At 40.5% G+C, this 115,343-nt stretch carries 95 protein-coding genes, 1 tRNA gene and 1 riboswitch (1 of these 97 only partly in view); of the genes, 42 read left to right on the top strand and 54 right to left on the bottom strand.

The annotated features are described in order from the left end of the window. From prpC to LC454_RS03420, 9 genes are all read right to left on the bottom strand, one after another. Nucleotides 1-884 carry the 5' portion of a 2-methylcitrate synthase gene (gene prpC, locus LC454_RS03460; protein ID WP_223579461.1) on the bottom strand. 268 nt of this gene lie to the left of the window's left edge, so only the first 884 of its 1,152 coding nucleotides appear in the window; it begins with the start codon at nucleotides 882-884; its stop codon lies off the left edge, out of view. 68 nt (nucleotides 885-952) lie between these two features. After that, nucleotides 953-1,834, bottom strand: coding sequence for a methylisocitrate lyase (gene prpB / locus LC454_RS03455; RefSeq protein WP_223579458.1), 882 nt, complete (start codon nucleotides 1,832-1,834; stop codon nucleotides 953-955). A 426-nt stretch (nucleotides 1,835-2,260) separates the two neighbouring features. Continuing rightward, on the bottom strand, nucleotides 2,261-3,772 hold the full coding sequence (locus tag LC454_RS03450; RefSeq protein ID WP_223579455.1) for a SusD/RagB family nutrient-binding outer membrane lipoprotein: 1,512 nt from the start codon (nucleotides 3,770-3,772) through the stop codon (nucleotides 2,261-2,263). A 49-nt stretch (nucleotides 3,773-3,821) separates the two neighbouring features. Continuing rightward, nucleotides 3,822-7,052, bottom strand: a complete 3,231-nt coding sequence (locus LC454_RS03445) for a SusC/RagA family TonB-linked outer membrane protein (RefSeq protein ID WP_223579452.1) — start codon at nucleotides 7,050-7,052, stop codon at nucleotides 3,822-3,824. Nucleotides 7,053-7,377: 325 nt separating this feature from the next. Next, nucleotides 7,378-7,995, bottom strand: coding sequence for a peptide chain release factor H (gene prfH / locus LC454_RS03440; protein ID WP_223579449.1), 618 nt, complete (start codon nucleotides 7,993-7,995; stop codon nucleotides 7,378-7,380). Nucleotides 7,996-8,001: 6 nt separating this feature from the next. After that, nucleotides 8,002-9,393: an RtcB family protein gene (locus LC454_RS03435; protein WP_223579446.1), complete on the bottom strand. Its 1,392-nt coding sequence runs from the start codon at nucleotides 9,391-9,393 to the stop codon at nucleotides 8,002-8,004. A 461-nt stretch (nucleotides 9,394-9,854) separates the two neighbouring features. Next, complete coding sequence (locus LC454_RS03430; protein WP_223579442.1) at nucleotides 9,855-11,168, bottom strand: aspartyl protease family protein; 1,314 nt, start codon at nucleotides 11,166-11,168, stop codon at nucleotides 9,855-9,857. Nucleotides 11,169-11,655: 487 nt separating this feature from the next. Then, nucleotides 11,656-11,735, bottom strand: a tRNA-Leu gene (locus LC454_RS03425). A gap of 114 nt (nucleotides 11,736-11,849) precedes the next feature. Next, nucleotides 11,850-12,584 carry an SIMPL domain-containing protein gene (locus LC454_RS03420; protein WP_223579440.1) on the bottom strand — a complete coding sequence of 245 codons (735 nt, stop codon included), beginning with the start codon at nucleotides 12,582-12,584 and terminating at the stop codon, nucleotides 11,850-11,852. Between the two features lie 93 nt (nucleotides 12,585-12,677). Here LC454_RS03420 and LC454_RS03415 point away from each other — a divergent pair, with 93 nt between their 5' ends. Together LC454_RS03415 and LC454_RS03410 are read left to right on the top strand one after the other, a co-directional pair. After that, nucleotides 12,678-15,506, top strand: a complete 2,829-nt coding sequence (locus LC454_RS03415; RefSeq protein ID WP_223579438.1) for a S9 family peptidase — start codon at nucleotides 12,678-12,680, stop codon at nucleotides 15,504-15,506. A 171-nt stretch (nucleotides 15,507-15,677) separates the two neighbouring features. Further along, a complete protein-coding gene (locus tag LC454_RS03410; RefSeq protein ID WP_120258147.1) occupies nucleotides 15,678-17,867 on the top strand; it encodes a glutamine synthetase III in 2,190 nt (729 codons plus the stop codon). A gap of 97 nt (nucleotides 17,868-17,964) precedes the next feature. On the opposite strand, the gene LC454_RS03405 is transcribed toward LC454_RS03410, so the two are convergent. Beyond that, the gene (locus tag LC454_RS03405; protein ID WP_223579436.1) at nucleotides 17,965-20,418 is read right to left on the bottom strand and encodes a TonB-dependent receptor; all 2,454 of its coding nucleotides are present in this window, start codon (nucleotides 20,416-20,418) and stop codon (nucleotides 17,965-17,967) included. Between the two features lie 396 nt (nucleotides 20,419-20,814). Between LC454_RS03405 and LC454_RS03400 the strand changes: the two genes are divergently transcribed. The 5 genes from LC454_RS03400 (at nucleotide 20,815) to LC454_RS03385 (ending at nucleotide 27,009) form a co-directional block, all read left to right on the top strand. Then, complete coding sequence (locus LC454_RS03400) at nucleotides 20,815-22,833, top strand: FUSC family protein (RefSeq protein ID WP_223579434.1); 2,019 nt, start codon at nucleotides 20,815-20,817, stop codon at nucleotides 22,831-22,833. 202 nt (nucleotides 22,834-23,035) lie between these two features. Continuing rightward, nucleotides 23,036-23,148: riboswitch (SAM riboswitch) on the top strand. 10 nt (nucleotides 23,149-23,158) lie between these two features. Further along, complete coding sequence (locus LC454_RS26350; protein ID WP_257089796.1) at nucleotides 23,159-23,293, top strand: hypothetical protein; 135 nt, start codon at nucleotides 23,159-23,161, stop codon at nucleotides 23,291-23,293. 113 nt (nucleotides 23,294-23,406) lie between these two features. Further along, nucleotides 23,407-24,717, top strand: coding sequence for an O-acetylhomoserine aminocarboxypropyltransferase/cysteine synthase family protein (locus LC454_RS03395; RefSeq protein ID WP_223579432.1), 1,311 nt, complete (start codon nucleotides 23,407-23,409; stop codon nucleotides 24,715-24,717). A 27-nt stretch (nucleotides 24,718-24,744) separates the two neighbouring features. Then, entirely contained in the window at nucleotides 24,745-25,788 is a 1,044-nt protein-coding gene (gene metX / locus LC454_RS03390) for a homoserine O-acetyltransferase family protein (protein ID WP_223579430.1), read from the top strand. Nucleotides 25,789-25,827: 39 nt separating this feature from the next. Continuing rightward, nucleotides 25,828-27,009 carry a homoserine dehydrogenase gene (locus tag LC454_RS03385; RefSeq protein ID WP_223579428.1) on the top strand — a complete coding sequence of 394 codons (1,182 nt, stop codon included), beginning with the start codon at nucleotides 25,828-25,830 and terminating at the stop codon, nucleotides 27,007-27,009. A gap of 312 nt (nucleotides 27,010-27,321) precedes the next feature. On the opposite strand, the gene LC454_RS03380 is transcribed toward LC454_RS03385, so the two are convergent. After that, complete coding sequence (locus LC454_RS03380; protein WP_223579425.1) at nucleotides 27,322-29,664, bottom strand: GH92 family glycosyl hydrolase; 2,343 nt, start codon at nucleotides 29,662-29,664, stop codon at nucleotides 27,322-27,324. Between the two features lie 331 nt (nucleotides 29,665-29,995). Here LC454_RS03380 and LC454_RS03375 point away from each other — a divergent pair, with 331 nt between their 5' ends. Next, nucleotides 29,996-31,327, top strand: coding sequence for a hypothetical protein (locus LC454_RS03375; RefSeq protein WP_223579423.1), 1,332 nt, complete (start codon nucleotides 29,996-29,998; stop codon nucleotides 31,325-31,327). 52 nt (nucleotides 31,328-31,379) lie between these two features. Here LC454_RS03375 and LC454_RS03370 read toward each other — a convergent pair whose 3' ends face one another. Continuing rightward, complete coding sequence (locus LC454_RS03370; RefSeq protein WP_223579421.1) at nucleotides 31,380-32,114, bottom strand: GntR family transcriptional regulator; 735 nt, start codon at nucleotides 32,112-32,114, stop codon at nucleotides 31,380-31,382. Nucleotides 32,115-32,211: 97 nt separating this feature from the next. On the opposite strand from LC454_RS03370, the gene LC454_RS03365 reads away from it, so the two are divergent. The 3 genes from LC454_RS03365 (at nucleotide 32,212) to LC454_RS03355 (ending at nucleotide 36,690) form a co-directional block, all read left to right on the top strand. After that, complete coding sequence (locus LC454_RS03365; RefSeq protein ID WP_223579416.1) at nucleotides 32,212-33,552, top strand: sugar porter family MFS transporter; 1,341 nt, start codon at nucleotides 32,212-32,214, stop codon at nucleotides 33,550-33,552. Between the two features lie 62 nt (nucleotides 33,553-33,614). Further along, nucleotides 33,615-35,363, top strand: coding sequence for a class I mannose-6-phosphate isomerase (locus LC454_RS03360; RefSeq protein ID WP_223579412.1), 1,749 nt, complete (start codon nucleotides 33,615-33,617; stop codon nucleotides 35,361-35,363). 31 nt (nucleotides 35,364-35,394) lie between these two features. Next, complete coding sequence (locus LC454_RS03355) at nucleotides 35,395-36,690, top strand: amylo-alpha-1,6-glucosidase (RefSeq protein WP_223579410.1); 1,296 nt, start codon at nucleotides 35,395-35,397, stop codon at nucleotides 36,688-36,690. 270 nt (nucleotides 36,691-36,960) lie between these two features. Here LC454_RS03355 and LC454_RS03350 read toward each other — a convergent pair whose 3' ends face one another. The 4 genes from LC454_RS03350 to LC454_RS03335 all read right to left on the bottom strand — a co-directional run bounded on the left by LC454_RS03350 (nucleotide 36,961) and on the right by LC454_RS03335 (nucleotide 43,744). Then, entirely contained in the window at nucleotides 36,961-38,397 is a 1,437-nt protein-coding gene (locus LC454_RS03350) for a c-type cytochrome domain-containing protein (RefSeq protein WP_223579408.1), read from the bottom strand. Beyond that, nucleotides 38,394-39,275: a sugar phosphate isomerase/epimerase family protein gene (locus LC454_RS03345; protein ID WP_223579405.1), complete on the bottom strand. Its 882-nt coding sequence runs from the start codon at nucleotides 39,273-39,275 to the stop codon at nucleotides 38,394-38,396. The genes LC454_RS03350 and LC454_RS03345 overlap by 4 nt, the downstream gene beginning before the upstream one ends. Before the next feature lie 3 nt (nucleotides 39,276-39,278). Further along, nucleotides 39,279-40,778: a DUF1501 domain-containing protein gene (locus LC454_RS03340; RefSeq protein ID WP_120258159.1), complete on the bottom strand. Its 1,500-nt coding sequence runs from the start codon at nucleotides 40,776-40,778 to the stop codon at nucleotides 39,279-39,281. 209 nt (nucleotides 40,779-40,987) lie between these two features. Then, nucleotides 40,988-43,744: a DUF1553 domain-containing protein gene (locus LC454_RS03335; RefSeq protein WP_223579402.1), complete on the bottom strand. Its 2,757-nt coding sequence runs from the start codon at nucleotides 43,742-43,744 to the stop codon at nucleotides 40,988-40,990. 570 nt (nucleotides 43,745-44,314) lie between these two features. On the opposite strand from LC454_RS03335, the gene LC454_RS03330 reads away from it, so the two are divergent. Then, on the top strand, nucleotides 44,315-46,552 hold the full coding sequence (locus LC454_RS03330; protein WP_223579399.1) for a glycosyl hydrolase family 95 catalytic domain-containing protein: 2,238 nt from the start codon (nucleotides 44,315-44,317) through the stop codon (nucleotides 46,550-46,552). Nucleotides 46,553-46,779: 227 nt separating this feature from the next. Next, nucleotides 46,780-46,938, top strand: coding sequence for a hypothetical protein (locus LC454_RS03325; protein ID WP_223579396.1), 159 nt, complete (start codon nucleotides 46,780-46,782; stop codon nucleotides 46,936-46,938). Between the two features lie 221 nt (nucleotides 46,939-47,159). Here the strand turns inward: LC454_RS03325 and LC454_RS03320 are convergent, their stop codons facing one another. Then, nucleotides 47,160-47,795: a nitroreductase family protein gene (locus LC454_RS03320; RefSeq protein WP_120258164.1), complete on the bottom strand. Its 636-nt coding sequence runs from the start codon at nucleotides 47,793-47,795 to the stop codon at nucleotides 47,160-47,162. A gap of 259 nt (nucleotides 47,796-48,054) precedes the next feature. Beyond that, nucleotides 48,055-49,032, bottom strand: a complete 978-nt coding sequence (locus LC454_RS03315; protein WP_223579393.1) for a DUF6268 family outer membrane beta-barrel protein — start codon at nucleotides 49,030-49,032, stop codon at nucleotides 48,055-48,057. 304 nt (nucleotides 49,033-49,336) lie between these two features. Between LC454_RS03315 and LC454_RS03310 the strand changes: the two genes are divergently transcribed. Further along, on the top strand, nucleotides 49,337-50,398 hold the full coding sequence (locus LC454_RS03310) for a sensor histidine kinase (protein WP_223579390.1): 1,062 nt from the start codon (nucleotides 49,337-49,339) through the stop codon (nucleotides 50,396-50,398). Beyond that, complete coding sequence (locus tag LC454_RS03305) at nucleotides 50,395-51,108, top strand: LytR/AlgR family response regulator transcription factor (RefSeq protein ID WP_223579387.1); 714 nt, start codon at nucleotides 50,395-50,397, stop codon at nucleotides 51,106-51,108. The genes LC454_RS03310 and LC454_RS03305 overlap by 4 nt, the downstream gene beginning before the upstream one ends. A gap of 28 nt (nucleotides 51,109-51,136) precedes the next feature. Here LC454_RS03305 and LC454_RS03300 read toward each other — a convergent pair whose 3' ends face one another. Beyond that, nucleotides 51,137-51,376, bottom strand: a complete 240-nt coding sequence (locus LC454_RS03300) for a hypothetical protein (protein WP_223579384.1) — start codon at nucleotides 51,374-51,376, stop codon at nucleotides 51,137-51,139. Between the two features lie 236 nt (nucleotides 51,377-51,612). On the opposite strand from LC454_RS03300, the gene map reads away from it, so the two are divergent. Beyond that, on the top strand, nucleotides 51,613-52,377 hold the full coding sequence (gene map / locus LC454_RS03295) for a type I methionyl aminopeptidase (RefSeq protein ID WP_223579381.1): 765 nt from the start codon (nucleotides 51,613-51,615) through the stop codon (nucleotides 52,375-52,377). A gap of 83 nt (nucleotides 52,378-52,460) precedes the next feature. Here map and LC454_RS03290 read toward each other — a convergent pair whose 3' ends face one another. The 6 genes from LC454_RS03290 to LC454_RS03265 form a co-directional block, all read right to left on the bottom strand. Beyond that, a complete protein-coding gene (locus LC454_RS03290) occupies nucleotides 52,461-52,700 on the bottom strand; it encodes a hypothetical protein (protein WP_223579368.1) in 240 nt (79 codons plus the stop codon). Between the two features lie 27 nt (nucleotides 52,701-52,727). Continuing rightward, nucleotides 52,728-53,003 (bottom strand): hypothetical protein, encoded by a 276-nt coding sequence (locus tag LC454_RS03285; protein ID WP_223579366.1) that lies wholly within the window; start codon nucleotides 53,001-53,003, stop codon nucleotides 52,728-52,730. Between the two features lie 22 nt (nucleotides 53,004-53,025). Beyond that, entirely contained in the window at nucleotides 53,026-54,453 is a 1,428-nt protein-coding gene (locus LC454_RS03280; protein ID WP_223579363.1) for a TolC family protein, read from the bottom strand. A gap of 16 nt (nucleotides 54,454-54,469) precedes the next feature. After that, on the bottom strand, nucleotides 54,470-57,616 hold the full coding sequence (locus LC454_RS03275) for an efflux RND transporter permease subunit (protein WP_223579361.1): 3,147 nt from the start codon (nucleotides 57,614-57,616) through the stop codon (nucleotides 54,470-54,472). Between the two features lie 11 nt (nucleotides 57,617-57,627). Next, entirely contained in the window at nucleotides 57,628-58,773 is a 1,146-nt protein-coding gene (locus tag LC454_RS03270) for an efflux RND transporter periplasmic adaptor subunit (protein WP_223579358.1), read from the bottom strand. Between the two features lie 197 nt (nucleotides 58,774-58,970). Then, nucleotides 58,971-59,870, bottom strand: a complete 900-nt coding sequence (locus LC454_RS03265; RefSeq protein WP_223579355.1) for a helix-turn-helix transcriptional regulator — start codon at nucleotides 59,868-59,870, stop codon at nucleotides 58,971-58,973. Between the two features lie 590 nt (nucleotides 59,871-60,460). Here LC454_RS03265 and LC454_RS03260 point away from each other — a divergent pair. Then, complete coding sequence (locus LC454_RS03260; protein ID WP_223579352.1) at nucleotides 60,461-61,312, top strand: helix-turn-helix domain-containing protein; 852 nt, start codon at nucleotides 60,461-60,463, stop codon at nucleotides 61,310-61,312. Between the two features lie 120 nt (nucleotides 61,313-61,432). Here the strand turns inward: LC454_RS03260 and LC454_RS03255 are convergent, their stop codons facing one another. Then, complete coding sequence (locus tag LC454_RS03255) at nucleotides 61,433-61,987, bottom strand: cysteine hydrolase family protein (RefSeq protein WP_223579350.1); 555 nt, start codon at nucleotides 61,985-61,987, stop codon at nucleotides 61,433-61,435. 175 nt (nucleotides 61,988-62,162) lie between these two features. Here LC454_RS03255 and LC454_RS03250 point away from each other — a divergent pair, with 175 nt between their 5' ends. Next, nucleotides 62,163-62,942: an alpha/beta fold hydrolase gene (locus LC454_RS03250; protein ID WP_223579348.1), complete on the top strand. Its 780-nt coding sequence runs from the start codon at nucleotides 62,163-62,165 to the stop codon at nucleotides 62,940-62,942. Nucleotides 62,943-63,018: 76 nt separating this feature from the next. On the opposite strand, the gene LC454_RS03245 is transcribed toward LC454_RS03250, so the two are convergent. From LC454_RS03245 to LC454_RS03225, 5 genes are all read right to left on the bottom strand, one after another. Continuing rightward, complete coding sequence (locus LC454_RS03245; RefSeq protein ID WP_223579346.1) at nucleotides 63,019-64,317, bottom strand: cryptochrome/photolyase family protein; 1,299 nt, start codon at nucleotides 64,315-64,317, stop codon at nucleotides 63,019-63,021. 162 nt (nucleotides 64,318-64,479) lie between these two features. Next, nucleotides 64,480-65,535, bottom strand: coding sequence for an NAD(P)-dependent alcohol dehydrogenase (locus LC454_RS03240; protein ID WP_223579344.1), 1,056 nt, complete (start codon nucleotides 65,533-65,535; stop codon nucleotides 64,480-64,482). Between the two features lie 640 nt (nucleotides 65,536-66,175). Continuing rightward, entirely contained in the window at nucleotides 66,176-66,406 is a 231-nt protein-coding gene (locus LC454_RS03235; RefSeq protein ID WP_223579342.1) for a hypothetical protein, read from the bottom strand. Between the two features lie 7 nt (nucleotides 66,407-66,413). Next, nucleotides 66,414-66,707 (bottom strand): hypothetical protein, encoded by a 294-nt coding sequence (locus tag LC454_RS03230; protein WP_223579340.1) that lies wholly within the window; start codon nucleotides 66,705-66,707, stop codon nucleotides 66,414-66,416. Between the two features lie 153 nt (nucleotides 66,708-66,860). Further along, the gene (locus tag LC454_RS03225) at nucleotides 66,861-67,442 is read right to left on the bottom strand and encodes a TetR/AcrR family transcriptional regulator (protein WP_223579336.1); all 582 of its coding nucleotides are present in this window, start codon (nucleotides 67,440-67,442) and stop codon (nucleotides 66,861-66,863) included. Nucleotides 67,443-67,527: 85 nt separating this feature from the next. On the opposite strand from LC454_RS03225, the gene LC454_RS03220 reads away from it, so the two are divergent. Continuing rightward, entirely contained in the window at nucleotides 67,528-68,106 is a 579-nt protein-coding gene (locus LC454_RS03220; RefSeq protein WP_223579333.1) for a GNAT family N-acetyltransferase, read from the top strand. Here the strand turns inward: LC454_RS03220 and LC454_RS03215 are convergent. From LC454_RS03215 to LC454_RS03190, 6 genes are all read right to left on the bottom strand, one after another. Continuing rightward, nucleotides 68,070-68,636: a DUF6624 domain-containing protein gene (locus LC454_RS03215; protein ID WP_223579330.1), complete on the bottom strand. Its 567-nt coding sequence runs from the start codon at nucleotides 68,634-68,636 to the stop codon at nucleotides 68,070-68,072. The two genes, LC454_RS03220 and LC454_RS03215, sit on opposite strands and share 37 nt — an antisense overlap. An 87-nt stretch (nucleotides 68,637-68,723) precedes the next feature. Then, on the bottom strand, nucleotides 68,724-69,560 hold the full coding sequence (locus LC454_RS03210) for a GNAT family N-acetyltransferase (RefSeq protein WP_223579327.1): 837 nt from the start codon (nucleotides 69,558-69,560) through the stop codon (nucleotides 68,724-68,726). A 97-nt stretch (nucleotides 69,561-69,657) separates the two neighbouring features. After that, nucleotides 69,658-70,329 (bottom strand): type A chloramphenicol O-acetyltransferase, encoded by a 672-nt coding sequence (catA, locus tag LC454_RS03205; RefSeq protein WP_223579325.1) that lies wholly within the window; start codon nucleotides 70,327-70,329, stop codon nucleotides 69,658-69,660. A gap of 49 nt (nucleotides 70,330-70,378) precedes the next feature. Then, on the bottom strand, nucleotides 70,379-70,774 hold the full coding sequence (locus LC454_RS03200; protein ID WP_223579322.1) for a cytidine deaminase family protein: 396 nt from the start codon (nucleotides 70,772-70,774) through the stop codon (nucleotides 70,379-70,381). 19 nt (nucleotides 70,775-70,793) lie between these two features. Then, nucleotides 70,794-71,723, bottom strand: a complete 930-nt coding sequence (locus tag LC454_RS03195) for a GNAT family N-acetyltransferase (RefSeq protein ID WP_223579319.1) — start codon at nucleotides 71,721-71,723, stop codon at nucleotides 70,794-70,796. Continuing rightward, nucleotides 71,699-72,298: a GrpB family protein gene (locus LC454_RS03190; protein WP_223579316.1), complete on the bottom strand. Its 600-nt coding sequence runs from the start codon at nucleotides 72,296-72,298 to the stop codon at nucleotides 71,699-71,701. Before LC454_RS03190 ends, LC454_RS03195 begins: the two co-directional genes overlap by 25 nt. 527 nt (nucleotides 72,299-72,825) lie before the next feature. Between LC454_RS03190 and LC454_RS03185 the strand changes: the two genes are divergently transcribed. Beyond that, a complete protein-coding gene (locus LC454_RS03185) occupies nucleotides 72,826-74,445 on the top strand; it encodes a fimbrillin family protein (protein ID WP_223579314.1) in 1,620 nt (539 codons plus the stop codon). Nucleotides 74,446-74,604: 159 nt separating this feature from the next. Here LC454_RS03185 and LC454_RS03180 read toward each other — a convergent pair whose 3' ends face one another. Further along, a complete protein-coding gene (locus LC454_RS03180; protein WP_223579311.1) occupies nucleotides 74,605-75,396 on the bottom strand; it encodes an AraC family transcriptional regulator in 792 nt (263 codons plus the stop codon). Between the two features lie 82 nt (nucleotides 75,397-75,478). Here LC454_RS03180 and LC454_RS03175 point away from each other — a divergent pair, with 82 nt between their 5' ends. Continuing rightward, on the top strand, nucleotides 75,479-76,534 hold the full coding sequence (locus LC454_RS03175) for an SDR family oxidoreductase (protein WP_223579309.1): 1,056 nt from the start codon (nucleotides 75,479-75,481) through the stop codon (nucleotides 76,532-76,534). Between the two features lie 87 nt (nucleotides 76,535-76,621). On the opposite strand, the gene LC454_RS03170 is transcribed toward LC454_RS03175, so the two are convergent. Beyond that, complete coding sequence (locus LC454_RS03170) at nucleotides 76,622-77,545, bottom strand: DUF4421 family protein (RefSeq protein ID WP_223579306.1); 924 nt, start codon at nucleotides 77,543-77,545, stop codon at nucleotides 76,622-76,624. A gap of 215 nt (nucleotides 77,546-77,760) precedes the next feature. Here LC454_RS03170 and LC454_RS03165 point away from each other — a divergent pair, with 215 nt between their 5' ends. From LC454_RS03165 to LC454_RS03145, 5 genes are read left to right on the top strand one after another with little or no spacing between them, the layout of a single operon-like run. Further along, nucleotides 77,761-78,363 carry an RNA polymerase sigma factor gene (locus LC454_RS03165; RefSeq protein WP_223579304.1) on the top strand — a complete coding sequence of 201 codons (603 nt, stop codon included), beginning with the start codon at nucleotides 77,761-77,763 and terminating at the stop codon, nucleotides 78,361-78,363. Beyond that, nucleotides 78,360-78,830: a hypothetical protein gene (locus LC454_RS03160; RefSeq protein ID WP_223579301.1), complete on the top strand. Its 471-nt coding sequence runs from the start codon at nucleotides 78,360-78,362 to the stop codon at nucleotides 78,828-78,830. Before LC454_RS03165 ends, LC454_RS03160 begins: the two co-directional genes overlap by 4 nt. Nucleotides 78,831-78,857: 27 nt before the next feature. Beyond that, nucleotides 78,858-79,301 carry a hypothetical protein gene (locus LC454_RS03155; protein ID WP_223579299.1) on the top strand — a complete coding sequence of 148 codons (444 nt, stop codon included), beginning with the start codon at nucleotides 78,858-78,860 and terminating at the stop codon, nucleotides 79,299-79,301. Continuing rightward, nucleotides 79,298-79,711 (top strand): hypothetical protein, encoded by a 414-nt coding sequence (locus LC454_RS03150; protein ID WP_223579297.1) that lies wholly within the window; start codon nucleotides 79,298-79,300, stop codon nucleotides 79,709-79,711. The genes LC454_RS03155 and LC454_RS03150 overlap by 4 nt, the downstream gene beginning before the upstream one ends. 12 nt (nucleotides 79,712-79,723) lie before the next feature. Then, entirely contained in the window at nucleotides 79,724-81,010 is a 1,287-nt protein-coding gene (locus LC454_RS03145) for a pepsin/retropepsin-like aspartic protease family protein (RefSeq protein WP_223579295.1), read from the top strand. An 18-nt stretch (nucleotides 81,011-81,028) separates the two neighbouring features. On the opposite strand, the gene LC454_RS03140 is transcribed toward LC454_RS03145, so the two are convergent. From LC454_RS03140 to LC454_RS03110, 7 genes are all read right to left on the bottom strand, one after another. Continuing rightward, the gene (locus tag LC454_RS03140; protein ID WP_223579292.1) at nucleotides 81,029-81,478 is read right to left on the bottom strand and encodes an SRPBCC family protein; all 450 of its coding nucleotides are present in this window, start codon (nucleotides 81,476-81,478) and stop codon (nucleotides 81,029-81,031) included. 257 nt (nucleotides 81,479-81,735) lie between these two features. Then, complete coding sequence (locus LC454_RS03135) at nucleotides 81,736-82,842, bottom strand: hypothetical protein (protein WP_223579289.1); 1,107 nt, start codon at nucleotides 82,840-82,842, stop codon at nucleotides 81,736-81,738. A gap of 72 nt (nucleotides 82,843-82,914) precedes the next feature. Continuing rightward, nucleotides 82,915-84,201: a hypothetical protein gene (locus LC454_RS03130; RefSeq protein ID WP_223579286.1), complete on the bottom strand. Its 1,287-nt coding sequence runs from the start codon at nucleotides 84,199-84,201 to the stop codon at nucleotides 82,915-82,917. Between the two features lie 224 nt (nucleotides 84,202-84,425). Next, complete coding sequence (locus tag LC454_RS03125; protein WP_223579282.1) at nucleotides 84,426-87,644, bottom strand: TonB-dependent receptor; 3,219 nt, start codon at nucleotides 87,642-87,644, stop codon at nucleotides 84,426-84,428. A 140-nt stretch (nucleotides 87,645-87,784) separates the two neighbouring features. Continuing rightward, nucleotides 87,785-88,828, bottom strand: a complete 1,044-nt coding sequence (locus LC454_RS03120) for a FecR family protein (protein ID WP_223579277.1) — start codon at nucleotides 88,826-88,828, stop codon at nucleotides 87,785-87,787. A gap of 99 nt (nucleotides 88,829-88,927) precedes the next feature. Further along, a complete protein-coding gene (locus tag LC454_RS03115; protein WP_223579274.1) occupies nucleotides 88,928-89,524 on the bottom strand; it encodes an RNA polymerase sigma-70 factor in 597 nt (198 codons plus the stop codon). A 103-nt stretch (nucleotides 89,525-89,627) separates the two neighbouring features. Continuing rightward, nucleotides 89,628-90,998, bottom strand: a complete 1,371-nt coding sequence (locus tag LC454_RS03110) for a S41 family peptidase (RefSeq protein ID WP_223579270.1) — start codon at nucleotides 90,996-90,998, stop codon at nucleotides 89,628-89,630. A 689-nt stretch (nucleotides 90,999-91,687) separates the two neighbouring features. Here LC454_RS03110 and LC454_RS03105 point away from each other — a divergent pair. The 6 genes from LC454_RS03105 (at nucleotide 91,688) to LC454_RS03080 (ending at nucleotide 102,134) form a co-directional block, all read left to right on the top strand. Next, nucleotides 91,688-92,257 (top strand): RNA polymerase sigma factor, encoded by a 570-nt coding sequence (locus LC454_RS03105; protein WP_223579267.1) that lies wholly within the window; start codon nucleotides 91,688-91,690, stop codon nucleotides 92,255-92,257. Nucleotides 92,258-92,399: 142 nt separating this feature from the next. Further along, on the top strand, nucleotides 92,400-93,545 hold the full coding sequence (locus tag LC454_RS03100) for a FecR family protein (protein WP_223579264.1): 1,146 nt from the start codon (nucleotides 92,400-92,402) through the stop codon (nucleotides 93,543-93,545). Nucleotides 93,546-93,646: 101 nt separating this feature from the next. Continuing rightward, complete coding sequence (locus LC454_RS03095; RefSeq protein WP_223579261.1) at nucleotides 93,647-97,081, top strand: TonB-dependent receptor; 3,435 nt, start codon at nucleotides 93,647-93,649, stop codon at nucleotides 97,079-97,081. A gap of 20 nt (nucleotides 97,082-97,101) precedes the next feature. After that, nucleotides 97,102-98,979 (top strand): RagB/SusD family nutrient uptake outer membrane protein, encoded by a 1,878-nt coding sequence (locus LC454_RS03090; protein WP_223579258.1) that lies wholly within the window; start codon nucleotides 97,102-97,104, stop codon nucleotides 98,977-98,979. A 132-nt stretch (nucleotides 98,980-99,111) separates the two neighbouring features. Further along, nucleotides 99,112-100,434: an IPT/TIG domain-containing protein gene (locus LC454_RS03085; RefSeq protein WP_223579255.1), complete on the top strand. Its 1,323-nt coding sequence runs from the start codon at nucleotides 99,112-99,114 to the stop codon at nucleotides 100,432-100,434. A 149-nt stretch (nucleotides 100,435-100,583) separates the two neighbouring features. Beyond that, nucleotides 100,584-102,134, top strand: a complete 1,551-nt coding sequence (locus LC454_RS03080; protein ID WP_223579252.1) for a DUF1565 domain-containing protein — start codon at nucleotides 100,584-100,586, stop codon at nucleotides 102,132-102,134. A gap of 57 nt (nucleotides 102,135-102,191) precedes the next feature. Here LC454_RS03080 and LC454_RS03075 read toward each other — a convergent pair whose 3' ends face one another. Together LC454_RS03075 and LC454_RS03070 are read right to left on the bottom strand one after the other, a co-directional pair. Next, nucleotides 102,192-103,337, bottom strand: a complete 1,146-nt coding sequence (locus LC454_RS03075; protein WP_223579249.1) for an acyltransferase family protein — start codon at nucleotides 103,335-103,337, stop codon at nucleotides 102,192-102,194. A gap of 102 nt (nucleotides 103,338-103,439) precedes the next feature. After that, complete coding sequence (locus LC454_RS03070) at nucleotides 103,440-104,225, bottom strand: hypothetical protein (RefSeq protein ID WP_223579246.1); 786 nt, start codon at nucleotides 104,223-104,225, stop codon at nucleotides 103,440-103,442. Nucleotides 104,226-104,469: 244 nt separating this feature from the next. On the opposite strand from LC454_RS03070, the gene LC454_RS03065 reads away from it, so the two are divergent. From LC454_RS03065 to LC454_RS03045, 5 genes are all read left to right on the top strand, one after another. Beyond that, on the top strand, nucleotides 104,470-105,057 hold the full coding sequence (locus LC454_RS03065) for a Crp/Fnr family transcriptional regulator (RefSeq protein WP_223579237.1): 588 nt from the start codon (nucleotides 104,470-104,472) through the stop codon (nucleotides 105,055-105,057). Between the two features lie 93 nt (nucleotides 105,058-105,150). After that, nucleotides 105,151-105,615, top strand: a complete 465-nt coding sequence (locus tag LC454_RS03060) for a DoxX family protein (protein WP_223579234.1) — start codon at nucleotides 105,151-105,153, stop codon at nucleotides 105,613-105,615. A gap of 106 nt (nucleotides 105,616-105,721) precedes the next feature. Continuing rightward, entirely contained in the window at nucleotides 105,722-106,321 is a 600-nt protein-coding gene (locus tag LC454_RS03055; RefSeq protein WP_223579232.1) for a Crp/Fnr family transcriptional regulator, read from the top strand. Nucleotides 106,322-106,383: 62 nt separating this feature from the next. Next, nucleotides 106,384-107,004 (top strand): hypothetical protein, encoded by a 621-nt coding sequence (locus tag LC454_RS03050; RefSeq protein WP_223579230.1) that lies wholly within the window; start codon nucleotides 106,384-106,386, stop codon nucleotides 107,002-107,004. Nucleotides 107,005-107,016: 12 nt separating this feature from the next. Then, on the top strand, nucleotides 107,017-107,418 hold the full coding sequence (locus LC454_RS03045; RefSeq protein WP_223579228.1) for a DoxX family protein: 402 nt from the start codon (nucleotides 107,017-107,019) through the stop codon (nucleotides 107,416-107,418). A 152-nt stretch (nucleotides 107,419-107,570) separates the two neighbouring features. Here LC454_RS03045 and LC454_RS03040 read toward each other — a convergent pair whose 3' ends face one another. Further along, nucleotides 107,571-109,091, bottom strand: a complete 1,521-nt coding sequence (locus LC454_RS03040) for a glycoside hydrolase (RefSeq protein WP_223579225.1) — start codon at nucleotides 109,089-109,091, stop codon at nucleotides 107,571-107,573. 160 nt (nucleotides 109,092-109,251) lie between these two features. Here LC454_RS03040 and LC454_RS03035 point away from each other — a divergent pair, with 160 nt between their 5' ends. Beyond that, a complete protein-coding gene (locus tag LC454_RS03035) occupies nucleotides 109,252-109,677 on the top strand; it encodes a DinB family protein (RefSeq protein ID WP_223579222.1) in 426 nt (141 codons plus the stop codon). A 67-nt stretch (nucleotides 109,678-109,744) separates the two neighbouring features. On the opposite strand, the gene LC454_RS03030 is transcribed toward LC454_RS03035, so the two are convergent. Then, nucleotides 109,745-110,197 (bottom strand): GNAT family N-acetyltransferase, encoded by a 453-nt coding sequence (locus LC454_RS03030; protein WP_223579220.1) that lies wholly within the window; start codon nucleotides 110,195-110,197, stop codon nucleotides 109,745-109,747. Nucleotides 110,198-110,288: 91 nt separating this feature from the next. Continuing rightward, nucleotides 110,289-111,278 (bottom strand): GlxA family transcriptional regulator, encoded by a 990-nt coding sequence (locus LC454_RS03025; RefSeq protein ID WP_223579213.1) that lies wholly within the window; start codon nucleotides 111,276-111,278, stop codon nucleotides 110,289-110,291. Between the two features lie 134 nt (nucleotides 111,279-111,412). Here LC454_RS03025 and LC454_RS03020 point away from each other — a divergent pair, with 134 nt between their 5' ends. Further along, nucleotides 111,413-111,865 carry a DUF1569 domain-containing protein gene (locus LC454_RS03020; protein ID WP_223579200.1) on the top strand — a complete coding sequence of 151 codons (453 nt, stop codon included), beginning with the start codon at nucleotides 111,413-111,415 and terminating at the stop codon, nucleotides 111,863-111,865. A gap of 159 nt (nucleotides 111,866-112,024) precedes the next feature. Further along, nucleotides 112,025-112,558, top strand: a complete 534-nt coding sequence (locus LC454_RS03015) for a hypothetical protein (protein ID WP_223579197.1) — start codon at nucleotides 112,025-112,027, stop codon at nucleotides 112,556-112,558. A gap of 7 nt (nucleotides 112,559-112,565) precedes the next feature. On the opposite strand, the gene LC454_RS03010 is transcribed toward LC454_RS03015, so the two are convergent. Beyond that, nucleotides 112,566-112,775: a hypothetical protein gene (locus LC454_RS03010; RefSeq protein WP_223579195.1), complete on the bottom strand. Its 210-nt coding sequence runs from the start codon at nucleotides 112,773-112,775 to the stop codon at nucleotides 112,566-112,568. Nucleotides 112,776-113,032: 257 nt separating this feature from the next. On the opposite strand from LC454_RS03010, the gene LC454_RS03005 reads away from it, so the two are divergent. Beyond that, a complete protein-coding gene (locus LC454_RS03005) occupies nucleotides 113,033-113,227 on the top strand; it encodes a YqaE/Pmp3 family membrane protein (protein WP_120258221.1) in 195 nt (64 codons plus the stop codon). A 62-nt stretch (nucleotides 113,228-113,289) separates the two neighbouring features. On the opposite strand, the gene LC454_RS03000 is transcribed toward LC454_RS03005, so the two are convergent. Beyond that, nucleotides 113,290-114,069 carry an alpha/beta fold hydrolase gene (locus LC454_RS03000; RefSeq protein ID WP_223579192.1) on the bottom strand — a complete coding sequence of 260 codons (780 nt, stop codon included), beginning with the start codon at nucleotides 114,067-114,069 and terminating at the stop codon, nucleotides 113,290-113,292. A gap of 45 nt (nucleotides 114,070-114,114) precedes the next feature. Beyond that, nucleotides 114,115-114,543 carry an SRPBCC domain-containing protein gene (locus LC454_RS02995; RefSeq protein WP_223579181.1) on the bottom strand — a complete coding sequence of 143 codons (429 nt, stop codon included), beginning with the start codon at nucleotides 114,541-114,543 and terminating at the stop codon, nucleotides 114,115-114,117. A 160-nt stretch (nucleotides 114,544-114,703) separates the two neighbouring features. On the opposite strand from LC454_RS02995, the gene LC454_RS02990 reads away from it, so the two are divergent. Next, nucleotides 114,704-115,261, top strand: coding sequence for a hypothetical protein (locus tag LC454_RS02990; protein ID WP_223579179.1), 558 nt, complete (start codon nucleotides 114,704-114,706; stop codon nucleotides 115,259-115,261). The last annotated feature ends 82 nt before the right edge of the window (nucleotides 115,262-115,343 follow it).

Raw genomic sequence — 115,343 nt, 5'->3', positions numbered from 1 at the left:
TCACCAGCCTCTTCTGATAATTCCTTGGCGACCTGTTTAATCACCTGATTCCTTGGATCCGAGATGGTATAGACAGGATGTCCGAAACCGATAATAACTTCTTTATTTTCCAACCGTTTTCGAATATCGGCTTCGGCTTCATCAGCATTTGCGTAGCGGCTCTGGATCTCAAAAGCGACTTCATTGGCGCCACCATGTTTGGGACCACGTAATGCACCGATTGCACCAGTGATGCAAGAGTACATATCGGATCCTGTCCCTGCAATCACCCTCGCGGTAAACGTAGAAGCATTAAACTCATGTTCAGCATATAAATTAAGCGAAATCTGCATCGCCCGAATCCAGGATTCGGAAGGCGCTTTGCCATGTAGCAGATGTAGAAAATGCCCGCCTAGGGTGCTGTCATCGGTTTCGACCTGAATTTCGCGTCCATTTTGACTAAAATGATACCAATACAGTAAAGCCGAGGCCATGGAGGCCATCAAGCGATTGGCGATATCTCTAGCACCTGCTAAAGCATGATTTTCTTTTTCCGGATTTACACTCCCAAAAAAGGAAACATAAGTACGCAAGACATCCATCGCATGGGCAGTAGATGGCAACTGTTTCAGCACCTGTTGTACCGTAATGGGCAAGCCCCGCTGGCTCAGTAACTGGCTTTGATAGGTAGTTAGTTGTGCCTGTGTAGGTAGGCTACCATAAATCAATAGATAGGCGACCTCTTCAAAGGTGGCCTGATGCGCCAGATCTAAAATATCATAACCTCTATAATGGAGGTCATTACCACTTTTTCCAACAGTACTCAAGGCTGTATTTCCGGCAGGAACACCAGAAAGTGCTACGCTTTTTTTGGGTTTAAAACCAGTATCGTTTGTCTCTTTCATCGGAATATATTATTTATTGGCGTATATTTTAAACAGTAAAGTACGCGCCTGCATTCGGTTTGAGATTCTTATGATTTAGTATTGAACAATTGATCCAGGCGATCTTCGTAAGCATAGTAATCTATGCTCCGATACAACTCATCGCGTGTCTGCATGCGATCGATAACAGCCGCCTGACTACCATCTTTGCGGATATGCTGATACACATCAGTTGCAGCCTTATTGGCTGCACGGAATGCAGATAAGGGGTAAAGCACAATGGACACATCCGCATGTCGAAGTTCATCAAGATTAAACAAAGGTGTCTGTCCAAACTCCGTAATGTTGGCAAGTATCGGAAGCCCAGTTATTCTACTGAATTGCATATATTGATCCAGGTTATGTACGGCTTCTGCAAAAATAAAATCAGCACCGGCTTCTTTATAGGCCACAGCCCGCTCCAAAGCACGTTCAAGTCCCTCTGAAGCCAAGGCATCAGTACGTGCACCAATGACAAAATGAGGATCTGTCCGGGCATCCACAGCAGCTTTCAGGCGATCGACCATTTCATCTTTTGAAACCAGCTCTTTCCCTGGGCGGTGTCCACAACGCTTAGCTCCCACCTGATCTTCCATATGTACAGCTGCAGCCCCGGCTTTAATTAAGCTTTTTATGGTACGTGCAACATTAAAGGCCGAAGGGCCAAAACCGGTGTCAATATCGACCATCAAAGGAAGCTTGCAGACATTCGTAATGCGCTCCACGTCAATTAATACATCTTGAAGCGTTGTGATACCCAAATCAGGTAAACCCAACGATCCCGCAGCAACACCACCGCCAGAGAGGTAGATGGCCTTAAAACCAGCTTGTTCGGCCAAAAGCGCATGGTTTGCATTGATGGCTCCAACAACCTGTAAGGGCTTTTCTTGCTTAATTGCTTCCCGAAAAAGGAAGCCTGGAGAATCTATCATATCATTGAAATTTGAAATTCCACAGTCCATAGGCTCTGTAGGGAAAAAACCTCCCAGGGGCGCCATGAACAGTATCTAAGTTTATTTTAGTTTGAACAATATATAATTCGATCGTTCATCCTAAAGATACTAATTATCACGGCATTTCAACAAATTATTTTCTACATTTCAAGCTTTTAACAGAAGAAAATATGGATACAGAATATTTCCTCTGGATATTGAATAAAATCTTTTAGATGTTATCTTAGTACCCCAAGCTGACTGATGCCTATTCGAATATAGGAAGATCGTCCAAAAACTCTTTTCGCTGGATCGCTTTATATGTTTAATTGTAAAAACGAGCAAAGCCCTAATCAGAAATGATCAGAGCTTTGCTGTTCTATTAAAATTTAAATTAGGTTGATTTTTATATTAACTTGAGGCCTATTAATTTTTTCCATTATTTTTTGCCCACCACAATCTTTTACCCCAGTTGTAATCGACAGTCCCTGCTTCGGCGGCTTTAACATTTTCAGTATTATATAAGTACTCATTATTTGGATACGGTAATCTGTACGGTTGGTCAGTATGAGGGGTTTCAAAATTCTGAATTTTCGAAGGATAATTTGTGCTAGGAATACCCGTTCTTCTATACAAACTCCAAGCTTCGTAATTTTCTTTAAATAAGGCTACCCACATATCCCAATAGATGCGATTTTTGGTTCCATCAAATTTACCTGCCCCGGCAAGATATGTGTTAATAGCCGCCCCAGCTATATTATTATCCTCCATCGATAGGGTAACCGCTTTTTCATAGGCCTCTTTCGCCGATATCCCCACATTATACCCCGATAAAGCGGCTTCTGCCAACATATAATAAGTTTCACAAGCCCTATAAAACGGAACTGCTCCAGCAGGATCGTTAATATAATGTTCACCAATCCAAGAAATCGAACTCAGTGGAGATGGATTCGTCAAAGAACCATTTACAAAACCCACATACTTACCTTCATTATTTTTCCGTGCAACTGATGCAATTCTTGGATCTTTTGTTGTATTTAAATGATCGATGAAAATATCAAACATCCCCCAGTTATTGAGACGATTGCCATTGATACCGGATTCATACCAAGGTTCCATATAAGGTAAGGTTCCAGGGAAAGCTACTTCACAATTTTCTGCATTTGTTTCAATTAATGGATATTTAGCGCTATTTCCAGCAATTTCCTCAATAGTGGATTTCGCTAAAGCAGGGGCTACGGCAGAAATACGTATCGCTATCCGCAAACGAAGTGAATTACAAAACTTTTGCCATTTCAACATTTCAGCTTTACGCGCATCCTCTCCAGTTTCTTTTGTTCCGTATATAATATCATACTCTCCAATTTCATCGGTACCAATACCACCCGCCAATTCATCAGCTAAAGTCTTAAGATCCGCTAATACCGCCGGAAAAATATCCTCCTGTTTATCATATTTTGCTTTCAAAACAGAACCGTCTTCAGGACGCCCTTTAAAAGCCTCTGAATATGGAATATCGCCCCAACCATCTAAAAGGTAGGACCACATATAATTATTCCATATACGGGCTACAATTCGAATATTTTTAAAACCAGCGGCTTTATCATCTGTTTTTTTCAGCAAATCATTCATCTGTGTGATATTATAATAACATGCTGCCCAACGATTGCCATAGGAGTTGTTCGTTGGTATCAATCCTGATAGATTGTCCGGATATTGAATTTTGACAATATATCCCGCGAAGGTGCCATAGCCGTCCACGTCACCGCCAAATTGATCGGCAGCATTTCGCAGCACATTGACCAACATATTCCGAGGAGGAACATCTGTCAAAGCATCTGGATCGGTATTAATTTCTTCAAAATTTTTGGTACATCCTGAGAGCAAGAGAATTGCTAAAAGAGGCGTATATTTTAGTTTTTTAATAAAAGTGTTCATAACCATAAATTGTTTTAGTACGTTCTAAATTTTAAATTCTGTAAAAGGATTAAAATGTAAAACCAAGCTTAAGACCTATACTTCTTGAATTCGGGACAGAGGCTTGTTCAAAACCTACACCACGTGAATCACTTGATACCCCGCCGCCTTCTGGGTCCAAACGCATGGTATTGGTTTTATGTACCCAAAGTAGAGCCAAATTGGTTCCCGTAAGAGAAACATGTGCACGTTTAATACCCTTAATTCTACTGTAAAGATGTTTTGGCAAATTATAAGTAATATAGGCTTCTCTCAATTTCAGAAACGAACCATCAAAAACATACATTTCTGCAATACCACCATTTTCATACCAATCCTGCGCGCTTGTCTCGATGGTATTTTCTACCCAATTATCGCCAACTTTCATGGCGAATCGTTCATTTTTCATTACATCTTTACCCGCAATGATCGCCCGCTCGCGTATACCATCGATAGCTGTGATTTCAGCAATACCGGTTGTATAACCATGTGACATAGTTTGCGACCAGATATCCCCACCTTTTCTGAAATCAAGCATAAATCCAAATCTAAAATCCTTAATGGTAAAATCATTGCGCATCGATGCTAGGAAATCAGGCACTACATTACCTATAGCCTGAGCATCCAAAGGCTTTGATACCAGTCCATTAGCCCCTACTTTTATAGCTCCTTTCATTGGACCATCTTCCACACGATCATAACCTGGTCCGACCAATGTGCCCCATGGTCGCCCAACCGATGCCATATTGGATATACCCCAAGTCCAGCCCAATCTCAGATCGTTCAGCCCCAATTGCGGATAAAGTTCAACGACTTTATTTTTATCTTTCGAGAAGTTGACCGTTGTTGTCCAATTTAATCCCTCTTCCCGTTTGAGTATATCTCCTCTTAACTGAATTTCAATGCCCTTACTTCTGATTTCGCCAGCATTTAAGAAGATGTTACTAAAGCCTACAACATTTGATGTGGGTACAGAAAGTAATTGTTTTTTATTGATTTTTTGATAATAAGTAAGATCCAGGTGCAATCGATCTTTAAACATGCCAAGTTCAGTTCCGATTTCATACGAGGTAATCGCCTCAGGCTCCAAACCTTCAATGGCATAGGTCATACTTTTGTACATCTGAGACAGATTATTAAAGGCATCTGTCTGTGCATAATAGTAATTCCCATTTTGATACGGACGGGTCGCATTTCCCACTTTCACCAAATTAAATCGTAACTTCCAAAAATTGAGGTAATCGCTTTTTAAGCCTTCAAAACTAGCCGTTGGTATCCAGCTCAAACTTGCTGCAGGATAAAAAAATGATTTTTTTAAGGTTGAGGACCAATCGTTACGTGCGGTCAAATCTAAGTACAATTGATCTTTCCAACCTAGATTGGCTTGCCCGTACAAAGAATTGGACCGGCCTTTGGCATGATCCATAAAGGTATAAGCGTCACCTATTTTGTTGGTGATTGTATAAACTCCCAATACATTGAGTGCTTTTGCGCCGAGGGTATTTGTTTCAAACTGATAATCGCGATAATTTGCACCTAAAATTCCCGTTAAACTAAGATCTCCAAATTGTTTGTTGAAGTTTGCAATAAAATCTGCATTGAAATCCGAATTACTATTTTTTGTTTCATTGAACTTACCATCCCTATTATCAAAATTGAAGTATGTCGATTCAAAAATATGTGTATTATAATAATCCAGTCCAACCCTACCTTCAAATTTTAGGAAGTCAAATGGTTGATAAAACAAGGATGTCTTTCCAAAAATACGGTTCATTTTAAGCGCATTTTGAGATTCATGCATGGTATAAAACGGATTCATGTGATAAGCCGAATTCCAGTTGTAATAGGTATAATTTCCCTGTGCATCGCGCTGGTCCCAATTCTTTTTTAGATCTTGCATGTCGACCTGTCGGCCAAACCAGATCAAACCATTCATTGGATTTGCACTGTCATAGCCTTGCATTACCAAATTATTACTTTCAGTACGTGTAAAGTTAGTCATGATGTCATATGAAACTTTATCGCTGATTTTGTAATCGTTATTTAATTGTGCCGTATATTTCTTCTGGTCTGTATTGGGGACTGTTCCTCGCTGATCTCTAAAAGAAATGGAAGCACGAGTCGAAGAACGATCTGTTTTCGACAGCAACGAAATATTATGATTTTGAGAAAAACCCGTTTGGAAGAATTCTTTCACATTATTTTTATGGGAATTCCAAGGCGTAGCTTGTCGTACCCCATTCACAACAGGGCTATTGAATTGCGGGATTAATAATCCCATATCCATCCGAGGCCCCCAAGACTCATCAATACCGTCGTTAACTCCGTCATTTCCGGTTCCATCCAAATAACTGAAAGAATTTTTTAAAACATAATCTTGGTACGATAATCCGTCGCCGTTAGTTTTAAAACTGTATTCGTCTCCCCGAGATCCTTGACCGTATAAGTTTTGGTATTTAGGTAGATTGGCGGCTCTATCAATAGAAAAATTTCCGTCATAGGAAATTTGCACACCATTTTCACCACGCTTTCCAGATTTTGTAGTGATCATAATAACACCTGCACCAGCTCGCATACCATAGATTGCTGCGGCCCCTCCTTTTAAGACGTTGATACTTTCTATATCATCTGGATTAATATCGTTCAATCCAGATCCGTAATCCACACCAGTGTATGTATTATCACCCGTACGTTGCGCGTCATTTGTAATTGGAATACCATCTACAACGACCAATGGCTGTTGGTCCTTTTGTAATGACGTATTTCCACGAATAGAAATCCGCGCTGAAGACCCGATGGCTCCCCCAAATTGATTTACCTGAACACCAGCAACTTTGCCCGCCAATGCACCGGTAAGACTATGTTGTCCGGCGTCGGTCAATTCCTTTGCGTTTACGTTCTGCGTGGCATATCCCAGGGATTTTTTTTCCCGCGTAATTCCAAGCGCAGTTACCACGACCTCATCTAAATTTTCCGTAAGGGATTGCAGCGTGACGTTGATGAGGGTTTGATTATTAATCTGTACTTGCTTTGACTGATAGCCTATCGCACTGACATTTAAGATGGTTCCATTGGTATAGGTCAACGAAAAACCGCCATCAGCACCTGTCTGTGTGCCTTGACCGCCCTTAATAGATACGGATACGCCCGGAATGGCTTTCCCATCCTGATCCACTATCTTTCCTTTGAGTGCTGTTTGAGCGTAGAGCGCAGAACATACTAGTATATTGGATGCCAGTATCGCAATACTTCTTTTGTTCATAAGTTAGTTTCTAAGAGTTAGTTTTAAAATGTTTTTACTGAGCCAATTTATATAAATATTAAAGCACAACACAAGAGTATATTAACCAGTATTGCCCGCATCTTAACATCAAATGTTAAATTATTTCTACTAGACATGGCTAATTGAAAAATAGGCTATCCGGCAGGCAGCAAACCCTCCCTTATCATACCCCTTAATAGACTGAAATCACTAGGTCAGGGTAAAAATTAAGCCCTGATCACAAATGAACAGGGCTTAAACAGATTGTTTACCGATACAAAGAAGTTTCTACATTCACCATGTCTAGTTTATGAAGAAATGATTACTATTCTTTAAATTTATGCCCAAAGAAAATACGCTTTGAATTACCTCTTTCAATAGCAATTTGGTCCTTCCAGCGCTGATTTTCCACAGCAGCCTTTTCCAATTGTTCAAGTGCTATCAACTGTTCCTCCAAACGCAAAACAGCAATTTCTCTATTTTGCAATTGGGAACGAGTATCCATTACCTGCACCATCAATCCAGTAGGAAGATGCGTTGCGCGGACAGCCGAGCTCACTTTATTCACATGCTGTCCGCCAGCACCACTGCTCCGCATTGTTTTGAATTGCACATCTTTTAGATTCATTTGTACGGCACTTTTTACCGGATACCAGTCCTTCACCTCCACAAACCAATTTTTACGCCGATGGTTCGGTCGAAAGGGACTTTGGCAAATCCAGCAGATTGTACCTATCCAACGGTCCCTGAACACGGCGATTTCTCTACCGGTCAATTTTAACACAATTGAGCATGGCAGCCCATCTATTTTCTCCACTTCTACTGTATCGACCTGCACGGCATATTGATCTACTTCTGCCAGCATCCTTCCCAAAACCAGTTGGACAGCTAGATTACATTCCTTAGGACCTCGTCCTGAAGTAATTAAAATATACTTTTCCATCCCGTCTTATTTATCCATACGAACAATCTTCGGACTGAATGTCCCAAGTACATTGACCAACTCATTTTGCAAGCCCATCACACGATGGATATCTTTATAGGCATACGGAGCTTCATCCAGCGCTCCGCCAATTAACTCCACACCATGCTGCTCCAATTCTTTGAGCATGGCACTTTTGGTGAGGCTACTTTTACAGGCTGCCCGAGACATCACACGTCCAGCACCATGCGAAGCCGATTGAATGCTCAATGCATTCCCTCGCCCCTCAACAATAAAACCCGGTGCGGTCATAGACCCTGGAATAATTCCCAATACCCCCTTCCCTGCTGGTGTTGCTCCTTTGCGATGCACAATATATTCCTTTCCATCGACCATTTCCCGCCACGCAAAATTATGGTGGTTCTCAATGGTCAGTACAGTCCGTTCACCCAAAGCTTTTGCCAAGCGCCTATGAATATCTTCATGGCAGGCCCGAGCATAATCACCGGCGAGGTTCATTGCTAACCAATACTCATGACCTTCCTGCGTATCCAGATCCAACCAGGCTAAATGTTGTACATGACGTGGCAAAGGGCATTGTTTTGCGGCCAAATTTGTGTACTGTTTAGCGATATTGGCTCCCAAGCCACGAGATCCGCTGTGTGACAGGACTGCCAGATAAGTCCCAGGGGCAATCCCCCACTCGGAACGAACCTGATGCAATTCAACCACGCCGAATTCGACAAAGTGATTTCCACCACCAGAAGTCCCAAGTTGCCTGTAAGCCTTGTCCAACAGTGATTTCAACAAAGGAATATCTTTAAATTCCGATCTGCTAAAAATAGCATGATCTTGTTTCTCACGATGTGTATCATACATACCGAATTGGGTATTCTCCTTCAGTATATTGCGCAACTGGAATTCTCGCCCTTTGAAATAACTGGCGGGTAGGTCAAATATAGATAGACTCATTCGACAGCCAATATCCACACCTACTCCATAAGGTATCACGGCATTATCCGTTGCCAGTACTCCGCCAATAGGCAAACCATAGCCCATGTGTGCGTCTGGCATCAATGCTCCTTTGTATGCGATGGGCAGCTTCAAGGCTTCATACAGCTGCCTTTTGGCCTGCTCATCAATTTCATTTTCACCAAAGATGGTAAAAGGCGCCATTTGCTTATTTAGCTGTTGCTTGCGCGCTTCAACCGGTTCAATCAACCCTTCAGCAAGCTTTGCCCAAACAGCATCTTCTCTAAATTTTTCAGGCGCTTCGAGCACCTTCTTTGCTTCCAAAAGGATGTTTTCTTTCTTTTCTCCTCTTCGGTAGCGTGTGATTAGCCCTAAGGCTACATTCATTATATTATTCTGTGGAAAACCGATTTTAATAAGGTCTTTCCCCGATAATTTACTTCCCATATTCTTTTTTAAAAAAACTTAATATACTGTCCTATCCATCTCAGGGATAGACCATTTAAATATTCGAGTTTTCTTTTTCTTGAATAGCTATTCGCCAGCTGCCAGCGCTTTGCGTTCTGTATAATGAACAAAACAGTTACGTACCAAACTAATTGATGCACATAATGGCCAGTACAAAATACATTCGACCGGTCAAAATATGACCTGTACAAGCTGGCTAAACAGAAAATAGAAGGCAATAAAAAACCCGAATGATCTTCGGGCTTTTTTTCATGTCGTAACGAGTACGTTATATGTGAAGAAAAGCACGAAGAATGCTTTCAGCAAACCCATTTGCTGCAAAAGCAATTTTTGTTTTAATCTTGGAGACCAACATAGTTCTTCGTCTTTAAATTGTTTAAAAATTAATATCGGCAGCAAAGGTAAATAAGTTTCTTCCACTTTTCCAAATTTCACAAAATTTAATTTGCATTAAAAGGTAATGGATCCTTTAAAAAGAAAGTATATTCCATCATTTGTCCGTCTCTTTCGATCTTAAATCGAATTTCTTTACCTTCCTCTGATTTGAAAAGCGTATGAATAGTTTCCAGAGAATAGGAAGAAGCCGAACGCCCATTGATTTTCAACACCTTATCATCCGGTTTTAATCCGACAATTGCTGCTGGAGAACCTGCCCGAACAGTTGCAATTTTATACATGTTTTTCAGTACAAAGCGATACTGTACACTGTTGTCCATGCGGATCTCTGTCCCACCATCTTTTTTTAAATAAACAGGTACCTCCTCTTTCTCATACTTTATCCCATCATGTATGATTTCGAGACCACTCATGTTTAAGTAATAGAATTTATCAAAGTTTCTGTTTTTTTGGAGATAAACGACATTATTGGGATAGTCGAGAATAACCTTAAACCTACGTAGGAGTTCGTTTCCGACAGAACCTATTCGTTCATTTACAAAAGTTGCATGTTGTGTAGAGCTCAATTCTGGATAGGCCACCAAAGGATAATTCATCTTAAACGGTCCCAGCTCCAAGGATTTGATCCGATTTCTTTTTCCATAAATTTCGCCATTGAATCCCTGACCGATGTAGTCATCAATAAAAGGAGGTTTGATTGCAAAATCCTTTAATTTGGACGGAATAAGCATCAACGCATCACTATTACCCATGTCAATCAATACACGGCCTTCAATGTCTGCGGAATCCTGATTAAAAGCAACGGAGATATACGGTCTGCTATTTAAAATATCGAGCGGGAGACGTTGCATCTTTGCGAGTCCTTTGGGATATTCACCCTTTTGGTAAAGGGTAATCCGGTGTTTCAAAAAATCCATCTCAACAACATGATCACTAAAAAAACGGCTCCCCATGATACCATTTACCTCCACCCCGATACGGGTAGAAATATCAATATGTGCATTTTTAAGAATATAGATGGGCTGATCCATATCCTCATATACATTAGCAACGCTAACCTTATTATTGACAGACAGATAACCATCCAACCCTTCGTCCTTTCCCAATCCCTGAAACTTATTAACGAAGACTGCACTATCAATCGATTTCAGGGTTTCTCCGAATATCATGGTCTCCTTGACCCCTGTATCCAGTAAGAAATTCATCGTATACCCATTTACCTGCACAGGAATAATAACCAGATTATGAACAAATAGAAACGGGAATCTAACTTTCTTTTTTTCTTTCAAAACAAAGCGGTCTTGCCCCAAGGCAAAAAAGGAACAGAATAACGCAAAAGATAAAAATACTGCTCTCATCTAAGTTTATATTTGGTATTTCCAATTTAAACAAGAATTCTCATAATAAAAAAGGTTTATACAAAAAAAGACTGTATATATCTTTGCATCAACTTTACGAGCATTTATTCGAACACTCTTATCACTTTGCTTGGGACAACATACCACTTGCTTTGCCATTTCTTTGCCGTTTGAAGGCTATTTTATTACCATTATACCAAAGAAACAGCAAAGAAATAACAAACAAACAGCAAACCAGTCCCAAGGAAGGTCCCTAGAAAGTACGAAGAAGTCTCGAAGAACTAGCCTAGAAATGGCCTAGAACAACCTATGAATACCCAAAGAAATGGCAATAAATAACCAAAGAAACAGCAATAAAATAACAAAGGATAAACAAAGAAAAAAGGCCCTATTTCCCTTTAAAGTTTGTGATGGTTTACCTCTCTCGATCTATGATCCTGATATAGTACAAAAAAAACCCTCTCTACTTGCGTAAAGAGGGTTTTTGTACCCGGAGCCGGAGTCGAACCGGCACGGTTTCCCACTGGTGTTTGAGACCAGCGCGTCTACCAATTCCGCCATCCGGGCATATCCGTTTGGGATGATGCAAAAGTAGGTTTTTTATTGAAAAAGAGAAAACTTTTTGAACAAATTTCCACTCAAATTCAATAGTGCACTGAAATACAGTCAAATAATTTTTCATTAATTACTCAAAAAACTTGCTCTAACCGTTATATTCGCTGTTTTCTTACGTGAAGTTGTATTAAAAGCCCCTCCCGAAGAGTACTCTTCGTTATCATTTTGACCAGTTATCTGAAAAATTCCCAGATCGGCTTTCACCAGACTACCTAATCCGGCATTCGATTCCTTGGCAATATTGTCGGCACGTTGGTGTGCATTTTTTGAAGCTTGGGAGATCAGTTCTAATTTCAGATCCTCCAGTTTTGAGTAATAATAATTTGGCGTACTCGAACTCAGCTCTATTCCTTTCGAGATCAATGTTGATATCTCTCTTGAAGCATTGTCCACCTTATTCAGATCTCTGGATTCCACGCTTACTGTCTGTGACAGGGTATAACCCGAAAATGTATTATAACCGTTTCCCTTTCCGTCGGTATGGTATTCAAAATCTTTAGCGATATTCACGGCCTCAAAACGAATTTCATCTGCCTTAATCCCCTGTTGCACTAAAAAGTCACGTACCAGATCACGATCTGTTGCCAATTGCGCCGAAGCTGCACTTAATTCAAAGTTCTTCCTACTAAAAGTTGCGTTCCATTTTACCAAATCAGATTCAAAATCTTTCTTCGCATTGCCGTTGACAGTAATTGTTTGTGTGGATTTATATTTATACCGATATGCATTGCCCAAGATCCATGCAGTAAGCAACACGGCGACGCTCACGATAACAGAAACAATAATAGATGATGATTTCATAATCAGTTTTTTATATTTACGTAACAATGAATATACCAAAAAATCAACGATTTTTTATTTTTTATAGATAAATTGCAGCAAAAGAATTTAAACATGAATAAGAAAAATATCTGTATCCCATTCTGTTTTCTCGCGACCTTAGCTGTCCACGCACAAAAGAAACCAGTGGACCATACGGTATATGATAGCTGGCAAAGCGTATCATCTCCCTATATCAGTAAATCCGGTAAATTTGTACTCTTTCAGGTTGCTCCACAAGAAGGAGATAGCCAACTGTTCCTGAAAACAAAAGAAAACAAAGAATTGATCCAGATTCCGCGGGGCTATAATGGAAAACTGACCGATACAGAAAATCATTTGATCAGCTTAATCAAAGCGCCATTTGCTGTAACACGTGAGGCGAAAATCAAAAAGAAAAAAACGGAGGATTTACCTAAGGACTCCCTGGCAATCTATAATTTAACCAGCTCTTCGCTTGTTAAATTTGCACAGGTGAAATCCTATAAAGTTTCGGAGCAAAACAACAATTTTGTTTCCTTCCTATTTGATAAACAAGCGGATGAAAAGATAAACTCATCTAAAAATTCGGCTGACACTACTCAAAACAAGAGAAATAGCAACGACAAAAAGAAGAAAGCCGTCGCTACATTAGCTTTATATGATCTTAATTCTGGCGATTCAATCCAATTCTCCTTAGTAGATCAATATGAATGGAACAAAAATGGAACAAAACTTGTCTTTTCAAAGAAAACTGACGCAAAAGACAGTCTTTCTAAGGAATCTGGAGTCTATTTATATGATATAGCATCCAAAAACCTAAAAAAAATATCAACAGGCAAAGGTGAATACAAAAATTTCAGTTTTGATGAAACGGGTAATCAACTGGCTTACTTAGGTGATCTATCCAAGGAAAAAGCACTGGTTAAAAACTATAACCTCTATTATTATACCAATGGTATCGATACCGCACAGTACCTAGCTACCAAAAATAGCTCAGGAATTCCCAAAAACTGGGCAGTCAGCGGAGATGGAAATATCCGATTCAGTAAAAATGGTGAAAAGCTTTTCTTTGGTATCGCACCTATCCCCCGCGTCAAAGACACGACATTAGTTGATTTTGAACATGCCAAAGTCGATGTGTGGGGCTGGCAGGATGACTACTTACAACCCATGCAACTGGTCAACCTGAAAAAAGACCTTTCCAAAAATTTTTTAGCGGTCACCTATCCCAAAAACAATCGTACTGTTATTCCGTTAACGGATGAAACCTTCAACGCAACAACGCTTACGCCGGATGGAAATGCAGAATATGTTTTGGCACGTACAGATTTTGGCAAGCGGATCGAAAGTCAATGGAAAGGTGGCACAAAAGAAGATATCTACCTGGTCTCAACAAGAACTGGTCAACGGGAATTAATTCTTTCCGACTTCTCGGGAAATGTGGCACTGAGTCCAGATGCAAAATATATCGTTTATTTCGATGAAGAGAAAGGAACATGGAATTCTTATCAGATTAGCTCTAAAAGGAAGGTCGTATTGAACGAAGGTATCCCGGCATCCTTCGCCGATGAGGAGAACGATATGCCTACCGCAGCACAGGGATATGGTATGGCGGCATGGAGCGCTGACTACAAAGGCGTATACCTCAACTCACGTTATGATATCTGGTATTTTAATTTGGATGGATCCAATAAATCCATTCTCACCAACGGTTATGGTGCTGCTTCCCAAACGACATTCCGTTACCTCCCTTTACGACGTGATGAAGACCGTGATCAGCCATTGACCCTGGACTACAAAAAAGGAGGCTTCCTAACATCATTTGACAATAAAACCAAAGAATCTGGTTTTTATCAATTCAAAGGACAGCACAATGATCCCAAAAGCCTTTTTGTTGAACCAAAAACATTTAGAAATATAAATGCTTCTGCTGATCAACAAACGATCCTTTATAGTAAGGAAGACTATAGCAATTCGCCCAACGTTTATATCAATAGTATCAGATTCAAAGATGAACTGCAACTGTCCGATATTAACAAACAACAAGCGAACTACAACTGGGGCACCGCCGAGCTTGTGCATTGGACCACACCAGCAGGCCATCAGGCGGAAGGCATTCTTTATAAGCCAGAGAATTTTGATCCAGCAAAAAAATACCCGATCATTGCTTATTTCTATGAGAAACTGTCGGATGGTCTCTATACCTACCAACCACCTGCTCCTACCCCTTCGCGACTAAATATCCCCTATTTCGTAAGCAACGAGTATTTGGTATTTGCACCAAATATCAGTTATGAAACCGGACACCCAGGAAAGTCAGCAGAGGAATATATCAATTCAGGAATGCGTCATTTAGCACAAAACTCCTGGGTAGACAGCACCAAAATGGGCATTCAGGGACAAAGCTGGGGCGGCTATCAAGTGGCTCACCTGATCACACGCACCAATATGTATGCTGCCGCATGGACCGGAGCACCAGTTGTCAATATGACTTCCGCTTATGGAGGAATACGTTGGCAGTCGGGTATGTCTCGTCAATTCCAGTACGAGCATACACAAAGCCGAATCGGAAAAACCTTATGGGAGGCGCCCGAACTCTATCTGGAGAACTCTCCCCTGTTTCATATGAACAAGGTAAATACGCCTGTTGTTATTATGGCCAACGACAATGATGGTGCTGTGCCATGGTACCAAGGTATCGAAATGTTTACAGCATTGCGCCGGTTAAACAAACCGGTTTGGATGTTGAACTATAATGGCGATGAACATAATTTGATGCAACGACAAAACAGAAAAGATATACAGATTCGCGAACAGCAGTTCTTCGATCATTACCTAAAAGGAGCTCCTGCGGCAAATTGGCTAAAGAAAGGAGTACCGGCCACCTTAAAAGGAATAGACTGGGGGCTTGATTACAACTAAAAATACTCAAAATAGGTCGATTTATCCGAATCGACCTATTTTTTTTAATAAAAAGCCAGTTCCAAAGACACATTTTGTAAAAAAAATCAAAAAAAATTTCAGTTTTCCGTAAAAACACAATATTTTTGAAAAACAAAATCAACAAAACTGTAATTTAATTATAAAATACAAATGTCGAACCTAAGATTCAAAGCAGTAGAGGCAGCGGGCTCACGCCAGATTGCACAATTTGAAAAAGTTGAAACTAAAAAAGCAACTGACATCTACGGAAAGAACGTTTTTTCCGTAAACAAAATGAAAGACTACCTTCCTAAAAACTCATACAAGGAGTTAGTTGCATCCATAGAAGAGGGACAGATTATTTCAAGAGATTTAGCTGAGCACATTTCGCAGGCAATGAAAACTTGGGCCCTTAATCATGGCGTTTCCCACTACACACACTGGTTTCAACCTTTGACAGGTTCGACAGCTGAAAAACACGATGCATTTTTCGAGCCTGATGAAAATGGCGAAGCAATCGAAAAATTCACTGCAGATGCTTTAGTTCAACAAGAGCCAGATGCTTCATCTTTTCCGAATGGTGGTATCCGTAACACATTCGAAGCAAGAGGTTATACGGCATGGGATCCATCTTCGCCAGCATTTATCTACGAAACTGGTGCGGGTAAAACACTTTGTATCCCTACTGTATTTGTTTCCTATACTGGTGAATCATTGGATTATAAAGCACCTTTATTAAAAGCAATCAATGCTGTTGATAAAGCAGCAACAGAAGTTGCACAATATTTTGATAAATCAATCACGAAAGTAAACGCCTCTCTTGGTATTGAGCAAGAGTATTTTTTAGTTGACCTTTCTTTATACAATGCACGCCCAGACCTTCAATTGACTGGACGTACTTTATTCGGCCACATGTCTGCTAAAGGCCAACAATTGGAAGACCATTACTTCGGTGCGATTCCAGAACGTGTATTAGCGTATATGGTTGACTTAGAAAATGAGGCATTAAAATTAGGTATTCCATTAAAAACGCGTCACAATGAGGTGGCACCATCGCAGTTTGAGTGTGCGCCAATGTACGAAGAGATCAACTTGGCAATTGACCATAATCAATTGTTGATGAACGTGATGGAGCAAGTTGCTTTGAGACATAATTTCAAAGTATTGTTACATGAAAAACCATACTCTGGTGTCAACGGTTCTGGAAAACACAACAACTGGTCTTTGATTACCAATACTGGTGTTAATCTATTGTCTCCAGGCAAAACGCCTAAAAATAACCTGATGTTCTTGACATTCTTTGTCAATACCATCAAAGCGGTATTTGAGAATGCAGATTTAATGCGTGCATCTATTGCAAGTGCAAGCAACGACCACCGTTTAGGTGCTAACGAAGCGCCACCTGCAATCATCTCTATCTTCTTAGGTTCTCAATTAGACGAATTATTGGAAGAAGTAGAATCAGCTCGTGTAGCCAAGAAAGTAAAAGCTGAAGCAAACTTGTGGCACGGTATCCCTAAAGTTCCAGAATTGAAATTGGACAACACGGACCGTAACCGTACTTCACCGTTCGCATTTACGGGTAACAAGTTCGAGTTCCGCGCTGTAGGTTCTTCAGCAAACTCTGCCTTACCAATGACGGTATTAAATGCTATCGTTGCTGCACAATTAAACGAGTTCAAAATAGAAGTAGACAAACAGATCAAAAAAGGCACGAAAAAAGATCTTGCGATCTTAAATGTTGTCCGTAAATACATCAAAGATTCAAAAGCAATCCGTTTTGAAGGAAATGGATACAGCGAAGAGTGGGAAAAAGAAGCGGAAGCACGCGGTCTTTCGAACATCAAATCTACTCCTAAGGCACTAGACGTCTATGTAAAAGAAGAGTCATTGGCTTTGTTTGAAGCAATGGGCATTTACACAAGACGTGAATCAGAAGCTCGCCATGAGATCTTGTTAGAAAATTTCTACAAGAAACTTCAAATCGAGGCTCGTGTGATCGAAGAGATGGTCAATAACCAAATCGCACCAGCATGTTTCATCTACCAAAATGAATTGATCGAAAATGTGAAAGGCCTGAAAGACCTAGGTCTAGCTCAAGCAGCATTTAGCTCACAATTGAATTTCGTAGAACGTATCTCGACACATGTAAACACAATCTTGGAACAAGCGGAAGCTATGCGTCAAGAGCGTAAAAAAGCAAACCAGATCGAAGATATACGTGAGCGGTCAATCGCTTATGATGAATCGGTAAAACCATATTTTGATGTGATCCGTTACCATGTCAACAAATTGGAAAAAATCGTTGACGATAAAAAATGGCCTCTTCCAAAATTGAGAGAGATCTTATTCTTAAGCTAATATCGCTTAAATCTAAAAAGAGAAGAGCATTCCGTCTGGAATGCTCTTCTCTTTTTATATATTGCCAGTTAATCTAAACAAATACCCGACCCAGCTGCTATTTTTTCAAACGGTTATCCTCATCATTATCTCCGGCCCGTTTATTCACCGACTTAATATTGACGTTTCCAAAACGGTAAGAAAGTGAGAGCCGGATCACTCTACTATCATACCCATTACGAATGCGATAATACCCATTTTCCTGAACACTGGACAACCGCCGTTGACCTCTTGTATTCAATATATCATTTACAGCTAGCTTCACATTCAGCTTTTTATCAAGAAAGGATTTCCCTGCTCCGAGATCGACACCATAGTAAGATTTAAAACTAAAGACACCATAGACAGCCGGAGAAAAATAATTAGCGGTCAGCTCCACATTGGTTGTCTCACCGATACGGATATCATGATTGGAGCTCACCTGAAAAGATAACTTTTCCAGCTGACGCTGAGCACCCGAGCGCTCGTCAAAATTATATTTGCTATAAAACGCAGTCAAGTTATTGGAAGTAGTCCACCATTTAAGCACTTTAACCGGTATATTGATATTCATATTATAATAATCGAAATAGGTCAGGTTCCGATCCGTCTGTGCGATGGCCTTGGTTTCCGAATTGCTCTCTATTACCTGCGTGATCGCATCATTGGTTCTCTTATAACCAAGACTCAACAAATAACGCTCCTTAAAGGTGTAATTCAGTTCATAGGAGTTGGTATATTGTGGATTTAAATAGGGATTACCGTATTGATAGGTATATTGATCCAGGTAGTAGATAAAAGGATTCAACGCACCATAATCCGGACGGTCTATCCTTCGGCTATAGCTTAAACCAAGCTTGTGATTATCATTGATCTGTTGTTGTATAAATACCGTTGGAAAGAAATCCGTATAATTACGTTTTGTCTGCTGTCCTAAGGTTACTGAATTGCCCAATGAACTGGTATTTTCAACACGGAGTCCGGCTTGCACAGAAAACTTTCCAAAGGACTTATTCAGCGTAAAATATGCCGCTGCGATGTTTTCGTTATACAAAAACTGATTGCTCTGCTTTTCGTTTCGCACAAATTCCCCAGCCGTATTTTGATCCTCGTAGATCAAAATATTATCCGTTTTCACACGACTATATTTCAGCCCCGCTTCGAGTTTTGTTGTTTTGTCAAAGGGATGGACAAAATCTGTTTTGAAAACTAAAATTTTGGTATTGGACAACATATCATTTCGAAAAATCTTTGGCAGTTTAAATTCCGTCCAATTGGGATCTAAGAAACGGTTTTTTACTGTGCTGTTATCGTTATTTTTGGAATACGAATAATCTGCATTCGCTGTCAGTTCAGTCCCCAATGTATCGAATGTCTTTTTGTAATTGAGGTTGTAAGCCAGGTAGTGATAGGTGAAATCCGAAAAGTTGCTTCCCTGTACGACTGAATCCAATTTTCCTTTTTCCGAAGCGATTAAATTATCTCCCTGCCGTGTAGAACTACCATTGCTCACATTACCATTGACGACAAAGCCAAGCACTTCTTGTTTGCCAAGGTTAAAATCTGCAGCGAATTTAAAGTTATGTCCGCGATAACGAAATTTTGAATAAGAATCCGAATTGAAATAGGTTATTCCTACTGAATCCCTGACAGAACGATCGATCGTTAAATCATTAAATCCCAAACTATTCTGGTAATTATAGGAAGCAAACAGATTTACCCAATTGTTGCGATGGTTGACTAGGAAACCGCCATCACCTTTTGTATATTTTCCCTGTCCCAGATTGAAGTTCAAGCTAACGTTACTGCCAAATTGTGTATTTTTTTTAGTTTTGATATTGATAATACCAGCGTTTCCAGCGGCGTCATATTTCGCCGGCGGGTTGGTAAGGACTTCAATCGAGGCGATTGAATTTGAAGCCGTATTTTCCAACAGTCTGGAAACTTCATCCGCAGAGAGATAAGTAGGCTTTCCATCGATCATAATAATTACATTACTTTTACCGCGCAGGTTGATTTTTTTATTATCCAAAGTCACACCGGGAACTTTTTGCAGAAGTTCCAATGCGTTGTTTCCTGTTGCCAATACACTATTCTCTACATTGAGGACAATCTTGTCAATTTGACTTTCAATTAGGGGTTTCCGACCAACGACCTGAGCCTCGCCCAAAACTCGTGTTTCCGCTTGTAGGCGAATGGTATCCAAAGACATGATCGCCCCCGCCTTCAATGTAATTTCGGTGGAGCGGTAAGTTGTATAACCTACTGCTGAAACTTGCATCATATACTTTCCACTGGGCACTTCCACAAACTCAATGTCTCCATTCTCTTTCGACAAGGTCCCTTTCAACGGAATATCGCCCAGACTACGCAACAGTGAGATACTGGCTGCGCCAAGCGGACTATTATCCTGGCCAACAACAACAGCCTGTAGCCTCCCTCCTCCAGATTGTGCAGAAACTGTTCCCCAAGCAGAGATCAGGATTATTAGAATGGACAGTAGCAACGATTTATTTTTCTTTGGTTTCATCATGTAAATCTTTATATCATCAATTAGGGCAGCAATACGCATTTATATATATTGATGACAACAAACCTCGGATTTTCATTACACGCTGACCAGCGAAAATAGATAGATCACCAAAAACAGTCGGTAGAAAGCCAAATAACCTCGGTAAACCAACATTTCATCCATACAATGAGATGGCTTACTATAATTCTTCCAAAAAAGGCTGTTCCGTCTCCTAGCATAGCCAATCGGCACCGCTAATGAGTGTGCGTAAAAAAACAGCGCTTCAAACAGCACTTGTTTCAAAATAAAAATTCACAAAAACAACCATATTCAAAATAAATAAAATGTATACATAAAATATTAAGCATAATATTCGTATTTTTGCAGCGAAAATTAGTAAACTGATTGATGGGCATCGTGTCATTAAAGAAAAGATTCAACCGTATTTATAGCCGAGTTATTCGATTTATCCGAGGCGAGCACAGTGGTGACGCTCTGCGAAATGTATCCATCAGTATTTTACCGAGTTTAGCAATCTATTTATTAGGGGTTCCGGCGAGCACGGCTATTGGAATTGGTGTAGGCTCTTTGTTGACGACTTTGACGGATCCTCCAGGCAACCGCAAGGATAAACTATCCTCTGCATTGGTATGCATTCCGACATTCTTTGTTGCTTCATTTCTCACGGCTTACTTATTCCCTTTTCACTGGCCCTTGGTTATTCTCCTTGGTGTAGCCGGATTTACCTTTACCTTATATGGTCTGTTTGGTCCGCGTTATGCTGCAATCGGCAACATGACTTTGATCTTAATGAGCTTTGTCATCGGTCTGGCACCAAAACATCCCTTGGCGGTCGGTCTGCAAATCACTACAGGAGCAGCGATTTATTATTTGTTCAGCTTGCTACAGGCTTATATAAGACCCTACCGCTCCTTGAAGCATGCGATGGCAAATGGCTTTCAGGGTTTATCTCAATTCTTGCTGATCCGTGCCCAGTCCTATAATCCCAGCATTCCACTGGACATTACCTACAGTCGCGTGGGCAAAATCCATGGTCAGATCAGTGAACAACAGGAACAGATCCGTTCATTGCTGTTCCGTGAGAAAAAAATTATTGGGCATCAATGGCCCAAAAGTAATTATTGGCTCAGTCAGGTTTATGGCCTGATTGATCTGCACGAGCTCATCATCGCACTCGACCATGACTATGATGCAATCCGCAAGAATCTTGCAGATACGGGTAGCCTTCCTGTGATCCGTCGTGCAATAAAATTATTGGCATTAGAAATTGATAGCTTTTCACAGCCACATATCAGATTCCGATATGCACAGCAATTGTATTACAATACAATTAAACTGAACGAACTCCTGACCGAGCTTAAAAACATTCAGCAACAACAAACCGGTCCCGCCGGCCCTATCCTACGGTCTATTATCACCAATATGGAGTCTATTCTTGAGGTGCTGCGTCGGATCCAGGTTGCTTTTTATCAGAATCAGGAAATTCAGGACAAAATAAATACAGCGGAATATCAACAATTTATCAATCGCCCCCTGGGCAGTCTGGGCGAGATCAAAAACAAACTTCACCTTAAAAATCCGCTATTTCGTTTTGCGCTACGTATGGCCCTACTTTTTAGTGTTGGCGCATTGATCGGCATTTTGTTTCTGGACTTCAAATATACCTATTGGATTTTGCTGACGATCGCTATCGTAGCGAGACCAGCATTTTCGATGACTAAAACCCGCAACATCGAACGGATTGTAGGGACATTTTCAGGCATTTTGATCGGCATCTCCTGTCTAGCATTCTTCCAAAACCTCCCCTTCTTGTTGAGCCTATCGGCAATTGGCCTTTTTGGCTTCTTTCTATTCAATCGATCAAATTATATGGTCAGTGTTATTTTTATTACATTGGGCGTTGTCATTGCGCTAAACCTATTTGAAGGTAATATCAATCTTATTTTGGGCAGCCGCATGGCTTTTACATTGGTAGGCGCATTTCTGACAATTGCGGGATACTTCCTGATTCCAGTACGCCAAAGCTCAAGCTTAGTGCATTTGGCAAAGGAGGTAGCAAGTTACAACCAACATTACTTCCAGATTATCAACCAACGCCTATCGGACAATCTACAGAGCTCTTTTGACATCCGGTTAGCGCGCAAAAAGGCGCAAACAGCGATGGCCCTATTTTCGGACTCCATCAACCAGATGAAAAAAGAACCTGAGCACAAATGGATAGATTGGTCCCATATCCATCATTTTCAAGCACTCTCTTATCGAGTCAATTCGCATCTGGTCGGGCTTTCCATTTCCATCAGTAAAAAGAATCCGGAAGTCTTGCACAACGACATCTATGTCAGAATAGATGAGTTAAAACCGTTATTGACAGATTTAGATCAAATCGCGGAGCATATCTCAGGCAGTAAAAAATAAGGTGAAACTCTTCCTTTAAAAATAAATAACTACATGATTTTCAACTCAGCCTATATTTCTATAGGCTATTGGGAACATGTATTTACAAAATAGTTTTAATTAAAAAATTGTTTTTCTTTTGCATTAATAGAAAAGAAGTTTATATTTGCAGTGTCTTCAGATGAAGATTTCTAATCAACACCTTCCTTAATCAGCAGGTCTTGATTTATAAAGAAGTGGCGAGAGACTGGCTCTATGACCCGCTGGCAACCTTCAATTTGGTTGAAAAGGTGCCAAATCCTGTCCAAAGCAATATCGTTTTGGAGCATATAAATGAAATAAGACAATGATTATTACATTACAGAAAACCATCAATAATTTAGGTTCATTTCAGACGAACCAACTAACAGGTAAAGGAGCAACACATAGCATTGCCATGTCTATGCGAATGCGCATGCATATGCACCTCCCAACTTGTTAAGCATCATTTTCCTTTTTCCCGGATAACGATATTAACAGACCTTTTCAGCAGGTGTGTATGCTTCCTTTTTTTCCTTGTTAACATTTTTTTGAACCCTTAAAATCTGATATATTATGTCTTCCAACAAAAATCTAAAATTCGAAACGCTACAAGTTCACGCTGGCCAAGTGGCAGATCCAACTACCGGATCCAGAGCGGTACCTATATACCAAACATCTTCATTTGTATTTGAGAATGCTGAACATGGAGCCAATCTATTTGCGCTGAAACAATTTGGCAATATCTATACACGGATAATGAATCCTACGACAGATGTTTTTGAACAACGTATTGCGGCGTTGGAAGGTGGAGTTGCGGCATTAGCTGTTGCTTCGGGTCAGGCAGCACAATTTATCGCCTTAAACAATATCCTTGAAAACGGTGATAACTTCGTGGCAGGTTCTAACCTATACGGTGGTACATTTAACCAGTTTAAAGTTGCTTTCAAACGCTTGGGTATCGAAGCCCGTTTTGCAACTGATGCTGAAGCAGATAAAATTGAAGCGCTTATTGACGATAAAACCAAAGCAATCTATGTGGAGACCATCGGCAATCCTAGTTTCAACATTCCTGACTTTGAAAAAATTGCCGCTGTTGCTAAAAAATATGATTTACCTTTAATTGTTGATAACACGTTCGGTGCCGGAGGTTATCTATTCAAACCATTGGAATATGGCGCACATGTTGTCGTTGAATCTGCAACGAAATGGATTGGTGGTCATGGTACAAGTATCGGTGGTGTCATCGTTGATGGCGGAAATTACAATTGGGGCAATGGAAAATACCCACAATTCTCCGAACCATCCGAGGGCTATCACGGCTTGGTATTCTCTGAAGTATTTGGTGAAAAAGGACCTTTTGGCAATATTCAGTTTGCTATCCGCGCCCGTGTTGAAGGTCTACGTGATTTTGGTCCGGCACTTTCGCCATTCAATTCATTCTTATTGCTACAAGGGCTTGAAACACTGTCATTGCGCGTGCAACGCCATGTGGACAACACCTTAGAGGTTGCCAAATGGCTTGAAGCGCACCCACAGGTAGAGAAGGTAAATTATCCAGGATTAAAAAGTTCACCAAGCTTTGCCAATGCACAAAAATATCTCAAAAACGGTTATGGTGCTGTCCTTTCCTTCCAGTTGAAAGGTGATGCTGCTCAAAAAGCAAATGCTTTTATCGACAGCCTGGAGCTCATCAGCCACCTGGCCAACGTAGGTGATACCAAATCATTGATCATCCACCCTTCTGCAACGACGCACCAACAGTTAAGTGATGCAGATCAGGCAAATGCGGGTGTATTTCCGGGGTTATTGCGCCTTTCTGTAGGGATCGAACATATTGATGATATCAAAGCCGATCTACAACAAGCATTCGATAAGATCAAATAATCAGGTACATCCATAAATTTAAACGTAATGAGCAGGCATATTTATCAACATCCCGAGCCCTTTGTATTTGAAAACGGGAAAGAACTTGTCGATTTACAGATCAGCTACGAGGTATTTGGTGAACTCAATGCTGATCGTAGTAACGTGATTTGGGTCTGTCATGCCCTGACGGCAAATGCGAATGTATTGGACTGGTGGCCGGGCCTATTTGGTGCAAATGATCTTTTTAATCCGAATGATTACTATATCGTATGTGCCAATGTAATTGGATCCGCCTACGGTAGCAGCAATCCCCTATCCATCAATCCGGCAACGGGTCAGCCTTATTACCTATCCTTTCCGGAGTTTACAGTAAAAGATCTGGTCAATGCACATCAGTTGCTCGCAGCCCACCTGGATATCAATCAACTTGAGGTTTTAATTGGCGGCTCACTAGGTGGCCAACAGGCCCTGGAATGGGCCGCTTCCAACACAATCCCAATCAATCAACTCATTGTTGTCGGCACCAATGCGGTGCACTCCCCCTGGGGCATTGCTTTTAATGAAAGTCAGCGTTTAGCAATTACGGCAGACCGTACCTTCTATGCCAACCATCCCGATGGAGGTAAAAAAGGGCTTAAAGTCGCCCGCTCGATTGCGCTGCTATCCTATCGCAATTATATCACCTATGACCATACACAACGGGATGAGGATGACAACAAAGTGAATGGATACAAAGCCGCTTCCTATCAAAATTATCAAGGCGAAAAACTTGTTAAACGCTACAATGCGTATAGCTATTTCTACCTGACAAAGGCGATGGACAGTCACAATTTAGCCCGGGGAAGGGCTTCTTTGGAAGCAGCATTGAACGGGATCAGCTGTCCGACACTGGTATTGGCTGTCAATACGGATGTATTGTTCCCGCCAGCCGAACAGCGATTTATAGCGCAGCATATTCCAAATGCAACTTATCAGGAGGTCGAATCAAGCTATGGCCATGACGGATTTTTGATAGAGACAAAAAAACTGACGGCTATTATCCATAATTTTTTAAAGAATAAGAAAGCGTATATCAACGAATTAGTCTAAGAGAAGTAAACAATTATATAAGAGAATTTAAGAAGAGATATGAGTAATAAATTAACGATAGGGATGTTTGGGTTTGGCGTGGTAGGCCAAGGTCTCTACGACATTATCAAAACCAAAAATCTGAATCTGGAAATCAAGAAATTTGTCATCAAAAATGCGGACAAAAAACGTACGCTACCAGCAGATCTGTTTTCAACAGATCCTGAGACAATCCTGGCGGATCCAGAAATCAACACTATTGTCGAACTGATCGATGATGCCGAAGCTGCTTACAAACTGACTGTACGCGCATTGAAATCAGGCAAAAATGTGGTGTCTGCAAATAAAAAAATGATTGCCAGTCACCTCGAAGAGTTGGTAGATATTCAACATGAATATGGTACCAGCCTACTTTATGAGGGCGCTGTCTGCGGAAGTATTCCTATTATCCGTAACTTGGAAGAATACTATGACAATGAGCTTTTGCATTCGGTCAGCGGCATATTCAACGGATCTTCCAACTACATTCTTTCGAAAGTCTTTAATGAAAACCAACAGTACGCAGATGCGCTAAAAAAAGCGCAGGAACTGGGTTTTGCTGAGACAGATCCTACCCTTGATGTTGGCGGATATGACCCTAAATTTAAGGTCTGTATCGTCGCTTCACATGCTTATGGTATCTATGTCAAACCAAATGATGTCTTCAACATCGGTATTGACAAATTAGGTCAACAGGATATTCGCTTCGCAAAGGAAAAGAACTTAAAGATCAAGTTGATCCCTACAGCCAAAGAGATCGACGGTAATAAAGTCGTGCTTTATGTGCTTCCTCGTTTAGTAGGTAAAGAAAGCATGTTGTACAATGTAGAAAATGAGAATAACGGTGTATTGGTTAAAGCTGCTTTTGCGGATGAGCAATTTTTCTATGGCAAAGGTGCGGGTGGCCACCCTACCGGTTCGGCAGTATTATCGGATATTGCTGCATTACGTTATGGTTACCGTTATGAATATAAAAAGCATTTAGAGTCCAGTGCCTTAAATTATAGCCAAGATTATCTGCTCAAGGTTTATTTAAGATACACTGACGATCACCTGATTGAGAAATTGAATTTCAGTGAGATCACCGAAAGATATTACGCAGCAGATTTCAAATATGTTATTGGCTCTATTAATCTTCAACAAATTGCAGCTCACAAGGCGGATTTGGACCAAGAGGGCAATTTCATTGCTGAGATCGCGTAGGCAATCAACAAACCAACCTACCATCAAGGGGTGTTCCAAAAAATTTGGACACCCCTATTTTTTTTCCAAAAATGTTTATTTTTTATTGATTCGTATTTTTCATTAAGGCATCGATAAACGCTACGTCCGGTTTATTGACCAGAAGGAACCTTCAGTCGATTTTCAGCGCTATTGGTATTTGTGAAAGCCTGAAGGTTTTATTTTATATATTCCTTGAAGTCATTTTTTTAAATTCTTCGATCCCGTACAGGTTAGCTTTTACTTTGTGACCAACTACTGTTATTCATTAGCAAGTACCGCCATGAACAAACCTTAGTTCGTACTGGCGCTGCTTTTCAAATGCACTGTCATTACCCCACCTTTCACCAATTGTTCAAAAGGAAGCTGCCAGCCAGTCCAAGGCTTATTATTCAATCGAACCTGACCAACATAAAAACTATCCGGATCCGTCTTTTTCACCTGAATTGTAAATTTGTTTTTTCGTAAAGTTTTGGGTAATTGTATCGTAACTTTATCAAACAGAGGAGCTCCTATCTGAAACGCAGGGTTTTCAGTTGTTAAGGCTCTTACATCGAACAAGCCGATACCTGACAGTACGTACCAAGCGCCCAATTGGCCTTGATCTTCATCCTGTCCATAGCCATAACCGTGTATAGGATCGGTACCATAAAATTCGTTTGAGATAGCCCGTACCCATTTTTGACTGAGGTCAGGTCTTCCTGAAAAATAAAACAACCAGGAGATATGTAAGTTGGGCTGGTTTCCATGATTATATAAGCTTTCAATTCCGGCGAAGGCATCGATGTGGGTTCCACCGCCAAAAACGTTCTTTTGTGAAACTGTAAATATACTGTCCAAGCGCTGATTGAATAGATCCTTTCCGACGAGCTTAACCAATTCCTGCGGAACGTGTGGCACATAAAACGTATACTGCCAAGCGTTTCCTTCCTGAAAACCACGCCAAGGTTGATAAGGATTAAAATTTGGAATAAATTTCCCCAAACTGTCTTTTGGTCGCATGAATTTAGTCGATGGATCGTATAATCCTTTCCAGGCAGCTGAAAGTTCATGAAGTTTTCTGTAGTCTGCATCACGGCCGAGTGATTTTGCATATTGCGCTGCAGCAGCGGCCGAAAATGCATATTCCAACGTATGGGAAGCACCGAAAGGTGATCCAGTGGTCAATAATTCTGGACTACCGGTATTGTCCTGGATATAGGGTGAATAACCTTTATCGACAAATACCCCGACATCGAGCTTACCAGCTCCCGGAATACGTCCGCGCGATTCAAGTTCATTTTTTCGCACAGCTTCATAGGCAAAATTCGTATTGTAATCCCGGATTCCGACATTATAGGCGGCAGCAATTGCCAATCCCGTAAAGTTAGTGCCCACACCGGAGACATATTTACTATTGGCAATACCGTCGCCAAGCCAGCCCGCATCACGGTAAACCAAGAGTTGGCTCTGTACCCAATCGTTATAATAATCGGGATAAGCAATCGACCAGAGTTGTGTCAGGTTCCAAAATGCCCCCCAGATCGCATCTGTATTATAGTGCTGATGTATAGGTTTTCCTTGCGCATTTAAAGCGATCTCGCCAACTGAACCATCATTTTTGGGATAAGCCCCATTGATATCACTGGCAAGTCCCCGTCCGAGCAGGGCATGGTATAGTCCTGTATAAAATTTTACGCGGTCCGCATCTTTACCGCCTTCCACCAATATCCTTCCCAGTTCGTTATTCCAGGTCTTGAGCGCTTCCGTCTTCGCCTGATCAAATGTCAGCTCCTTGGCCTCCTGCTGCAAGTTTAATCGCGCATTGTCTACAGAGGTATAGGACAAACCTGTCTTGATTGTAATGGATTCATCGGTCTGTGTATCGAACCGAAGAAATACCCCGGCGCCCTTCCCCTGTATCGTTTTCTTTTCTTTAAAAATCACCGAATCTTGGAATGTACCATAGAATTTCGGCAACTTGCTGAGCTCCGCAAAGAAATACATCTTTATAGTGGCCCCCTGCTGGTATTTCTGCACATAAACTGGGTTAGTGACCACATAACCCCATACAGACTGTTTATCATAATTTACCTCTGCATCCACCACAGGACCGCTTTCTCCCATGACATGTCCAATATCAAATATAATATTAGCGGCATCTGTTTTTGGGAAGGTATAACGGTGGAAGCCGACTCTTTTGGTTGCAGTCAGTTCCGCCAGGACCGCATAGTCCTTCAATTTCACCCTGTAATAGCCCGAGGTGGCAAATTCGTCCTTCTTATCAAATGACGACCGGTAACCACTTTGTGGCTGATCCAATTTACCCGGAACCGTTTTGAGCTGTCCTACCGAAGGTGCAAAGGTAATCCCGCCGACCTGAAATTCATGAAAATTAGCGAAGCCTTCGATCGAGCTGTGCCTGTCGTCATAGCCCACTGCTTCCCAACCGGACTTATTACCATAACTTCCATCGGTACTTGGTGCCAATTTTGCCATCCCAAAGGGGACCGCCGCTGGTGTGTAAAAAAAATACCGGCTATGAACAGATCCGATATTCGGTTTTACCAGTGTGGTTAAATCAATCTTCCCTTGCCCCTGCACACAGTCTATACTGAAGAGTATGCAAAAAAAATAAAATATGAGTCGCTTTGCCATTGTTGTCAATTAGGTTCAAAAACAAACTTACGAAAAATAAACTATGTATAAACATGAAGGTATAATTTATTAAAAAAAGTGAGTAACTGGTAGCAGTAAAAAAACGCCATCAGATTGTAAAAATTTAAATACCATCCCAATTACATCCTATAAAAAGCTTAAAACGATGGTTATTTTTATATTTTTGCTTGTACATACATAACAAACGATAACCAAGAAGTTTTAATTCAGCAAGGCCAATCTAAAATCAGCGATCATCACTCTTATTTAACAAATCGTACATAAAGGCTACTGAAATGCTTCAACAATTCAACTAATAACAATAGTTCTCATGAAAAGAAAACTGACATTTTTTAGTCTTACATTTATTTTATTCGGAAGCAGCCTGTCCGCTCAACAAAAAGCAGCATCAAAAGGAACAGAACTTAAGCTCGCACAAGCCATTTTAGCCGATCAAAAGTTAAAATATGTAGACAGTTTGGCCCGACAGGTCATCAAAGAAGGTTTTAATGCCGGAAGTGGTTATTCACAGATCTGGGCGCGGGATCTCAACACATTTATTGAAACTGCATTGGAGGAAAGGTCGCCTGCCGATGTCCGCGGCGCGATTCTCCTATTTTTCCAAATGCAACAGCCTAACGGCGAGATGGTGGATGGTTATGTACTCAAGAAAGATTTCACCTGGCATGACGATACTCCCTATTATTCTAATAATGCACCCGATCATGTTGGATTTAAAAATACAGTCGAGACTGACCAGGAGAGCTCTTTGATTCAGTTACTGGGCAAATACATACAGAAAACCAAGGACTACAGTATTCTTGAGGAATCCGTCGGTGGACTTTCCGTCAAAGAACGTATACAGCTTATGCTGGACTACCTCAAACGAGAGCGGTACAATACAAAATATAATCTATTATGGGGGGCAATGACTGCAGATTGGGGGGATGTACAGCCGCATGACGATTTTGGCTGCGATTGGAACGAACTTTCAAATGAGGCCATTGACGTATATGACAATGCCATGCTCATCATTGCCCTACAGCAATTGATTGAAATACAACCCAATGCGGCGAAGACCGCTGACTGGAAGGCCTTTAAAAAAGAGCTTGAAACAAACAGCAGACGCTATCTCTGGGATCAAAAAAGGCAAAAATTTATTCCACATATCTATCCAAAGTCATCTCCCCTCCCTAAAGGTTTCGATGAAAACAAGATTCATTACCATGGCGGAACAGCAATTGCGATTGAAGCGGGTTTGCTCAAACGGAGCGAAATAGCAACTGTCAATAAGCAGATGCTCAAAAATGTACGTCTCTCAGGGATGCCAAGTATTGGTCTTACACTTTATCCGACCTACCCTGTTGGATTTTTCAAAGGTTGGATGGCTGAGTCTTATCACTATCAAAACGGTGGTGACTGGACCTGGTTTGGTGGAAGAATGATTCAGCAGCTTATCCAACATGGTTTCTATCAGGAAGCCTACGATGAACTACAGCCAATGATCGATCGTGTGGTTAAGAATAAAGGTTTTTATGAATGGTACGGAAAAAATGACGTCCCAAGTGGATCCGGAAAATTCAAAGGTTCGGCAGGTGTATTGAGCAAAGCTATCGCAATGATCAACCAGTGGGCATCGGAAACGACTACTCAACAGCAATAATGCTATAAATGAAATGATCCAATAGCTTGCCGTTACTGGATCATTTCATATTTTAATAATCTCTTCGGCTTTCAACCGTGTAGGTAAAGCTTTCTGCACGATAGAAACCCAGATTATATTCAATTGGCTTTCCAGACTGATCGAAAACAAATCGCTTCCGTGACAAAATAGGATCCCCGATATTAATTTCGAGTTTATCTGCGATAAATTTATTTGCCGCAATAGCATCAATTTCCTCCTGCGATAGATCAGCCACTACATGATAGTCAGCTTCCAATATTTCATACAAAGGACGTTTAAAATCTTCGTCGCCCGTCAAACCGATACGTGGATGGAAATAAGATATGAAATAGACGAATGGATCATCTTTCTTGCCCCGCAGCCGCTCCAATTTCAATAACTTTTGATCCTCATCTACAGCAAAAAATTGTGTAACGGCTTTATCAGGTACTACCCAGCTCACGTGTAGTTCAAAATTTTTGACCTCGATCCCACGATTCTTCATCTCCTGGGAGAAGCTCAGCCAATTTTTGGATTTCGAACTGAATTTGGAACTGGCAACCTTAGTGCCAATCCCTTTCTTTCTGATCAGCAGTTCTTCATACACCAACTTATTAATAGCCAGACGCAACGTGGAGCGGGAAATAGCCAAGCGCTTAGCCAATTCTATTTCATTGGGCAACATCTTCCCTTCAATATATTCCGGCTGTTTTATCAACTCCCGCAATAGATTTTCTGCCTGTATATGCAGCGGAACTGGACTTTTGTGATCTATTTTTAAATTCATTACATAATATTGCTTAGGCTAAAATAAGATTTTTTGCATAATTAAAAAAATAGATATATGTTTGTATGTATATACATATAAAACTTATAAACCAGATATGTCTAAGAATTTTATTATTATTTTATGCATCGTTTCACTGGGGGGACTTCTTTTCGGGTTCGATATGGCTGTTATAGCCGGAGCTTTGCCATTGGTCAAGCAGTTTTTCGGACTGTCACCAGCACAGGAAGGTGTTTTTGTTAGTTCAGCACTGATCGGTTGCATTATAGGTGTATTTTTTACAGGGTCTTTTACAGACAAATATGGTCGTAAACAGGCCTTCATTGTTGCATCCTTACTTTTCTTATTATCTGCGATCGGCTGTGGATTCAGTCCCAACTATACTTTATTGATTCTCAGCAGAGGCATTGGTGGACTAGGCGTGGGTATCGCTTCTATTGTTGTACCACTTTATCTTGCCGAAATATCACCCAGTAAATTCAGAGGTAGATCGGTTACTTGTTATCAACTGGCAATCACCTTTGGTATCCTAATCGCTTATATTAGTAATTACTTTATTCTCCAACTGCATTCATTGCCACAGACAGAACTTTGGCGCGGTATGTTTTTAGTGGGTGCAATCCCTGCTATCCTACTCTGCTTGGGCGTTTATTTTATTCCCGAAAGTCCACGTTGGCTTGCAAAAAATGGACGCAGCGAAGAGGTTGCAGTCATTAGTACCAAACTTGGTCTGACAGATCTACATGATTCGCCAAGTCCAGCCAAAGGAAATATCCGCGATTTGTTTTCACCTATTTACCGTAGAGCTTTTCTCCTGGGGTTATTCTTACCCTTGTTTTCTCAACTCAGTGGGATCAATGCGATCGTCTATTACGGGCCTAGTATCCTCCTTGAATCGGGTATCTCTTTAGCTAATTCCTATCACGCACAATTGTTTTTCGGCGCTGCAAATGTCTTATTTACCTGCTTTGCTATCTGGAAGGTAGACAATTGGGGAAGAAGACCCTTATATATTTTAGGTACATTGGGTGCGACCATCAGTTTGATCGCGACAGGCTATCTTTTCAGTATGGAACAGACAAACAATGTTGCATTGATTGTTTCCATCCTCTCATTCTTGTTTTTCTTTGCTTTTTCTATCGGTCCATTGAAATTTGTGGTGGCAGCTGAAATTTTTCCGAATGCCATACGAGCGCGCGCAATGGGGATAAGCATTATGGTTATGTGGATTTCCGATGCTATCGTTGGACAGCTGACTCCGATTTTGCTTGCATCATGGGGTGCCCATTATACCTTTTGGTTGTTCGCTTTCTTCTGCGCAATAGCTTTTATCGTTGTATTGGGCTATCTGCCTGAAACAAAAGGTAAACCTTTGGAAGATATCGAAAAATATTGGATTGAAAAATCAAAGAAAAATCCCAGCAATCAAAACGCATAATATCATTTTAAAAACATCATATCAATTCAGTCAATTTTTAAATACGCAATAAATAACATCTTATGTATTCCAATACTCAAACGACATCTTTTCAATACGACATCTTACCTACATTTCCAGTTCAGGGCAAATTGTCAAACTCATATCATGAGTTGGTCGATCACCTGATCGAACATGATATACACTGCATAGATGGATTTGTCGGCGTAAATTGGGAAATACCAGTAGCACAGATTCGACAGGAATTTGTTAAACGGGGATTAACGGTACGATTTGTTTCTATGGAAACAGCATTCTTACCTGAATCAAGCATTCAGGAGAAGGTTGCACCCTATTTGGGTGGCAATGATCCATTATTCGGAAAAAAAGCGTCCCTACAACTGGCAGCATACTTTGATACCGTAAAGTTGGCCGCTTTTGAGGAAATCCTGAATAATGCAGCTGCCAATGAATATGTCATTTTTTACGGTCCGGGAGCAGCACTTCTGGATAACTCCAGTAAAGTGATGTACATCGATCTGCCCAAAAATGTGCTTATCCAACGGATGCGTGCCGGACAGGCCTGGAATTTGGCTTGTGCTAAGCAAACGAATCAAAAAGAACTTTACAAACGTTACTATTTTGTTGACTGGGAGCTACTCAACCGACACAAGCGGACGATATTATCGCGCGTGGAGATCTTAGCCGATCAGCTATCCGTGGAAAACCTACCCTGGATTTCAGGAAACGATTTAAAAGAAACCTTACATGCCATGTCCGAAAACTATTTTCGGGTAAGACCGACATTTGAACCCGGAGTCTGGGGTGGACAATGGATGAAGGAACATTTAACGGGCATCGATCAGCAGGCAAAAAACTATGCTTGGTCTTTTGAAATGATCGTCCCCGAAAATGGTATACTACTTGAAAGCAATGGACAGGTGCTCGAAATTTCATTTGACCAACTGATGTTTCAGGAGAGTTCAAATATATTGGGCACGGCACAGCCACGTTTTGATGTTGAATTCCCAATCCGGTTCAACTTTCTTGACACTTTTGATGGCGGCAATCTTTCGATTCAGTGCCACCCTAGTCCAAGTTATGCCAAAACTGAGTTTGGAGAAAATTTCACACAGGACGAATCCTATTACATCGTTGACAGAAAAGGAGATGCTCAGGTCTATCTGGGATTCCAGGAGGATATCGATGCCGACCAATTCCGTACTGTGCTTGAACAGAGCTTCCATACGGGTGAGCCCATTGCGATTGACAAGTACGTCCAAAAATTTGACTCACAGAAGCATCAGTTGTATCTGATTCCGCATGGTACTGTACATTCTTCAGGTACCAATAACCTTGTGCTGGAAATCAGTGCTACCCCTTATAACTATACCTTTAAGATGTACGACTGGGTACGTCCAGATTTAGATGGTAAACCACGTCCATTGAATATTGACAGAGCTTTCTCCAACCTCAACTTTAACCGGAAAGGTGACGTTGTAAAAAACACGCTCCTGTCACAACCTCAGATTGATGTACTCGATACACAGTCGATAAAAGTACATTTACCGACGCATGAAGATCATTTCTATGATGTTTTCAGGTACGAATTTGAAGATGAAGTGCGCATTGAAACAAAGGGGCAATGCCATATTATGATGCTCGTTGAGGGGGAAGCCGTAGAACTGACGACTGCCAATGGAATGAAAAGAATCTTCCATTATGCGGAAACGTTTGCTGTTCCCGCGGCTGCGAAATCTTATTCACTCCGTAATCTGGGAGCTAGCCAAGCGAAGGTCATACAGTCTTTTGTCAAAGACTCTAAATGTTAATTTAAGCATACTAACGATAAAAAACAGCATCATGAGAAATTTATATTTCGCGCTATCTACTTCATTGTTAATCTTATCCTGCAATGGTGGAGGGAATAAATCTACAGGCAGCAACACAGAACAGAGTGCTCACCAAGACAGTAGCTTCCAGCTCGTTAAAGATATGGCGACCAATGTTATCAAAGCTGGATTCAATGCCGGGGACGGCTATAGTGAGGTGTGGATCAGGGATTATAATACCTTTATTACCTTGGCGACCAAAGTACACCCCCATGATCAGATCAAAGATCAGTTGGGCATATTTTTTAAATTGCAGGGTGCCGATGGCAATATCGCTGATGGTTTTGTCAAAAAATCCAGTCTAAAGAATGGTGTCTCCGACTATTATACAATTACGAATCCCCTGGCACCGGAATATGCGGGGCATAAAAACACGGTTGAAACCGATCAGGAAACATCCCTGATCCAGGCGGTACACAAATATATCATCGCAACCAAAGACAGTTCCTTTCTGACACAGAAAATCGGCAAAACGAGTGTAAAAGATCGCATGGAACAGGCTTTGCAATTCCTAATGGATAAACGCTATAATAGCACCTACGGATTATTATGGGGAGCCACAACGGTCGATTGGGGTGATGTACAACCCGAACATGATTGGGGCGTACATTTAGATGAAAGTTCACATATTGCACTCGACATTTACGATAACGCGATGTTTTTAATTGCCCTGGACAATTACATTGAACTTTTCCCTGAGAAAAAGGAAAAATGGGGCAAGGTTCGAGAGATGATCGCAAGCAATACGATGAAACATCTCTGGGATGATAAAAATCAAAAATTCATTCCGCATATCTATATCAATGGTTCGCCATTTCCGAAAGATTTTGATGAAAACCAGATTTACTACCATGGTGGAACTGCGATTGCCATTGAAGCAAACCTGCTCAGCAAAGAACAGATTAAAACGTCTCTGGAAAAGATGATCAAAAATGTAAAGGATGCAGGTGCTGCCACCATCGGTCTAACGGTATACCCAACCTACCCAGCGGGTTTCTTCAAAAACAAAGGCATGTATCCTTATGGTTACCAAAATGGTGGAGACTGGACCTGGTTTGGAGGAAGAATGATCCAACAATTGGTTAAAAATGGTTTCCAACAGGAAGCCTACGAGCAGATCAAGCCCATGTTGGCGCGTGTTATTAAAAATAAAGGCTTCTACGAATGGTACACCAAAGACAATAAACCTGAAGGTTCGGGAACTTTCAGAGGCGAGGCTGGTGTACTTTACGATGCGATCAGTCTATTGGAAAATACAGGGAAATAACCCGCAGTATTTATACACGACAAATAAAAATAGGGAGTCCGAAAAGATCGGACTCCCTATTTTTATTCAATTTTGTTCGCATTCCCTACACCCTCTTTCCAAATATTCTATAAACGCTATCCTCCTCCAATCGCTTCTTTCCAATAACCACAAGTCAGGTCTCCAATACCCTTTACGTATTGACTAAGTATTGCTTCAGTATAGACTAAGTATCTATTCACTAGTATTATCGTCAATGGATCATACGACTTGGTCTGTACGCTATCATCGCTAGAACCTGACTGTATCTGTAGCGATAAATGGCAATCGGTAATTACCTGTATCGATGCGAACCTTACCTTGTAATGCTTTTAAGGCCGTACTGTCCTGACTACCGGTTTGGTAGATATATACATTTTTCAGATTAGGAATATCCTTCAAATTCGACAAACCGTTTGCAGTTACTTTTGTTCCCACCAGATTGAGATAGATCAACTTTTGCAGTCCTTTCAATTGTGACAAACCTCCATCGGAGACTTTTGTGTTCTCAAGATGCAAACGCGAGATGACAGGCATGGATTTTATCGTAGAAAATGCCTGATCTGTAATGGCGGTATGCCCGAGTTTCAGCTGAACGATATTCTCTTTAATGGCCAACAGATCTTGCAGATCCTTATCATTAAACTGTGGGTAGTTGATGGCATTGACCAGCACGAGATTGTTTTCTTTAGCCACAGGAATGATTTTAATACCTTTTGCCTGCCAGGCATCGACTTTATCCTTTGGTAAATCGGGTGCTTTAGGAAAATCTGCATACAATACCGGGGAAGCTTCCTGCTCCCCTGTTTCTAGCTTTTTCAATATTGCTGCTATTTCTTTGGTCTGTGTGAGTTGATTCACTTTTTTATCGAAGTTCGCGCCTTGATCAATCCACCAGGCGATCAATTTGATCTGGTCAGGACTGATTGGTGTACGTCCTTTTGGTGGCATTCTTTTTTTGTGCCCTTCCGGTAAGATCAATCGTGCATACAGCTCACTTTCTTTGGACTTGCTATCGACCAGTACTTTACCATTCTCACCTCCTTTTAGCAGGCTTTCCTTTGTATGTAAGGCCAATCCTCCCTCCTGTTTACGATCACCATGACAGCTTTGACAACGCTGCTTGAGTATAGGCTGAATAATACCGTCATATACAGCGGCCTCCTGTACATTCTCAACGATTAATACCTCTTCGCTGCTCTCCTTCACGCCAAAAGTCTTTTTCATTGCTTGCGGCATCGCCTCAATAAAGTAACCCTTGCCATGTGTCAAGGTGCCACCGTAGTGTCCTGTGATTCCCAGCAATACAACCAGGATCAAAAATAACCAAAAGCGAAACCTAACGATCTTTTTTGACCATTGCAACGTTTCACTTTTTTCACGATAGAGCACATAGAGCAGTATGCTGCACCCCGCCACCACAATGCCCAACCATTGGTGGTAATTGAGCACCTGTATTTCGTAACCACCATTGCGCGAAAGCAGAAATCCTGAAAGCGCCGCAAATACAGCTGCTATACTACCTAATAACAAGGATAACCTAATCGCAGGCCGGTATGGATTTTCCTTCTTGAATAGCTCTAGAAATGCCATCACAAATGCGATCAATAAAATTCCGATGGGTAAATGCACTAAGATGGGATGAAAACGTCCCAAAAAGGCCATCAATTCTTCAAGGAAAACCATCATTCTTTATACCTGTCTTTGAGTAAGTTCAACATATATACATTTACCGACCATTGGTCAGCTACGGGTTGCTGCGTAAAAGGTAGTGTTGGCAGATAGCCAGCCGGACCAAACTCTGTAGTGATGGTCAACACCTTAGCTCCATTTTGTTTATGCTGCTTAACGATCTCATCCCACCAGGTCAAATGTTGATCTACGGTATTTTTCCATTCCGGTGCCGCAGGATCATTGACCTGTGGTCCTTCAGGGTGTCCGATCCGGGCATGGATATGTTCTGTCCGGGCAAGCGCCAAAGCTACCGCTTCTTGCTGGTCACCGAGCAGGGACTCATGTACATTGCACCAATGTGAAATATCCAAAGCAAGCCTTAAGGAAGGAATCTTTGCTAAGTAATCTTTGGTCAGGTGCGCTGCAAAGCTAAATCTACCACGATGTGTCTCATGGTATACCGGAACATGCTGTTTTTCCATGACGACCTGGCCAATGTCGATCAATTGTTTATTTTGTTCAAAGGAATAATATTCTTTACCTGTATGGCAGTTGATATAATCAGGTTTCATACCTGCAGCTTCTTCCAGATTCCGTTTAAAGCTTTCGCGGTACTGTTCGAAGGAAGCTCCAGAACCACCGGAAAGCAAGCCTAGGCTCAGACCGTATTTTTTTAGGGCATCAATCATTTCCTTCCGTTCTTTCAGATCTCCGGGTAGCCAGGCTTCGACACCTTGATAACCTGCTTTCTTAACACGTTCACAGAATCGATCCCAGGAATCGGCATTTCCCCAATTGGTACAATAATATTTGATATGTAGTTTCTCTTGCTTCTGAGCCAAAACTGTAAAAAAATTGGCCAACAGAAGTATTAATAATAGGAATCGTTTCATTATTTAAATAATCGCTTGTATAAGTTCACCTTCCACATCCGTCAAACGGAATGGTCGGCCCTGAAATTCATAAGTAAATTTTTCGTGGTCAAAGCCAAGGAGATGGAGCATGGTTGCGTGGACATCGTGTACGGAAGCCCTTCCTTCAACACCCGCGAAACCGATATCGTCCGTTTGTCCATAACTGATGCCATTACGCACCCCTCCGCCCGCCATCCAAATGGTATAGGCATCGGTATGATGGTCTCTACCCAAAAATGGCATATCACTATTATCTCGGTTCTCCTGCATTGGTGTGCGTCCAAACTCGCCTCCCCAGACCACCAATGTATCTTCGAGTAGACCACGTTGTTTCAGATCCAAAATCAGTGCTGTCATCGGACGATCAATCTCCCGACATTTATTTCGAAATCCAAGATCTATGGAGTCCGATGCATTGGTACCATGGCTATCCCAGCCCCAATCAAATAACTGGACAAAACGTACCCCCTGCTCCACGAGCTTGCGGGCCAATAGGCAATTATTTGCAAAAGATTCCTTTCCCGGTTCGGTACCGTATAACTCATGAATATAAGCTGGTTCATTATTGATATTCATCACCTCAGGTACTGCAACCTGCATTTTATAGGCCATTTCATATTGTGCAATCCGGGACAGTGTCTCTGGATCTTTAAATGTATCATACTCTGTTTTATTCACATTATTGATCGCATCAATAAGGTTTCGCTTCATGTCCCGATCCATCCCTTCAGGGTCAGCAATATACAGGACGGGATCTCCTTTCGAACGACATTGGACCCCTTGATAAACCGATGGTAGAAAGCCACTTCCCCAGACACTCTTTCCCGCATCCGGTGTTTTACCACCAGAAGTCAGCACCACAAAACCTGGTAAATTGCTATTTTCAGAGCCGAGACCATAGGTCACCCATGAACCGATACTCGGACGGCCCAAACGGGCGCTCCCGGTATGCATAAACAGCTGTGCCGGTCCATGATTAAACTGATCGGTATGAACAGCTTTCAAAAAACTAACATCATCAACTACCTTACTGAAATGTGGTAAATGATCAGATACCCAAGCGCCACTTTGACCATATTGCTTGAAGGTAGCCTGTGGTCCCAACATTTTAGGCACCCCTCGAATAAAAGCGAACTTCTTACCTGCCAAAAGTGATTGTGGACAGGGTTGATTATGCAGTTTCTGCAGTGCAGGCTTATAATCAAAGAGCTCAAGCTGTGAAGGGGCTCCCGCCATATGTAAATAGATAACACTTTTGGCCTTGCCCGGGAAATGTGGCGATTTAGGGATCAATGGATTTAGGGCATTGAGATCCAGACTCCCTTTGGATTTAGATGAATCCCATCCGCCACAACTCGCCAATAGGCCTCCAAGAGCGATACCACCGATACCAGCAACGCAATCTTTCAGGAAATGTCTTCTTGTCACAGCCTTCAATTCAGATTGCTGTGCCTCTTCAATTAGTTTATTCAGATCTTTCATTCAAGTAAATCTTTTGTAACCGCATCATTCTATCAAGAACCTGCTATTATCTTAGTTTATCTATTATTTTAAGCTTCCGTCCATCGCACTCACTCACTCACTCACTCACTCACTCACTCACTCACTCACTCACTCACTCACTCACTCACTCACTCACTCACTCACTCACTCACTCACTCACTCACATCAATTATCTTTGCGTCTATTCCTTATGATTTCGTCAAAAACTCATCTAAATTCAATAAGGCATTTGCCACCAACATGTAAGCGGCTTTGGATGACAGTTTTTTGCTATTGTCCTTTGCCAAATCACCGCCCAGGTATTTCGCTGCCGAAGCTGGTGTTTTGTTAAATTCGGCAAGCGCTTTTTGGTAGAGCAGTTCGAGATCAGCAATCTTCTTGGGATCAGCCTCCCGGAGCATCGCCCTTCGATAGCCTGCACCAATACTATTTTTTGTATTTCCTTTGCCTTCCCGCTCCATGATCTCGCCCAAATGTTTTGCAGCTTCGAGATATACCGGATCATTGAGCGTCGCCAAAGCCTGTAGCGGTGTATTTGTCCGTATACGATCAACCAGACAGACCTCCCTACTGGATGCATCAAAGGAAACAAAGGATGGATAAGGACTGGTACGTTTTAGGAAGGTATAGACACCGCGTCTAAACTGATCTTCGCCCTCACTTTTCACCCAGGACTCACCACTATACACCGTCATCCACACACCATCCGGTTGATAAGGCATGACACTCGGTCCATACATTTTATTGCTTAACAACCCACTGACCGCCAAAGCCTGATCGCGGATCTGCTCTGCGGAAAGCCGGAATCGTGGTCCCCTTGCGAGATAATAATTTTGGGGATCTTTTTGTACATTGTCACTATTTAACGTTGACGACTGCCTATAGGTACCCGATAAGACGATCTCACGGACCAATTTTTTCATGCTCCATTTTTTTCCGTTCATGAGATCTAGGGCCAGATAATCCAATAATTCACGATGAATTGGTGGGGTACTCTGTGTCCCCATGTCACCTAGAGGTTCAACCAGTCCCCGACCAAAGAGCTGTGCCCAGACACGGTTAACCAAAGTTCGGGCAGTCAATGGATTTTCTTTACTAACAATCCATTGTGCGAAGCCCATACGATTTCGAGGGGCTCCTTTTGGAAAATCATTCAGAGACTCCGGAACCATAGGTTGTACTTCCGCGCCTAGAGACAAACGATTTCCCCGGATAAATACATTGGTTTTCCGCTGCATATCTTTCGGATTTTCAATCATAACAGGCACACCTTCGGGCTGTAGATTGACGAGCTGCAAAAAGGTACGTTGCAGATGCTGATTTTCCATTGGTTTCCCGACAGGAAAATCTTCGCGAAAAGCAAACCATTCAATCATACAGATTGGCTGACCGGCTGCAACTGCTGCGTTTTTAAAGACCAGGTAGAGATCATGTACCCCTGTAGTCGGTACGATCGCTGCTTGAATAACCTGTCTCCCTGAAGTTTTCGGTAAATCTACATTGGTTAACAGGGGACCATGAGGACTGTTGAGGTGCACCTCCATTTTCCCACCCACCGCATCGGTCCAGAAGTTCATGAAAAGTTGTTTTTTGCCATCCAATGTAATTGCTTTCAAACGAGCCGATCCACTGTTGCGTACACCAAGCCATTTAGTATCATACAATGCCCCATCCACAATCTGATCACTATAATGCGCATGAATCTTGGGTTCAAGTGTATACAGAAACAGGTCTGCTGATTTCACCACATTTACATTTCCGTTTGCTGCCAGCCAATGCTTAATGCTATCGATACGTTTTTCATCCTGTGCAGCGTAAAAACGTAACTTCGGATGATCTCCCTGTGTATCTTCATCCCTTGTATTATTGAAAAATGCCAGCGATTTATAGTATTCTTCAAATTTAAACGGGTCATAGGTGTGGCTATGGCATTGTACGCACTCAAATGTTGTACTCAACCATACCTGATAACTGGTATTTAAACGGTCCAGGACGGCCGCCATCCGAAACTCTTCACTATCAGTCCCCCCCTCGTCGTTATTCATCGTATTGCGGTGAAAAGCAGTTGCGATGAGCTGATCTTTGGTCGGTTGTGGCAAAAGATCTCCTGCCAGCTGCTCGACTGTAAATTCATCGTAAGGCATATCGCTATTTAAGGCTTTGATCACCCAATCCCGATAAGGCCAAATACTACGGGATCCGTCTTTTTCATAACCTTTAGTATCTGCATACCGCGCCATATCCAACCACCAACTGGCCCATTTCTCACCATACTTGGAGGAAGCTAATAAACTATCAACTCTACGGGAATATGCATCGTCGCTCTCATCTTCGATAAAAGCACGGGTTTCGGCCAAGGTGGGCGGTATACCGATGAGGTCCAGATAAAGTCTTCGTAATAAAGTAGCCCGATCGGCTTCATCCGCAAAAGTCAGATCTTTGGACTTTAATTTATCTTGAACAAAATAGTCAATGTCATTGTTCACCCCTTTGGGTTTTATTCCAAATAGTCCCACAAACGAAAAGGTTTTAGGTACTTCAACGTCTTTAGGTAAGGTGTAGGCCCAATGTTCACCCCACTTCGCGCCTTGATCAATCCATTTTTTTAGGATATCAATCTCATCATCATTCAGTTTGGGCGCATTGTAAGGCATGCGTAATTCGGGATCATCCGACAGCAATCTTTTCATAAACTCGCTATGTTCCGCGTCCCCCGGAATAATCGCCGATTTGCCAGACTCAGCTTTGGCAAAAGCTTCATTTTCGAAAAGAAAACTAAGCCCTCCATTTTTCTTCACGCCACCATGACAGGTAATACAATGTTTATTTAATATCGGTTTGACATCTGCACTAAAATCTATTGTTTCTTCTTTGCGAAATGTAAATATTGCAATGCAGGCGACAACTAAGGCCAATGATGCTAACACCATTAATTTTCTATTCATAGCAATAAGGTCTATTCTATATTAATCAGTTATTAGGTTTATTTATAATTCTTATGTCGCTATGCCAGTATCAGTTAATGGAATAGTAACAAGTAAATCAACATCAGATTGGATATTTATTTATGGTTATAAAAATAGAGAAGAACAATGGGATATACTAGAACTAGATTAACAGAAATATAATCTATATTACCCTCACAGGGGCCAATCTTCGTTTTTACCCCCATTCGTGCCATACGGTTTCCATCAGTACCCTATAACAATTTGGTTACGATAACGTAGTCAGCATTGCTTTTTATACTTTTAATCCGGTGCTAAACTGATATTCTTTCTATCTTACGATCTATTTATCCTGTCTTTCTAAGCGATAGCAGATAAGGCTGGTTACTGTTAACGGGGCACGGCTTGGAAGCATGCAATTTGCTGTTAGATATAATTAAGTGAAAAGTAAGATACATAAGACGGAAAATGAAAAGCAACAAGGGTAAAATAAGCTATAAAAATGCCTAAATAGTGTCAGCCTTTAATCGTGGTGACTACTAAATTTGTAAAACCATATCCACATAAATTATGAAATACAGCTTTCTTATAGTACTATTTTTCGCAGCGCGTCTTGTTATCGCGCAGCCATCTCCTGCTTATAATCTTAATTTTACGGATCTTGCAACACGATGGGATGAGGCTATCCCTTTAGGTAATGGTCAGTTGGGTGCATTGATCTGGAGAAAGGAAAATACCATCCGGCTGTCCCTGGACCGTGCTGATCTTTGGGATGAACGCAAGGCATTTGAGATAGAAAAACATGATTTTAAATGGGTACAGCAGCAATTGAAAAACAACAGCTACCAAGCGGCCCAACAATGGGGCGATTCACCCTATGACCGTTCTCCCTATCCCACCAAACTTCCTGCAGCGGCGATGACCTTTGACTTAGCTAAATTTGGAAAGGTTGTATCCAATGTACTGGATATACAAACGGCTGTACATACATTGAAATTTGACGACGGAAAAATACTGACCTCTTTTGTCCATGCTACTAGTCCAATGGGTTATTTTGAAATCACAGCGAATAACATCGGCGACCTTGGTCCAGAGCTTATTCCACATCAATATGAAACCAAGACCAATACGGATGAGCAAAAAAGTGTTGTCGATGGTCAAAGTTTAGCCCGGCTGGGCTACAAACAAGGGACTATTGTTAAAACGGGGAATGCGCAGGTATTACATCAGGAAACGTATGATCATCACTTCTTTGAGGTCATGTTATGCTGGGAAAAAGTCTCATCAACCAAATTGATCGGCTATTGGACAATCAGCAATGATAAAAAGGTCAAGAAACAACCGCTATCACTCGAACAATTTGAAAAAGCAAAGCGAAGCCATCTCGCATGGTGGACAAGCTATTGGTCTAAATCTAACATTTCCATTCCTGAAAAAGATCTTGAAAAACAATACTACCTGGAGCTTTATAAATTGGGGGCCACAGCACGCCAAGGAGCTCCGGCAATAACCTTGCAGGCTGTTTGGACAGCTGATAATGGTGGGCTACCACCCTGGAAAGGCGATTTCCACAATGATCTCAATACCCAACTGAGTTATTGGCCGGCTTATACCGCCAACCGAATGGATGAAGCACAAAGTTATACGGATTGGTTATGGAAAATCAGACCGAAAAACCTTGCCTACACCCAACAATATTTTGGTGTTGACGGATTAAATATCCCGGGTGTGCTAACCTTGAACGGCTACCCTATGGGCGGCTGGATTCAATACTCCCTTTCGCCTACCGTCAGTGCCTGGACAGCCCAACATTTTTATTGGCAATGGAAATATAGTATGGACCCCACTTTCTTAAAAGAACAAGCCTATCCTTATATTATAGAAGCAGCGACCTATTTAAAAAATATTACCTATCTCAAAGATGGAAAACGCTATCTCCCCCTGAGCAGCAGTCCAGAATATAATGATAACAGCACTGCCGCCTGGTTTAATAGTTGGACCAATTTTGATCTCAGCCTGGCACATTATTTATTCGCTATAGCAGCCGAGGTTAGTACAGCTAACGGCAAAGCCGAAGCAGCAAAAGAATGGACACAATATAGCGCCGAATTGCCCAATTTTGCTATGGATGAAACTGGTCTCCGCGTTGCAGAGGATCTGAGCATGAAGCATTCACATCGGCATATGTCACCCTATATGGCTATTTATCCCTTAGGAATACTTGACATCAATAACACTCACGATAAATCGTTGATTGAAAAATCGTTATCACATTTAGAACAATTGGGTACACGGGCCTGGGTCGGATATTCGTTCTCCTGGATGGCCTGTCTCCATGCGCGGGCGAAGCAAAGTAGACAAGCTGTAAGCAACCTACAGAAATTTGCACATAACTTTTGTTCCATAAATTCATTTCACCTCAACGGCGACCAAAACGGTGGTCAGTATTCTGATTTTACTTATCGCCCTTTTACATTGGAGGGAAATTTTGCTTTTGCACAGGGGGTTCATGAATTGTTAATTCAGGGCAAAAATGATTATATCGAAGTTTTTCCGGCCACTCCTGAGGAATGGAAAGATGTATCCTTTAAAAACCTGAGAACAGCGGGTGGTTTTATTGTCAGCGCTGAAAAGAACAACAACAAGATCACGTTATTGAAAGTAACCGCTAGCCAAGATGCTATCTTCCGCATTTTTGAAAATACAGATCTTCAAGATATTTCAACTAAAAAGCGGCTTTCAAAAGATAAGAATTTGCAATATATTAAACTGAAAAAAGGTCAAACAGTTCAGCTAAGTAGCATCTAATAAAATCCGTATTATCAATTCGTTATGATCAACCGAAAAAATTCATTCAGTTAGGAGGTCTAGGCATAGGCGGTCTCTTTGTCAACAAGAGTCTTGCCAGTACGCCTATAAACTCGACAAAAAGCAATATATTCAAAACTGACAAAGTTAAATTTGGCGTTATCGCAGATCTTCATCATGATCTCATGTACGACGGTGCGCGTAGGGCCAAACTCTTTATTGACGCGATGAAGCTTAAAAATCCAGAATTTATTATTTCCTTAGGTGACTTTGGTTTCCCAAAAGCCGAAAATAAAGAATTAATGGATATCTGGAGCGGTTTTACAGGAGAAAGGCACTTTGTCATTTGCAATCATAATACTGATGCTGGATTCACGAAAAAATAGGTAACCGATTTCTGGAATAGCCCTGCTCCATACTATTCATTTGACAAACAGGGATTTTATTTTGTCACCCTGAATGGTAATGATGCCTTAATTTTATAGGATAGCGACAATCAATAAAATGGCCAAAGTACATCTGAAAAAGATCTCTTTGGCCATTATTAATTTTATAATCCTGAATTCTGTAATTTATTGAACAATAGGGAGAATAAAATCACACCTTCTTAGGGTAGTTGAATCAAAAACTCGTCTTTCGGCAATCTAAATTTCTTCAATTTCAACAACCAATCCTCCTCACCCAGGCGGTAACCTAGCGGTAGCAAAACAACACTCTTTAACCCTCTTTTATCCAAGCCTAGTAATTTATCCAATTCACCGTTAGAAAATCCTTCCATTGGTGTGGCATCTACTTTCAATTCTGCCGCTTGTGCAATGGCCATTCCAAAAGAAATATAAGCTTGTTTAGCAGCATGTGCCGCCTGCTGTTCTTCAGTAAGTGCAGCAAACATCTCTTTCAACCTGTTTTTGTATTCATCAGTTGTATCCAACGGTAGACCTCTATGATTGTTCATATGATCAAAAGTTGCATCAATGCGTTCGTCCGTGTATTTATCCCATGCCGCAAAAACCAGAAGATGTGAGCTTTCCGCAATAATTTGCTGCCCCCAAGCAACAGGTACAATCTGCTCTTTCAACTGTTGATCCGTAATCAGCACAACACGAAATGGCTGTAAACCAGAGGAACTCGGTGCCATACGAGCCGCTTCGATAATTTTGTCTACGTCATTTTGATCAACTTTCTTTGTTGAATCGTATTTTTTGGTTGCATAACGCCATTCAAGTGTTTCTAATAATGCCATTTTCTTTTATTTATTTACTGTCTATTTTATTTTTCAACGTCCTAATATTAAGTTGTTATCTCTTATAAATTTGATAAAAAAAATTAAATCTGGAAACAGCGTGCGAACGATTGTCCATATTTTTAATTTTTAAAGTACATGATAAATATAGCAAATATTTAAATGTTCAAACATAGAAACGAATTTAATGCCAAAATCGTTTTTGGATTCTAATAAAGTTAATCTTTCAGAAATTTCTGATGATTAGCGGCCCGTTATACTAACGCCTTTTTTTCGCAAAAGGATTAAAAGAAAGTCCGACGTTCAGGTAAAAAGATGGATCTGCAGAAGCTTCCCAAACATAATTATTTTGACGTTCACTTTTTTCAAATATTCGTGACCTAGGAATGGTCTTCATACCTGATTTGACTGTTGCTATAAATGATCTTCCCAAATTATGCTCGTAGGTCAATCCTGAGTTGATCTCTAGCTGACTTAAAGTGTACACCTTATCCGATCCTAAAAAATCATAGAGATAGAATGTTGTTGTGTTGAGGTCTGCCCCTAAGGAAAGACGCCCATTCCGCAACATCGTTTTCCGTACAAAAGCGCCTTTTGGCAATAACACATCTACCATCCATCCATCGCGATATTGCTGCTTATAGGTAAACGTGGGGACAAGGGGAATAATTGCCCCTGGGTCAACAAATCCAAGCAATCCAATTGTCATTTGTACGTCCTGCGTTGCTTTGAGTACCCATGTACCGGTCAACATTCCACGCAGCCGTTCAATCCTCTTATCGCTTCCATCTGTCATGATGCTGGCTGAGTAAATAACCGTTTTTCCAAATAATTTTGAGAAGTAAGAGAAATTAAGTGATTCATAGTGGTAATGGAAATCCTGTTTACGCATTTTTAAAGGTTCTGCGCTTAAATCGGATTCTTGTAGATTCAATGTGGTATACTGATATCCAAGGCTAGTACTCAAAGCCCAGTTACGCCGGTTTAAAAAATTGACATTTAAACTCTCACCAGCCTGATGGAACGATTCCACCTTCCCTTGGGTACTGGCAGCCCCCTTAGGGTTGGATGAATATTTGTACCCCCCATTGTATTCATAACTTAGATTCAGTACTCTCGCTGCGGGAAATTTGTCAGCAACAATGGCCTGTACTTTTTGGGGAATACTGTCTGTTGTCTGTGCGGAAGCACTGCATATCAGGGCAAAGCTCCCAAACATCACGAAACTCTTTTTCATTTGGATATTTGTTTTTGTCTATCTATTCTTTTTTAATTAAATACTACGCGAAAACTGCTCTTTTGGAAATCCGAGCTGAGCTTTAGCTTGTTACAAGAATAGATCAATTGGGTACGCCCATTTATTTTTTTATACAAAAGGGTCAATATTTTATACAAAAACAAGCGCTGTTAAAACGGTTCCTCCCCAGTCTAATTACTGAATTTACTTTAGTATAAAAAAAAGCGGTGTTCGTATAAAAGAAAGCCATTTTGAAACAAAAAAAATTACTTTTGCTGAATTAGGGTTAGTAATCCAGATCAATATGCAAGACTGCAACAATCGTATTATTCTACGCTACTTAACGGAAAAGAAATTCAGGCTTTTACGACATGGCCTGTTTTTGGTTGGCCTACTTATTCTTTTTGCCAATGCCAATACAAATAACCAATTTCTGGGTAACTATAAAACCTACTTTTCTTTGGCACTTTGGACGGTTTTCGTGGCCATGTTTTATATCAATATGTATGTATTGATCCCGCTGTATTTTTTCAAGGGAAAATATGAGATCTATACCATCTTGCTTATTCTGCTGGTGACAGCGAGCCTACTCGTGGTCATGCAGATTGCGATATATATTTTTAGTATCCATGTCCCGACAATCGAAAGGCAACGAACCAATACCATGGGGTTTGTCAGCGGTTTATTTATCTGTATTCCCATTATCTTGACCACCACCACTTTTAAGCTTTTTAAGCGTTGGATCGAGGACAATAAACGAATTTCAGATCTAAAAAACCTGGCGTTGACAACGGAGTTAAATGCGTTAAAGAATCAGATTCAGCCACATTTTTTATTTAACATGCTCAACAATGTGAAGGCATTAATTCGGAAAGACCCCAGTATGGCCACCGAGGTTATTATCAAACTTTCCGATTTTTTGCGCTATCAACTCTATGAAAACGATACAGATAAAACGCTTTTAAAATCCGAAATAAACTTTATTTTCAATTTTCTAAAACTTGAGGAAATACGTCGGGATAACTTGATAACGTCATTGTCCTGCACGGCGGAATTAGAAAAGCAAAGTATTTTTCTGCCACCACATCTTTTTACTGCCTTTATAGAGAATGCGATCAAACATAGCGTGAGCTTACGTGACGAGCAAACGTTTATTGCCATTCACTTTACGCAGACAGACGAACAACTGTGTTTCGAATGTGAAAATTCGATCGATCCAGATCTTTCGAATACCCGTTCTAAGTATGGTGGACTGGGATTAGTCAATGCCAAACGACGGCTGGATTTGCTGTATGGAGGTAATTACGAACTCACAATATCAAAAAATGACCTGCTGTATCAGGTGAAATTAAAAATTCCATTATGAATTGTATCATTGTAGATGATGAGCCCTTAGCAAGGGAAGAAATGAGAAATCTGGTCGAAGAAATTTCAGCTATAGAAATTATGGGCGAGTTTTCCAATGCCCTATCTGCTATGGAATATCTCGCGATCAAATCTGTGGATCTCATTTTTCTGGATATCGAGATGCCTACAGTCAATGGATTGGATTTTGCGCAATCCTTACCTAAAGATGTACTGGTAATACTGACAACAGCCTATACACAATATGCGTTGAGGGGTTTTGAGTTGGATGCACTCGACTACCTCCTTAAACCTATCAAAAAAGATCGCTTGGCCAAGGCAATTGATAAAGCGCTGACCTATAAAAATCTGCTCAATTTAAAAGAAAATCAAAGCACCTTTGAAGATGCGAATGAAGATGCTGTATTTGTCAAATCGGATCGAAAATACTACAAGATCTTATTTGGCGATATTCGATTTATTGAGGCGCTCAAAGATTATGTCGTTATTTATACGCGTACCAATAAACTTATTACGGCAATGAATCTAAAAACAATGCATCAAAAACTACCGGTCCATATATTTGTTCGGGTCAGCAAATCCTATTTGATCAATTTGTCTTTTATTGATTCTTTTGACAACCATACGATATACATTGACAAGTTCGAAATCCCGATTGGCGAGATTTATCGCGAGCAGTTTTTTAAACAATATACAGGCGGGCTATTGTAAGATCAGCTGTACTGTGCTTTGAATAGGATTAGGCCAGTACAAAGCGATCTAGAAAATCTACCTTTATATCGTGCTTGTGCAGCAAAGCTGTCAGTAGATCGACGGAACATTCTTCTGTTTCTACCCGAAATATAGCGTCTTCGTCATCCAGATCCAAGGTCGCCGACTGTATCTGTGGCAGGTGGAGCTTTAACAACTGCATCAGGAACGTCTTCTTCTCTTTTGTTCGCACAGAGCTTTTAAAAATTAATATCTGCTTTGCTTTCATTTTGTAAATTTAAAATTGTATCCACCTTCTTCCCGGTTTATATTTATCCGGGATTTTCACAAATCTATTATTTCAGGCTTTCACTGGCTGGGATTTTATACGAAAGCAGACGTTTATTATACCAAAACTCCCAAAGGTCTGAGCCGGATCGCCCATCTACTTTTCTTTATCGGATTATCTATTTTTTTTAAGACCTTTGTATATCTTTAATTGAACAAGCAAATACAAAAAGCAGGATGTCTATTACCAACGAGAACGAATTGACCGGAATGCAAAAAGCGAGTGCGGCAGTTGCCCAGACGCTTAAAGCGATGTGCGACTATGCTAAGGTGGGCATGTCAACCAAAGAATTGGATGAGTACGGGGCGAAGATATTAGAACAATTTGGTGCAAAGTCAGCACCAGCGCTGACCTATAACTTTCCGGGGTGGACCTGTATCAGTGTAGATAACGAGTTTTGCCACGGCGTTCCGTCTGCGGATCGCTTATTACAGGAGGGAGAACTTATCAATATCGATGTATCAGCGGAACTAGATGGTTTTTGGGCTGATAATGGGGCTTCTTTTGTGGTCGGTGAGGATATTCATCATCATCAAAAATTGGTGGACGCTTCAAAGGAAATACTTCAAAAAACGATAAAAAATATACGTGGTGGTGTCAAAATTGCGGATATTGGCCAACTGATGGAAACAGAAGCAAAAAAGAGAGGTTATAAAGTGATCAAGAATCTCGGTGGTCATGGTATCGGACGCAGTTTACACGAAGATCCAGATGAGCTGCTCAATTATAGGAATAAATTTGATCAAAGGCGGTTTAGAAAAAATTCAATTGTTGCGATCGAAACCTTTATCTCGACAACATCTACCTATGCAACGGAATTAAATGATGGCTGGACGATGGTCGGTGACAAAGGTGGATACATGGCGCAACATGAACATACCATCATGATTACCGATGGTGCTCCAATTATTTTAACGGCAGAAAATGGTATTTTCTGTTAGGAAATTATACCCGAAGAGCTATTACCTTTTACTGTCTCAGACGATACCTCTTCGGGATAAATTACCATTATAGAGAACTCTTTTTACATTGGTCTCTCCATAAAATCTAAAAGACTTATCTTCAACTGTTTTTGCTCCATCAAACGAAGAATCAATTCATCCACCTTTTTTGTTGATTTGACCACCATGGTAAATAACTTATCATCGAGATCAAAAGATATCGATATCACTGTCGGAACGAGCAAAAAAATATATGTTTCCAGTTCTTTCCTGCGTAGTAGTACCCCTCTTCCTACTGCAAATAATTGTATATAACGCATCATAATTATTCAATATAAATCCTACCTTGATTACCTAGCTATTCCTAATTTTACCCCATAGCATTCAATAGCAATGCGATAAGATGAATGTCCTACATTACAAAACAGCTGATTCAATCCCTCCAAGTGCTGCATGATGATCACTTTTTGCTTTCTTTTTTCAAGTATTAGTGCCAGATGATCTGCAAAATCCAGATCGTCATCAATAAGTATAAACCGATCGGCGCGAAGCGCGGCAGCCATCTTTTCAGTTTTCTCGCTGCTGTGACTTGGATTGATCAGAATCAGCATGTTTGTTGTTTTCATTTCGAGTATTAAGATCGTGAGATTAGAGCCATCCGCCTCCCAAGGCACGGTAAAGGGATGTTATGGCATTAATTTTTTGTGCTTTCACTGTCGCCTGATCCAATTCGGCCTGCAGTCTATTGGTCTGCGCGACGATCACTTCCAGATAAGTTGCCTCATTAAATTTATAAAGCAGCATTGCATTTTGAACCAGCTTGTCCGAACGCGCTACCTGCAAGTTGGATGTCTCCAGTTGTTCCCCCAGTTTATCAATCTGAATCAGCGCATCAGACACTTCACCAACGGCTTTTAACATGGTCTGTTTGAAATTCAATTCCATTTGATCCTTTGCAATTTTTGACTGTTCCAAACGCGTCTTTAATTGTCTGCCGTTCAGAATAGGCTGTACAATTGTCCCGGTTGCAGCGGCAAACAGAGACCCTGGTAGATTGAACCAATTATTTGCTTTAAATGCATTTAACCCTCCCTGTGCAGTGATATTTAAATTAGGATACATACTAGCCCGTGCGACATGTATCGTCGCCAGGCTCCGCCGGATATCCAATTCGCTGCTGCGCAGATCCGGCCGATAGCTCAATAGGTTTGCAGGGACTCCCAGTGAGAGATTTGCCGAAGACTCCACCTGATCCAATCGCATGGTCCTTTTTACTGGCCCCGGCACTTCTCCAACCAAAATGCTCAAAGCATTTTCCTGCACCTGAATCCCCGCCTCTAAGGCTGGAATCCGTTTGGCAATCTGATCCCGTGTCACTTCCTGCTGTTGTACCGACAAGATATTTGCCAGCCCCAACTCGACCTGTTTATTAAGGATAAATAGGGTGCTATCCGCAAAGGCTAAATTGCGCTGTGATATTTCCAGCTGTCGGTCCAACAGCAGCAGGTTGTAGTAGCCCTGAACAACCTCAGCGACCAAACGTGTTTTGATCGCGCGGACAGCTTCCTGAGTTTTGAGAAGATCTACCAAACTCTCCTGTTTTTGCCCATTTAATTTACCCCAAATATCAGCCTCCCATGAAATCTGAATTGAGGAGGTATAATCCATGGTATATTTTTGACCCATAAATTGACTGGCCATCATACCGTTCATACTATTGCCCGAAGGACGGTTAATTCCCACATTGGCAAGATTTGCATTTACAAGTGGCACATTCAGCCACTTGGATTGCTTATACCCTTCTGAAGCAAATTCGATCTGCTTTAGGGCGACTTTCAAATCATTATTTTTCTTCAATGCGCTATCCAGTAACGCAACAAGCATCTCATCTTTAAAAAAATCACGATAAGAGATCTTCGCGATACTACTATCAGCTTCATGCTCGTCCTGATTTCGGAAATGATCAATCGGCTTCATTTCCGTTCCGGTGTAGTGTGGTACACGGCAGGCATTCGCCCCTATTACCGTTGTCAGAAAGACTACACTATACCAGCAATTTCTTTTTATCTGTTTCATTTTATCTGATCATTAATTAGTAGTCCCATTCACTTTCATCCAACTCGCGTCCATTCAATCTTTCATGGAAATACTGGAATACTACAAAGAGCACAGGTGTAAGGAATATCCCCAATACCGTCCCCACCAGCATGCCGAAAATAGCGGCATAACCAATGGAATGGTTCCCCATTGCCGAAGGTCCCACCACAAAAACCAGTGGTACGATCCCTGTAATAAAAGCCAATGAGGTCATTAAAATAGGTCTTAGTCGTGCTTTTGCACCTTCCACCGCAGCAGCAATCAAACTTTTCCCCGCTTTCCGGCGCTGACTCGAAAACTCCACAATCAATATCCCGTTTTTTGCCAATAGCCCAATGAGCATCACCATCGCGATCTGCACATAGATATTGTTTGCTATACCTGCCATACCAATACCCATAAATACGCCGGAAAGACCCACCGGAATGGACAGCAATACGGAGAATGGTAATATGTAGCTTTCATATTGAGCAGATAACAAGAAGTAAACAAATACAATACAGAGCACAAAAATGACTGTCGTTTGCGATGTCGCCATGCTTTCTTCACGACTCATGCCCTTATAATCGAAGGTATACCCTGGTGGAAGCAACTGTTTGGCGACCTCCTGTATGGCTGACATGGCTTGCCCGGTACTATATCCCGGAGCCGGCATTACAGTAAGGTTTGACGCGTTGAATAGGTTGAACCGCTCTACAACCTCGGGTCCGGTAACCGGTTGAACCCGCACCAAGGTACTGATCGGAATCATTTCTTGTCGGCTATTTTTCACAAAAACCCCTTGTAAGGATTGTTCGTTGGTTCTGGTTTCTGCCGTCGCCTGAACCAGTACACGGTAATATTTGCCAAAACGATTGAAGTCCGAAGCCTGTATACTGCCATAATATCCCTGCATAACACCGAGTACATCACTAACAGCTACACCAAGCTGTGCTGCCTTCGCTTCATCTACGACGACCTCATATTGGGGGTAGGAAACATCAAATGTGGTAAAGGCCATGGCAATCTCCGGCCGCTGCATCAAAGCGCCCATCATGCCATAAGATATATTGCCTAGCTTCTGCAATTCTGCATTCGTTCGGTCCTGTAGAACCAGTTCCATTCCGCTCGAATTACCAAAACCATCTACTGTCGGTGTATTTAAAACTAGAAAGTTGGCCCGCTTATCTTGTCCCAGTATCCCCTGTAGCTCGCCCATAACGGCTCCAAGATTACTCACTTTGCCTCTTTCTTTTTCAGCTTTCAGGCGAATAAAGAACGTACCGGCAGCAGATGACATTGCTCCAGTGAATAGGCTTAACCCATTCACGGAGATTACTTCACGAACAGCAGGATGAGCCATTAACTTGTTTTCAGTATCTGACATCAACACTGTTGTCCGGTCTTTTGATGTTCCAGCAGCCAAATTGGCGGTCACAATGATAAATGACTGATCCTCATCAGGGATAAAGCCCTTAGGTGTATTCATCGTGTACCAGGAAAACAATCCGCCAAACACAGCCAAAAGCGAAAATGCGATCCACTTGCGTTTGATCATCATTAAAATTGCCTTTCCATAGCGAAAAGTAAGTTTATCAAAAGCGGCATTAAATCCGGTGAAAAAGCGCTCCTTGAATTTAGCCTTATGATTTTCGTCAGAATGGGCTGCATGAGATTTCAAAAGGATTGCACATAAAGCTGGGCTAAGTGTCAGGGCATTCACCGCTGAGATGACAATTGCGATAGCCAATGTCAGCGCAAATTGTTGATAAAATAAACCTGTAGAACCGTCCATAAATGCGACCGGTACAAACACAGCTGACATCACCAAGGTAATCGAAACAATAGCACCCGAAATTTCCCCCATAGCTGACATCGTCGCGGCTTTGGCATTTAGTTTCCGTCGTTCCATTTTGGCGTGTACGGCCTCTACAACAACAATGGCGTCGTCCACGACTATACCAATAGCGAGGACAAGGGCGAAAAGCGTCAATATATTGATCGAAAACCCAAATATTTTCATGAAGAAAAATGTCCCTACAATTGATACAGGTACAGCGATGGCCGGAATTAAAGTAGAACGGAAATCTTGTAAAAAGATAAAGACCACGATAAATACCAAAATAAAGGCTTCAATCAGGGTTTTGATGACCTGATCAATTGACTGATCCAGCGATTCCTTGGTTGCATAAGGTATCTTATATTCCATGGTTCCCGGGAAAGACTTTTCCAGTTCTTCCATTCGCTTTTGCAATGCGATTTGTACCTCATTGGCATTCGATCCACTCATCTGAAAAATAGCCATGGTCACAGCAGGTTTCTTATTATAGTTGGATGCTACGGTATAGCTATAAGCCGCAAATTCAACCTTGGCAACATCTTTCAGACGTAATACCGAGCCATCATTCTGGGCCCGGATAACAATATTTTCGTATTGCTGCGGTTCAGTGAATTTTCCTTTATAACGCATCACATATTCCTTTACCTCGGTACTCTGTTCACCGAACCGGCCGGGAGCGGCTTCCAAATTTTGGGACTGGATAGCACGGGATACATCACTGGGTGTAAGGTTGTATGTATTGAGTTTGCTGGGGTCCAACCAGACACGCATAGCGTAGTCCTTATTGCCATATACCATCGCGTCCCCTACTCCTTTGATACGCTTAAGTTCGGGTACAACGTTGATCTTGCTGTAGTTTTCCAGGAAAAGGTCATCCATTGTACCATCTTTACTGGTTAAGGTGACCATCGCGATCATACTATTTTGACGTTTTAAGGTCGTGATCCCGCTTTGAATAACTTCTGCAGGCAACTGATTGGTAACCTGGGCTACACGGTTCTGGACATTGATGGCGGCCTGATCCGGATCTGTTCCCAACTTGAAGATTACTGTAATATTTAATGTACCATCATTACTCGCTGTCGACGAAATATAATCCATATTTTCGACGCCATTGATGGCATTTTCTATGGGTGGTGCGACAGACCGTGCAATTGTTTCGGCATTTGCACCCGGATATACAGCGGTCACCATAACGGTCGGTGGTGCAATATCCGGAAATTTGGTAATGGGCAAGCTGAGCATACCGACCACACCAAGAATGACCAATAAGACAGAAATCACGGTGGCCAATACTGGTCGTTTTATTATTTTTTTTAACATGAATTGCTGTTTTATTTTTTGTTTTGAGTTTGCTTTTGCGCGACAACCGGCATTCCCGGTTGTAGGCGTTCGAATCCTTGAGCGATATAACGGTCACCCTGTTTTAATCCTTCGCGAATGATAAAGTTATCTTCAGATTTCCCAGAAATAGCTACAGGTATCTGTACGACTTTATTTTCCTTATCGACAGCATAGGCAAAGACTTTATCCTGGTAGGACACTGTGGATGCAATAGGTAATAAGGGCATTTCTTTCAATTGTTGATACATCACAATTTTGCCTGTGTTGCCGCTTCGCAGCTCTGCGCGAGGGTTATCAAATTTTGCCCGCAAAGTAATGGAGCCCGTATTTTTATTGAACTGACCTTCAACAGCATCTATTCTCCCTTTGGTATGATACTCCTGTCCATCCGAAAGTAACAGTGCAACGGGTGCTGCATTTTTCAATTTCTCCGCAACCGTATTTCCTGTATGTTCGCGCTGAAATCGTACAAAATCGTTCTCACTCAAGCTAAAATAGGCATACACTTGATGGTTATCAGAAACGACTGTAATGGGGTCTTGATTTGAGGCAGACAGCAAACTTCCCAAACGGTAGTTGAAACGACCGATATACCCATTCACGGGTGACTTGATGACTGAAAAATCCAGATTGATCTGTGCTGAGGCGATAGCTGATCTCGCCTGCGCTACTGATGCTTTTGCGGCGGCATAATTTGCCTGAGCTTCCTGCATCTGAATATCCGAAACGATACGGTTTTTGGTCAGCTCAGTTTTTCGATCCAGCTCAATTTTGGCGGTCAATAAATTCGATTCGGCAACAGACAAGGCCGCCCGCGCATTGGTCAACTGCTCCTGAAAGATCCGATCTTCAATTTTAAATAGCGCCTGTCCAGCACGGACGTAATCACCTTCATCCACAAATATCTTTTGGAGATAACCGGTCACCTGTGGTCGTATTTCTATATTGGACACGCCTTCTATGGCACTTGCATACTCATTTCGGATCGTTGCATCGCCTGTTGTTACAGTGCCAAAAAGAACCTCCGCAGGCCCTTGCTGATATCCGCCATTCTGTTGTTTACCTGAACAACTGGATAACAATACCAGCGCAATAAACAAGTTCGTGGCGCGCTTTTTAACGACGTTTTGCTTCATAATGGATTTTGCTTTTATTTTTATGTGTAGCAAAAGTCCAAAAAAACCGATGTCTGAATTCGGCGCAAAGACGCCAAAATTTGTTTAAAAGACGCCAAAAGCATATAGACCGGATAACAAAAAAACAAAGGTGCCTTTCCTATCTATTACAGGAAAAGCACCTTCATCTGAGCAAGGATTGGACCTATAAAAATGACCTAGAAAAGGTCATCCATTTTGTAGTCACTGGGATTTCTTTCGGTATGTTTTTTGAAGAACTTGCTGAAGACGGTCTGATCTGAAAAGTTCAGCAAGCAGGCCACCTGGCCAACGTTATTCGCAGAATTCTTTAAGAGAATCTTTGCTTCAATAAGTAGGATCTGGTTGATAATCTCTTTGGGTGTACGCAACATCGCTTTCTTAACAACCTTCGTGAGATATTTTCTACTGACAAATAGGCGATCGGCGTAAAACTGAACATCGTGATGTTCGGCATAATATTCCCGTACGAGCGCAAAAAAAGCGCTTGTAATCTCTTCTTCCCGGGAAGAAAAACTGGCCTGCTGCCGAAAATTTTTGGAATAATTTTCGATATCATACATCAACAAGGAAAAGTAATGCCAGATCATCTCATTACTATAATAGACCGGATGCTTAAAATCGTTGAGATAAGCAAGTTCCTTTATATAAAATGCCAATCGTTTGTAGAGGTGTTGCTCGCCACGAATAATATAAGAGGGATTATTGGAAAAGTTCTTTAACATATCATTTGAGCGATAATTAAAGCCGGCATCTGATAGCATATCGATGGAAAAGAAAATTTGCTTTTGCTTGATATCCGCGGAAAAGTAAATGATTTTGAACACCTCCTGTGGGACACAAAAAAGAATGTCACCTTTTTGAAGCTCATACTCAAAGTCCCCCACCCGATAATAGGAAATACCCTCCTCAGCCAGCAGCACTCCAAAAAAAGAAGCACGATAATGGCAATTGCGCTGTATTTGCATATTGTCACTTGTAGACTCTAGCACCATGTATTCCTTGCTACGCTGTGGAAACAGCAGCTCACGCGTCATATCCTCCATTTTTAGAGAAATGACGTACTCCTTTTTTTTCATTATGTTGCGTTGACCTTAAAATAACTTCTATTGAAGCAATCAAAAATAGTCGATTAACAAGTGTAAAAAATCATATCACAGTCCTGATTTGGAATTTGACAAAAAAGAAATAAAAGATTTGTTCAATCGCATCGCGCCCGACAAGCGCTGCTTTCAGCATCTTTCAGAAGTATATCAGATGCTAAATTGAAGGCTATAAAAAATATAAGGGGCCTCTCTTGACGAGAAAACCCCAAAATAATATATTTTAATATGGCTATTCAATCTTTCCTATATCAATCAAATAGTTCCTTTTTTAAGGACAAGAAATGGAATGTACCTTTTAATAAGTATTCAAGTGGGATAAATATCAATATTAAAGTTTTGCCTATTTGATTATATTATAAAGGTAAATCAAATCTTTCAATAAAAAAGTGACGAAAATCACATTTCGCATAAATCTTTCAATTATTTTAAAAAAATATTTTTATCCGAACTGTTAAATGAATGATAAGGAATCCAATCACCCAGTTATGTTGATGCAAGATTGTACATATAGCGCTATATTTAGCTTTAAGATTAGTATTTTTGATTGATAAAGTATACTGCTATTGAGAACGATAAAATTCCATAAAGGCGAATGTGGCGTTGAATTTCTATTAAACGTATTAAATCAACAGGAAACGGACTATACCCATCGCGAGACCTATCATAAAGATTTTTTTGAAATTTTATTTTTCAAAAAGGCTAAGGGACGTTTACGATTGGGGCAGGAAGTCATCGAATTAACGGACAACAACATTATCTTTATTTCTGCCTTTCAGAAACATACCTGGGAACTGGATCCTACCCATCTGGAATTCACCACATTGATTTTTCAGGAAGATTTTCTCAATGAGTTTTTCGCAGATAAGCTTTTTACGTATCGATTGCTGTATTTCTATCAGTTGCACCATACAGTAAAAATAGCTGCAGATGATGTACATCTATCTAAATTTTACACACTGCTTGCGGAAATAAAATCGGAGCTTGTTCAGACAGAAGCAGACAGTGCACATATTATACGCTCTTTGCTCTATTATTTGCTACAGACCTTAAATCGAAAATATGCCCGGTTGAATGGACTTTCTTTGCAAAAACCTGAGAATAATTTTGCTTATCAGTTCAGGATGTTACTCGAACAACATATTCAACAGAAACAACGAATCAACGAATATACGGCATTGATGGGCATCAGTCGCATCACACTGAATCATGCCGTTAAAGCGCAATTCAATACCACAGCAACACAATTGCTCAAACAGCGATTATTATTTGAAGTGCAGGAATTACTGATACATTCAGACAAATCTATCAGTGAAATTGCTTTTGAACTGAATTTTTCCGAGCCTAATCACCTGATGCGTTTTTTTAAGGCGCAGACGGGTAAGACCATTAGTGCATTTATCCAGGAATTACGGTAAAAGGTCTATTACGGGCTGTCCCTAGCCGGTTACCCACAGTAAAACTTACAGTGTATAGCAACATTGCTATACACTGTCAGCTTAAAATTCCAATGCTATACCTCCCCAGTTTTAGAACAGCTAGTTTTGCGCCAGATAGGTTTCTGTCGTCTGAATCTGCGCATAGAAGAATTCCAATGCGGCAAGAAAGGCATGATGTACATCGTCAGCTTTGACCGTAACACCGTTAATTTCCAGGTCACGTGTGGCACAGGTATCCCCTATTACTATACATGGGAAGCCAAAATCAACCGCAGCCCGCGTCGTAGCATCAATGCACATGTGCGTCATCATGCCAACAACAACAAGTTCAGTAATTTGATTGGCTTTCAGATAATCCAAAAGTTCGGTTTCTCTAAAACTATTTGGAAAGTGTTTTTGGATCACCTTCTCTCCCTCCAGTGGTCTGACGTTTGGATGGATATCAGCAGCAACCGTACCCGCTATAAAAAATGGCATTTTCGTAGGATCGGGAGAAATATGCTGAATATGGATAATCGGTGCTTTTCTTTCTCTAAAATGGTCGATTATTTTTCCGGCATTTACGCTTGCGGCAATTGGGTTTACAAGTTCTATTCCGCCATTTTCAAAATATTCATTTTGAATGTCTATGACAATTAACGCTATAGTATTCATGTGTTATCTATTATTATGTTTTCGTTAATACAAAATTAACTTGTCAACCACGGAAGGCACTACCAAATAGATCGTCGACACTACCATTTTGATAAGAAGGGATGTTTTAGCTATCTTAGCCATCGAGAACGGCCCTTACAAAGCCACTTCAATTCGTTTAAAGGAGAGAAATATCGTGAAAGAATTACTACACAGCAAAATATACGGCGCAGAACACGGTGGGACACCGCTTGTTGTTCTGCATGGCCTTTTTGGTATGGCGGACAACTGGGGATCTTTTGGCCGTAGCTTTGGAGAAAAAAGACAGATACATTTACTTGACCTACGCAATCATGGTCGAAGTTTTCACAGTGACGGCATGTCCATTGAGGAAATGGTCGAGGACCTGGGCGCCTATATTGCTTCAATCGGTGCAGAAAAAGTCTTATTATTGGGCCATTCTCTCGGCGGTAAAGTTGCCATGCAATTTGCCATTGAGCATCCGGAACAGGTTGAAAAATTGATTATTGCGGATATAGCTCCCAAGGCTTATCCACCACATCATGAAGATATCTTCAACGCCCTTTGTGCGGTTGATATCAATAGTATGGACAACCGAAAAGATGTACAGACAAAACTCGAAAGTTACCTTGATGATCCCGGAGTAATTCAATTTTTGTTAAAAAACGTCTATATTAAAGAAGACCGTAAATTGGGCTGGCGTTTCAACCTGGATGTTCTGCAACGGAAATATGCAGATTTCATTACAATAGGTGTAAAATCGGGAATTTATGCTGGTCCTACCCTTTTTTTAGCAGGCGAAAAATCGCGCTACATTCTTCCTGAAGATAAAATCAAAATCAAGGAGCAATTTCCAGATGTCAGCTTTGAAACAATACCAAATGCAGGACACTGGGTACAAGCTGAAAACCCACAAGCATTCGACGCCTTTGTTGCTGCTTTTTTGGATCAATAAAAAATCTACTATTAGATAGATCAATCCCACCTCGGCCGATCAGGTATGGTGGGATTGGACTATCCTCAGTCGTCGTTTATTTCAATGCTGATGCATAAGCTTTTAGCGCACGTTCTCTGGCAATTGGATGCGCTATAATAGGTTCTGGATAATCTGTTGTCCCAAGTTCGGCAATCCATTGTCTACTGTACTCTTGTTTTTTATCAAATTTTTCGGCCTGAATGATTGGGTTAAACACCCTAAAATACGGGGCGGCATCGCAGCCACTCCCTGCTGCCCATTGCCAATTCCCGTTATTCGCAGATAAATCATAATCATTCAGCTTTTGTGCAAAATAGGCCTCTCCCCATCGCCAATCAATCAATAAATGTTTGCATAGAAAACTAGCTACAACCATACGTACACGATTATGCATATAACCGGTACGGTTCAATTGCCGCATACCCGCATCGACCAAGGGGTAGCCTGTTTTTCCTTGACACCAGCGTTCAAACTCCGTTTCATCGTTGCGCCACTGGATATCGTCGTATTTCTTTTTAAAGGATTCGTTGACCACATTCGGAAAATGAAATAAGATCTGCATAAAAAACTCCCGCCAGATCAATTCAGACAGCCAGACCTCATTATGCTGTTTTGCAAAAGCAACACAGCGACGAATACTAATTGTTCCAAAACGAAGCGCAATACCCAAGTTGGTCGTCCCCTCTAGTGCAGGATAATCACGATATTTATCGTAGGTATTAATAATCGCTGCCTTTAGTTGTGGTGGTTCAAAAGTCAAATCCGTCTTTTTAAACCCTATTTTTTCCAAGGGGATTATCGCTGCGTACGTCTGCTGAAAAAAATGCCCATCTATTTGATCAGTGAATTGATAATCTGCTACCGTTAATTTCTCCCGCCATCTTTTTGCATAGGGTGTATAAACGGTGTAGGGTGTACCATCATTTTTCAAGATTTCATGCTTGTCAAAAATAACCTGATCTTTTACAGCATTAAATGGAATTCCAGCAGCTTTGAAAAATTCAGCGATCGTCCGATCCCGTCGGATCGCTTTAGGTTCGTAATCACGATTACAATAGACTTCCTGAATATCATATTGTTCATGCAATGTTTTAAAAATTGCCAAAGGACTACCATGAAAGGTCGTTAAAGTAGCCCCATATTCACTTAGTTTTTTATTTATTCCATCAAGAGCCTGATGGATATAATCTACACGTCGGTCCAGCTTATCTTCCAATCGCCCTAAAATATCTTCATCGAATATAAATATTGGCAATACAGGAAGCCCCTTCCCCAATGCCTGAGATAATCCTACATTGTCTGCCAAACGAAGGTCCCGACGGAACCAAAACACCACAACTTTACTTTTCTCCATAAAAATAGGGGTAACTCGACCAACTACTGCCGAGCCCCATCTGTTTAATTTGATAACAAAGAAATAAATCCTCCAAAAAACGCTGATTGATCGGACAAAGCTAAACCTACACTAAACTGAAAGCATGTTCTCTTGATTTAGCCTTGTCCGAACTGATTTTAATTATTTTTTTAAACTATCCATATCGATAACAAAACGATATTTCACATCGCTCTTTAACAATCTGTCGTAAGCTTGATTGATATCTTGCATACGTATTAATTCTATATCCGAAGTGATATTATGCTTTCCGCAGAAATCCAGCATTTCTTGCGTTTCGGCAATACCACCGATCATCGATCCGGAGAAACTTTTACGTGTAGGGATCAAGCTAAATGGAGCTACTGGCAATGGATGTTCTGGAGCACCAACAAGTGTCAGTGAACCATCGCGTTTCAAGAGGCTCAAGTAAGCGTTAATATCGTGTTGCGCGGAGACACAATCTAAAATAAAATGCAAAGTACCAGCATTCTTTTTCATCTGCTCCTGATCGGTAGACAAAATGACTTCATCCGCGCCCAGACGTTTGGCATCCTCTACTTTACTTGCAGAAGTTGTAATAACGACGACATGCGCGCCCATTGCTTTGGCTATTTTCACCCCCATATGTCCCAAACCACCAATGCCCACGATGCCTACTTTTTGTCCGGGACCAACCTTCCAATGCCGTAATGGCGAATATGTTGTGATACCCGCACAAAGTAGTGGAGCCGTTGCTGCTAAATCCAGATTTTCGGGAATATGTAATACAAAGTCCTGATCCACCACGACACGTTCCGAATATCCGCCAAAGGTCTGTTTGTCCAAATGCTTATCATGGCCATTGTATGTTTGGATATTTCCATTCTCACAATATTGCTCCAATCCCTCTTTACAACTCTCGCATTCACGGCAACTGTCAACCATGCAGCCAACACCTGCAAGATCGCCGACTTTAAATTTCGTTACATCGGATCCTACTTTTGTAATCCGTCCCACAATCTCATGACCGGGAACATTGGGGTAAATTGTTCCGCCCCATTCATTACGTGCCGTATGTAAATCAGAGTGACAAACACCACAGTATAGAATATCAATTTCTACATCTTTTGCCGTGACCGCACGACGTTGTACCTCCAGTTGCTTTAAGTCTGCCGTTGGAGCCTCGGTTCCGAAAGCTTTTATTGAAAATGTACTCATATTAAAATAAATGATCTATGATTAATTGTTTCGTTAAAAATAACCCTTGGCAATCAAAAAAGTTTAGTTTAGAATAGCATTGTTTGAAAAATAATCTGATCAGACTCAGTATCAGTGCACAATATATCGCAGTTTCAATACTACTTTTAGAAATACAGCAGAAGCTCCCGCCGGTAAGTCGATCCAATCGGCAATTTCTCCCCAGAATCCTCCTTTAGGCTTATCGTATCTCTATTGGCATTTTCCAACTGATATCGCACGCATCAATTCCGATAGTTTCAAGATTAGTTCAGGTGTACGAGATGGCTCGGTTAAGCTCACTCCATAGAGGTTGTTGAACATATTAGGATTTCTTTCGAAGAGGTCACCAAAGAGATTGCTGCGCGATACTAAACCTACAATCTTAAAAAAAGGAACCATTGTATCCACTTTGGACTGAGCTCGTACTTAAACCATATTCTTGTTTTACCTGCAGAATATAAGGTAACCCGTCAACTGCTTTTTTATTCCGCTTTTGATATTTTTCCTCGATTTTGGAAGTAAATACCTTATATTTACACTTCTTCATCGGCCGAATCGAAACTACAACTTGTGAATTTATGCGTTATAACAATGCGTTGAACCGGATGGGCGCAGATCTTCAGTCTACATCTTCCACCTTGACAAACTGCATGTTAATTCCCCGCTGCTGACAAATATTTAAAATTGAAAATTCTAAACGGCTATTAATTTTAACAACCAGTAAAAACTGTTGGTCATCCAACAATAAATCAATATTCTTGATCTCTGGAAAACTCTGATATAGGAAATAATATAGCTCACTTGCCTTCCATTTCAATTTGCGCGATAGGGAGTAAACAACTTTATACATAATGGATTTATTTCAATACCCTAACAGTAATTTGGTTTAACTGATCAATCAAAATTCCTTTGTCCTTCAATTCATTAAAATTGCGAGCCAATCGAACTTCTTTATTCGTATTTTCCAATGCAAGCGCCAATTCATCCAGCCGTTCGATTTCCTGATGCACCAGTAGATAACAATCAAACTCCGAATTCAACAACCCGGTAGACTCTGGACGTATATTCTCATCCGTTTCCACCAACACAAGCATATATTTTTGCGCGGTTAACGTCCTTCGTACCTTTCCTATTTTTGCATTTAATATCATGTTTTTCGTATTTTCGTTAGACATTCCAATTGTCACATCAAAACAAACACCTATTCAAATAGACATATTTTGTATTTATGTCGAAATCTATCGCTAAAAAAACGAGCAAATGCTCTTCCATTTACTCGGGGCGTGAAAACGTCTAAAATCAGCTTATTTTAACCCCTTTACACATATACTAGTCAACCAGGCAAGCCGCGCCTCAAAGTCAGGAAACCGATCAAAAAGCAATACTTCCTGCTCAAAACAACGGGATGTCGTTACCAACATCTCTGAGAGAAACAGAATATCTTTTTCTTCAAGAAACTGAATTTCCTCTTTGGCAATAGCGCCCCTGATCATATCACGGATCAATTCAATTTCATCATCCAACATATGACGTGTCTTGGAGACCATCAATGCCGGATCGGATTTCATATCCTCAAAAGCCAAGTGAAAACGCTTAGTAATCAAATTGATCTGACGCAATTTAGCCCTTAGAAAACCAACCAAATTATCCTCTAGAGAAGCTTCCCGGCTATAACTTTCTTTGGCTATTGTAAACACTTGCTGACATAAATATTCGGCTATCGCGTCAAAAACGTCCATCTTGCTCGTAAAATAGTAATACAGTGTACTACGTCCCTTACCACAGGCTTTAGAAATATCCTGCATTGAAACCCTCGTAAAACCATAAGTTTCAAACACTTTCATCGACGAAAGAATAATTTCTTCCCTAATATTTTCCTGTTGCATTGTCATCACTAGACAAACATACAAAAAATGTCGAAAATTCAAATCATCATTCTGCTTTTGAACATATTTTATTATTTTTACTGTTATGATATCGGAAACTTTCCCAATTTTAACAACAGAACGTCTTCATTTACGTCAAATCCAAGATTCAGATGCTCCCGCTCTATTTTCTTATTTTTCAAAAGATGAGGTAACATTATATTTCGATTTACCAACATTCCAGCATCTGGACGAGGCTTATGAGCTTGTAAAAACCTGGCAGAAAAATTTTCTAGAAAAAGAGGCCATCCGTTGGGCGATTTGTTTAAAAAACAATCCGGATCAGCTCATTGGTTCTTGTGGTTTTCATAATTTTTCCTCCGAGCATTTTCGTGCAGAGATCGGCTATGAACTTCATCCTGACTTCTGGCAACAGGGCATAATGACAGAAGCTATTTCCGCTATTATTTCATTTGGTTTCGACAGCTATAAACTCAATCGCATAGAGGCCTTTATTGACCCGGACAACTTAGCTTCCCGCAGGTTGCTGGAAAAAATGGATCTTGTTTCCGAAGGAATTCTCCATGACTATTTCTTTGAGAAGGGGCGTTTCGTAGATGGTGAAATATTTGCCTTGCTTAAAAAGAACTATAGCCAGCCTACTTCCTTTCGCCAGATCGTATAATCCATATCCTGCTGATCCAAAGTCGCCAGCTGGTCTAAATCATACACGGCATCAAGTTTCATCTGGGAAAGCTCGGGTAAATTCATCCGCAAACGCTGTTTATTGAGGTTCGCTTTGTTCTCGACCGGATAGATTCCACCATCAGCGGTCAGTTGTGTTCCAAAACGCTGTGGTTTGCTCTTAAAATAATGTATTCTATCGTATAAATAGGCTATATGAGCAGGGTTGATGTCTTCTTTTTCACTGATCATCAGTTGATAGCAGTGTTGCATGAAATCGGGTTCTGAGATGGCATGTTGCACAATTAACCATGCCGCCTCACTGGCCTTTGCTCCTACTTTTGAAATACCGGGATAACCTATCTTGGCAATTATTTCGCGTAATCGCTTCGCGTTACTACGGTGAACGGCCTCCATTGCGGGATGATAGCCCTTTTGAAGTTCCCCCTTCCCCGCCAGTTCGTTCCGTAATAGGAGATCATCATCTGCTAATTGGACCAGTTCGTTCGCTAACTTTTTGTATAATATCATACCGATTGTCTCTTATATACTCACAACTAGATGTTATTGTTTGGTCAAATGCGAAGAAAATCCACATTTGTCATGCGAGCACCTGGTTTATAGCGGCTTTATCATTTCAACTTGATTGATGCCATTGACCAATCCCTGTTTTTCCAAAAATAATTTCACATCTTCCGCTTTCGCATCAACGTTGTTGAAACTTATTTTTTCCGCAGGCATTTCTTCTTTAAGGGTCTGAAAAAGCTGCGTTCCAATTCCTTTCCGCCGATATTCGGATGCCACAGCGACTTGGTATATCCGCTTGTTTCCAGGGTTAAAAAGAATATACCCCGCGAGTTTGTCGTCGATATATGCTCCTAATGCACTAGGTTGCAAACGATCCATACTCTTTGCTGCGCTTTGCCAACTTGGTAAAATATCCCAAAACGATTGAAATTCCTGCCAGGAGAAATTAGACAGCGGCTGGATTCTCGCCACATCGCTCACCCTAGCCGGCTGAATGGCACCACTGAAACATAGCAATTGTCTGTTGATCGTAAAACCACTTTTCTCATAGGCACGGATGGCCGCGCCGTTACTTTCTATTGCTTCCAAAACAACCTGCCTGACCTTGTTCTCATTAAAAAAAGGAATTAGATAATGATACATTTTCCCCACTAACCCATGCCCCCGGAATTCAGGCAGTACACCCGTTCCACCATTGTAGACCACAAGCTGGCGATCTATTTCCCGCAGACCATGCATCATAAATGCGACAAGTTTGTTCTCCGCAAATGCAGCAACAGACCAAGTTAACTGAATATCTTCCATGCTGATTTTCTGTCGCAATTGTTCTATATCGAGTTGAAATGGAACAATATAATCCTTAAAAGCTCCATTAATAGTTTGCAGCAGCTCAGGAATATCTGATTGCGTTAATTGTCGTATTTTCATTGAGATATCATTTGTTTATTACCAAAAAACAAAACAGTTTGGCGTACAGACAGAATCCAGACAAAAGGACTGTTCTGAACAAGGCGATTTCTTAGATTTATACCTGAGATTTAAGAACTGTCCCGATGTCCTTACAATATGCTTCCAGTGTCGCAATCAATTTAGCGACATGTATTCCATCACAGACAGCATGATGCACCTGAATTGCTATAGGCATTAAGATTTCATCGGCTTGTTGCTGATACTTTCCAATCGTAAAAGAAGGTGCAAAATAATCTGTAAAGTCAGCAATATGAAGGTTAAAGCTATCAAAATTAATCCAGGGGATTGCTGAAATATTAAAATGATTCTCTGGAGGCGTCTCCGGAAAAAAACGTAAATCATCGGCATGTCTTTCGGCAACACGATTGTAATTGGCCATAAACGCTGCAAAATCCGCATCGTATACAGTCGATAGCGCCGAAAAAGTTTCCGTTTCCGGATGCAGCACAGTATATATCGGATTTACATAGTCCCAAACAATGAGTTCCCCTTCCTTCATGGCCATCTTAAAAGCCTCATGATTGTTTACGGCCCTTGTAATCAGGTAAATCATGACAGGATAAAATTTATAGCCATTTTCCTTTATAAAAGGGAGCAGGTTAGTGATATTAATTTTTGTCGTGAGGCTAAATCCGCATTTCATCTGGCTACGATAGACTGAAAAGTGCTCCTTTCGCTTCCAGTCCGCTAAATTTATCTTCTTATAATCTGTTCCTATTTTTCCCATTTTATTCCACTAATTATTTAATTTATACCAATTGGTCCAATCCTGAAAATCACCAATTCCTATCGAGATCTTCTTTCCAGTCAAAAGGCAGTAATTCCTTTAAGGATTTGAATACCCCATTTTTCACTTCCACGATTGCATCAAGATTAGTCTTGGCAAGCTGGCTTATCAATTCTCTACAACGCCCACAGGGGGGAACGGCGTTTCCTGCAGCATCCACCGCAACAAATGCCCTGACTTGAAATTCGTGGTGTTTCAGCATTTCAGCCACAGCACTATGCTCAGCGCAAAAGCCCATGGAGCAAGCCGTATCAATGCTGATTCCAGTATAAATATTACCGGTCACTGTTTCTATAGCAGCTGCCACTCCGGCATATTCAACAAAGTCATTTAATGTTTTTGTACCAGCAAGCCCGCTTGCGATTTCTTTTAATTTGTTTGTCATATCTTCCTCCGATCCGATTCTAGGTATGCGATAAGGTCGCCACTTTCATGTGCTCCTCTTCAAAAAACGACAATAACTCCCGCGTAACAAATAGTTGCAAATCGTCTTCTTTCCATATTCGCCATTCGAGACCTTCAGTATGCTTCGGTGTAAATCCGAAAACAACCTCTATAAACGAAAAATCAGCGAAAGCATTGATCACTACATTCAGATCAACTTCATTTGTGGAAAACAGTTCTATCATATACAAAATATTATTTTCCACTTGTGCCACGACAGCACAGTTCAATTCATCAATATAATAAATTGATTCTTTAAATCCCATTGTGGGATAAGCATAGCAATAGAAAAGGGCTAAACCCTTACTTTTAGTTTGAAATTGTGTATTAGAAACAGCCTGTTCCACCAAGTTTTCAAATAGCTTCAGATCCTCTGCATTATCGAGGTTCAACTTACGTTTGGTCAATACTGTAGTCATATTCGTATTTTTAATGGTTTGAAATGCTGTATATTCCGGCACTGGGAAAAAATCAAATTTTGGATAAAAATCCAGCACCGTATTATTCGCAAATAAAAACATACCTTTAATTTGATGCACAAAATCGCTACTAATCCGTCGTAACAGAAAACTGCTCAAGCCTTGACGCTGATAATTTTCATCGGTCATTACTGTTCCTAGTTGAATTAATATTTTTCCTTCTTGTTCAAACAGACTTACCGTAATGTGTGCTACTATTTTATCCTCATCAAATAGAGAATACAAGATGCATTTATCATCCCAAAAACCAGATTGATAATAATTTTCAAAATCAAACTCCCAAAAATGCTGTGTCATTCGATTAAATTCCAACCGTAAGGTTTCATTGTCCTGATAACCAATGTACAGCCTATAGTTTTTATCCTTAATCAATATGTTTTCCGTGGTCATCGGGTTCTCTCTTTGTACCATGCTAAAGCGATTTTTTCCTGTGCTTTTAAAAATAGATCTTTCCCCATATTATAATCATTTCCATCCTTCCAATCGAGTTGAGTTAATTTTTCCTTGAGCTCCTGATAGCTTTCCCGGATCATGGGATGTGCGATTAGATAGTCGCGTAATGCGAGGTGTCTGATCCAATCGGACGAACCTTTTACAAATGCATGCAAATGTGCGATCCGAAGGTCATGATCATGCAAAATTGCTGGTATATCATCCCCCATTTTTACGACATCTGGAACAGCAATTTTATAGATAGGTTCTTTCAATAATATAAAAAATCGGCGTTCTGGCCAGTCCTGGTTATATTTTTCATAGTAAACAATATTCGATAGTTTCAATAAACCCGGTAACCAGTCTAGATCAGTTTCGTTCTTCACCCCGATCTGTATATCAATAATTGGTTTCGCTGAAAGACCTTCCACCGCAGTACTACCGATATGATCAATTTGAGGATTTAAGGGTTTCAACAGGAATTGTAGCTCTAGTTTAATAGACTCAAATTGTTTTTTCCATTTTGGATCATGGGGTTCAAATGGTAATATCATTTAAATAATTGTTTAAAATTCAATACATAGTTTGTTTTATGCAGCCCCAATCTATCTCGTTTTTCAAAATGGACAGTGGCTACTCCGATAGCTTGATTTTGCTCCGTAATTACCAATAGATTAATGGCGCAGAATAAAGCAAAACTTTGGAGGCAAAATTAAAGTTTTTCGATTTGAAATAAGCATCCATTTTTTTGGATAGTGTGTGCAAGTTATAAGATTTTACAGGCTACAACCTCTTTTTAGGCGCAATCTAGTCAGTCAATATAGGGGATAACAACCCAGAAGGTCTCGCTGTAGATGTTTCTCTACAAGAAAAACTTCATTCACCAAACAGTACTTCTTAAACGAAAAGTTCCATTTAATTTTGCGTCAGAAAAGCATTTGCCATAAGCATTATCATATTACTGACACATTAAAAAATACACAGCTTTTATTTAAATATTTTCCAAAAGAAACAAGATCTTGACATATAACATAAAAATACAATAAAATAAAGAAATCCATTACATAAAATATCTAATTACATGAATTTAAAGTCTTATCGTAATCTGAAAAACATACTAATGCTAACCTGCATTGTACTAACGGGCTCAAGCCTCTACTCTTGTAAAAAGAGTGGTGAAACTACAGATTTAACAGGAGAAACAGTGGTTAAGATCAATCTACAGGGTGTTGAAGCCTATACTGGGGACGAAAGCAACACTGTTGGTCAAAAGCAGGGATCTACAAAAGCCTCTCTAGCGTCAAACAATACATCAGATGTTCAGGAAATGACTGTCCCTTTTGGTAACGGATGCTCCATTGATGTTGTTCTGACAAACAGCTCAGCTGCTGCGGTTAAAAGAGGATTAGTTGCTGCATCTAGTCCAAAAGTTGCAGCTACACAAGTAACCGAAAAACCATTGGACAAAGATATCAAGTATAAAGTTGTTGTTTATGACAGCCAGGGTAACTATGTTACTGAAAAAATCTACAGCTATGGCGGTGAGTCAACTGCAACTGGTATCGCTCTTGACGCAGGGAAAACCTATACCTTCATTGCTTATTCCATCAACAGTACAAGCACAGTACCCAATATTAATAGCCAAAACAAACTGTCTTCAGCGAGTTTAGACAATATCAGCGGAGATTTAATGTTTTTTACGGGCAACTTGAAATTGAATACGGGTGTAAACAACTTAAATGTTGTGTTAAAGCACCGTTTTAGTCAGATCATCACGACCTTGACAATGGATCCGAACATGACTGGTGCAATCACCAAACTTGAAAATGCAGTCTTCAAACCAAGCCATTCTACTGCGAACTTCAAACTATCGGATGAGGCTCTTACTTACAATGGGCTGAATAATGCGGGTGTATTGGCTCAATTTCCAAGTTTAGGTACCGGCTTACGTACAGTAGTTAGTGCTCCTTCCCTATTGATACATCCAGGAACTAGCTCCGGAACACTTAACTTAGGAGCTCTGACGATCGATGGTGAAACCAAGTCAAATGTTAGCATCCCAAATGTAAAGATCAATCCAGGACAGAAATATGACCTTAAACTTAACTTCAAAACCTGTACACAGAATGTAACAAGTGATGGACTAAACTGGAGTTATCCTGAAACCACTTCCGGTCGCAGAAAAGGAATTATGAAAGAGGGTGTGTTCTATGCAAATGGCAGCACGATTGAACGTAGTTTCACTGCACCGGTAGCTGATTATGGTTTTGTATTTGATATTACTGAATTGGACAACGCTTTCAATATGGAAGTAAATGGTATAAAATTGGCTAAGCAGGAAATCCAATTCCAGAATGCAGGCGCATCTTCAACGCAAAATATCCAGTTTGCTGATGGTAGTAAATATGAAGGCACGGATGTTCAAACAAATAAAAGAGTCGGTAACATCTATGACTTAAGAGGTACAGCAACAAAACCGTTGATTAAACTTGTGATCAGCAGAACTGGCCAAGTGACTATGTTTGGTAGCAAAACTTCCGGTGGTGAGTTGTATCCACTTGTATTAACTAATGGCAATGCATTCAATACTTTCCCATGGAATGGTACACAAAGTAATGCAGTGAAAGTTACCCAACTTGTTGATGGTAGAACCGTGATTAAAGGTGTGGGTGCCGGCAAGAAGAAAATACCTTGTAATTAATTTTCTGAGCATACATTATAAATGCAGCTAAATAGCATATTTAAGACCTGTCAGCGATAACAACAATCGCACAGTTTATGAGTAATCGTATCTGAGACTGCATCATAACAAAGCCAGCAAAAAACGTAGCATGTTTTTCGCTGGCTTTGTTATTTTCCTCTAAACGTCTTTCCCCAAGATCTTGGTCAGATGACTGACATCTGTCAATCCAAACTCATCAGCAATTTCCTTTAAAATCATTCGTCCAGCGGCAATGCGTTGCCGAATAAGTGTATTCCGATAGTGATGGATATAAGTCCTTATGGTCATACCAACATTACGTTTAAAATAGGTACCTAAATAATCAGCAGAAATATTGAAATGAGGGGCCATTACCTGAGATCTCAACAGATCTGGCGTATATATATTTTTATGAATATAGCAAAACATAGCCTGTAGATCGCGACTTCTAGGACCATCCATCTGTAATTCGGGCATATTTCTCATCAGCAGCATTGAGATGCTGAGCAGCTGATGCCATATTAAATCTTGATTTGCAAAGATATCGTGTTTTAGGGACGCAATCACATTAAACAGCAGACGGACAGTCTGTAGATCAGCTGCAAGAAGTGGGAATCCATGCTGATGAGTTTCTCTGCTTTTTATTAAATACTCCAATTGACGGGTTAAATGACCCGATTCGTTTGTAGTCCGATAGATGTAAGCATCTGTAAATTTTAAATAAATAAAATGCGTCTCCTGCCTAATATCAAAATAGTGATACTCTTCTGGTCCGATAAAGAAAACGGTATCACTTTGATAAGGTACGGCATAGCCATTGATCACATGACTTCCCTCCCCACTTAAAATAAAGATAAGTTCGTAGTGGTTGTGATTATGCTCCGGATGTGTCCACGCGCGCGTTTTAAATTCCGAGATCAGGATAGGTTCAAATTGTCGATAGCGTTCCATTCCAGAAATTTACAAAATTATAGCCGATTTTTACCTCTCTTCGATTCAAAGCAACGCTAATTTTGTTTAAAAAGCAATTCATATGGAAACTATAAAAAATACGGCATTGATTGTGGGTGCAAATGGAGTAATCAGTACAAATCTTATTGAACATCTTAGCAGTCTTGGCAACTGGGATATAATAGGTCTGTCCCGTCGTGGCGGGACCGATCATGGCCGTGTTCGTTATGTTGCTGTAGATTTACTGGATTTAACAGACACAGTCAACAAACTAAGTGTATTAACTAAGGTAACTCATATCTTTTATGCAGCTTATCAGGATAGAGATAACTGGGCAGCATTGGTTGAGCCAAATTTGAGGATGTTGGTCAATGTAATGACGGCGATTGAGCCAGTGGCCAAATCCCTGCAACATGTTAGTCTTATGCAAGGTTATAAGGTTTATGGTGCCCACCTTGGCCCATTTAAAACACCGGCCAAAGAATCTGATGCTGGTCATATGCCACCTGAATTTAACACCAGCCAGCTTCAGTACCTTCAACAGCAACAAATTGGCAAACAGTGGACCTGGTCGGCTATACGGCCGTCGGTTGTGGGTGGAACGGCAACTGGAAACCCGATGAACCTTGCATTGTTGATAGCTGTATATGCCACTATTTCCAAAAAATTAAATATTCCGCTTCGTTTTCCGGGCAAGATTGGCGCATACGACACCTTACTCGAGATGACAGACGCTACTTTATTGGCAAAGGCAACGATATGGGCAGCAACAGAACCTCAAGCGGCCAATCAGGCTTTTAATATTAACAATGGAGATTTATTCCGCTGGAAAGATCTCTGGCCCAAAATTGCAGAATATTTTAATATGAAAGTCGACACCCCCCTCCCCCTAAACCTACAGACTATGATGTCCGATAAAGAATATATATGGGAAGACATACAGAAACAACAGGGATTAAATTATAATTATCAGGAGGTCTCCGCTTGGGCATTCGGCGACTTTGTCTTCTCCTGGAATTACGACTTTTTTGCGGATGGTAGCAAAGCACGAAGATTCGGTTTCCATGAATACATTGATACCGAGCAGATGTTTTTTCGGTTATTCGATGAAATGCGGAACAAACAGATCATTCCTTAAAGATAAACCTGTTTCATGGTAGTCCTTATTGCTACCATGAAACGAGAAATGAAGTCTAGCATTTCAAGCAGCCCGATGTCGGAAATATTAAAATGAAAAATTAATTTGTCTAGTTACAGATAACTGTAGATTCACATTCGTGACTGTATAGTCCTTTTTTGTCTCAAAAAAGTTCATTTTATTATTGATCACCATTCCGTAGGTAAAAGACCAATCATTCTTGGCATAACTGGCCACTGTCCTGGCCAGTACAGTTGGGTATACTTTAAAACGAAAGTTCCGGAAATTTTCGACATCGTTTCCAATGTTAAAACCAATCGTTGTATACGCCGTTATGAGCCAATGCTGTCCCAGAGCCCAGGAATGTACATATCCTCCTTGCGCACCAATTTGAAGATTGTCGAGATTTTGCACAAAATTACCGTCAAACCCTTCAAAATCCCGCAGTTGATGCCAATACACATTGGCTCCCAGCAGGAAGCTCCCTGCACTCTGAAGCTGACGCTCGCTTCGTTCAAAGGCTGCTTTTAATGAAAACCGTGTGTGATTGAACACATAGGTCTGCTCGAGTCCCATCTGATTGATTTTCATCGCCGGAAAAAGCTTAGTATCCTCTCCATCCATGGCAAAGAATCCTTTATAACGCTGGAAATAGATATCTGTTACAAATTTTCGACCATAGCGATGTACCTGAAAGTCTGTCGAACTCGTTTTACCGTATGTCTTGTCTTTTAATGAAACAATCTTTGTGCCCACAAGAAAATTAATCATTGTATTCCGGATCCCTAATCCTACTCCGATTTTCAAGGGGTTATTCGGTTCAAAAGTTTTGTCTTCAGTGGTCATATTGACCGCACTTGTAGAGAGATAACTCGTTATCCAGGATGCATTGGGATAGGTATAAATAAATGTTGTGTCAATCTCCTGCCCCTTCGTGTAAAGGCAGAATAAACATAGGATAAAGAACAGCAATAAATTCCTGCGCATCAGTAATGGACGTAAAGTTTTCAATAGTACAATCTGTATGAATCTATCCAGTGAATATACAGCTTATCTCGTAAAAACAATGAGATTCTGAGTAGGTCTCACTACAATCTTTGTTTCCAAAAAAGAAATCCAATGAAACCAGAAAACAAAACAAACTAAAAATCAGTTAGATAAATAATTTAAAATATTTATTTTTAAATTATTGCAACCTAAATTTCACTTGTGGGTCTTATTTGTCCGTGAACACAGAAACAGCTATACAACGTCAAGCCGACCGGGAACTAGTCTCTCAGATCCTCCAACGGGATCCGCATGCTTTCCATAAGCTTATCGTTGATCATGAGAAGCTCGTCGCTCATTTGGTTTACAAAATGATCCCAGTCGTTGCAGACCGCCGAGACATTATACAGGATGTCTATATTAAAGTTCACAATAATCTAAGACAATTTCGTTTTCAGAGCAAATTGTCGACTTGGATCGGACAGATTACGTATAATACCTGCTTGCATTATCTGCAGAAAAAACGTCCTATCCTCATGGAAAGTTTTTTTGAAAATGCTGATTTGTCTTATACAGATTATAAAATGGTACAAGCAGCCAGCAACGAAACAGAAAATAGGCTTTTTGCGCGCGAACTCAGCCAGACAATAGCACAGGCTGTAGCACAGCTCTCTGCATTATATCAAACGCTGATCGGATTACATTACCAACAGGAATTGAGTCTACAGGAGATTTCTGAAATCACACAATTACCAGAGGGTACGATAAAGTCCTATTTGTTTCGCGCACGTAAGCAATTAAAAGATATTCTACTCAAATCACAAAAAAGAGAGGAACTATGAACAGTACACATTTAACAGAAGAACAATTGCAGGCTCTTACTGATTCCACTAACGATACAACAAGATTGGAAATGGATCATATTTCCACCTGTGCAGCATGCAGAATCAAATTTGAAAACTATCAGTTGATCAACTCGACGATCCAAGAATTACCCATGGCAAGCTTTGATCCTGATCTACCCGATTATATTGTCGGTATGCTAATTCCTCAAAGGGCTCCAATTCATTGGGCAGCCCTCCTTGCTGCAAGCTTAGGTGGTCTATTGGTTACAGTTGCTGCTGTTATCTACGGGAACCAATTTATCAAGTTATTTATTCAGCTTCCCGATAATTTACGTTATTTCTTTGCCCTCCTACCACTTTCTTTAATCAGCGTAAAGACCATACTATCCCTCATCCGATATCGACAAAAAATGAACATCATCATAAAAAAAACAAATTCCTTGCAACCTAAATTGGATTGGTAGGTCTGATATACTATAAAAATCAATTGTATGAAACGCATTTTTAACTTAACATTGGTACTGCTTACAATCAATACGATGCCCACGATAGCTGCACAACAAGCTGCTTCCGTGATGGCAGATAAAGAAGTTATTTTTTTCTCGCTCAACGCGATTGCTGTTTTGCTGTCCATCTGGATCGCTTCCTCTTTTTTGCTCAAGCTTGTCAAGCTATTCCTAAACGATCGTTTGCGCAGAACCCTGATTGAAAGGAATGCACCTTTGGAGATCGTTACGGAGATCCTTCCGAAAGAAAACAATCTTGTAGAACAAGCCTTAAGCTGGTGCTGTGTATTATTTGCCGGCTCCGTCGGACTCACGCTATGCTATTTTACCCAACCTCTTGGCTTTCACTCAGCCATTATTCTGAGTATGAGCTTAGCATTCGGTTTGCTCGTCTATTATTTCATCCGTAAAAATAAAAATCAATCATGAAAACAAATTACACCCTTATCGCAATAGCTATGCTATGTGTTGGCTTATTCGTATCTGGTAAAAAGCTATTTGATCAATTTGCTGTCAATCATTCTGAAACTACTGTTATCTACACCGAAGTTGGCTCACTCTGTACTTTAACGGCGAGCTTTCCAAAAGCACAATCGGCTTCAATTGGCCAATACATTAAAAGCTGGAGTCAAAAAGCAGGTAAATCTTTGGTTTTGTCGGGAGATACAGCGATATTATCATCCGTTAATGGCCCCCATTACAAGCTCTATATGGATGAGACCAATCTAGAAGTCATTGCAAATCGCGATCAGCTTAACAAGGCTTCTTATGCCGTAGTAAAAAACGATTACAAGTTGATCACAGATTTTATTACAAAGGGAATTGAACCGCGTAATTAAAAAATAAAACAGATGAAGATAACAGCACTGCTTCTCGCCCTTAGTTTGGGTTTTGCCGTGTTTATGGTCTCCAAAACTCAAGGCCAACAAAATCTACCTGTGATTCAGGCCAGCAAACCCTTCGTCAGTATCCGTGATGGAAAGTTGTTAGCTAAGGATGTATGGAAATTAATCCCCGCAACGGCACCTGATATCTACTATACACAGGTGCCAAGAGCAGAACGTAAGATCACATTTATTACCGATAAGGATTCCATTTCTTTTACGACTACTTATGGTAAAACCTATGATTTCATCATATTACTGAATGAACGGGATCGTATTCTAACGCGCATATCGGCCAATTATGAGCAACTATTAAATCCGACTGTACAACCTAAGCCAGCGATACACTCGTCGGATACCATTCCCTTTTTTATGAAAAATAGTCGTCTTTATTTTAAGGGAAGCCTCAATGGTTATAAAAACTTGACGATCATGTTTGATCTGGGAGCGGGTATCACCTGCCTCAGCAAGCAATCTCCTGCAAAAGCGGCTGTCAAATTTGATGGTCACATCAGTGTCCAGAATACGGATGGAACAAACAATGAGCCCAGTGCTAGTATCAATAGTTTGGAAATTGGTGGATTACGCTGGGATAAAGTTCCGTTGGTGCAAATTCGAAATCTAGCGGATGGTGAAGATATGATCATCGGAAATTCACTGTTCCGGGACAAGATTATCGAAGTTGATTATGAGAAAAAGATTATGATCCTAAGCGATCAGATAATCAACGATCTACAGGGCTATCAAGTTCACGATGTTGACTATTTCCAACATCGCCCCCGATTTGAAGTCAATATCAAAGTCGGAGAACAGGATTATCCCTTCCATTTTCTATTTGATACTGGTCGGGATGGCAGTATGCTTATTGGGGACGATTTTACAAATCGTTATGGTCTTTGGAACAAATATCATTCGCTATTTTCTTTTGGCAGAAAAAAGATCATTGTCATTCCGGAGCTCAAAATCGGGAACCAGGTATTTAAAAACATTGTAACCAATGCCAATAATCCCGATTATCCGAATACCAAGCAAAGCTTATTGGGCAATAAAATATTAAATCAATTTAATTTTATCCTGGATAACCGCAGCGGCAAAATATATCTGAAAGCAAACAAATACCAAAATGACAACTACAGCACATACAATGAGTTTAAGCTTGTAAGGATGTTAATTGTAATTTTGATCAGCGGACTACTGATCTTTATAGGCTATCGTATCCGAAAGTCATATCTCCGAAAACAACCCTCATTATAAACGCTATTTTCACGCTGCCTACATTTCCGGGAACCTATCTCCTACCAGATTAAGCAAAATATTAAATTCCAGATATGCTTTCAGATTGGCCAAAACGAGTGTAAATCCTTCAGTACTATCGCGCACCTCAGCGATCAGCTTTTCGGGCGTATCATGTTCGATTTCATTGGTCACGGATACAAACGTTCCCCCTTCTATCGCACGAAATTCCCATTCGACAATTGAAGGCCTGTCATAATTGCCCCAGTTGAAAATAATTTTTTGGTTTTCTATGATCTCCAGCACCTCAACATTGACCTTATGATTATACATCTCCCATTCCCATTCAATCGTCTTTCCCTTTTCCAATTTTCCCGAACTCTTGGTAAACCAGATTTTAGTTGTAATCGCAGGGTCTACCATCGCCTGAAACACTTCAGCGACATCTTTCCGGATAAACATTTCTGCTTTTGCAAAATTCTTCTTCATCGTTTGTATCTAAATACCAATAAATTAACTATATTTTTTTTTAATACGGAAACTTAACAAAAGTTTAATCAGTTTCAGGATACGGTGTCCTTATTTAAAAATAGTAATTTCCTGATAAACAAAAGATTTTTGATCAACAACCATCAATATCTCAGACCTTGGTACTACTTAACTTGATACTCAATAAACGAAAAAAGCCAAGAATCCTGCACAGGGTACTTCTCAGCTTTATTTATCCAATTACTTTAACTCTAAAATCATTTGAAGTTAATCCAATTAGTGAGGTATTCGCTGATTGCAGGAGTAACGAAAATCTCATCATAATTAGCTCCTCCAGTCTCCTCAGCGGGCATTATCGTACATATTATCCTTTCACCTGGAAGGAAAAGCATGAAGTCTGGATTAAAAAAATAAAAACTACCATAATTGCCAGACCCTAAACTTACTTTTTTCATCGAATTGTTACTGACAAATGCAGGTTCATTGGTTCCTTTTTTTACTAAGTCAAATGTATAATATTCTGACTCAGCAAGTGGCGGTAGTTCCATTGTTACAAAAGATTGGTTTGCTGGAGTTGTAAACCGCAATTCAGGGTTTGGTTTTTTGACATCAGTCGTGTTCAAATTCCGAATATAAGCGACCAAATCCACATCGCCTCCAATAAAATTAGTTTCGACAGTATTTACATTTGTTAGCAACTTAAAGGTCACGGACATCCCTTTTGGGTTTTTCAAAGCCGGAATAGTCAGATTCTCGACCAGGTCATTCCCCTCAAGATAGAATTTTAGTGTTTTATCTGTATCAGCTGCTGTTATTATTTTTGTTAGCAAAATCTCTTTTTCCCCTTTTTTCTTTACTGTAAGCGATCGATTTTGCTCTTTATTAACAGGGATCGTGAGCGTCTCCAAGGTGGATCCTTCATATGGATTTTGATGGATGATCTGATTATCCAGATAGAAATCCAAGCCACTGTTTTTGGCTAAAATTTCCAATTTATACTTTATCCCCGAATCATATATTTTTCCATTATCATAAAAAATCCCAAATGGCTGTTTAAAGCTTTCAGCATTTATATTATAACTTTTCAATATGGCTGTTTTCCCTTTTTGGCGAACGGAAATATTTTCACTACCATTTGCAATATTCAATTTAAATGGATTAGGCATTGTATTGAATTCTCCTCTTGTGCTATCAACGACGGTTTCATCATAAATGATTTCCAAGGGAATAGAGCTGGAGCCGCTGAAAGCTATTTCGACAATCTTTGGCGTACTAGTATCAAACAACTCTCCTTTTTGACAAGATGGTAATAGAGGTGCAGTAACTATCAACAAACTCATTAATTTAAATATGGATCTTTTCATATTTTTTATATAAGAACCTGGGTTGACTTATTGGTCAACCTAGGTCTTGTTATACATTTTTTTAAGCAATGCTTAGTAATTAAATTTTACCCAAGGATACGCCAAACCGTGTACGAATCCACTTTCATTATAGAACGGTTGCGTCGAAATGCTGAATGTCGGAGCAGTAGTACCTACTGGAGCAACAGTGTTTGTACCAAGGTCTGTGTAACCAGCAGTAGCAGCCAATGTAAATCCAAATAAGGATGATCCTTGAACAGAAGTCAACGAAGGAGTCGCATCGCTATTAATATGCAAACCTGTTTTATATCCTGTAATTTTTGAATTTACCAAAGCTAACTCGGCACCACGACGTACCAACACCCCAGATTTAAATCCAGGGGCTGTTATACCTGTTTCATTTTTGGTTCCTACAATACGAACGTTGTTAAACGTAGGTTTAGTTTTAGGTAATGCAGTGAACGCGGTTGGGTGATTATCAATTTCAGCACCATTTGAATCGCTATTTCCACCACTTGCACTATGTGTAGAAACTTTGTTGGCGAATGCAATTGAATTTGAAATAGTTCCTTGATAACCCAAATCAAAATCAAACTGGTCATCATCATTTGAGAAAGCAACTAAATCCGATCCATTTACACGACCACCGAAGAATTCAAATCCATCATCTAGCCCCCATGCTACCTCAATTTTGTTCAAGACAGTACCTGACCCTACACCACCAAGGGTTAATCCATTCACTTCAATGTTGTCAGCTAATTTATATCCAGCGTACTCTATACGTACATTTTTGATTGTTCCACTGCTTTCTGTATTATTAGTAGCGCTACTGCTACCATAATAGAATTTTGCGTTATCAGCTAAACCTTCAATTAACTTTGTTCCGGTTGCTTCATTGATCTGTGCATTACCTAATACAATTAGACCTCCAAAATCACCAGGTTTACCAACTGTTGCATTATCGCCATCCAATAAGTTACGGCTTGTAAATACGATTGGGTTGGTATCTGTACCCTGCGCATTTATCTTCGCTCCTTTAGCAATGACCAATACACCATTTTGTGCACCTGGTGTATTAACAGCAGCTTTAATATAAGTTCCAGCAGGGATAGTTAGTGTAGCACCATTGGTAACAGTAACCACTCCTTTGATTTCATACACATTACTTGCAGACCAAGTAACACTACTAGTAATATCCGCTGAAATAGTTACAACTGGTAGTGAAGATTGGCTGTAATCTGCTGCTGAAGTACTACGATTATCGAAAGAATCATTTTGTAAAGCGTTATCTTTATTACACGCAGTTAAAGATGTTGATGCGATTGCTAGAATAGCTAAAGTTTTATTTAGAGTTTTCATTTTTTTATTGATTTGTGTTAAAAAATTATTAATTTGCGGCCAGATAAATGGCAAGTCGACTTGTTTAGTGCCCTAGGCATTCTGCAAGATTAGTTGGTTTTCTCTTTAGGAAGCTATTGACTTTAATATGTATTTAAGCGAGAGGTCCGTTCCAGCAAAGCCTTTCGCTTTTTTATTTTGTTCTTCCACTTTATCCTCCTTCCTTTTTTAATAATTTATCATTGTTAGAATTTATACGTTATCGTTGTTCCGAAGGTTCTACCGAAGCGCTGTCTTAACATCACCCGATCTCCTTCATCAAAATCATTGCTAAATCCCGGTTTCAACCTTATATTATCAGAAATATCTCCTGGCGCCGCATCCGGATTTATTTCATAACTATTGTAATTATTATAAAATACAGATACGGCATCTAGAATATTTCCTGCATTTACCTTCACTTCCAAACGTTTATTTATAAATTTATAGCTGACTTGGGCATCCAAAAGGTTTCGTGGCTTTTCATATTCGGTCTCATTTGCCGCTGCTGCGATGAACGATGTCTTCCTACCGGAACGATTAAAAACGATATTTAATCCGAAGCTCTCGCCATTATATTGTATTCCCATATTAATCAAATAAGGGCTTTGACCATACATAGACCGTGATTGCTTGGATTCAATACGTTTATATTCCTTTGTTTCGGGATCTTGCATATCCACGAAGGCAGCTACGTCACCCTTTTGCATCGTCAGGTTTCCATAAATAACCATGTTTTTCATCAATAAATGATCATAGATAAAATTTAAGTTTTTTCGCACTTCAAATTCCACTCCATATACTTTTGCCTGGGCTGAGTTTGCTAAGGTATACTGCCAATCGTAAGTTCCTGTAGCTTGTGCGTAAATTTCAGCTGGTTTGTCAAAATGTTTATAATATGCTCCAAGTGACAGGATTTCACCTAAGCCTGGAAACCACTCTCCTTTCAAGTCCCAACTTGTAATACCTGTGCTACTAATCCCAGTACTGCCAAATACGCCTTCAAAAGTCGGATTATAGCGTAAAAACTGACTATTTTCGAGCATTTCAGGTCGTATAACCGTTTTACCATATGCTGCTCTGATATTTAACGTATTGATTGGTGAGTAGGTTAAATTGGCAGAGGGCAGCCAACGAACCGCTGGTTCTTCAGGTAGTTTAAAATCAATAATGGATCCATCACTTTTGGGGTTATTGATCTCAGTATATTTATACGCATCCGCTCGCACACCCCAAAGCAGACGCAGTTGATCAGAATACTTATGATCAAACATTAGGTATCCAGCGTGATTTCGACTCTTACCCTTGTAATAATCCAGATCCCATCCATCCATTTCATACATAAATCCATGTTCACCTATATTTTCAGGTTTAAAACGGTCTCCGATAGAAATGTATCTTAATTTCTGATCGAACGTTTTGTTATCTACAACCATTGCTGCAATTTGATAATGGAATGCTGCACGACGTTGTAAACCAAAATAACCGATCTTTGCTGTACTCTTCACGTTTCCGACAGTGAATGGATGTGTCCCTGATGCTCCCCAAGAATAATGTGTTTCTCTATTGGAGTAATTATGTCGAGATGCTGGTTGGCTTCTGCCTTCCACCAATTGTGAATAATCATAGAGAAAAATACGTTCACCGTTAATTTTTTCAGCAGACAGATTCTGAGTTAGAATACCCATATCCTTATCATCCCGGTTGATACCAGATCGCGCGACTTCCCATTCTACTTTTAGGTCTTGAATCTGATGCTGACCAGTTAGCTTATTTTGCAGGAGCGTGGTAAAAGTCGGAATAGTAGTCTCTCTGATACGATCCGGTTTTCCATCTGGATCACCATCAACATCAATTCCCATTACTCGAGTTATGCTATTATTGAATACCCGAGTTACGGTATTTCGAAATGAAAAACGATGTTGGTCAATCTGCAAACCCATATTTAACAAACCGCCCCATGTTGTATTAAACTCATAAATCTTACCTGTATTCTTATCAGGAAACTCATCATACCATGACCCTCTTTTGGTATCCTCAATATGCGTGATGTCTTGTCGATTGCGATAATTAAGCGTTCCTACAAAACCAAATTTACGGACGCTTCCTCCTTTCAGATTATAGAGACGGCCAATTGTAAATTGATAATTTTGAGATGGTCTAGTTTTATATTTATATAGCGTAAAATTATCCGTTGTGAAACGCTTACTTTGCGCAACAACATCCTCAATCGGAGATCTTGCTGTAGCTATATACAAATCTTTTGGAAATGATCTTCTTCCATCATCAAAACCGAGGTAATCATGTTTTCCTCGTTTCGGACTCAGGAAGTCTTTTCCTATAGATTGCCCATTTATTGAAGTTCCTGCTCCAATAGTCATAAAGTTTTCATTTGGGATATCCTTGGTATTAATCTGAATAAGTCCGCCACCAAAACTCACATTCATATCCGGTGTGATAGATTTCGCCACCACAACATTGTCTATAATAGCCGTAGGAATGATATCAAAAGAAAAGCTTCGACTCTGAGCCTCAGTACTTGGTAGTGTGGTACCGTCCAATGTTGCGGAGTTATACCGTTCCCCTATTCCTCTGACAATAACAAATTTGTCATTTATTGTAGACACACCAGAAATACGTTTCAAGCTCTCACCCACATTACGGTCCGGTGTCAATGCAATCTGTTCTGCTGAAATACCATTGCTGATTTCCGAAGCATTCTTTTGTCGCACCAATAGTCCTGAAATGCTGGCCTTTTTAAAGGAAGATGTCACAATCACCTGGCTTAGTGTATTCGCGCTTGCTTTCATCGCAATATTTAAGCTGGTGCTCTTCCCGTCAATGATTTTTATATCTGTAACCCGCTGACTTTCGTAAGAAATATAGGTGATATCAATGGTATATGTCCCCGCTTTTAATTCGATATTAAAATTCCCTTTGCTATCCGTCATGACAGACTTACCCACTCCCTGCACGATAACCGTGGCACCGACCAATGGGTCGCCGCTCCCGTCAACAATAGTTCCTATCATTCGTCCGGGGCTTACCGGAGGGGGTAATTTAAAGAGAACAACGGTATTGTTTCCGGCTGTTTTAAAACCAACGTTACTACTGGCCAAAAGCTGTTTTAATGCAGTTTCCACCGTGTAGTTTTGTGCATGTAAACTCACTTTGGTCTGCCCGGAAAATATACTTCCATCGTAATTGATCTGCAGACCAGATACTGTCTGCAAATCTCGTAAGGCATTAGTAATGGGTACTGAATTAAGGGTTAGGCTCACTTTTTTCTGAAGTCCCTGTGCATAAGCACCATTGAAAACCACAGGAATAAAAAACTGTAATATACCGAAGACTGTCAATAAGATGACCTGCTTCCAAGATTTTGAAAATTTTCTTTTGTTTTGAGAATATATGCTTATATTCATGGAATTCAACGATTTTTTAGTTATTCAATTGATTAGAAATTTGTTTCTCGAACCGTTCTGTTGGTCCAGAGCGGTTCTATTTTCTTTTTTGTTTCTCGTTCGTTGTTATAGCGTTATCCGCTCTTTATGCTGCGATTATATCATGGGCATTCCTTCCTCCATAAGGTGATTGAATTTTCGTCATTGATCCGATAGCTAAGTTTACCTCCGCTCATCATTGCTAACTGCTCCATAATCTTCCCGATGGGCTGGTTGTCAAAACTGGCGTTAATACGATAATTATCGAATTTGCACGAGCCCTTGATATCAAAATGAATACTGTAATACCGGCTTAATTTCTTTGTTATTTCTCCAAGGTTGGCATTTTGAAAGCTCAGACGGTTTTCTATCCAACTATTAAATGATGCGGGATCCTGACCTTTTTCGACAACGAAACCCATCGTCTGCTGCTCATAGGTCAGACGCATTCCTGCAGTCAGATCCGCCAGTTTTTTCGATTGGTGCGTCCCATTTCGACTTACACGAACCTTTCCACTACGCACCGAGATTATTTGATTTTTATCTTTTGGATAAGCATAGATATTAAAGGAGGTACCCAACACTTGTGTGCTCACTTGCCCGGAATGAACAATAAATGGGCTGCTGGTATCTCTCTTAACCTCAAAAAAAGCTTCCCCGGTCAATATAACTTCCCGTTTCTGTCCTTTCACAAATTGGTCGGGCCAACGTAAAGTACTTCCCCCAGCGAGATAAATAATACTACTGTCACTTAATCTAATCTTTACTTTTTGTCCATCAAGAGTCGTTTTACTCGACCATACTATGCTGGTGGTTTGCATAGCTTTTTCAGGTGTCTGGAAATAAAACCAGCTCGAAACAACTGAAAAGAATAATACTACCGCCGCTGCGTAATACCATTGCTGTACTATTTTGATTGGCTTTCTTTTCTTATCTTTTGGGATGTCTTGCAAGATCTCAGCAAACGCGGCCTCTGTCTCAGCGGTCTCCTCCCTATAGGCAGGCTCGCCTTCCCACAGATCAGCCATCATCTCTGCAAAGAGCTCCATATGCTCTTCTTCCTGATCTGTCTCCAAATAGCGCAACAGGATCTTTTTCTCCGCCGGGCTTGCTTGCCCTTGTCGGAAACGTTCCATGATGCTTTTGATGTATCCTTTGTCTTGCACTTCTTTTTGCTTATTTATCTATAGAAAGACTGGCAAGGAAAGAACGGCTACTCGAAAGAAAAAAAAATATAAATAATTTTTGGAGGGAAAAATTGGCCCTTAGATAAGGACCAAAATCAAACTTAAGATACAGCCAAATGCTTCTGGGTAACTATTATGATAATAGGCTCGAATCTGGCGCATGGATTTTTTGATGTGATTGCTCACCGTATTGGTAGAAATCTGTAGTTGATCAGCGATTTCCTGATGACTCAATCCTTCTTCCCGACTCAGTCGATACACCTTCTGTGCCTGTTGCGGCAGGGCCTCAATCGAACGTGTTAATACCGCATAGCATTCTTGATAGTCGATATATTGTGCGGTGGAATCCTGGTGCTGCTCAACTCTGCTTTGCGTTTCAAGAAAACTATCATAGCGCAACTTTCTTTTCCAGGTATCGAGCATACTGTACCGTACCATGACAAACAAAAGGCTCTCAATATTTTTGCCGGCATCTATTTTTTCGCGATTTTCCCAGAGCTTGACAAATACCTCCTGTGTCAGTTCTTTCGCTCCCTCTTGAGAACGTAAAAACTTGTAAGAAAAGCCAATTACCTTACTACGCATACGAAAATACAGTTCCTGAAATGCGGCAGTATCTCCCTGACGTAATTTGTCCAATAACTGTTCGTTTGTTTCAATTGCTTTCCTTTTCATAACAAGTATATTGATGGTAATGACCCAAAGCTAAATAGCACCTATTAACCCACAGTTAACACTAGTTTAAGTATGTGTTATATAGTTATTAATATATAAGCTGTTAATTGTTTATTTGTAGGATTTCTTGATTCGTCTGCTCCCTTTTACTATCTGTCAGTATCCGCAGTGAACTTACCGAAGACTGTTTGCTTGATCCCTTCTTGTCTAGACTCTCCTTTCCTCCAATGAGTGCAATAGCACGTTGAATCAAGGGATCATCAAGAGCAGGCAGAGCTTTTAATGGCAAGGCTTCAAGTTCGTTGACATGATATTGTGGCACTATTCCAGTAGCATAATCTCCCGCTCCCAGCGCATTGGACAGCTTGTAAATAATCGGATGCATTTCCCAAGAGATCGTTTTTGCGGGCCGCATATCCTTAATTACAAATGAAGCCTCATCTTTTCCTCTCGTCTTCTCTCCTATCGTGATGACATGCACATAAGGTTTTAGGTTATTGATCAATATCTCAGCGGCTGATGCCGTCGTTGCGCTCATTAAAATGTAAACCTCTTTTAATTTCATGCCGGTTTCTAAGATCTGGTTGTATTGCAATGTACCATCACTTGAAGCACTCTGACCGATACTTTCTGTTTTTCGCCCACCATTGATATTACCTGTATAGGTGATAAAAGGGGTATTAAAAAGTAAGCCACTGATCAATCCAGCCATCCCCGCAGCCTCAGCAACCTGGCCACCCGGGTTATAGCGAAGATCCACCACAAGAGCATCTATATGTTCATTTTTAAAAACGGTAAAATCCGACATAGCCGACTGTGCTATACCGCGGCTAAAATCATTGATATAGAGGTAACCAATTATCTTGGTATTCAAGCGGAAAATCTCCCGTAATAGGGGCTGCTCAAGTAACATACCCCTGCTTAAATCCACAGTTTGAATATCCTTCAGGGAATTATTTTCCAAAGCTGCTAAAGTCAGTTGCCCCTTGTCTCCTGTTAACAGTTCGTTTTGAAGAACAACAGCATTTTCGGTCGTCAATTGCTGTCCATTGATCCTACTGATGTAATCTCCCCGCTTCAATCCATTTCGGGAAGCTGGCGAATCGTTGTAGACGTATTTGATAACGGCAAAGACGAGCTTGCCATCAGCACTGCTCAAGGTACTATAATCGAATCCAAACTGACTCCGGTTGGATTTTGGAAAGCTGCTGGGATCCGCTGGATCCACCATATAGGAAAAGCGGTCATTCTCATGCAATAAAGACCTGAAAAACAGTTGTGGTTCCTGATCCATGTTGATCTTTTTTGGGAGAGATTCATTCCACAAATAATAGCGGCGAAGGCTGTCCAATATCCAGCTGTTGACATAGGCATTGGAACCAACAGGATTACTTGGCGGATCTTTCTTGCAACCCAAAAATTGAACGACAAAAACGAAAATAATCAAATTCAATAAATAATAGACTCGTCTCATGATATTCACGCTAAAAGTTGATTTGACCACTAAGGCACAACAACTTAAACTTCTAACATCAACTTATCATTATGACTATATTAAGTTTTAAATGAAAAAACATACGCATCTATTGAAATAAATCTAACAGCGTTTTGAAAAAGGAAATTAGGCTGTTAAAATATCGACAAAAGGGACTCTCTTCATAAAGAAAAAAAATCTGAAGCCTAAATCCAGATCAAAACAGATTAAATACATTTTTTAAAGACCATCTACCAAGTGGCTAATAAGGAGTTATACAGAAATTTGAAATTTTCAAGGGGCTTTGTAGTAGATAGCTTATGGACAAGTTCGCCCCATGCTCGCCCTGCTCCCGACTTGTAAAAAACGTGTAGGCACAGTGAAAGCACCTTAAAAAGTGGACTCAACGTGCACTCATTGTACACTCACTCTGCTTACAGGCCGAGCTTGGTAATAACATGGTCTTAACTTGGTCCCTATCAGATCCCTCTGTCAGCCGAAGGCCTTCACTAGTCATCCTCAAGAAACCTGTTTCCCTTTTTTTACCTCAATCCTAGGATTCCGTCATCAGACAACTTCTTTGCTACTTGCAGATCATGGCACTGGCAGATTAGATTTTGTTTTATTGTTATTTTATACTTACTTTGAGAAGGTTTTTGTGGGATACCTATTGTAAACAGAATTAAATTATGAATTTCTCCGCCTGTTCGGATCAGCAAATTTTTGAATCAGTTTGTCAAGGTGAGGAACGCGCGCTACAACACCTGATGCATCGCTTTTGGCAACCACTGTTCAAAACAGCATCCATCACGATGCAGGATCCCGAAGTATGTCAGGAACTTGTCCAAAATGTATTTATCAATATATGGCGAAACAGAGAGAAAATAAATCTTAAATATTCCATCAAAACCTATCTATTTGGCTGCATTCGTTACGAAGTATTCCGAAATGTCAAAAAGAAAATGGATTATGTCGAATTGAAAGATTTAGATGAAGACTATGTTGATTCCTTCAATCCATTGTTAAAATTGGAGTACAGTGAACTGCTGGATTATCTGGATCAAATGATCAACCAGCTTCCTGACAAATGTAAGGAGATCTTTTTCCTCAGCAGAATGGAGCAACTAAGCCATAAGGAGATTGCTGAGAGACTGAATATTTCCGTAAAAACAGTAGAAAACCAAATTTCTATTGCGTTGAAACGATTAAAACAAGGTATGCAGAATATGCACATCTTTTTTCAAATTTTCTTTTTCTAACAAGAATCTGAAATACAATCAATTACAATAAAAAAAATCTAATAAAAGACTCTTTTATATTTTCTTTTTTAAAAAAGTGTAATTCCTTTTGGGGGCTAATTGAAAAAATGAACTCTATAAGAACGAATCAATTATAGATTTCATGAAAAAACCTGAAATTATAGACTTAATCAAGAAAATTTTGCGCAAGCAATCCACTGAAGATGAACTGCGTGAAGTAGACGACAGGCTCTTGGATGCGTATCATGATGCTACTTGGGACGAAGATAAATTCGGCCCTGCAGAAAATATAGAAACACAGATTAAGCGCAACGTAGAACAACTTATTCAGGCAAAAGCGGGCAATACAAAAAAAATAAGCATTTTCCGTCGTTACCTCCCTTATGCCGCCTCTTTGTTACTTGCTGTTTCCAGCATTGCCGGATATTATTTTTTTAAAGGTCAAAATACCGACTTACAAGTTACAAATCAGCGGGCATACCTGAATCCGGGTGCAGAAAAGGCCTCTTTGAAAAATTCAGATGGCAGCAGCCTGGATCTGCAGCAACAGCAGGTTGGAGACACTGTTCCCTTTGGAAAGTTGTTGTTCAGAATTGACCATGAAGGCGTTATTAGTTATCAGGCAAAGACCGAGAAAAAAAATATGGAACCTCAACTTGTCACCTTAGCAACCCCGAAAGGCGGTAAATATCAGATCAATTTAGAAGATGGTACCAAAGTATGGCTCAACGCCGAGAGTAGCCTGATTTTCCCGGAGCATTTTGCTGCTGACCGTCGTCTCGTTCAGGTCAAGGGAGAAGCTTACTTCGAAGTTGCTGAATCAAAACACAAACCTTTTATTGTAACGGGCAATGGATTTGGAGTCCGGGTATTGGGCACCAAATTTAATGTATCCGATAGGGATAACCTCCATGTTGCAAAGGTCGCCTTGCTTCAGGGGTCAGTACGTTTAACGTCAAAAGCAGGCCAGACGATGCTCAAACCCGGTGAGCGTGCAAAGATATCTGCCTCAGGTGTTCAAATAGATCAATTTGATACTGAATCTGAAATCGCCTGGAAGAACAACTACTTTATTTACAAAGATGAAAATATCAAAACTATCATGGCGGATGTCGCGCAATGGTACGACGCCGAAGTGATCTTTCAGGGAAATGACTGGGATGATGTAAACCTCAAAATGAAAGTCTCCCGAAGAGAAAATATTGAAGAGATCTTATCACTTCTCGAACTAACAAAATCAATCAAATTTAAAGTTGTGGAAAGGAGGATCTACGTCACAAAAAGATAAATCGAAAACTTAAAGCCAGGATGCTGTCACATCCTGGCTACGAATAGAGTTTAAAAATTTTCTGTCAAAAATTAATTAACCTTTTAATTCTAAACAAAATTATGAAAATAAAACTGGGAAAAGAACAGTACATGTTCTTAATTAAGACCCTATTGATTATGAAGTTCTATCTACTGCTCGCATTTTTTGGCGTTGTTCAGGCTAAAACTCCGGTTTATAGTCAAAAAATGAACCTACATTTTAAAAATAGTAAGGTCGACCTTGTTCTTGCAGAAATCAGCAAACAGGCTCAGCTTGATCTGCTTTACGATTCAAAACTGATCAAGAAAGCAAGCCCTGTCACCCTTAATCTTGAAAATACAACACTGAATGAAGCGCTGACAGCCTTGTTTCGAAATCAGGCACTTGAGTTTGAGGTCATCAAAAAGACCTTAATAATACGTCCAAAAGAATCGACGGGAGTAGCTCGTACCGCAGAGGTTACCGAAAATCAAAAAGCCATCAATGGCTCAGTCAAAGATCAACAGGGAAACCCATTAGCCGGTGTTACCGTACGTATAAAAAATACCCAGATCACAACGACAACCGACGGCAAGGGAAATTTTACCATCGCCCCACTATCCGGATCCGGTCAGGTGATCTTGACATTTACATACGTAGGTTATGAGAGCACTGAAAGACCAGCAGAAAACAAGGATTATTTAAATATAACCTTGGCATTGGCCAATAATAATTTGGATGATGTTGTTGTTGTAGGTTATGGTACACAGAAAAAAATCAATGTTACGGGTGCCGTAAGTTCGGTAAATATGGCCGATATGCGTACACCGGTTCCTAATTTATCAAATGCTTTAGCTGGTAAAGTCGCCGGTATTATCTCCGTGCAGTCCAGTGGTGAACCCGGTTATGACAATTCAAATTTTACAATCCGTGGAATCGGAACCTACACAGGTAATTCGTCTCCACTAATTATCATCGACGGTGTGCAACGTGATGATGTCAATGGTGGTTTCGGTGGGTCTTTCAATAATATTGATCCCGAAGATATTTCCAGTATTTCCCTATTAAAAGATGCTTCATCCACGGCTATGTATGGTGCTAAGGGCGCCAATGGTGTAATGATTATTACCACCAAAAGAGGTGTTGCCGGCAAACCAAAGATTTCCTTTAAGGCAGAGACCGGCTTCTCAGGTTTTACAAAAACGCCACAAATGCTGGATGGCGTAAAATATATGGAACTGCAGAATGAAGCAAGAACAAATATGGGCTTGACCCCAACCTATTCAGATGAATTGATCCAAAAAACAAAAAGTGGGCTAGATCCCTATATGTATCCCAATGTGAACTGGATTGATGAAGTCTATAAGAAGAATTCCATGCTCACCAATGCCAACATCAATATTACCGGTGGTGGAGAATCGGTGAAATACTATATTTCGGGATCGTACTATAATCAAACAGGCCCTTATAAGGTCAGCAACTTAAACAATTACAATCCTAATCTCGATTTCAAACGCTATGATTTCCGAAGTAACGTGGATGTCAATTTATCAAAAACCACCTCCGTTCAACTGAACTTAACGGGGATGTTGGTTAACTCCCGCTACCCCGGTATCGCCGCTGGTGATTTGTGGTACTTAGCCTATGCGACGACGCCCGTTGCCTATCCGATTCAATATCCGGACGGTAAATGGGCCGGACCACTGAGTGGTGGCGGTGCCAATCCATTAAATGAAGTTCAAAACAATGGTTATTCCAACGAATTCAAACCCATTGTACAGTCGGTACTTACCATTAATCAAAAATTAGACGCAATTACGGAAGGATTATCCGCCTATGCCCGGTTCTCATTTGACAGTTACGGCGAATTCAATAACCGTCGCTCAGGAAAAAATGATTTATGGCAGGCGACAGGCAGAACACCTGAAGGGGAATTCATTTTTAACCAAAGCAGAGTCGGTCAGCAATTTTTGGACTACAGCCAGGAATCTTCTGGCCAACGCGTTATGTATCTTGAAGGTAATTTAAATTATGATCGTACATTCAATGACCATAAAATTGGGGGGATGTTTCTTTATAATATGCGTAACCGTCTGGTCAGTCTATCGGGTAATGTTATTGGATCGATTCCCTATCGCAACCAAAGTCTGGCCGGAAGGATTAACTACGGATTCCGTGATAAATATCTTGTAGAAGTTAACGCGGGTTATACAGGATCCGAAAATTTCGAAAAAGGTCAGAAATTTGGCCTATTTCCTTCTGCTTCGGCTGGCTGGGTGATTTCCAATGAAGAATTTTTTGAGCCTCTGAAAAAGACATTTAATTTATTAAAAATCAGGGGATCCTATGGTGTTGTCGGTAACGATAATATAGGCGGTGCTCAAAATCGCTTCCCTTACTTAACGCAGATAGGCGATGGTGGCTCTACAGGTTTTGGTCTCAATGGAAGTTGGGTCGGCGGAAAAACGGAGAGAATATTGGGTGTCGAGAATCTCACCTGGGAAAGATCCTATAAAACTGGGATCGGTCTTGAAATCGGATTATGGAACAAGCTCAACCTGATCTTTGACGGTTTCGCTGAGCGTCGAAAAAATATTCTTATCGAGAGACAATCCATTTCTTCTATCGCCGGTTATAATAGTCTTTTTGTTTATGCCAATATAGGTGAGATGGACAATAAGGGTATGGATGCCAGTATTGAATACAACGATAAATTTGGGGATGTTGGGCTCCGCCTTTTTGGTAACGTCACCTATAGCCGCAATAAAATAGTATTTGCGGATGAACCAGTCAGACGCTACGGCTATCAGTCCAAGACAGGAACACGCTTTGGTGAGTATCTAGGGCATATTGCCTTGGGCTACTTTACGAGCAAAGAAGAAGTAGAATCCGCCCCGCAGCAAAAGTTTAGCCCAGTATCACCCGGAGATATCCGTTACAAAAACTTAAATGCTGAGGACGATAATATTATTGACCCTTATGACAGAACCTACCTTGGAAAATCCTGGTTTCCTTCATGGTTATATGGTGCCGGTTTTTCTGTTTCGTATAAAAACTTTGACCTTTCCCTATTCTTTCAAGGGGTTGCTGATGTAGGCATCATGGCCAATGGCAGTGAAATTCCCGGAAAAGGCATGGGCGTCAATGGTGTCGGAGTCCTCCCTTTTTCGGGTCTGGGAATCTATCCCAACAATACCATGTCCATTGTTGAAGACCGTTGGACCGCAGAAAATCCACGTCAGGATGCTTACTACCCACGTCTAACAATGGCCAGCGGCAGTGACAACAATTACATCAACAGTACACACTGGTTAAAAGATGGAGCTTATATACGTATGAAACAAGCCTCTGTGGGCTATACTATTAAAGCAAAAGGATTGGACAAACTTGGTTTCACTTCGCTTTATGTGTATTCATCGGGCCAAAACCTCCTGACGTTTAGCAAATTCAAGCTCTGGGATCCCGAATTGGGAAGCAACGGTGCCAAATATCCATTAAATCGTATGATCACCTTCGGCGTTCGGGCGCAGTTTTAATCTAAATCTATACAATAACCATGAAACAGATATCACCAAAATATATTGCATCGGGTCTATTAGCGCTAGCCTTATGCCAAAATATGCAAAGCTGTAATTATTTGGACAAAAAACCGGATAACCTCCTCACTTCAGACATGGTCTGGGAGACCCGGGCCAATGCAGAATCTTACTTAAACCAGATATATAGTTATATCGAAACACCGGTAGACGATTTTACGACCCTTGGTGCCAGCGATGAAAGCTCATGTAATATACCTGTTGTGAACGTTCGGCAAATGGCTGTCGGGAACTGGAATGCACAAAGCATGTACTGGCAGCATTATTGGAATAACGCATACACCGCCATTAGGCAGTCATTTATTTTTGAGGAAAACATCGACAAAGTTCCTGAAGGCGCATTGAGCACAGAACTTAAAGTACAATACAAAGCCGAAGCAAGGTTCTTGCGGGGCTGGTACTATTGGAAATTGCTACGTCAATATGGCCCAGCGGTATTGTTGAAAGGGACATTGGGTTTGAACGAAGATTTCAATAAATATCCCCGCAATTCATTTCAGGAATGCGTCGATTACATCAACAGCATGATGGATCTTGCCGCAGCAGACCTCCCTGTGGTATGGTCCGCCTCCTCCAATTATGGTCGCCCAAGCAAAGGAACCTGTTTAGCCATAAAATCACAGGTGGCCCTTTGGGCTGCAAGTCCACTATGGAATGGAAATCCACGTTTTGCAAATTTCAAAAACAAGGATGGGAAGGCACTCGCCCCATTGCAGAATGATGCCAATAAATGGCAATTGGCCGCTGATGCCGCAAAAGCTGTTATTGACTTAAATGTCTATAAGCTCTTTACCAATCTGGATGAAGGAGATTCAAAATTCGATCCTTACCTGTCTTTCCGTAACCTCTTTTTAACCAACTGGAATAGTGAGATTATTTTTTCCACGCACAAAGCGGACACCTGGCAGTGGGGACATGAGAAACGAAGTGCACCTGAACCCGGAGGGATTGCGATGATGAATGCCACACAAAATGTTGTGGATGCCCATCTGATGCGTAATGGGAAAACCATTGACGATCCCAGCTCTGGTTATCGGGAGGATGGTTTCGTCGCAACAGATGATCCAGCCGACTGGGGCAAGAGCCGCGATGGCGTCAATAGAGGTTATATCGCTGGCAATTCAAATATGTATGTAAACCGGGAAGCGCGATTTTACGTCAATATCCTCTATAATGGTAAGCCTATCCTACCTGCACCGACAGCCGATGACCGTAACTTCTTTTCGTCGGACGGCAACAAGGATGGACGCGGAAGAGCCGAGTTTTATTATTCGGGAAAAGCCGGTTTGGTCCAGAATTCAAATAGTGCCGATAAAACAGGATACCTTGCACAGAAAAATGTCAGTCCAGCCACTAATATTCGTCAGGATCGTCCCGCATATCGTCCGTATATTCATATCCGTTTGGCCGAAATCTATTTAAATTATGCCGAATCTCTAAATGAAGTTAATCCGAGCCATCCTGATATTCTGACCTATCTGAACCTGATACGTCAACGGGCCGGTTTACCTAAACTGGAAGCAGTATATCCACAGGTGGTAGGCAATAAAGACGAACAACGTAAATGGATTCTTCGCGAGCGACAAATTGAGTTGGCTTTTGAAGGCGACCGTTATTTCACCCTCATTCGTCGACTGATGATGGGAAACCCAGCCTCCCGAGCAATATACCGGATGAGTATCGCTTCAAACGATAACAATCAAGGATTTTTTTATCAGGACTTCTATAAGAGAAACTTATTGCAAAACAGATACTGGGATGATAAAATGTATCTATTCCCTATTTTACAGGATGATATCGACAAGAACTCGGCGCTTGTTCAAAATCCAGGCTGGTAATTAAGGTTTGAATTTTAACTTTTACTATTTATGAACCGTTCCTATTTAAAATTTCATTTTTATCACACCGATACATGTAAATTTTAAATAGGATAAGCTCCATCTGGCGGATGGAAAAAAAATTATTGACAGATGAAATTAATATATAACAGGAATTTAGTTTTCCCCCTCCTCTCCTTTGTGATATTGGCGGGAATATTTTCATGTAAGAAAGATAATATGGGTGCGACACATGATCCCAATGCAGCCATTGTTGTCACGGATTTCCTTCCAAAGCAAGGTGTCTATGGAACAGAAGTTCTGATCAATGGTGAGAACTTTACAACGGACACAGCTGCAATTTCCGTTAAGCTCAATGGTATACCCTTAAAGATTATAGCATCAAACGGTACCCAGATCATGGCCATAATCCCTAAAAGGGCTGGTAGCGGACCTATTGAAGTCGCTATTGGGGGAAAAACAGGGACATCCAAAGATAGCTACAGCTATATCTACAAAAGAACGGTCAGTACCTTGGCGGGCAATGGTACAGCAGGCTTCCTCAACGGAAAAGGTGCTGATGCGAAGTTCAATTTTGGTGGTGAGTCCTGGTATCGCAGTGGCGGTATTGCTGTAGATGATGCGTTAAATGTCTATGTCACTGACCCCGGTAACCACTGTATCCGGAAAATCGATCCTGCCGGAAACGTCAGTACTTTAGCCGGATCCCCGAGTAATGCCGGTATGGCGGACGGAAAAGGCGGTGAAGCACGCTTCAGCCTTCCTTATGGATTGACCATCGATGAACAGGGAAACTTATACACTGTTGATCCGGGAAACTGGGATATCCGTAAGATAACACCCGATGGGACGGCAAAGGTTGTCGCCTGGGCCGCAAGGGAACCTTGGTTTATTGCTTATGACCGAGTGTCAAAAAAGCTATACTATAATTCTGTGACCTCCCCTGCTCCTATTTATCAGTTAAATACAGATGGTACAGCAGTAACGACCGTCATCGATGGATTGAATTTTCCAGCAGGTATGGCCTGCGGTCCGGATGGCAGTCTATACATTTGTCTACATGGCGACAACCAAATCAGAAAATATGACCCCAAAACCTGGAAGCCTACCATCATTGTCGGTTCCGGTAAATATGGTTATAAAAATGGTGTTAGTACGGCGGCTGAATTTGCACTCCCTTGGGGTATTGCGGCTGACAGCCAAAACAATGTGTATGTTGCCGGAAACGGTACTGCCGGCGGCGATAGCGGTTCTCCAGATCAGAGCATTCGTTTTGTGGATGGCAAAACATTCCAGGTAAGTACATTTGCGGGATCTAACATCGCAGGTTTTACAAATGCCGTCGGCGAGGCTGCCTCATTTAATGTGCCTGAAGGTGTGGCTGTAGATAAAAATGGTACAGTCTATGTCATCGACAAGAAAAATAATAGTGTCCGAAAGATTATATCAGAATAACCTAGCGGGTGTCCGAAATAGAACCATCGGACACCCCTCTTTTTCTTGATTTTTGTTTGTATCCCCCACAACATGTTTTCAATTCATGCATCCTCAGAAGCTTCGCTTTTATGCCTTCGACAGCTTCTTCAAATTTCAAATGACTTTATATGATTTTTAAGCGCCTATTTTCGTTGAGCTACGCACTATTGCAAGGTTTGCTATTGTGCTCGGCATGCAGTCATGCTGATCATCTCGAACCTATTCAGACCGACTCAGCCCCTCAAAAAAGCAGGTACGTTTCGGTCACCGGTAATGACCAGAACAAGGGTACAGAGAGCAAACCCTTTCGTACTATCGCACGCGCTTTAGATGCAATATCACCGGGCGACACCATTTTTGTGCGTGAAGGTGCCTACCATGAGAAACTATTGATTTCAAAATCGGGAAGTTCAGCGAAACTCATTACGATAAAGCCCTATCCCAATGAATCTGTGGCCATTGATGGCGAAGGACTATCCATTTCGGGCACAGAAGCATTGGTAACGATCAGAAATGCCCGATTTATTCAGTTTGACGGTTTTGAAATCCGAAATTTTAAAACACAGGACAAAGGCAATGATGTGAATGGGATTATTATTGACCAGGGTTCAAAAAACATAACTGTACGAAATAATAGGGTCCATCATATCGAGAACAATGCCAGCCCACAGGATGGCAGAAGCGGGCATGGTATTCTGGTCATCGGCAATACCACCGAGGCCTTACAGGATATTATTGTGGAGGATAATACGATCCATGACTGCAATACCGGTTATTCCGAGAATCTCACCATCAATGGATATGTCGATGGCTTTATTATCAGACGGAACAAGGTATACAATGGTGAAAATATTGGCATTGTTGCAGCCGGAGGATATGCCGCCAATGCTACAGCAAACCTGAACTATGTACGTAATGGACTGATCAGCCAAAACGAAGTTTATGATATTGATGGTAGAACTGGTCCTATCCCTGCATTTGCTGAGCATAACGGGGCCATTGGAATTTACATCGACGGAGCCCGGGATATCATTGTTGAAAGAAACAGTGTCTATCGCTGTGGGCGCGGAATCGGCCTAGTCAGTGAAACCGACAATTTTCCCACACGTGACTGCATTGTAAGAAATAACGAGGTCTATAACAACTCACTCTCGGGGTTAAGCCTGGGTGGCTATCTAAATTACACCGGTGGTGGTACGTTGAAATGTTATGTTGTGAATAATACCCTATTTCATAACAATATCGACAAAGGATATTTTGATGAAATTGAAGGTGAAATACGACTTGTTGAGAACTGTATAGACAACATCATCCAAAATAATATTATTGTTGCCAAGCCCAATAGCGTATTTATTCATAAATACACCAATACAGGTAAATCGAATGCGATTGACTACAATTTATACTTCAGTACTGGAGAAGATCAGTGGATATGGAATGGGAAAGTCATCCGGGATCAACAAACCTGGAAATCAACCCTTATTGGCGATACGCATGCGATCTTTGGACAGGATCCGGGGTTTATATCAACGACACAAGCAGATTTTGGATTAAGGGATTCGTCTCCTGCCCTTGACAAAGGAAATTTTATTAGTCAAGCAATCAATGGCGTATTGGATTTGAGCGGAAAGGCGAGATCAGAAGCAAATCGCATTGCGATTGGAGCATTTCAAAAATAATCGTTTAAAAAGAAAATAGGCCAGTCGACACGACTTGTCTACTGGCCTATTCTGCGCTTAATTTGAATTCTTTCCCTTTGATTCTAAAAATCGTTGGGTCAGATATTTTCGCACAGGGATATCGTATAGTTTTAAACAGCTATAAGCGAGCACAATACTACCAATAACAACCGCTGCAGCACCGGGCAATGATTGCTCAAAACTGAGGTTTTCATTTTTCACCCAAGCGTAATATAAATAGATAAAAGGATAGTGCACCATATACAAAGGGTAAGAGATATCTCCCAAGAATTTAGACAGTTTGTTTGTAAAACTGCCCCCTTTTCCGGAAGCCCCCAGAACAACTAGCAGTGGAAAAACCAGCACACAGCACAGCGTATCATAGAGTCCATTCATCCAGAGATTTTCAGCTCCCCCGATACGAGGAATCGCCAAAAGTGAAACAAGGATAATACTACAGATCCAAAATGCACCTTTAATCCAAAAAGGTTTAAATACCCGCGATAAAAACAGTCCGGCTGTAAAGGAGAATAAAAGACGTAGGGATCCTGCTGTAAATTCTGTTCCGGTCAGTGAAAACCCTGCACAAATATCGCCCAAAGGACCCCAGATCGCAAATATGGCTAATCCACAGCCTGCAGCAACAACAAGTCCACCAAGTGCTTTTGTTGAAAATTTACGGATGATCACAACATAGAGGATATTACCGATATATTCAAAAAACAAGGACCAACTCGGACCATTGAGTGGAAACATCTCACCCAGGCCTCTTACTTCATGTCCGGGGAGAGCAGGGATCAACAGTGCATTTAAAACCGTCGCTAGTAATAAAGCTGAAACGGTCACCTTGGATACGTCCCAGACCGAACAACCCTGAAAATAGAATAGGACAGCACCAATGATGGCCCCCATAATAACCATGGGATGTAGCCGTATAATCCGGCGTTTGATAAAATCCATTGTCGTCATCGTTCCCCAGCGGTCATCATATGCATAACCGACGACAAATCCAGAGAGCATAAAGAAAAAATCGACTGCGAGGTATCCGTGGTTAATACGTTGATCCAGATGACTGGTTGCAAAGGCTTCGAAAATATGAAAGCATACGACAGTGATGGCTGCAACACCGCGTAAACCATCAAGCACGTTATAATGCGGCTTGGTATCAGCATAGGCGGAGGTAGAAACTGTTGTATCGGGCATAGAAAGAGTAAGATTAGTTTGATTGATTTCCTAAAAACAAAGACGTAAATATAAAAAAATTTCAAAAAATGCTGTATAATCGTCGTTCAAACTAATCTTTTCTTATTTGACAAGGGGAATGTAGCCTCTCAGATAGACCTGCTCCTTCCGCATATCCTGAATATATTCCTTACTAAAAATTTCCAAAAGTATTTCTGAAATAGCTGTCGTGGTGGGCTTATCTTCCTCGGGTTCACCAAAGGAGAAAATCTCCTCCTCCGTTCTATCTTTCTTCGATAAGAAATAATAAAAATCCGGACTTTCCCAGCCTTTTATCCCTGAACCCGCTTCTTCTGATATGTTGAAGGCTGTATATGTTTTTTGTAGAAAATCCTGAAGATTCTGGTAATCAGTTTTGTTTTTTGATGTTTTGCTCGCATATAAATAAGCGAACTTACCATCCTTATTTTCCGCCATAGCAAGTGCAGGAAAAGCGACACCATTCAACATGGCCAAGGTATCTTTGTCTTCGTTGTAAGACACCGTGGTATACCGATAACCGTAATATTTCTTCGGTTTTAGCTTCTTGGTCTCCCATCCGGAGGTAGACTCCAGATAAAAGGGTGTCGGTAAGCTTCCTTCACTATCAAAGATCGCGATTGTATCTTTCTTAAACATGGCTGTCTCAAAAGCCTCTTTTAACGCTTTCTTATCCATCTCTTTCACGTCGGAAGCTAACATGGATTCCGTTTTTTTTATTTTCGGCGCATAAAAGGCTGAAACATCAAAGCTAGGATCTAATTTGTCCAAGAATACAACCGCTGGATCCTGAGATTGACAAGAATATAACAGTGTCGATAAAAGCAGTAAAGAAAGAATACTTGTATGTGTAGAACTAAATAGCTTCATGGAAAATTGCTCAAAATTATCTTTTCATCTTCTATCTTAAACCAGCAGTAAAAGATATCCAAATATACAGCGTATGGAGCGATATTAACACGAATATTTACAATCCGCATAAACTCATTTTAAAAACGTCATTTATTATTCCAGGGAAGGGGTGCATTTTGTAGAAAGTAAAAAATAGATCTTAGTCTATTTAGGATACAGCAGCTATTAATTATATTTGAGAAAATATGAACCACACCTCTTTATGTCAATCGTTTACGACAGTATACTAAATCATATCAGTCAACACAGTATCTTATCAGAGGAAGAGAAAGAACGCTTTTGCGCAGCATTGACCTACAAAAAAATACGCCGCCGGCAATATTTACTACAAGAGGGAACGATCTGCACACGGGAGTGTTTTGTGATCAAAGGTGCCCTGCGGCAATATGAGGTTAGCCCAACCGGCCGCGAGAATACCGTGCAATTTGCTTTTGAGAACTGGTGGATTTCAGATTGGTATAGTACCTTGCAAGCACAGCCTTCGGTTTACAATATCGATGCATTGGAAGATACGGAGGTATTTTTAATAGAAAAATGCAAGCTGGAAGAACTGTTTATTGAAATCCCAGCTTTAGAAAGCTATTTTCGGAAAATATTTCTAAAAGCATTCGTTTCCCTCCAGAAAAGAATACTATTTCAGCAGAAAACAGCTGAGGAAAGGTATCTTGAGTTTATGAAATGTTATCAATGGTTTGAACAACGTATCTCCCAGCAACACATCGCCTCTTTTCTTGGTATTACAAGGGAATCGCTGAGTAGACTCAAAGGACAACAGTATAAAAATATATAAATCTGTGATAAATCGCACCGATTTTATTTATCAAACAGCACAGGTTGACACGTTAATTTCGAATTAAATTTGTTCATCATAAACCATAGTAAGATGAACAAAAAGATTAAACAATGGATGCTGTCAACAGATAATAGCTGGACAGCCTTTATTTTGCGGCTAACATTGGGGGGAGTACTATTTCCACATGCAGCCCAAAAATTATTTGGTTGGTTTGACGGCCCCGGATTGCAAGGAGAAATTGCGTACATGACCAGTCATGTCAATCTCCCGATGTTCTTAGCCATAAGCGCAATTGCAGTTGAGTGTCTGGGAACTTTTTTTATCCTATTGGGCTTTTTGACCAGACTCACCAGCATCGCTATTTTTTTTCTATTTATTGGTATGATTGTAGTCGATCACGCCGCACATGGTTTTTTTATGAACTGGTTTGGAAAAATGCCGGCTGGTGCTGAGGGTTTTGAATACCATTTATTGGTCTTGGGGATCTGTCTCGCACTCATCCTACAAGGTGGTGGCAGATATGCGCTGGATAAATTATGGGGCTCAAAGTCCTAAAACAGTCGTGATCAACACTAAATTTGCTTAAATTTGTGTCTTATTTAGACACCCACAAATGCGATATTTTTGCGATAAAGCCTGTCGGTGTTTTTAATCAAGAGATATGAATTTAGACGCTATCAGTTCGCTATTGATCGACCATTTCAAAGAGATTGTGCCACTCACTGAAGCGGATATACTGTCCATTCTCCCGAAATTGGAAGTAAAAGTTGCAAAACGGAAAGAGTTTGTTCTTCAGGAGGGGCAGATTTCCAAACATATGCGATTCATTGTAAAAGGAAGTCTATATGCCTATTATATGGAGGAGAATGGCAAAGAACATATAACGCAACTCGGGATAGAACAGTGGTGGATCAATGATCTATATAGCTACCTGAGTGAATTACCATCTCGCCTATATATCCGTGCAAATGAGGATACCACACTCATACAGATCAGCAAACGCAATCTGGAAATATTGTATAAAGACGTCCCTGCCCTCTCCGAGTTTTGGCGATTGAAAATTCAGCATGCCTATGTAAATTTACAGGAGCGTACTTTCGAAAATGTACGCTCTGATGCGTATACAAAATACCGCAAATTTATCTCGGACTATCCTACAATTGAACAACGGTTTCCGCAATATATGATTGCCTCTTATCTTGGGATTACGGTCGAATACCTAAGTTATTTAAGAAAAAAACACCTGTCACGTCTTTCTTAAGATTTCTTAATTTTTATCCCCTCCGCCTTGTCTAGTTTTGCTCGTAATTCAAACGAGAGAACATGAAGACAATAGCTATTACACTTGCAGTTTCTACCTTGGTTGCTGTGGCGACACATGCTCAGCAACTATCCTATACACCTGAGGTCGTCCTGGGACATCGTTCATACTTCTATATGCATCAGGTCAGTTACAAGATCAGTGACAAAATAAAAATCAACAATCTATCGCTTTTTGACACAGAATATACAACCGATAAAGAAAACATCTTTTTTATCAGAAATACCGCTTCCTATACGGTTAGTAAACGATTTACATTGAATGCAGCTTTTGGAATGAAAAATCCCGGAGCTTTCTTTAGCGCGTTTGTACAATATCGCGTGAGCAAACCTACCCAGTCTTTTTCTTACACGATAGGCAGCACCTATCAAAAAGGATTTACGCTCGAACAGTCCTTATCATTTGAGTATACCCCCTATTTAACCACACAGAAACAGGCCTATTTCAGTGTACTTGCTACCGGCAATGTAAATACTAAAATTTACCAGCGTGGACTTCAATTTATACGTCTGGGCATAAAACAGGACAAGCTTATGTACGGACTGGCATCCAATTTTGACCAATTTAATAACAGTAAAAAAACACTGGAAAATATTGGCGCTTTTGTAAAACACAACTTTTAAAAATAATATATAATGAAAAAAAATCTTGATTTAGGTATTTTAATCAGTAGAATAGCTATTGGTGGTCCCATGTTGGTGTACGGGATCAATAAGTTAATCCATGGCATCGGGTTCATTAAGGACATCATCGTCAGCATCGGACTTCCCTCATTTTTTGCAAATGGCGTATTTGTCGGCGAAATCATTGCGCCGATTATGATTATCCTTGGTCTACGCATACGTTTGGCGGGTGTAGTATTCGCTATTAACTGTCTTACGGCGATTTGTCTCGCCCAAAGTAGTAATATCTTTAAATTGAATGAATTTGGGGGCTGGGCGGTAGAGCTTTTGGTTATCTACATGCTGATTGGACTAAGTTTTCTATTTATGGGGGCAGGTAAATATGCCGTTTCGACAAATAATAAATGGGATTAATCGCAGTGCATTAATTCGAAAGCAGAAATGGGCTGTCCAAAAAGATTTCGGACAGCCCATTTTCTTTCATTTTATTCGTCCCCCCTCTTACACACATGCACTACTTAGGGGATGTTTTTACTCTTCGGATTGCTTATTTTCCATTTATATCCTTATTGTTTGGTTCCTTCGAGTGTCGACACACTCTTTGCTGGAATAGTTAAGCTATATACTCCATTCGCAGTTGGCGCAACCATACCAGCAAGTCCCCAATGCCCTGTACTGGTCGCCGTAGTCTGATAATTGGATAATTGTCCCGCTACAAAGCCTGAGAGGTTGATATCCAACGGGACACTACTACTACCTGTATTTGTCACGACCATGGCAAATTTACCTGTTTGCGGATCTTTATACGCTGATATCAGTAATCCGTTGGCATTTTGTACCGCAACGTTGACACGCTTGTAATTGGCTTTAATAAATCTCGAATAATGCCCCATTACGTCATAAGCCTTGGTAAATTCCAACGAACCATCACTTCGTGTACAGATCAACGCCTCGTTATTTTGGAATGCGAGCATCCCGAGCCAGAAGACATAAGCACTGGCATCGCAATCTGCCAGCAATTTGTGCATATTGACGGCAAGCTTCAATCCACCTTCAATTCCAGCATCGTAGTTTCCTCCATCGTCCGATGCTTCGGTTACCCACATTGGTTTGCCGCCTGTAGAAAATGTCCACTTTGATGGGCTTTGGTTGAAACCTCTTTTTCCGCCGATCAACTCTGTAATTTCAACGTAACCATGTCCTGCCAGAATATCGACATTACTCCTGTCCATTCCAGATAGGAAGGTATTGGCTGTACCCCACGCCGCATTTTCAGAAGCGATGATTTTGGTACTTTGCAAACCTTCTTCATTTAAGGCTGGTCTGAGGTTGTTAGTGACAAACTCACCAAGTTTATTCGAAGCCCAATAAGATGCATCCCAATCCGAAAACACATTTTCAGGTTCATTCGTTGGCGATATAGCATTAATTGTGATCCCTTCATTTTGATAAGCTTTGGCGAAACCGGCCAGATAACGGGCAAATAGCGTCGATGAGGTATTAAGATTAAGTCCATTAAACCATTTACCACTGATACTATTGGGATTTGTCTTCATATAAAGCGGCGGTGTCCAGGTACTCGCGATAATAACGGGGACCTGAAATTTTTCCTTAGCCTTTTTTAGAATCCATAGCTGTCCCAGGTGCTCCCGCGCATCTGCCGAGAGTGCCTGATAAGCCGGACTACTAACTGCGACATCGATATCAACCCCTGCAGGCTTAATGGTCACCACCCTATTCTGTTGATTGAATGGGTAGGTATGTAATACCTTGCCGCGCAATATATTCAACTTCAAACCCGAATTACCCCACAGATAGTCCAAAATACTATCTCTCTTCGGAGATTCAAAGAAAGGAACAATACGCCCCCCGAAGGCACCAAATCCGTCTATTTTTTGACGTTCCTGGTTCCATTCCACAACGGCATTTGTCGTTACTGCGGCAGCCTGCGCATTTAACTGATTCAAACGATTCACCGCATCATCTTCATTCGTCGATAATACCTGCTTTTGACAACCCGTCAACCATAGGGATGCCATTAATCCAAAACAAGAGATGGATTTAAAAACAAATTGATTTCTGTTCATAAATTTCTATTTATTAATTTGCAATAACAGTTTATCTCTAAATACGACTTGAGGTAAAATTGTTTTGTCAAATTTCAAACAAAGTATTTATTTTTTGAAAAATTAACAATCCTTGCAATCGCTTAACAATAAGCTATTATCATATTAACATTCAATAAAAATGAACGATTTTATACAAGACTTTGAAGTGCTCATAGCTACTTTCCCGACCGAACTATCGGCCATTGATACCATAGCATTTAGTGCGAAACCAGTTCCAGAAAAATGGAGCAAGAAGGAAATTTTAGGGCACCTGATCGATAGCGCCATGACAAACTACCTCCGGTTTATCAGAGCACAATCTGAAGAAAATCCACAGATCTTTTACACACAGGATGACTTTTGTGAAAATGCAAATTATCAGCACTCAGAAACTAAACAGCTGCTTGATTTATGGTTAGCACTCAACAAGCAACTTCTATTTCTATTCAAGACTTTGATTACTAAAAGCCTGACAATGCTAAAATGTAATGATCTAACACTTGCCTTTTTGATGGAAGATTATGTAGCCCACCTCAATCATCATCGTCAACAGATACTTTCTTAATCACAAAATAGTTGAAAATGTCTAGTCCATAAAATAATTCAATGATATGGACTAGACAAAATACAGTTTACTTTTTACTCCACCAATGATAATAGTTGTGCAGTCCATCGTATTCAAAACCGCAACGTGGGTATAGCGTATTGCCAATGTCATTTGTTTTTTCTGTTTCGAGCATTAACCCGCAGGCACCGGTTTCGGCACACCATTCTTTGCTCTGATCGATCAGTGCAACTGAAAGTCCCCTACCTCGATAGTCCTGATGAACAAACAGATCGCTCAGCAACCATTGCATTTCTAATTTAGTGTAATGAAACAATTTATACAATTGTACAAACCCCACGGCTTTACCGTCAGCCAGGGCTAGAAAAATAATTGATTCGTCCTTCAGAAATCGCTCTTTTAAAAACATCTTCCCTTTTTCCAGATCAGATTCCTGACGGTAAAAAATTCGATAAAGGTTAAACAATTCTGCGGTTTCGTTCAAGTCTTCAAGACTGGCTCTTTTAATTTGATAATTCATTTTAGTAAATATTTTGATTTATACAGGCAAAAATATTCGTAAAAAGAATTCGTCTTATCATCCAGATTTGAGATGCCGGATAGTCCAGTCATTAGACTTGCTCAAATTGTCCCTTGTATCTATTTCTATAATCTATGGGTGTTAACCCCGTTATTTTCTTGAATAAACTGCGGAATGTTTTTAAGTCATTATAACCGATACTATAGGTAACATCAGCTATATTTGCATTCCCCATTTCCAATGCTTTTTTTGCAACCTCTATCTTTGTCCGCTGTATATATTCTATCGGATTCAATCGGGTTGCATTCTTAAATCTTCGAATAAAATTTCGTTTGCTCATATTGACATGGTCAGCAATCTGTTCAACCGAAATATCTGCTTTAATTTTCTCTTCGATATAGCTTTGTGCCCGATGGATATCTTGATCATCGTGAAGACGTTGCCCTGAGAAAACTGAAAATATATTCTGTGAGGTACGACCATAATCCAATGCATAGAACTTACTGAGTTCGATGGCGATTTCCTTGCTACAATTTTTTTCTATAAAATAGAGCATTGCATTTAATGCCGAAAAACCACCTCCGCCTGTAATAATTGCTTTGGAATGAGTGACCACATGATCTGGTTTAAACAGGATCTTGGGATATCGACTTGCCAGATCCGTTATGGCGTCCCAATGCGAGGTTGCTGGCATTCCATCCAACAATCCACTTTCGGCCAAAAAATAGGCTCCGGTGCACAGACTGATCACTTCCGCCTTGCGCTCATATTTATCTCTGATCCAACCGATCAACTCCCAATTGTCATCTAAAAATGATTCAATCTGCCCAGCGGCTATATTCATGGGGGGAATTATAACCACATCCGTTCGAGCGACCTCCGCCAGTATTCTCGTACAATAGAATTGGATCGGGAGAATGGACTGCACCGTTTTTGTACCAACCCCAATTAATTCAATCTCAAATGGGATCGGCATCCCCCTTTTTAAAGCAGCTTCATTTGCGCTCATGAGTAAAGCGACCGTAGTTGATACGGCCGTAGATAATACATTGTTATAGATAATGACTGATATATGTTTCATCCGTAAATATTTATGTACACCTCTATTTTCTCTCTTAAATGTACACATAATTTTGGCACGAAAACCACCCTCAAATGTCATTTTTACGTGGTAATGATCGGCGATATCCGCCCTAACTTTACAAAAAAAACAAGATGAAAACAATATTCAACAACTCAGCAAGAGCGGAACTGATCGAAAGGATCGAGCTCCTTACCCTCAATAACACAGCACAATGGGGAAAAATGAATGTATATCAAATGATCAAACATTGTACAATCTGGAATGATTGGGTGCTTGGTCGGAATAAACATCATTACAAGCAAGAATTTCTTGGGAAGATATTTGGGAAAATGGCCCTAAAAGGTATGATAAAAGACGATAAGCCGCTGAAAAAAAATGTGCCTGCGGGAATTTTCGCCGTTAAGGACAATAAGGGTCAGGTTGATGCCGCCCAGAAAAAAACTTGGATGGAGCAAATTGAATCCTATGGTCACTATTCAAATCCAGATTTCGTCCATGATTTTTTCGGAAAAATGGAAACGGAACAAATTGGCATTTTTGTGTATAAACACATGGATCATCACTTGCGACAATTCGGTGTATGATCGAATATAAAATCTTTTCAGACGAATTGTAAATGTAAGAGGTATCGACTGTTGCACACTATTATATTTACGAAATAATCTGTCGTTTTACATTACTATTGATCAATGAATAGGTTGATTAGGTGAAGTAAAAAATAGATCTTCATTTATAAGGAGCTTATGGTTAATGAGGTGCCATCTGAAAAGATTTATTATCATCCAAACTGGAAAAGAATCACGATCGCTGTTATTTTAGTGCTCATTGGAACAGGAACATTATGGGTAGACATTGCTCCTTTTTGGGGATCAATACCATGGCTACCATTAAAGTTGATATGTATCCTGATCGGGTTTTGGATGTTAAAGAACAGCAAAAAAGCCGTTCGGGCGAAAACAGATACAAGGGGATTTTATTTCAAAAGAATACCCGCCAGACATGCGTTCAAAAAAGCCATGGCTGACCTCGATTTATTGGTGTTTGTTCCATTCGTACAAATTGTCAACATCCGGATTACTGCAAGTATCTGGGAAGGGACAAGACTTGAACTAGAAACTACACAGGGAAAAGAGATACTCACGATGTTAAACGTGTTGAGTAGAAAAGAGAAACAGCAGATCTATCAAACTATCAAAAGATTTGGTATAGCGAATGTGGTCAAAGCCCAGGAGGAAAAGGGGAAAATTGATTACATTAAAAAACCTGCTGTAGATTAGTTTCCTTTTAATTGAAGTTGTCTGATAATAGCTGATCTACATCTTCCCTAATTTCTTCAGGCAACATCAGGTAAACCGGTGTTTTTAAATTCTTTCGACTGGCCTCTCCTTCTATAAAAATGTTTTTAAATCCTTCATTGAGCCATTTTCCGTCTTCTTCCAAATAAGCTTTATATTTATTGTCCAAAATCTCAATAATGTTTTTGCTCTCTTTCATGTGTTCCGTCATTTATCTTATTGTAAACTGCATCTAAAAATATTCGACAGGGGAACATCAACATTGGTGCCACTCCTGCCCCGAATTTTCAAAAGAGGATTGGAAATAGAAAATTTTAAGATTTCTTAACATCTTCCGCGATTTGTTTTCTTACATATTATTGTCGATTTTTGTTGTGTACATTTAAGCTATCTGTATAACCAAATGAAAGGATCTTGTTTTTGGTTATCATACAGTTCTTTTATAAATCGTTTGATATGATATTGATTGCAGTACTACTTCCTTGGTTATCCTTCTTTTTAAGAGGTAAAATATTCAGTGGAATTATTTGTTTAATCCTCCAAATTACTATTTTGGGCTGGTTGCCCGCAGCAATATGGGCCGTTGCTTCACGTGTTGATGGTAAAAATCAACAACGCATACGAAGTTTGGAACGTAGTATGCGCCGTTAACTGTCTCATCTGCTGTACTAAAATCACTTCAACCCAACGAATAGGACTTGAATAGGAAGATGCTATTCGGCCTCAAGGAATTTTTGAATCTGAAGGACCGTAAAATCAATTAGCTCTTTATCTATTTGTCCATCAAAATCTTTCATCATATAATTACCATGATTAGCGGGCAGAACCAAAAGACGTGCATTGGGAATCTGCTGTTGCATTTGTGCCAAATGCTGCCCTTTGACCACGTCCTGATCTCCTCCGATCAGAAATACTGGGCAAGCTAAGTTTTCTAAGGTACCCGGTTCAAAATCCTGGAAATTTACCATGCGTTGGCTATCCTTTTCATACATATTTTTAAACTTTTCGGGATCCGGATTCAATTTCAAAAAATTTTCTTTCAAATAAAGCGGCATAACCTCAATCGTAGAATCTGACATGCTATCAAAAAAGCCATCTAACAAGCCCTCTCTTTTGGTGTTACCCGAAGCAGCAATCAATTTGTTTACCCTATCCGGGAAAAGAGAAGCGAGTTTTAAAATGGTCGTTGCGCCATTACTAAAGCCTAAAAATGAAGCTTTATCGATCGCGAGGTAATCCAAAACCGCGATAATATCCCTAGCATCCTGTTCAAATGTTTCCGGAACGACCCTATGCTCCGATCGGCCATGATTTTGCATATCCAGCAAAATCAATTGATAGTGATCTTTCAATCGGATTACCGTCTCCTCAAAATCAAAAAAACCTGAGGAGCCACCGCCGTGGACAAGCACAAGTGGCTTTCCTGCCCCATATATTTCATAGTATAGTTTTATCCCGTTAGCGGCTGCATAGCCTGAGTGATTGTTCAACATGCTCATTATTCAATTTAATTAGTTTCGTCTATTAAAGTTCTAGATTTACCTGCTTTCTACAAATTTTTTAAAGTTGACCAGAACGGCGTCGGTGAAATTTTGCTGAAGATCCAGCGCTGTCACCGCATCTGGTTCAAACGTCTCCCTTATAATCGTATTATTATCGATAGCCTGAAATTCAACAATACAGTTTCTTCCGCCACTGGTACTTTCAATATATTCTAATGGGATAATACGATCATATACCCCACGATAATCAAAGCCTTCATGATCAGCCCGTCGTTCCATTCGAAAATTAAATTGCCCACCCTCCCTAAAATCATTCTCTACCTCCGGACAATGCCAATCATCGAATGGAATATTCCATTGTTTTATGGACGCTGATCCGATCCAGTGTTCCCAGACATCTTCGAGCGGTTTCTCCACCAAAATAACTGAAACAAGGTTTTTTTCCCCTGAGTTTGCATCTTCCATATGTTATATTTTTAGATTAAATGCGATCCGTTTATTCATTTCTACCGCCTATTGAATATATATTTCAACAACTGCCTTCGGCAAGCATAAAGCGATAGTTGACATGCAATATTTGCTGCAATACAATATTAATAAACAGCGTATTAAATTAACTTGCCCTATGGCAATATTTACGGCTCGCTTAATTTTTTTCAAACAAAGGGATCGATTTGACAAGTATGGTATATTTATTGCACTGCAGAACAAAACATATAAAAAACCGATTAAAATGAAAAAAATAGCATTTTTAGCACTAGGTGTTATCCTATTTGCAGGATGTAATAATGCACAGCAATCAAAATCTGCTGAGAAAACAGACAGTCTGGCCAAAGAAGAAACACCATCTATCGGCGGAGATAAGGATGAACATGGATGTCTTGTTGGCGCAGGCCAAACCTGGAGTGAAGTTAAACAGGGATGTATTCAGGTCTTTAATGTAGGAACACGTCTGAATCCTGTTGATGTTAAAGAAGGCGATGCTATTATCAGTGCATTTGTTGTCGCTAATGATGATAAATCCAAAATGGAATTATTTTTACCAGACGACAATAAAACAACGATTATTTTGGATAAAACTGAAAACAATACATACCAGAAGGATACCTATAAATATGATGCTGATAAATCGGATTTATATGTAAATGGTGCAGTAAAATATAAAGGTGAAGTTAAAAAATAACATCCCTGAAACTTTATAGGACGTATAAGGTAATGCCAATGTTTATCACATTGGCATTTTTTTAAATTGTCTATTTTTTATA

The sequence above is a fragment of the Sphingobacterium sp. GVS05A genome, assembly GCF_019969845.1.
GTDB lineage: Bacteria > Bacteroidota > Bacteroidia > Sphingobacteriales > Sphingobacteriaceae > Sphingobacterium.
The sequence above is the reverse complement of the archived record's forward strand: the minus strand, read 5'-3'. Positions and strand labels throughout refer to the sequence as shown.

What these genes read in the sequence shown, in the direction of transcription:
- prpB (WP_223579458.1), bottom strand. Translation starts at nt 1,834, where the DNA reads ATGATAGATTCTCCAGGCTTCCTTTTTCGGGAAGCAATTAAGCAAGAA.
- LC454_RS03450 (WP_223579455.1), bottom strand. Translation starts at nt 3,772, where the DNA reads ATGAACACTTTTATTAAAAAACTAAAATATACGCCTCTTTTAGCAATT.
- LC454_RS03445 (WP_223579452.1), bottom strand. Translation starts at nt 7,052, where the DNA reads ATGAACAAAAGAAGTATTGCGATACTGGCATCCAATATACTAGTATGT.
- prfH (WP_223579449.1), bottom strand. Translation starts at nt 7,995, where the DNA reads ATGGAAAAGTATATTTTAATTACTTCAGGACGAGGTCCTAAGGAATGT.
- LC454_RS03435 (WP_223579446.1), bottom strand. Translation starts at nt 9,393, where the DNA reads ATGGGAAGTAAATTATCGGGGAAAGACCTTATTAAAATCGGTTTTCCA.
- LC454_RS03430 (WP_223579442.1), bottom strand. Translation starts at nt 11,168, where the DNA reads ATGAGAGCAGTATTTTTATCTTTTGCGTTATTCTGTTCCTTTTTTGCC.
- LC454_RS03420 (WP_223579440.1), bottom strand. Translation starts at nt 12,584, where the DNA reads ATGAAATCATCATCTATTATTGTTTCTGTTATCGTGAGCGTCGCCGTG.
- LC454_RS03415 (WP_223579438.1), top strand. Translation starts at nt 12,678, where the DNA reads ATGAATAAGAAAAATATCTGTATCCCATTCTGTTTTCTCGCGACCTTA.
- LC454_RS03410 (WP_120258147.1), top strand. Translation starts at nt 15,678, where the DNA reads ATGTCGAACCTAAGATTCAAAGCAGTAGAGGCAGCGGGCTCACGCCAG.
- LC454_RS03405 (WP_223579436.1), bottom strand. Translation starts at nt 20,418, where the DNA reads ATGATGAAACCAAAGAAAAATAAATCGTTGCTACTGTCCATTCTAATA.
- LC454_RS26350 (WP_257089796.1), top strand. Translation starts at nt 23,159, where the DNA reads ATGATTATTACATTACAGAAAACCATCAATAATTTAGGTTCATTTCAG.
- LC454_RS03395 (WP_223579432.1), top strand. Translation starts at nt 23,407, where the DNA reads ATGTCTTCCAACAAAAATCTAAAATTCGAAACGCTACAAGTTCACGCT.
- metX (WP_223579430.1), top strand. Translation starts at nt 24,745, where the DNA reads ATGAGCAGGCATATTTATCAACATCCCGAGCCCTTTGTATTTGAAAAC.
- LC454_RS03385 (WP_223579428.1), top strand. Translation starts at nt 25,828, where the DNA reads ATGAGTAATAAATTAACGATAGGGATGTTTGGGTTTGGCGTGGTAGGC.
- LC454_RS03380 (WP_223579425.1), bottom strand. Translation starts at nt 29,664, where the DNA reads ATGGCAAAGCGACTCATATTTTATTTTTTTTGCATACTCTTCAGTATA.
- LC454_RS03375 (WP_223579423.1), top strand. Translation starts at nt 29,996, where the DNA reads ATGAAAAGAAAACTGACATTTTTTAGTCTTACATTTATTTTATTCGGA.
- LC454_RS03370 (WP_223579421.1), bottom strand. Translation starts at nt 32,114, where the DNA reads ATGAATTTAAAAATAGATCACAAAAGTCCAGTTCCGCTGCATATACAG.
- LC454_RS03365 (WP_223579416.1), top strand. Translation starts at nt 32,212, where the DNA reads ATGTCTAAGAATTTTATTATTATTTTATGCATCGTTTCACTGGGGGGA.
- LC454_RS03360 (WP_223579412.1), top strand. Translation starts at nt 33,615, where the DNA reads ATGTATTCCAATACTCAAACGACATCTTTTCAATACGACATCTTACCT.
- LC454_RS03355 (WP_223579410.1), top strand. Translation starts at nt 35,395, where the DNA reads ATGAGAAATTTATATTTCGCGCTATCTACTTCATTGTTAATCTTATCC.
- LC454_RS03350 (WP_223579408.1), bottom strand. Translation starts at nt 38,397, where the DNA reads ATGATGGTTTTCCTTGAAGAATTGATGGCCTTTTTGGGACGTTTTCAT.
- LC454_RS03345 (WP_223579405.1), bottom strand. Translation starts at nt 39,275, where the DNA reads ATGAAACGATTCCTATTATTAATACTTCTGTTGGCCAATTTTTTTACA.
- LC454_RS03340 (WP_120258159.1), bottom strand. Translation starts at nt 40,778, where the DNA reads ATGAAAGATCTGAATAAACTAATTGAAGAGGCACAGCAATCTGAATTG.
- LC454_RS03335 (WP_223579402.1), bottom strand. Translation starts at nt 43,744, where the DNA reads ATGAATAGAAAATTAATGGTGTTAGCATCATTGGCCTTAGTTGTCGCC.
- LC454_RS03330 (WP_223579399.1), top strand. Translation starts at nt 44,315, where the DNA reads ATGAAATACAGCTTTCTTATAGTACTATTTTTCGCAGCGCGTCTTGTT.
- LC454_RS03325 (WP_223579396.1), top strand. Translation starts at nt 46,780, where the DNA reads ATGAAGCTTAAAAATCCAGAATTTATTATTTCCTTAGGTGACTTTGGT.
- LC454_RS03320 (WP_120258164.1), bottom strand. Translation starts at nt 47,795, where the DNA reads ATGGCATTATTAGAAACACTTGAATGGCGTTATGCAACCAAAAAATAC.
- LC454_RS03315 (WP_223579393.1), bottom strand. Translation starts at nt 49,032, where the DNA reads ATGAAAAAGAGTTTCGTGATGTTTGGGAGCTTTGCCCTGATATGCAGT.
- LC454_RS03310 (WP_223579390.1), top strand. Translation starts at nt 49,337, where the DNA reads ATGCAAGACTGCAACAATCGTATTATTCTACGCTACTTAACGGAAAAG.
- LC454_RS03305 (WP_223579387.1), top strand. Translation starts at nt 50,395, where the DNA reads ATGAATTGTATCATTGTAGATGATGAGCCCTTAGCAAGGGAAGAAATG.
- LC454_RS03300 (WP_223579384.1), bottom strand. Translation starts at nt 51,376, where the DNA reads ATGAAAGCAAAGCAGATATTAATTTTTAAAAGCTCTGTGCGAACAAAA.
- map (WP_223579381.1), top strand. Translation starts at nt 51,613, where the DNA reads ATGTCTATTACCAACGAGAACGAATTGACCGGAATGCAAAAAGCGAGT.
- LC454_RS03290 (WP_223579368.1), bottom strand. Translation starts at nt 52,700, where the DNA reads ATGATGCGTTATATACAATTATTTGCAGTAGGAAGAGGGGTACTACTA.
- LC454_RS03285 (WP_223579366.1), bottom strand. Translation starts at nt 53,003, where the DNA reads ATGAAAACAACAAACATGCTGATTCTGATCAATCCAAGTCACAGCAGC.
- LC454_RS03280 (WP_223579363.1), bottom strand. Translation starts at nt 54,453, where the DNA reads ATGAAACAGATAAAAAGAAATTGCTGGTATAGTGTAGTCTTTCTGACA.
- LC454_RS03275 (WP_223579361.1), bottom strand. Translation starts at nt 57,616, where the DNA reads ATGTTAAAAAAAATAATAAAACGACCAGTATTGGCCACCGTGATTTCT.
- LC454_RS03270 (WP_223579358.1), bottom strand. Translation starts at nt 58,773, where the DNA reads ATGAAGCAAAACGTCGTTAAAAAGCGCGCCACGAACTTGTTTATTGCG.
- LC454_RS03265 (WP_223579355.1), bottom strand. Translation starts at nt 59,870, where the DNA reads ATGAAAAAAAAGGAGTACGTCATTTCTCTAAAAATGGAGGATATGACG.
- LC454_RS03255 (WP_223579350.1), bottom strand. Translation starts at nt 61,987, where the DNA reads ATGAATACTATAGCGTTAATTGTCATAGACATTCAAAATGAATATTTT.
- LC454_RS03245 (WP_223579346.1), bottom strand. Translation starts at nt 64,317, where the DNA reads ATGGAGAAAAGTAAAGTTGTGGTGTTTTGGTTCCGTCGGGACCTTCGT.
- LC454_RS03240 (WP_223579344.1), bottom strand. Translation starts at nt 65,535, where the DNA reads ATGAGTACATTTTCAATAAAAGCTTTCGGAACCGAGGCTCCAACGGCA.
- LC454_RS03235 (WP_223579342.1), bottom strand. Translation starts at nt 66,406, where the DNA reads ATGTATAAAGTTGTTTACTCCCTATCGCGCAAATTGAAATGGAAGGCA.
- LC454_RS03230 (WP_223579340.1), bottom strand. Translation starts at nt 66,707, where the DNA reads ATGATATTAAATGCAAAAATAGGAAAGGTACGAAGGACGTTAACCGCG.
- LC454_RS03225 (WP_223579336.1), bottom strand. Translation starts at nt 67,442, where the DNA reads ATGCAACAGGAAAATATTAGGGAAGAAATTATTCTTTCGTCGATGAAA.
- LC454_RS03220 (WP_223579333.1), top strand. Translation starts at nt 67,528, where the DNA reads ATGATATCGGAAACTTTCCCAATTTTAACAACAGAACGTCTTCATTTA.
- LC454_RS03215 (WP_223579330.1), bottom strand. Translation starts at nt 68,636, where the DNA reads ATGATATTATACAAAAAGTTAGCGAACGAACTGGTCCAATTAGCAGAT.
- LC454_RS03210 (WP_223579327.1), bottom strand. Translation starts at nt 69,560, where the DNA reads ATGAAAATACGACAATTAACGCAATCAGATATTCCTGAGCTGCTGCAA.
- catA (WP_223579325.1), bottom strand. Translation starts at nt 70,329, where the DNA reads ATGGGAAAAATAGGAACAGATTATAAGAAGATAAATTTAGCGGACTGG.
- LC454_RS03200 (WP_223579322.1), bottom strand. Translation starts at nt 70,774, where the DNA reads ATGACAAACAAATTAAAAGAAATCGCAAGCGGGCTTGCTGGTACAAAA.
- LC454_RS03195 (WP_223579319.1), bottom strand. Translation starts at nt 71,723, where the DNA reads ATGGTACAAAGAGAGAACCCGATGACCACGGAAAACATATTGATTAAG.
- LC454_RS03190 (WP_223579316.1), bottom strand. Translation starts at nt 72,298, where the DNA reads ATGATATTACCATTTGAACCCCATGATCCAAAATGGAAAAAACAATTT.
- LC454_RS03185 (WP_223579314.1), top strand. Translation starts at nt 72,826, where the DNA reads ATGAATTTAAAGTCTTATCGTAATCTGAAAAACATACTAATGCTAACC.
- LC454_RS03180 (WP_223579311.1), bottom strand. Translation starts at nt 75,396, where the DNA reads ATGGAACGCTATCGACAATTTGAACCTATCCTGATCTCGGAATTTAAA.
- LC454_RS03175 (WP_223579309.1), top strand. Translation starts at nt 75,479, where the DNA reads ATGGAAACTATAAAAAATACGGCATTGATTGTGGGTGCAAATGGAGTA.
- LC454_RS03160 (WP_223579301.1), top strand. Translation starts at nt 78,360, where the DNA reads ATGAACAGTACACATTTAACAGAAGAACAATTGCAGGCTCTTACTGAT.
- LC454_RS03155 (WP_223579299.1), top strand. Translation starts at nt 78,858, where the DNA reads ATGAAACGCATTTTTAACTTAACATTGGTACTGCTTACAATCAATACG.
- LC454_RS03150 (WP_223579297.1), top strand. Translation starts at nt 79,298, where the DNA reads ATGAAAACAAATTACACCCTTATCGCAATAGCTATGCTATGTGTTGGC.
- LC454_RS03145 (WP_223579295.1), top strand. Translation starts at nt 79,724, where the DNA reads ATGAAGATAACAGCACTGCTTCTCGCCCTTAGTTTGGGTTTTGCCGTG.
- LC454_RS03140 (WP_223579292.1), bottom strand. Translation starts at nt 81,478, where the DNA reads ATGAAGAAGAATTTTGCAAAAGCAGAAATGTTTATCCGGAAAGATGTC.
- LC454_RS03135 (WP_223579289.1), bottom strand. Translation starts at nt 82,842, where the DNA reads ATGAAAAGATCCATATTTAAATTAATGAGTTTGTTGATAGTTACTGCA.
- LC454_RS03130 (WP_223579286.1), bottom strand. Translation starts at nt 84,201, where the DNA reads ATGAAAACTCTAAATAAAACTTTAGCTATTCTAGCAATCGCATCAACA.
- LC454_RS03125 (WP_223579282.1), bottom strand. Translation starts at nt 87,644, where the DNA reads ATGAATATAAGCATATATTCTCAAAACAAAAGAAAATTTTCAAAATCT.
- LC454_RS03115 (WP_223579274.1), bottom strand. Translation starts at nt 89,524, where the DNA reads ATGAAAAGGAAAGCAATTGAAACAAACGAACAGTTATTGGACAAATTA.
- LC454_RS03110 (WP_223579270.1), bottom strand. Translation starts at nt 90,998, where the DNA reads ATGAGACGAGTCTATTATTTATTGAATTTGATTATTTTCGTTTTTGTC.
- LC454_RS03105 (WP_223579267.1), top strand. Translation starts at nt 91,688, where the DNA reads ATGAATTTCTCCGCCTGTTCGGATCAGCAAATTTTTGAATCAGTTTGT.
- LC454_RS03100 (WP_223579264.1), top strand. Translation starts at nt 92,400, where the DNA reads ATGAAAAAACCTGAAATTATAGACTTAATCAAGAAAATTTTGCGCAAG.
- LC454_RS03095 (WP_223579261.1), top strand. Translation starts at nt 93,647, where the DNA reads ATGAAAATAAAACTGGGAAAAGAACAGTACATGTTCTTAATTAAGACC.
- LC454_RS03090 (WP_223579258.1), top strand. Translation starts at nt 97,102, where the DNA reads ATGAAACAGATATCACCAAAATATATTGCATCGGGTCTATTAGCGCTA.
- LC454_RS03085 (WP_223579255.1), top strand. Translation starts at nt 99,112, where the DNA reads ATGAAATTAATATATAACAGGAATTTAGTTTTCCCCCTCCTCTCCTTT.
- LC454_RS03080 (WP_223579252.1), top strand. Translation starts at nt 100,584, where the DNA reads ATGATTTTTAAGCGCCTATTTTCGTTGAGCTACGCACTATTGCAAGGT.
- LC454_RS03075 (WP_223579249.1), bottom strand. Translation starts at nt 103,337, where the DNA reads ATGCCCGATACAACAGTTTCTACCTCCGCCTATGCTGATACCAAGCCG.
- LC454_RS03070 (WP_223579246.1), bottom strand. Translation starts at nt 104,225, where the DNA reads ATGAAGCTATTTAGTTCTACACATACAAGTATTCTTTCTTTACTGCTT.
- LC454_RS03065 (WP_223579237.1), top strand. Translation starts at nt 104,470, where the DNA reads ATGTCAATCGTTTACGACAGTATACTAAATCATATCAGTCAACACAGT.
- LC454_RS03060 (WP_223579234.1), top strand. Translation starts at nt 105,151, where the DNA reads ATGAACAAAAAGATTAAACAATGGATGCTGTCAACAGATAATAGCTGG.
- LC454_RS03055 (WP_223579232.1), top strand. Translation starts at nt 105,722, where the DNA reads ATGAATTTAGACGCTATCAGTTCGCTATTGATCGACCATTTCAAAGAG.
- LC454_RS03050 (WP_223579230.1), top strand. Translation starts at nt 106,384, where the DNA reads ATGAAGACAATAGCTATTACACTTGCAGTTTCTACCTTGGTTGCTGTG.
- LC454_RS03045 (WP_223579228.1), top strand. Translation starts at nt 107,017, where the DNA reads ATGAAAAAAAATCTTGATTTAGGTATTTTAATCAGTAGAATAGCTATT.
- LC454_RS03040 (WP_223579225.1), bottom strand. Translation starts at nt 109,091, where the DNA reads ATGAACAGAAATCAATTTGTTTTTAAATCCATCTCTTGTTTTGGATTA.
- LC454_RS03035 (WP_223579222.1), top strand. Translation starts at nt 109,252, where the DNA reads ATGAACGATTTTATACAAGACTTTGAAGTGCTCATAGCTACTTTCCCG.
- LC454_RS03030 (WP_223579220.1), bottom strand. Translation starts at nt 110,197, where the DNA reads ATGAATTATCAAATTAAAAGAGCCAGTCTTGAAGACTTGAACGAAACC.
- LC454_RS03025 (WP_223579213.1), bottom strand. Translation starts at nt 111,278, where the DNA reads ATGAAACATATATCAGTCATTATCTATAACAATGTATTATCTACGGCC.
- LC454_RS03020 (WP_223579200.1), top strand. Translation starts at nt 111,413, where the DNA reads ATGAAAACAATATTCAACAACTCAGCAAGAGCGGAACTGATCGAAAGG.
- LC454_RS03015 (WP_223579197.1), top strand. Translation starts at nt 112,025, where the DNA reads ATGGTTAATGAGGTGCCATCTGAAAAGATTTATTATCATCCAAACTGG.
- LC454_RS03010 (WP_223579195.1), bottom strand. Translation starts at nt 112,775, where the DNA reads ATGAAAGAGAGCAAAAACATTATTGAGATTTTGGACAATAAATATAAA.
- LC454_RS03005 (WP_120258221.1), top strand. Translation starts at nt 113,033, where the DNA reads ATGATATTGATTGCAGTACTACTTCCTTGGTTATCCTTCTTTTTAAGA.
- LC454_RS03000 (WP_223579192.1), bottom strand. Translation starts at nt 114,069, where the DNA reads ATGTTGAACAATCACTCAGGCTATGCAGCCGCTAACGGGATAAAACTA.
- LC454_RS02995 (WP_223579181.1), bottom strand. Translation starts at nt 114,543, where the DNA reads ATGGAAGATGCAAACTCAGGGGAAAAAAACCTTGTTTCAGTTATTTTG.
- LC454_RS02990 (WP_223579179.1), top strand. Translation starts at nt 114,704, where the DNA reads ATGGCAATATTTACGGCTCGCTTAATTTTTTTCAAACAAAGGGATCGA.